Below are 110,394 nucleotides of genomic sequence, written 5' to 3'. Positions count from 1 at the left end.
CGCCTCGCGGCGGGCCTCCTCCGGCATTTTCGTATGCGCCTCAAGCGGCAGCATGATGTTTTCGAGCAAGGTCATCGATCCGAACAACGCGCCGGACTGCCACATGACGCCGATGCGCTTGAGCATGCGTTCCCGCGCATCGCCGCTCGCGGTCACAATGTCGTTGCCCAGCACCTCGATGGTGCCGGCGGTCGGGGGAAACAGGCCGATCATCAGCTTCAGCAAGGTCGATTTGCCGCAGCCCGAACCGCCGAGGATGACGAAGACCTCCCCGGCGCGGACCTCGAAGCTCACATCGCGGAACAGCGTGCGCGCGCCGAAGGCCATCGCGAGATGGTCCACGGTGACGACCTTGGGCGCATCGGGGCCCGGTGCCACATGCGCGGGCGCAGCCGCGGCGCTCACCAGCCGAGCCGGAAGAACAGCACGGCGAAAATCCCGTCCAGCACCACGATCGAGACGATGCCGCCGACCACGGCGCCGGTGGCCGCATCGCCCACCGCCTGCGGCCCGCGCCCGGCCGAGAGCCCCGAGCGGCAGCCGATCCCCGCGATCGCCAGCCCGAAGCAGGCGGCCTTGCCCAGCCCGCCGATCATATCCCCGAGCGTCAGGCTGCTCGAAAGCTGGTTCATGGTGGCGGTGGGCGGGAAGCCGAGCCCCACCATCACCGCGCCCATCCCGATCAGCCCCGCCAGGGTCAGCAGCAGCGCCAGCACCGGCATCACCAGCGTGCCCGCCAGCAGGCGCGGCAGCACCAGCATCCGCATGGGATCGATGCCCATGATCTTCAGGGCGTCCACTTCCTCATTCACCGTCATGGTCCCGAGCTCGGCGGCATAGGCCGAGCCGGTGCGCCCGGCGAGGATGATCGCGGCCATAAGCGGGCCGAGTTCGCGCAACAGCGAGATGCCGACGAGCTTGGGGATGAAGATCTCGGCGCCGAACTGGCGCATCGGGATCGAGGATTGGAAGGCCAGGATCACGCCGAGCAGGCTGCCCAGCAGGATGCACAGCCCGAAGGCGCGCGTCCCCGCCTCATCCAGATGGCGCATCAGATCGCCGAAGCGCACCCCGCGCGGGCGGACCGCATAGGCACCGATGGTGACCGCCGCCTCCCCCAGGAAGGCCACCCAGCCCGCGGCCTTGTCGCCGATCCCGAAGGCGGCGGCGCCGATCATCGCCAGCGGTGAGAAGCGGCGGCGCTTGCCGCCCGCCGGCCCCGGTGCCGCGGCGGCCGCCACGGCCCGGGCCAGCACCGCCGCCACGGCGGGGGAGGCCCCCGTGGTGCGCGGCGCCTCGCCCCCCGCCCGCAGCAGCAGGGTCGCGCCATTGGTGTCCAGCACCTCGACCGCCGACAGATCCAGCTCCAACGGGGCTGACGCGGCCTCCGCCGCCGCCTTGGCCGGCCGCCACAGGCTGGCCGCCGCCGCCGCGTCCAAGCGGCCGGCGAAGACAAGCCTGGTGCCGTCCTGGGTCAGGCTGGGGGCGGGGGCGGGCAGAGTCTCGGCGGTCATGCGATCCCTTGATGAGCCTGCCCGAATTCGAGCAAGGCTGTTCTGCACCGCGCCCATCTGGGGGCCAAGCCGCTTATTGCAACGCGGTAAGAGCCTGCCGGGCTGCGGCCCGCCCGCTTTCCCAGGCGCCGCCGACGGTGCCGGCAAGGCTCGTGTGGCAGGCTTCCCCGGCCAGGGACAGGCGCCCGCCGGCCAAGGGCGCCGCCAGCCGTGGCCGCGCGGCCGCCGCGCCGGGCCGCGCGTGGGAATAGGCACCCCGCGCCCAAGGGTCATCGCCCCAGTCGCTGACGATGGCCTGGGGCCAGTCGAACGCCGCCTCCCCCCGCGCCCCGAAGCGGAGCGCGATCTCCGCCCGCATCAGCGCGACCACGCCTTCGGCCGGGAGCGCCCGGGCCACGGGGCCGCCCAAGAACCCCCAGGCCTGCGGCAGCCCATGCGGCCAGAGGATGAAGGTGACGAGGGTCTCGCCCGGCGCGACCTGGCGGTCCACGCCGGAGAAGGGCGGCACATCCAGCCGGTCCGCCCCCGCCGCCGGCAGCAGCACCTTGGTCAGCAGCCCAAGCGGCAAATCGGCCGCAGCCCGGCCTTGTGCCTCGGGCAGCGGTGGCGAGAAGGCGAAATCGGCCAGCAGCGGCGTCGGCAAGGTGACGATGGCGGCACGTGCGGCGACCGCGCCGGCGGCCGTGCGCGCGACCACCCCGGGCCCCGACCAGTCCAGCCCCAGCACCGGGCAGCCGAGGCGGATCGGCAGCCCCTCCGCCAGCCGCGCCAGCAGGGCGCCGACGCCACCGACCGGCAGCAGGTTCGGGGCATCGAGCAGGGTGGCGGCGAAATCCTCCAGGTCCAGTGCCGCGAGGGGGGCGGCGGAGATCACCTCCCCCTCCCAGGCGGCGACCGTCGCGGCCCAGTCGCCCTCGCGAGGCACGACCTCGGCCACGCTCTGGCCGCGCGGTTCGGCCCGGACGATGGCGCGATGGAAGCGGGCGCGGGCGGCGGCCAATGCGGCGGTTTCGGACGCATCGGCGCGGCGGCCGCCGATGAAGGTCACGTCCTCACCCAAGCTATCGTGATCGGCGAGCGGGATGCCGAGCCCCCGCGCCAGCGGCGTCAGCGGGTTGGTCGCGCCGCTGTGCAGCCAGGTGGCGCCGGCATCCCAGGGGCCCCAGGGCGTGTCGCGGGTCCAGGCGCGGCCACCGACACGGTCCCGCGCCTCCAGCACCAGCACCGAGCGGCCGGCGTCCCGGATCGCGCGCGCGGCGGCGATCCCGGCGGCCCCGGCCCCGATGACCAGGACATCGGGCATGTCTGTCAGCCCGCGGCGAGTTTCGCCGCCGGGCGCGAGCGGTAGCCATCCGGGTGGCGCTGGCGCCAGTTCCAGGCGGTGGCGACCAGATCATCCAGCCGGCGCATCCGCGGCTCCCAGCCGGTGTCGATCTGGAACCTGTCCGAACGCGCGACCAGCACCGCCGGGTCGCCGGCGCGGCGCGGGGCGTCACGCACCGGCACCTTGCGCCCCGAGACGCGTTCGACGGCGGCCACCACCTCCTGCACCGTGGTGCCCGTGCCGGTGCCGAGGTTGTAGCGACAGGAGCCGACCTCCAGCCGGTCCAGTGCCGCCAGATGCGCCGAGGCGAGGTCGCAGACATGGATGTAGTCGCGGATCGCGGTGCCATCCCGCGTCGGGTAGTCGGTGCCGAAGATCGCCAGCGGCGGGCGGCGGCCGAGGGCGGCATCGATCGCGATCGGGATCAGATGGGTCTCGGGGTCATGGTCCTCGCCGAGCACCCCCTCGGGGTCGCAGCCGGCGGCGTTGAAGTAGCGCAAAGCGGCGGTGCGCAGCCCATGCACCTTGTCGGCCCAGACCAAAGCGCGCTCGATCAGGTACTTGCTCTCGCCATAGGCGTTCTGCGGGTTCGGCACCGCATCATCGGCGATGGGCGAGCCATCCTCGGGCGGCAGGAACAGCGCCGCGGTGGAGGAGAGCACGAAGCGCCGGCAGCCGCCGGCCACCGCCGCCTCGGCGAGGTTCATCGCATTGGCGAGGTTGTCGCGGCAGTAGCGGATGGGGTCGGTCATGCTCTCACCGACCAAAGAGAGGGCGGCGAAATGCAGCACCGCATCGATCTTCCAGGTCGAGAAGACCTCGGCCAGCCGCGCGCGGTCGGCCAGATCGGCGACCACCAGCGGCACATCGGCCGGCACCGCCTCGGCATGGCCCTGGCGCAGATCGTCGAGGACGACGACGCGATCGCCCCGCGCGCGCAGCGCCTGGACGGTGTGGCTGCCGATGAAGCCGGCGCCGCCGGTGACGAGGTAGGTGGAGCCGGTGCCCGCCGGAACCGGGGCCGGCATCTGCTGCTGGCGGCGGTCGGCGAGCGGGCGGATCGGGTCAGGCGCGGTCATGTCTCGTGTCCAGGCCACTGCGGCCCTGGCGTTTATGCCAGGGCCTTATGGCGGATGCGAGGCAGAGCCGTGGTGCCCAGATGGCAGCCCCCAAAAGGCGGTCCTCAGAAGGCGGTCTTGTCGCCGCCCTTGAGGCTGAGGATCTCGCGCGCCTCATCCGGGGTCGCGACCGAAAGGCCGAGGCTCTCGATGATCTGGCGCACCAGGCGGACCTGCTCGGCGTTGCTCGCGGCGAGGCGGCCGGGGCCGGCCCAGAGGCTGTCCTCCAGCCCGACACGGACATTGCCGCCCATCGCCGCGGCCATGGCGGCGATCTTGAGCTGGTTGGACCCCGCACCCAGCACCGACCACTGGTAGTTGTCGCCGAACAGGCGGTCGGCGGTGCGCTTCATGTGCAGCACGTCATCCGGATGCGCGCCGATGCCGCCTTGCAGGCCGAACACCGTCTGGATGAACAGCGGCGCCTGCACCAGCCCCTGATCGAAGAAGTATTTCAGGTTGTAGAGATGCGAGGTGTCGTAGCACTCGAACTCGAACCGGGTGTTGTTCCCGGCGCAGGTCGTCAGGATGTATTCGATATCCTTGAACGAATTGCGGAAGATGATGTCCTTGTTTTCGAGGTAGGGCTTCTCCCAGGGATGCTTGAACTCCTTGAAGCGGTTCAGCATCCCGAACAGGCCGAAGTTCATCGAGCCGAGGTTCAGCGAGGCGACCTCGGGCTTGTGGGTCGCGGCGGGGCGGACGCGCTCCTCGATCGTCATCGTCGGCGCGCCGCCGGTGGTGATGTTGATCACGCAGTTGGACGCCTGCTTGATGACGCCGAGGAAGGGGGCGAAGGCCTCGGGCGACTGGTCCGGGCTGCCGTCCACGGGGTTGCGCGCATGCAGATGGACGATGGCCGCGCCCGCCTCGGCGGCGCCGATCGCGGCCTCGGCGATCTCGGAGGCGGTGATCGGCAGATGCGGCGACATGCTGGGGGTGTGGATCGCGCCGGTGACGGCGCAGGTGATGATGACGGGGCGCGGCTTGGCCATGGGGATCAGTCCTCTTGCTTCTTATGGGCGCGCAGGGCTGCGAGTTTCTGGTCGCGCCACCGCATTTTCGCGGGCAGGTCGGTAGTGGTGGGCCATTGTTCGGCGACGCGCTGCGTGTCGTAAACCTCGGGCGCCGGCGGGGCGGCGGCCAGCCGCTTGTAGAAGCCGGTGTAGCGCGCGCAGTAATCGGCGATGCCGCCCGGCGCGTTCAACTCGATGGTCTCGAACGGGCCCATGAAGGCCCAGCGCAGGCCGAGCCCGTCCTTCACCGTCTTGTCCAGGTCCTGCGGGGTCACGTAGCCCTCATCGACCAGCCGAAACGCCTCGGCCAGCAGCGCGCCTTGCAGGCGGTTGAGGATGAAGCCCTCGATCTCCTTCAGCACGGTGATCGGCACCTGGCCGATCTCCTCATAGATCGCATGGGCGCGGGCGATGACCTCGGGCGCGGTGAACTCGGCACCGGACAATTCGACGACCGGGATCAGATGCGGCGGGTTCACCGGATGCGCGATCAGGCAACGGGCGCGGCCGTGCAGATCCTCGGCAAACAGGCTGATGCGGATGGCGCTGCTGGAGGAGGCGAGGATCGCATCCGGCGGCGCCAGGCGGTCGAGATCGGCATAGATCTGGCGCTTGATGTCGGCGAGTTCCGGCCCGTTCTCCTGCACCAGCACGACACCGGCGACGGCATCGCCCAAGGTCTCGGCGGCAGAGATGCGCGCGGCGGCCCCGGCCGGGTCGTCGCAGAGCCCGGCCTCGGCAAGGTCGCGCAGCCCCTGGGCGCAGAGCCCGACGGCGTTGGCGGCCACACCCTCCATCGGATCGAACAACCGCACCGCATAGCCGCCACGGGCAAAGATCATCGCCCAGGCGCGGCCGATCAGGCCGCTGCCGACAATCGCTACACTCTTCACAGCCACAGCACCTTCCGTCGCAGGTCTTCGTCGTCGCGGAGCAGGCGGCTTTCACCGCTCCAGGTCACGCTGCCGCGCTCCAACGCCACCGTGGTATCCGACAGGGCAAGCGCCAGGTCGAGATGGTGATCGACCAGAATGATCGAGACCTCGTGGCGCAGCTTGTCGAAGGCCTCGAAGAGTTCCTCCGAGATCGCCGGGGAGAGGCCCTCGAAGGGTTCGTCCAGCAGCAGCACGCGGGTATCGCCCATCAGCGCGCGGGCAACCGCGACCATCTGCTGTTCGCCACCCGAAAGATGATCGGCCGCGACCTTCCAACGGGTCTTGAGGCGCGGGAAGAATTCGAGCACGCGCTCCTCCTCCCAATGCCGCCCGGCGCCGGTGATGCGCTTGAGGCGCCCCAAGCCGAGGTTGTCCTGCACGCTCATCCCCGCGAAGAGCCCACGCCCCTGCGGCACGAAGCCGACGCCGAGCCGTGCCGCGCGATCGGCCGAGAGCCCCGCCAACTCGTCACCGGCCAGCATCACGCTGCCGCGGGCCGGGGGGGCGGTGCCCATGATGGTCTTGAGCAGCGTGGATTTGCCCGCGCCATTGCGCCCGAGCAGCGCCATCACCTCGCCTTTGCGTAGCGTCAGCGAGACGTCGCGCAGGATGTGGCTCTTGCCGTAGTAGGTGTTGACCTGGTCGATCACCAGCATCGCCTCGGGCTCCACCGCCGAGGCGCGGGGCTTGGAGGCCACGGCATGCGCGCCGCTGCCGAGATAGACCGCCTGCACCCGTTCATCGGTGCGCGCATCCTCGACGCCGCCATCCACGAGCACTTCGCCATCATTCATGACGGTGACGCGATCGGCGATCTGGAAGACGCGGTCGATGTCGTGTTCGACCAGCAGCACGGGAATGTCCGTGGACAGGCGCTTGATCAGATCGCCGACGCGCTGGCGTTCGGCGGCGGCAAGCCCCGCGAGCGGCTCATCCAGCAACAGGATATGCGGCCGCGTCGCCAGCGCCAGCGCCATGTCCACAAGACGCTGCCCGCCATAGGAGAGCGCGCCGGCCTCGGCATGCTCGATGCCGGCAAGCCCCATCCAGCGCACCAGCAGCGCCGTTTCCTCGTTGATCGCGGCGATGGCATGGGCCGAGCGCAGCGGCGCGAAGCGCGAGGCGTGCCGCGCCTGGATGGCGAGGCGGATGTTTTCCTCGATCGACAGGCCGGGGAAGAGGTTGGTGATCTGGAAGGACCGCCCGAGCCCCGCCCGGGTGATGGCATAGGGCTCCATCCCCGCCACCTGGCGGCCATCGAGCGTGACGGTGCCGCGATCCGGCGCGAACAGGCCGGAGAGCAGGTTGAAGGCGGTGGTTTTGCCCGCGCCATTCGGGCCGATCAGCGCATGCAGGGTCCGATCCGCAACGGCGAAGGACACATCACGCACCGCGCGAATGCCGCCGAAGGATTTTTGCAGACCCTTGGCCTCCAGCACCGGGCCCGTGCCGGAGCCGGGGCGGATGAAGGCGGCGGGCACGGGGGTCGGGTCCTCGACCCGGCGCGCGGCCATCGCCGCGGCCAGATCCGGCGCCTTGGGCAGGAAGGGCGCCAGTAGCCGCGCGGCGACACCGACGAGCCCGGTCGGGCTGAAGATGATGAAGCAGACGAAGAGCAGGCCGAAGATCAGCAGCCAGTTCGCCGTGTAGATCGACAGGAATTCGCGGAACAGGATGTAGAACAGCGCGCCCAAGGCGGGGCCGAGGAAGGAGCGCATGCCGCCGATGACCACCATGGCCAGCAACTCGCCCGAGAAGGCGATGGTCATCGGATCGGCGCTGGCGAAGCGGTGGTTGAAGACGCTGAGCACGCCGGCCAGCGCCGTCAGGCTCGCGGAGGCCACGAAGGCGAGCAGCTTGTAGTGGTTGGTGTTGTAGCCGACGAAGCCGGCGCGCTGCTCATTCTCGCGGATCGCGACCAGCACGGTGCCGACCGGCGAGGCATGGAAGCGCCACAGCGCGGCGCAGACGCCGAAGGCGATCACCGCGACCAGCGCGTAATACCAGTTGGAGTCGTCCAGCAGCCCCCGACGTTCGATGCCGCCGAGGCCGTTCTCCCCGCCGGTCAGATCGGTCCAGCGGAAGGCGATGGCATAGAACATCGCTGTCAGCGCCAGGGTCAGCAGCGAGAAATACACCCCGCGCCGGCGCAGGATCACAAGCCCCGCGACCGCCGAGCCGAGGCCCACGATCAGCAGCGCGCCAACCCCCGGCCCGATCACCGAGCCCGGCATGAACTCGCGTTGCAGGATCGCCGCGGCGAAGGCGCCGAGCCCGAACCAGACGCCATGCCCGAAGGAGACAAGGCCGGTGGTGCCGACGAGGATGTTCAGCCCCATGGCGGCGATGGCGAAGATCACGACATCGGTCGCGGTCTTCGTGGTCAGCCCCAGCACATCGAGTGCGAAGGGCAGCAGGATCAGCGCCACCAGGGCGATGAGAAGGGAACGGAGCTCACGCATCTTCGGTCACTCGAACTTCTGGATGCGTTCGCCGAACAGGCCGCGCGGGCGCAGCAGCAGGACGAGCACCATGAGGAGATAGACCGAGGCCTCCGTGGCCGACGGCACATAATAGGCGGCAAGGCCGCGCACGACGCCGACGATGAAGGCGGCCGCGACCACCCCCCAGAAGGAACCGAGTCCGCCGATGACGACGACGACGAAGGCGAAGGTGAGGATCTCCGCGCCCATGGCCGGATGCACGCCGGTGATCGGCGCCGACATCACACCGGCAAGGGCGGCGAGCCCGACCGCGATGGCGACCACCGCACTCATATAGGGCTTCAGCGAGATGCCGAGGGCGGCGACCATGTCGGGGTTCTGCACGCCGGCCCGCACGACGCGCCCGAAGGCGGTGCGCGTCAGCAGCAGCCAGAGCCCGAGCACCGCGATGGCGGCGACCAGCAGGATCAGCAGGCGGTAGCGCGAGAAGATCAGCTCGCCGATGATGACCTGGCCACGCAGCGCCATCGGGATCGAGAAGGGCACCGGGGCCGCGCCCCAGATCATGCGGAACGCCTGCTCGGCGACCATGGCGAGGCCGAAGGTCAGCAGCAGCCCCAGGATCGGATCGCCGCGATAGAAGCGTCGCAACAGGAAGCGTTCGACCAGCAGGCCGAGCAGCCCGACCAGCACCGGCGAGACCACGAAGGCGCCCCCGAAGCCGATCGTCGGCGCCAGCGCCACGGTCAGATAGGCGCCCAGCGCGAAAAACGCGCCATGCGCGAGATTGACGATCCCGCCGAGCGAGAAGATGAGCGACAGCCCAAGCGCGATCAGCAGATAGAAGGCGCCGATCAGCAGCCCGTTGAGGACCTGCTCGAAGACGAAGACGATTTCCAAGTCGGGAATCCCCGTGGAGGGGGGCCGCGGATCGCGGCCCCCGTTACGCGGTCAGCGGAAGGTGCAGGCGTTCTCTTCGGCCGTGGCCGCGATGGCCTCCAGCGATTCATTCGCCGCGGGCACCGCATCGCCAGGGCTGAAGATGTCCCAACGGTTCTTGACCTCGGCCGGCGGCAGCGCCGTCACCGCATAGGCTTCCTGCATCAGCTGGTGATCGCGCTTGCGGAAGTAGCCTTCGCGGGTCTTGAGGATGTCCATGCGGCCCTCACCCTCGAAATGCTCGACGATCTTCATCCCGTCGGTGCCGCGGGTCGCGGTCATCGCCTGGGCGACGAGCTTGAGCGCGGTGTAGTCGCCCCAGGCCTGGTTCTCCGGCGGGCGGCCATACTTCGTCGTGAAGGCGCGGACAAAAGCCTGCGCCGAGGGCGCCTGGATCATGTGGTGCCACATCACCGGCCAGGTGCCGAGGAAGTTGCCCTCGCCGGCGCCCCAGGCGAGCGCCGTGTCGAAGCCGAAGCCCGCGACCGGGAAGCGCAGCCCGAATTCCGAGTACTGCTTGAGGAAGTTGGTGATCTGCGCGCCCGCGAGGTTCGCCACCACGAGGTCCGGCCGCGCCTGGCGGATCTTCAGCAGGAAGGGCGAGAAGTCGGTGAGGTCGGTCGGGATCAGATCCTCGCCCGCGACGGTGCCGCCGGCGCCGCCCATGAAGTTCTTGGCGACGCGCAGCAGATCGTGGCCGAAGGCGTAGTCGGCGGTCAGCGCGTAATACTTCTTGCCGCGGACCAGCCCCTTGGCGACCAGCGCGCGGCCGACCGTCTTCACATACATCGAGTTCTGGCCCTCGACGTGGAACATGAAGCGCTGGCAATCGGAGCCGCGCAGCGCGTCGGAATTGGCGCCGGTGTTCACGAAGAGCACGCGCTCGCGGTTCACGACCTGGGCGATGGCCAGCGCGGTCGCGGAATTGATTTCGCCGACGATGGCGGCGACCTTGTCGCGCTGCACAAAGCGTTCGGCCTTGGCGCTGCCGGTCTGGGGATTGACGCTGTCTTCCATCAGCAGCTCAAGCCGCTTGCCGTTGATGCCGCCGGCGGCATTGATCTCCTCGCCCGCGAGCTGGATCGCCTGCACGGCATATTCGCCCAAGGGCCCGAGAAAGCCCGTGCGCGGCGTCAGATGCCCGATGCGGATGACATCGGACTGGCCATAGGAGATGGAGGGGGCCGCAAGGCCGATGGCGGAAGCGGCCAGAAGGCCGCGGCGAGAAACTTGCATGTTACTTTCCTCCTGATCGGCTGTTGCCGCCGACTGTGATCACGGTTCATAGTTGCGCGGGAAACGCGAACTTGTCCAGCAGCCAAAAAACGACACCCCCGACCATGGGGGAAACTGCCTATGGCCAGATTGCTGGCCTGCTCACATCCGGACGCGTCGCGCCTGGGGAGAGACTGTCGCTGCGCGACCTTGCCGAACGGCTCGGCACCTCCACCATGCCCATCCGCGCCGCGGTCGGCCGGCTTGCCGAATATGGCGCGCTGGAAGTCTCGCCGAACCGCGCGGTGCGGGTGCCGGTGATGTCGGCGCTCCAGTTTTCCGAACTGACCGATCTGCGGCAGGAAATGGAAGGCCTGGCCGCCGAACGCGCCGCGATGGCCGCGACTCCCGCCGATATATCAGCGATCGCGCGGATCGAGGGGAGCTTTGCCGCCGCCGTGCGGCGCAAGAACCCCGATGGCGGCCGCGCCGTCGCCTTGAACCGGGATCTGCATTTCGCGATCTATGCCGCTGCACGCATGCCTTTGCTGCAAAGCATCATCGAGCGTCTGTGGCTGCTCGCGGGCCCCGTGCTGAACCTCGACATGCGCGCCGATCCGCGCCGCCTCGCCAATTCCCCCGCGCCGCGGTTCCACGCCGCCGCCTTGGCCGCGTTGCGCGCCCACGATGGCGCCGCGGCCCGCGCCGCCATTGCCGGCGATATCGCCGAAGCCGCCGCCTTCATCCAGGCGCGCGGCATATTGAAGGAAGAATGATCATGGATCTTGGCCTGAACAACGCGCGCGTCCTGGTCACCGCCGGTGCCGGCGGCATCGGCCGCGCCATCGCCGAGGCCTTCGCCGGGGAAGGCGCCTCCGTCCATGTCTGCGACGTCGATGATGCGGCCCTGGCCTCCCTCCCCGCCGGGATCACCGGCGAGCATTGCGATGTCTCGGATCGCGCGGCGGTCGGCTCCATGTTCGGGCGGATCGATCGGCTCGACGTGCTGGTGAACAATGCCGGCATCGCCGGCCCGACCGGCCTGGTCGAGGACATCAACCCCGAGGACTGGGATCGCTGCCTGGAGATCTGCCTGACCGGGCAGTTCAATGTCGCGCGGCTCGCGATTCCCTTGCTGCGGCGCAGCACGAATGGCTCCATCACCAATCTCTCCAGCGCCGCCGGGCGCTTCGGCTTCGGCATGCGGGCACCTTACGCGGCGGCGAAATGGGGCGTGATCGGCTTCACCAAATCGCTGGCGATCGAATTGGGCGGCGCCGGCATCCGGGTGAATGCGATCCTGCCCGGCCTCGTCTCCGGCGACCGGCAGCGCCGGGTGCTGGAGGCCAAGGCCCAGGCCCGCGGCGTCGCCTTCGCCGAGATCGAGGCCCAGGCCTTCGCCTATGCCAGCATCAAGGATTACGTGAGCCCGCAGCAACTGGCCGACCAGATCCTGCTGCTCGCCAGCCCGCGCGGCCGGACCATCAGCGGCCAGGCCATTGCCATCGATGGCGATCTCCAGATGCTGTCTTAAAAAAACGGCCTGAAAACACGGAGGGCGCGCTCATGCACATCGACTACTATGCCTCGCTCAACTCCCCCTGGACGCATCTCGGTGCGGCGCGGATCGAGGCGCTGGCGAAAAAATACCACGCCACGCTGCGGATCTTCCCGGTGGATTTCGGCACCATCTTCGCCGGCTCCGGCGGGCTGCCGCTGCCCAGGCGCTCGCCGCAGCGCCAGGCCTATCGGATGATGGAGCTGCGCCGCTGGCGCGCGGCACTGGACATCCCCATCCACCCCGAGCCGAAGTTCTTCCCCGTGCGGGAAGCCCTCTCCGCCCAATGCGCCATCGCGGCGCGGGAGACGGTGGGCGATGCCGCCGCCGTCACCCTCGCGCATCGCGTGCTGAAGGCGCTGTGGGAGGAGGAGCAGGACACCGGCGACCCCGAATGCCTCGCCCGGCTGATCACCGAGGTCGGGCTGGATGCCGAGGCGCTGCTCGCCGCCGCCCCCGCCTATGCCGATCGCCGTCTGGCCGATACCTCCGACGCCCTGGCGCGGGGCGTCTTCGGCGCGCCCTCCTATGTCATCGGCCATGAGATCTTCTGGGGCCAGGACCGGCTGGAGTTTGTGGAGCGCCGCCTCGCCCAGGGCTGAACCCGACACAGTCCAGCCGTTTTTGCGGGGCATGCTGGGGCGTTCCAGCCCCCGAGGTCCGATGCCCGAGCCCGCCCCCGCCCTGTCGGTCGTGGTCCCCGCCTATGATGAGCAGGAGGTGCTCGGCGCCTTCCATGCCCGGCTTGTCGCCGCCATGGAGGGCATCGGCCGCCCCTGGGAGGTCGTCTATGTGAATGACGGGTCCAAGGACGCGACCCTGCCTTTGCTGCTGACCCTGCGGGAGGCCGATCCGCGCGTCGCGGTGCTGAACCTCAGCCGCAACTTCGGCAAGGAGATCGCGCTGACCGCCGGGCTCGACCATGCCCGCGCCACCGAGGCGGTGGTGGTGATCGACGCCGATTTGCAGGACCCGCCCGAGGTGATCCCCGACCTCGTCGCCGCCTGGGCCGAGGGCTTTGACGTGGTCTATGCCCAGCGCAGCGTGCGCCACGGCGAATCCTGGATGAAGCGGACCACCGCCGCGGGATTCTACCGGGTGATGCAGAACCTCGGCGGGCGGGTAGAACTGCCCAAGGACACCGGCGATTTCCGCCTGATGAGCCGCCGCGCCCTGGATGCGCTGCTGCGGCTGCGGGAAACCCATCGCTTCATGAAGGGGCTGTTCGCCTGGGTCGGGTTTCCCTCGCGCGCCGTGCTGTATGAACGCGCGCCGCGCGCGGCCGGCACCACCAAATGGAACTGGTGGAAGCTGTGGAACCTGTCGCTGGAGGGCATCACCAGCTTCACCGTCGGGCCGCTCAAGATCGCGACCTATGCGGGGCTCGTGACCGCCGTGATCTCGCTGATCTATGGCTTGCAGGTGATCGCCAAGACGATCCTCTTCGGCAACCCGGTCGCGGGCTATCCGAGCCTGATGGCGGTGGTGCTGTTCCTCGGCGGCGTGCAGTTGATGACGCTCGGCATCATCGGCGAATACCTCGGCCGCATCTTCAACGAGACGAAGAACCGGCCGCTGTATCTGGTGGAACGGCATCTGCCGAGCGGCGAGTAAGGCCACAGGCCAGCGCCTGCCCCACCACGGCGCAGCCCGGGGGGGCCAGGGCGCGGGCGGCGGGCAGGAACAGCCGCAGCTCGCCGGGCCCGATCGGGGTCGCGGCCAGTTCGGTGTCGCGGCAGACCGGGGGGGTGCGCCAGCGGGCGACCTGCATGGTGTTCACCGGAATGGCGGTCTCCGAGGCCAGCGCGAGCGCCTGCTGCGCGAGGCTGAAGCTCTCCTCATCCCGCGGCGCGATGCAGGGCCAGCTTGGGAACAGGCTCAGCCGCTCATGCGTGGCGAAGAGCGCGCGCAGGGGGGCGGCCTCCAGCCCCCAGGCCGGGCGGCGGGCGGCCCAGTCGTGCAGTGCTGCGCGCATCGGCACGGCATCGGCGAATTGCAGCAGCCCCAGCGCCAGCACCAGCCATGGCCGCCAGCGCGCCAGCAGCAGCGCCACGCCGATCAGCAGCACATAGGCGACCGGCCAGAAGAAGCGGCCGGAGGCGCGGAATTGCTCCAGCACCGCCGGCGCCTGCCCCAAATCCAGGATGATCTGCGAGCCGAGCCCGACCCGCTGCGACACCGCCAGCACGGTCAGCCCCAGCATCGCCAGCGCCAGCCCGGCGTGTCGCCGCACCAGATCCCAGGCGCCGCCATGCCACAGCGCCAGCACCAGCCCGAGCAGCAGCCCCGCGCCCAGCCAGTTGAACCCCTCCCACCCGCCAAAGCCGGTGGCATCGACCTCCGTGGTCACCAGCCCCGGCAGCAGGCCGGAGCGATAGGGCCAGACCGGCGAGAGCAGGTTCATGGCGTAGCGCCCGTAGCCGCCATCCCCGACCGCGCCGAAATAGCCGAACAGCACCATGACCAGCAGCACCGCCGCCATGCAGGCGCCGAGCCCCGCCGCCGCCATGATCCAGCCCCGCTCCCGACCCCGGTTTGGGCGCAGCAGCAGGGTCAGCGGCACGGCGGCCAGCAGCGCCATGCCCATCATCATCAGATAGGGGTGCGCCAGCAGCATCGCGACCGAGAGCGCCACCGCCGCCGGCCAGAGCCGCGGCCCCCGCACCAGCCGCGGGTACAGGCCGAGTGACAATAATAATAAAAAATGGCCGCCGAGGGCCGCATGACCATAGCGGCCGAGCCAGGCGGGGGTGCTGAGGGCGGCCAAAGCGACCCCGATCGCCGGCAGAAGCCGCTTTTCGCCCGCCCCGCGCAGCGCCCAGACCGCGGCCACCGGCTGCAACACGCAGGAGATGGCGTACCAGATCCCGATGCCGTGAAAGCCCTGCGGCAGCCAGGCGGCGACCAGTTTCAGCGGCAGCGCCAGCAGCGGGATGCCATCGGCGAAGGCGATGTTCAGCCCCTCCGGCGTGTTCAGGTTCATCGCGAACAGCGGCGGCCAGCGCCATGAATCCTGGAGGAAATAGCGCTGCGCGATGATGTGCTGCGCGGCATCTCCGACGGGCGCCCAGGCCATTCCGGCATGGGGAAGCAGGACGTCCGGCGGGAAGGTCCAGGCCGCCAGGACCAGGCCCAGAAGGGCTGCGAGGAGGTAGGCCCGGGCTCTGCGTGACACGCCGTTTTCCTCGATTTTCTGGCCTCGACGCGGCTCTACAGGCCGAATGGCGACGGGGGCAACCCCGGGGCCGCGGCGCCTTATTGCGCTGCCATATTCTTGCCCCAACCCGGTCGCAAACGCGACGTGTCCGGGGTCCATAAGATTGGCTCTGCCGGATCGAACGGTGGTGGGTGGGTGCCTTCAGGGTGGCATCCGGCACCGATTGGGTTTGGCGAGTTTTCTGGAATGGGGTCCGTTATGTCGGGTGCCGAATTTACCAATACGCTGCGGCCGCGAGCCTCTGCTCGTGCCAACCTCCCGGGCCTGTCCCTGGGTGGGCCGAATGCCGGTGCTTTCGCTGCCGATACCCTGCGCCCCGTCGCCAAGCGCGGCATGGACATCATTGGCGCCAGCCTGATGCTGCTGGCCCTCGCCCTGCCCTTCCTGGTCCTCGCCCTGCTGGTGCGGCTGGATGGCGGCGCGGCGATGTTCGCCCATAAGCGCGTCGGCCGTGGCGGTCGCTACTTCGGCTGCCTGAAGTTCCGCAGCATGGTCCCCGATGCCGAGGCGCGCCTCAATGAAGTGCTGGCGAACGACCCCGCCGCCCGCGCGGAATGGGAGGCCTCGCGCAAGCTGAAGTCCGACCCGCGCGTGACCCGCATCGGCCGGTTCCTGCGTGCCTCCAGCCTCGACGAGCTGCCGCAGCTGATCAACGTGCTGCGTGGCGACATGAGCCTGGTCGGGCCGCGCCCGGTGCAGGCCTCCGAACTCGCCGCCTATTATGGCGCGGCCTCCGAGCACTATCAGATGGTCCGCCCCGGCATCACCGGCCCCTGGCAGGTCAGCGGCCGCAGCGAGACTTCCTATGACCGGCGCGTGGCGCTGGATGTGGCCTATGTCATGCAGCCCTCGCTGGTCGAGGACATCCGTCTGCTGCTCAAGACCCCGGCGGCCGTGCTGCTCCGGCGCGGCGCCTACTGACCCCATGGCATCCCACGCGGAGACGCCCCGCGTACCCGACGACAAGACGGCCCGCACCAGTGCGGGCCGTTTGGTTTCAGGCGTCGCCTGGAACGCGCTCGGCCGCGGCCTGCCCTTGGTTCTCGCCCTTGCCCTGACGCCGGTTCTGGTCGCCCAGTTGGGCGTGGAGCGGTGGGGGCTGTTCACCCTCGCCCTGGCCCTGGTCGGGGTCTTCGGCATCCTGGATCTGGGCGTTGGCCCGGCGCTGACGCGGGCCCTCTCCGAACGCATCGGCAATGGCAAGACGGAAGGCGAGGCCCAGCTTGTGGGCGCCGCCATCCTGACGCTCGGCGGGCTCAGCGTCTTCGGCGCGATCGTCGTCTGGTTCGGGTTGCCGGTGCTGGTCGGGCGCGTGCTGAACGTGCCGCCGAGCCTGCAGGCCGAGGCGATCGACGCCATGCGCGTGCTGGTGTTGGCGGCCCCGCTGGTGGTGGTGAATGCAGCCCTCTGGGGCGTTCTGGCCGCGCATCAGAAATTCCGGGCGGCGAACCTCGTCACCATCCCGGTCGGCGTCTTCTACTACCTCGGCCCGGTGCTGGCGCTGATGGCCTGGGATTCCCTGGTCGCGGTGATGCTGGCGCTGGTCGCCTGCAGGCTTGCGAACACGCTCTCCTACCTCGTGCTGGTGAAGCCGCTGGTGCCGGGGCTGCGCCTGACCGGCATCCGCCTGGCCCCGGTGCTGCCGCTGCTGCGGATCGGCGGGTGGATGACCTTCTCCTCGGCGCTGATGCAGCTGCTGCTCTACGCCGACCGCTTTCTGGTCGGCGCGATGCTGACCCTGGCCGCCGTCGCCTATTACGCGACGCCGCTCGACCTCGTGCTGCGCTTCTGGATCCTGCCGGTCGCGGTGGCGCAGGCGTTGTTGCCGGCGCTGGCCTCCAGCTTTCGGACCCTGCCGGTGGAGACGGCGGCGCTGCTGCGGCGTGGCGCGCTGCTGATCGGCACCATCGTGCTGCCGGCCTGCCTGCTGATCGTCGCCTTCGCGCATACGCTGCTGTCGCTGTGGCTGGGCGCGGGCTTCGCGGATGGCGGGGCCTCGGTGCTGCGCATCCTCGGCGTCGGCATCCTGTTCAGTTGCGTCGCCTTCGCGCCCTCCAGCCTGATCGATGCGATCGGGCGGCCGGATGTGACGGCCGGGTTCTCGGTCGGGCAGGCGGTGGTGTTCCTGCCGCTTTCGGCCCTTTCGCTCTACTGGTTCGGCATTGAGGGCGCGGCCATCGTCTGGGCGCTGCGCTCGGCGCTGGATTGCTTCGGGCGGCTGGTCATCGCGGGCTGGCTCTACCCGCCGGCGCTGATCGCAGTGCGGACGGTGATGCCGGCGCTGGCGGCGGGCGGGCTTGGCCTCGCGGCGGCGGCGGCGGTGCCTTCGGTCGGGCTGGCCATCGGTTTCGGGCTGGCGGCGATGGCGGGATTTGGCGGCTTCGGCTGGCGGGCGCTGGTCGCCGAGGAACGCCAGGGGCTGGTCCAGGCCATTCTCCACCCACGCCGGAGTCTCCGTTTGTGAGCGGGCTGATCGTCAATGGCCGCTTCCTCTCCCAGGGGCTGACCGGCGTGCAGCGCTTCGCGACCGAGGTCACCTCGGCGCTGGCGGCGCTGACCCCGCTGCGGGTCGTCGTGCCCCCTGGGGTCGTGGTCGCGCCCTTCGCGACCGAGGTCGTCGGCACCCTCACCGGCAATGCCTGGGAGCAGTTCGACCTGCCCCGCCATGTGCGCGGCCAGGTGCTGCTGAACCTCGGCAATGCCGCCCCGCTGCTGGTCGGGCGCAGGCAGGCGGTGGTGATCCATGATGCCGGCGTCTTCGATACCCCGGACTCCTATTCCCTCGCCTTTCGCGCCTGGTACCGGCTGATGCATGCGGGGCTGGCGCGGCGTGGGGCACGGCTCGTGACCGTGTCGCAGTTTTCGCGCGGGCGGATCGCGACGCGGCTTAACATCGACCCCGCGCGCATCGCGGTGATGCCCGAGGGCGGCGAGCATATTTTGCGCATGCGGCCGGACCAGGGGGTGCTGGAGCGGCACGGCTTGCAGCGCGGGCGCTATGCGCTCGCCGTCGGCACCAGGGCCGCGCACAAGAATCTCGCCGCGCTGTCCGGTGCGGCGGAGATGCTGGCCACGCGCGGCATGTCGCTCGCCGCGGCGGGCGCGGCCGATCCCTCGGTGTTCCGCCCGGCGACGGGTGGGCCGGGGGCGGTGGCGCTCGGCCGCGTCACCGATGCCGAGTTGCGGGCGCTGTACGAGAACGCGCTCTGCCTCGTCTTCCCCTCGCGCTACGAGGGGTTTGGCCTGCCGCCGCTGGAGGCGATGGTCTGCGGCTGCCCCGTGGTCGCCTCCCGCGCCGGCGCGGTGCCCGAGGTCTGCGGCGATGCCGCGCTGTGGTTCGACCCGGCCGAGCCCGAGAGCCTGCCCCAGGCGCTCGCCCGGCTGATCGACGAGGAGGGCCTCGCCGAGGCCTGCGTCGCGCGCGGCCACGCCATCGTGCCGCGCTTCACCTGGGCGCGGGCCGCGAATTGCCTGTTGCGGCTGATCGAGGATGTGCCGGCATGAAGGTCGCCATCATCCATGAATGGCTCGACAGCTACGCGGGTTCCGAGCGCGTGGTGGAGCAGTTGATCCGGTGCTGGCCTCAGGCCGATGTCTTCGCCGTCTGCGATTTCCTGCCCGAGGCCGAACGCCATTTCCTCGCCGGCAAAACACCGAAGACGACCTTCATCCAGCGGTTGCCCTTCGCGAAAAAGCGCTTCCGCTGGTATCTCGGGCTGATGCCGCTGGCGATCGAGCAGCTCGACATGTCGGGCTATGATCTTGTCGTCTCCTCCTCCCATGCCGTCGCCAAGGGCGTGCTGACCGGGCCGGGGCAGGTGCACATCTCCTATATCCATTCGCCGATGCGCTACGCCTGGGATCTGCAGCCGCAGTATCTGCGCGAGGCCGGGTTGGAGACGGGGCTGAAGGGCGCCTATACGCGCTGGCTGCTGCACAAGATGCGGCATTGGGACCGCTCCTCGGCCGCCGGTGTCGATGTGCTGGTCGCGAACTCCGCCTATATCGCCGCGCGCATCCAAAAAGTGTGGCGCCGGTCCTCGGTGGTGATCCATCCGCCGGTGGATGTGGAGGGTTTTGCGCTGCGGCGGGAGAAGGAGGACTACTTCCTCGTCGCCTCCCGCATGGTGCCGTACAAGCGCGTCGAGGTGGTGGCCGAGGCCTTTGCCGCGATGCCCGATCGGCGCCTCGTCATCGTCGGCGACGGGCCGAACATGGCGGCGGTGCGGGCGGCGGCAGGTGCCGCGCCGAACATCGAATTCCGTGGCCGCGTGGACCAGCCCGAGCTTGTGCGCCTGACCCAGGGCGCCCGCGCCTGCATCCATGCCGCCGAGGAGGATTTCGGCATCGCCATGGTCGAGGCCCAGGCCTGCGGCACGCCGATGATCGCCTTTCATCGTGGTGGGGCCAGGGACATTGTCATCCCCCCCCCGGCCGAGGCGCCGACCGGGCTGCTGTTTTCCGAACAGAGCGCCGACTCGGTGATCGCCGCACTGGCCGAGTTCGATGCCGTGGAAGCGACCATCACCCCCGAGGCCTGCCGCGCCAATGCGATGCGCTTCAGCCAGCAGGCCTTCCGCTCCGCCATGCTCGATCTGGCGGCGCGGTCATGAGCCTCTCGCTGATCGTCGCGACGCGCGGCCGCACCGAGGAACTATCGGCGCTGTTCGACACGCTGCGGGCGCAGGGGCGTTCGGATCTGGAGGTGATCGTCGTCGATCAGAACGGCGATGACCGGCTGGGGCCGATCATGGCGCGGCATACCGCGCGGCTGATGCTGCGTTGGCTGCGCTCGGATGTCGCCAATGCCTGCCATGCCCGCAACCTCGGGCTGCGCCACGCGCGCGGCGATGTGGTGGGCTTCCCGGATGATGACTGCCTCTATCTGCCCTATGTGCTGGACCGGGTGGCGGCGGGGTTCGCGGCCGCGCCCGACCTCGCGATCCTGTCCGGCCCGGCGGCCTCGCCCGAGGGGGGCTTGGGCTCCGGCCGCTGGCGCGCGGAGGGGGGTGCGATCGACCTCGGCACTGTCTGGACCAGCGTCATCGAGTTCAACCTGTTCCTGCGGCGGGAGGTGGCGATGGCGCTCGGCGGCTTCGACGAACGCATGGGGCCGGGCACGCCCTTCGGCTCCTGCGAGGGCAATGACCTGGTCGCGCGCGCGATCGAGGCCGGGCATCGCGCCGCCTATGACCCGAGCCTGCGGATCGAGCACCCGGACAAGCGCCTCACCCCGGTCGCGGTGCAGCGGGCGGGGCTGTACGGCGCGGGCTTCGGGCTGGCGCTGCGGCGCCATGCGGGGCTCCGCACCTGGGCGAATTTCGTGATCCGCCCGGCCGGCGGCATGGTGCTGAGCGCGCTGCACGGGCGGGGGCTGGAACGGGAGTATTACGCCGCGACCCTGTGCGGGCGGCTGCGCGGGTTGATGGCACGCCCCGACCGCGCGCCGCTGCCGCCGCTGGAGCCGGCATGAGGATCGCCCTCGGCATCGCCACCCGCGGCCGCCCCGGCATCCTGGCCGAGGTGCTCGCGGAGCTTGCACAGCAGACCCGCCCGCCGGACCGCATCCTGGTCTGCCATGTCGGGCCGGAGGATGTGGCCGACCTGCCCGCGCGTCACCCCGAGGTGCTGTTCCTGACCGCCCCCGCCGGGCTGCCGCGCCAGCGCAACGCCATCCTGGATGCGGCGGAAGACTGCGATCTGGTGCTGTTCCTCGACGACGACTTCCTGGCCGCACCCGCCTTCCTGGCGGCGGTCGAGGCGGTGGCGCTGGCCCGCCCCGATGCCGTGGTGCTGACCGGCACCGTGCTGGCCGATGGCGCCAAGGGCCCGGGGCTGAGCCTGGCCGAGGGCCGCGCGATCCTGGCCGCCGACAGCTACGACGGCGGGATCGCCGATGCCGTCCCGCATTTCAACGGCTATGGCTGCAACATGGCGTTCCGGATGGCGCCGATGCGCGCGCATGGCATCCGCGTGGACGAGGCCCTGCCCGCCTATGCCTGGTACGAGGATATCGACGTCTCCCGCCGTCTCGGCGCGCATGGCGCGATCCTGCGGCTGGCCGGCGCCCGAGGGGTGCATCTGGGGGTGAAGATCGGGCGGACGCCGGGGCTGAAGCTCGGCTACAGCCAGGTGGTGAACCCGGTCTATCTGGCGCGCAAAGGCAGCTTTCCCTGGAGCCACGCGCTGCCTTCGGCGGGGCGGCATTGCCTGATCAACCTGCTGCGCTCGGCGCGGCCGGAGGCGCATGTGGACCGCTGGGGGCGGTTCCGGGGGAACATGCTGGGGGTCTGGGAACTGGTGACGGGGCGGGCATCGCCGGGGCGGATTTTGGAGCTGTAGCGGACGGTTTCCGCACGTCACCGTCCGTCCCGAACCACCGCCGCATCCGACACCACATTCCCATCCACCACCTCCACGATCCGGTCGCAACGCTGCGCCAGCCGCGGGTCATGCGTGACGATGAGGAAGGTGGTGCGGTTCACCCGGTTCATCTCCCGCAACACATCGAAGACGCCATCGGCGGATTTGGTGTCGAGGTTCCCGGTCGGCTCATCCGCCAGCACCAGCGCCGGCGCCATCGCCAGCGCGCGGGCGATCGCCACCCGCTGCTGCTGCCCGCCCGAGAGGTTGCCGACCCGCGCATCCCGCCAGGGCAGCAGCCCGACGCGGTCGAGCAGCGTCTCGGCGCTCCGCCGCATCGCCGCATCCGGGTGGCCGCGGTCCAGCAACTGCGGCATCAGCACGTTCTCGGCCGCGGTGAAGGCGCCGATCAGGTGATGGTGCTGGAAGATGAAGCCGATGCTGTGCCCGCGCAGCCGGGTCAGCGCCGCATCATCCAGCACCCGCGTGTCATGGCCTTCCAACTCCAGCGCGCCGGCGGTCGGCCGGTCCAGCAGCCCGATCAGGTTCAGCAAGGTGCTCTTGCCCGAACCGGAGGGGCCGATCAGCGCGACGAATTCCCCGCGCCGCAGCGACAGGTCGATGCCATGCAGCACCTCGACCTCGGTCGGCAGGCCGAGGTTGAAGCTTTTCCGCACCCCCTCCAGCCGCAGGACGTCGGCGTCAGCCACGGATCGCCTCGACCGGGTCCAGCCGGGAGGCGCGCATCGCCGGGGCCATGGCGGCCAGCACCCCGGTCAGCGCCGCGACCACCGCCGCCAGGACAAAAAGCTGCGGATCGATCACCAGCGGAAACAGCTCGGTGCCATCCGCCTGCCGCGCGCTGGCGTGGAACAGCAGCAGCCCGCCCAGCGCCAGCACCGAGCCGATGAGCGATCCGGCCAGCCCGAGCACGCCGCCCTGGATCAGGAAGACGCGCAGGATCTGCCCGCGCCTTGCCCCCATGGCGCGCAGAATCCCGATCTCACGCGACCGCTGCACCACCGAGACCACCAGCACGCTGGCCATCCCGAGCGCCACCGACAGCCCGACCGACAAGCGGATCACGGTATTGGTGGTCTGCTGCGCGCTGACCGCGGTGAAGAACTGCAAATTGGTGCGGATCCAGCTGTCGGCGCGCACCCCGGTCATGCCGTTGATCGCCTGGGCGATCACCTCGGCCGCATAGGGGTCGCGCACCGTCAGCTGCAGGCTGGTGACGCCGCCGGTCAGCCCCAGCAGGCTCTGCGCGGTGCGCAGGGCGACGAAGGTGGTGCGCTCGTTCACCCCCCGATTGCCGAGGTCGAACAGCCCCGCCACCGTCAACGTGGCTTCGTGCCCCGCCCCCGAGGTGACGCGCAGCTTGTCCCCCGCCGTGACCCCGAGGTCGGTCGCGAGATCGGTGCCGATCACGATATCCTCGCTGTTCAGCCGCAGCTGGCCGGTCACCATGCTGGCCGGCAGGTCGACGATGCGGAAATACGCCTCCGGCTGCACACCGGTCAGGGTGATCGAGCGGCTCGCCTCGCCGCGTACCGCAAGCCCGGCGCCGCTCGCGACCTCGGTCGCCACCGCGATCTGCGGCATGGCGGTCATCTGCGTCAGGACCGTCTGCCACTGGTCGATGGAGCGCAGCCGCTGCGCCGGCCGCTGCACGACCGCATCCGGGATCACCCCCAGCGCCGCCCGCAAGGGCCGCGCGACCTCATCCGGCGGCAGCATCACGATATGCGCCTGGGCGCTGAGCACGCGGCGCAGGAAATTGGTCTGCAACCCCGCCAGCAGCGCCGACATGAAGACGATGACCGCGACGCCGACCGAAACCCCGGCCAGGACGAACAAGGTCTGCGTCCAGCCATCGCGCAGGAACCTGATGCCGGCGATCCATTCGAAGGGCAGCCAGCGGTTCATTCCCGCGGCACCCGCAGCCGGCCACCGTCACCGACCGTGGCGGCGGCCGGCAACACGCGGTCGCCTTCGGCGAGGCCCTCCAGCACCTCGACCTGCTGCGCCCCGCGCAGGCCGATGCGGATGGGGCGGCGCCGCGCATGCCCTTCCTCGACGCGCAGCACCCAGGGCTCGGCGGTCGCCGCGCCATGCACGGCGGAGACCGGCAGCACCAGTGTCGCGGCCCGCTCCGCCACCGCGATATCCACCGACACCGTCATATCCTCGCGCAGATAGGCGGGCGGCGCGGGCACGCGCAGCTTGGCCTCGACCGAGGCACGCTGCGCATCGACGCCGGGGTTGAGGTAGGTCAGCTCGGCGACAAAGCGCTCCGTCGGATAGGCATCGGCCGAGGCCATGGCCTGCTGCCCGACCGTGACCAGGCCGAGGTTGCGTTCGTCGATCTGCACGATGACCTGGGTCTCGCCCCTTGGCGCCAGGACCATCAGCACCTGGTTCGGCTGCACCACCCAGCCCGGCTCGACATCGCGCCCGATCAGCGTGCCGGCGACGGGGGCGCGGATACGGGTATAGTCGGACCGCGACCGGGCCGATTGCAGCGCCGCCCGCGCCTGGCGCTGCGCGGTTTCGGCGACCACGAAATCAGTGCCGCCGGGGCTGCTGCTCGCGACCTGCAGCCGCGCGGAACGTAGCTGCGCCTCGGCGACATCCAGGGTTTTCCGTACGGCATCGACCTGGACCTGGGTCTCGAAGCCGCCGCCACGCAGGCTTTCGGCGCGGCGGAACTGTTGCTGGGCGTTCAGCAGATTGGCCTCGGCCTGGCGCAGGTTTTCCTGGGCGACCGGCAGGGTCAGCTCGGTCATCTGGCGCAGCCGCGCCTCGGCCTGTTCAAGGCTGCCCTGGGCCTGTTCGACGCCGGCACGGGTCTCGCTGTCCTCCAGCACCACCAGCAGGGCGCCCGCCTCCACCTGCTGGCCCTGGCGCACGGGAATGGCGGCGACGGTGCCGGTGACCTGGGCGCCGATATTCACCCGATGCGGTGTCTCGACACGGCCGGAGGCGACGACGCTCTGCACCAGATTGCCGCGCCGCACCGCCTCCACCGCCACCACCGGGCCGAGCAGTTGGCGCGATGCGCCATAGCCCGCGGCGGCCAGCAGCAGCAGCAGCGCCAGCACCCGCCATTTGGCGCCCCACAGGCGCCGCGGCCAGCCCGGCGCCGCGACCAGCCGCGCGGGCCCGACCGCGATCGGCAGGCGCGGTGCCGCGGTTTCGGCCAGCGCGGTGCGCGCCAGGGTCGGGGTCGGCTCGGTCGGGGGTGGCTCGGTTGCTGGCATCTGCACCTCGTGCTGGAACATGAGGCCTAGCGATGCTGCCCGGTGTCTACCTTGAGGAAGGTCAAAACCCGGAGGCGGGAGGGCGTCGCCTTCCCCGCCTCCGTCACAAAGGGCGTGTCAGCCCCCCGTCACGGCCCGGGAAACACCGTCTCCGTCCGCCCCATCAGCCAATACGCGACCAGCCCCACCCACTCGCGCAGCCCCGTCTCGAACTGCCCGATCCGCTCCGGAAAGGGCGCGTCATACAGCGAGGCGAGGTTGCGCCCGGTGCGGTAGTTCACCGGCCAGGGCACCACCGGCCAGCCCGCCGCGCGGAACACGCCGACCGAGCGCGGCATATGGCTCGCCGAGGTCACCAGCAGCCAGGTCTCGCCCGGCTTCGGCTGTGCCAGCGCGAAGGACATCACGGCATTGTCGTGGGTGTTGCGGGCCTCGTTCTCATAGATCACGCGGCTGTTCTCCAGCCCCATGGCGGACCACAGCTCCTCGGCCACACTCGCCTCGGTCAGCCCGCCATGGACCAGCGAGCCCTGGCCGCCGGTGAAGACGATCTTCGCATTCGGGTAGCGGCGGGCGAGGATCACCCCCTCCGTCATCCGCTCCGCCGCGCCGTTCAACGCGGGGATGCCGCGCGCCTCGGTCAGGTTCTGATCGACCGCGCCGCCGAGCACGATGATGCCCGCGACCTCGGCCGGCGGGGTGGCGGGGCGGGAGAAGCGTTCCTCCAGCGGGATCAGCATCCATTGGCTGACCGGCGTCGCCAGCACCATCACGAAGAAGCCGAGCCCCGCCAGCACCGGCCACCGCCCCCAGCGTCGCCCGCGCCAGAGTGCGGCCAGCCCGATGCAGGCCAGGATCAGCGCCAGCGTGCCGGGGCGGAAGGGGAACCAGATGACTTTGGACAGGATGTAGCTGATCGAGGTCACGCTGGAATCCGGCTGCAAGGATGGGCGCAGCCTTAGCAGGATGCGCGCCGCCGGGCACGCTCCGGGATGAAGAGGATTTCACTACCATCCTCCAAAAATCCGTAGCATATGCTGCGTCCATGTCCGCCACCCTCGCCCCCGCCGCACGGCGCGTCGCCCGCTTCATCGCCGAAAACCCACCGCTGGCCCTGGCGCTTTCGGCCGCCGAACTGGCGCGGCGCATCGGCACCTCGGATGCGACCGTGGTCCGCGCGGTGCAGGCCATGGGCTATGCCGGGCTGCCGGATCTGAAACGGCATCTGGCCGAGAGCCTCTCCGGCACGCCCGCCGAGGCGATGCGCCAGACCCTGGCCGAAACCAGCGCCAGCGCCGCCCGCGCCGTCGATCTCGCCATCGATACCCAGCGGGAGGCGGTGGAGGCCCTCGCCGGCGCCGAGGCCCGCGCCACCCTTTTCGCTGCCGTCGCGGCCCTGCATCCGTTGCGCCGCATCCTGGTCTTCGGGATCGGGCCCTCGGCGGCGCTGGCGGGCTATGTCGCGACCCTGCTCGGCCGCACGGGCCGCCCGGCGCGGGCGCTGGATGCCAGCGGGACCGCGCTGGCGGACCAGATGCTGGACCTCGGGCCGGGCGATGGCGTGCTGGTGCTGGCCTATGGCCGCGCCTACCGTGAGGTTTCCGCCTTGTTCGCCGAGGCCCGGCGCCTCGCTTTGCCCATCGTGCTGGTCACCGACAGCCTGGACCACGCGCTCGCGCGCCACGCCGATGTCGTGGTCCCCGCCCGGCGCGGCCGCAACCGCCGCGTGGCGCTGCATGGCGCGACCTTGGTGGCGCTGGAGGCGATCGTGCTCGGCCTCGCGGCCCTGGACGGGCCGCGCGCGGTGGCGAGCCTGGACCGGTTGAACGACCTGCGCGCCGCCATCGCCGGCACGCGCCACGATGTCGGGTGAAGGAGCCCCCAAGACATGACCTGGATCGAACTCTTCCCCACCGTTTCGGCGGCCTTCCTCGCCTCGGCGGTGGAATGCGTGGAGGCCGCGACCATCGTGCTCGCGGTCGGCACCGTGCGCGGCTGGCGCTCGGCGCTGGTCGGCACGGGGCTGGCGCTGGTGGCGCTGGTGGTGCTGGTCGCCGCCCTCGGCCCGGCGCTGGCGCGGATGCCGGAACAGGCGCTGCAACTCGGCGTCGGGATGCTGCTGCTGCTGTTCGGGATGCGCTGGCTGCGCAAGGCGATCCTGCGCGGCGCCGGCCGCATCCCGCTGCATGACGAGGAGGCGATCTTCCGCAGCGAGACCGCCAATCTGAGGCTGGCGCGTGCCACCGAACGCTGGGGGGTGGAGCCGATCGCCACCGTCACCGCCTTCAAGGGCGTGCTGCTGGAGGGGGTGGAGGTCGCCTTCCTGGTGCTGGCCGTGGCCGCGGGCAGCCCCGCGCTGGTGCTGCCCGCGGCGCTGGGGGCGCTGGCGGCGGCGGTTCTGGTCGCCCTCGCCGCGCTCATGCTGCACCGGCCGCTGTCGCGGGTGCCGGAGAACACGCTGAAATTCGTGGTGGGGGTGATCCTCTCCGCCTTCGGCATCTTCTGGACTGGCGAGGGCTTGGGGATCGACTGGCCGGGGCAGGATCTCGCCTTGCCCGTCATCGCGCTGGCGATGTTCCTGACGGCGCTGCTGGGGGTGCGGCTGGCCGCGCGCCCGGCCCCGGTCGCGGAGGCCGGGTGATGCTCCGCGCCATACTCCACGAGATCATCGGGCTCTTCGTCGATGACGGCGCGCTGGCCCTGGCGCTGGTGCTGTGGTGCGGCGCGGTCGGCGCCACGCATCGTGTGGCCCCGGCCGTGTCGATGCCGGTGCTGGGTGCTGCGCTGCTCGCCGGCTGCGCCGCGATCCTGCTCGGCAATATCCGCCGGCATGCGAGCCGGCGGGGCTGATCAGCGCGACCGGGTCACCGGGCAGGTGTCGATGCCGAGCAGGCTGTAGACCGGGCAGGAGCCCATCAGCCCGGTCGCCAGCGGCACCAGCCCGATCAGCCCCCACCAGCCGATCGGCCCGAAATAGCCGAGCGCCAGCAGCAGCAGCCCGCCCGCGATCCGCAGCCCGCGGTCGATGGTTCCGACATTGGTGGTCATGGTCCTTAGCTCCTGTTGCGTTCGGCGAGGCTGCGCCCCGCCCTGCCCAAAACCCTTGATGTGCCTCAAGCCGCGGCCGCCGCCGTGGCCCAGGCGGCGATGCGGCTGGCCGGCATCGCGCCGGCCTGGCGCGCGACCTCCCGCCCGCCCGAGAACAGCGCGAGCAGCGGGATGCTGGAGATCCCAAGCTCGGCGGCGAGGTTCGGCGCCTCCTCGGTCGAGACCTTGATCAGCCGCATCCGCGGTTCGAGGCCCTTCGCCGCCGCCGCGAATTCCGGGGCCATGCTGCGGCAGGGGCCGCACCAGGAGGCCCAGAAATCCACCAGCAGCGGGATGCCGCTGTGTTGCAGGTGGCGGCGGAACCGCGCCTCGGAGAGCGCCAGCGGGGCGCGTTCGAACAGCGGCTTGTGGCAGGCGCCGCAGCGCGGCCCCTCGGCGAGGCGGACGGCGGGGACGCGGTTGATGGCGTCGCAGTGCGGGCACACGATCTGGGGGGCGATCTGGGGGCTGGCGGTCATGGTCACGTCTCGTCAGGGGGTGGCGCGGGCGGCGGCGGGGTTGGCGCGCAGCCAGTCCTGGATCGGCTGCCACGGGCCGAAGCGGTGCTGCTCCGCCGGGAAGGGGCCGACGAAGGGCGGGTAGGCGGCATCCACCGGCTTGTTGGTGCGGTTGGGGTAGTCGGCCTCCAGCCCCTCCTTGTGCGGGCGCGGCTGGGCGTTGACGAAGGCCATCACGTCATAGGCATCGGCGGGGGAGACCACCGGCGCCTGGAAGGTGGTGCCGAGCGGCATATTGGCATGCACGAAGCGCGCGGCGGTGATGACGCGGGCCATGCCGGCGCCGTCATTGTAGCTGTCCGGCCCCCAGAGCGGGGGGAAACGGTAGCGGCGGCCGGTCTCCGTGGCATCGGCCGCCTCCAGCCTCTGGCCCTGGCCGTCCTCGCCATGGCAGACGACGCAGGTCTCGGCGAAGACCTGGCGGCCGTGCTCGGGGTCGGCGGCGCGCTCGGGCAGCGGCAGGTCGGGCGTGGCGCGGCCGGGCAGCGACTGGCCGACGCGCTGCGCGGGGCCGCTGATGTAGCGGATATAGGTGAGGATGGACTTCATCTCCGGCCCTTCGACCGGCAAAGCGCGGCCGTTCATGCTGCGCTCCATGCAGCCGTTCACGCGTTCCTCCAGCGTGCGGACCTCGTTCTCCCGCCCGATGTATTGCGGGAAGATGCCCCAGACCCCGGCCAGCGGGATGCCGTATTGCTGGGTGCCCGCCTGGAGGTGGCAGGCCTGGCAATCCAGCCCATTGCCGGAAAGACGCATCGCCGGATCCGTCGCATCGGGGCCGATCAGCGAGGAGGTGCGGACGATCAGGTCGCGGCCACGGCGGACGGTGCGGCCGAAGGGATCATCGGGCAGCGCATCGACGTCGGGCACATCCCAGGCGGCGGCGGGGGCGTGTGCTGCCGCGGCCGGCGCTGGGGCCGGCGCCGGGGCCGGGGCCGGGGCCGCTGCCGCTGCCGCGACAGGCGCGGCGGGGCGCGCGACAGGGGCGGCGGGGAGCGCGACAGCCGGAGCAGCGGGGGCCGCGGCGGTCGGCGCGGGGGCCGGTGCGGGCGCTGGCGTCGCGCGGCTCTGCGTGGCGGAGGCGCCGGGTGGCGGCGGTTCCGGATGCTTCACGAACAGCGCGACGAAGCCGAGGACGAAGACTCCGGCGACGAAGACGACAGGGGTGGGTGTGGACATGGGAGTTCCCTCTCGTTGAGCTGCCGGTCACGCCTGCGCCGTCCAGCCGCGCCATGACTTAAACCCTACACCACGGCCTTGAACAGTATATAAGTGCCTTCTTATTAAGCACAAAATTATGTAGGGATGCTCCCATGACGGCGGCGACCATGGCGCCCCCACAGGACCGGCTGCAGCAGCAGCTGGAGGCGAGCGCAAGCGAGGCGGCGCGCATGCTGCGCCTGCTCGCGAACGAGCGGCGGCTGCTGTTGCTGTGCCATCTCGCCGGCGAGGGCGAATTGAGCGTGGGCGTCCTCAGCACCATGCTCGGCCTCTCGCAGCCCGCCCTGTCCCAGCATCTGGCCCTGCTGCGCGAAGACGGGCTGGTGGCGACCCGCAAGGTCTCCCAAACCGTGTTCTACCGCTTGGCCGATCCCAAGGCGGCGCGGCTGCTCGAAGTGCTGCGCGAGCTGTTCTGCCCGCCCGAGGCCTGATCCGAGACCCAAGGACACCCCATGACCCCCGTTCCGACGCAGGCGGCGTAAGCGCGCCATGACCGATCTCACCCTCCTTCAGACGCTGCTCGGCGCCGCCTCCGGCTCGCTGGTCGGCTTCACCCTCGGGCTGGTCGGCGGCGGCGGCTCGATCCTGGCGGTGCCGCTGCTGGTCTATCTGGTGGGCGTGCCCAGCGCGCATGTCGCGATCGGCACCAGCGCGGTCGCGGTCGCGGCCAATGCGGCGGCCAGCGTCATCGGCCATGCGCGGCGGGGCAATGTGCGCTGGCCCTGCGCCGGCGCCTTCGCCACGGCCGGGGTGGTGGGCGCCTTCGGCGGCTCGGCGCTGGGGCGCAGCGTGGATGGCAAATCGCTGCTCGCGGCCTTCGCGGTGCTGATGATCGTGGTCGCGGGGCTGATGCTGGCGCGGCGGGACAGCGGCGCGACGACGGTGGTGCGGCTGAACCGGCAGAACGCGCCGGCCGTGGTCGGCACCGGCTTCGCGGTGGGCGCGATGTCGGGCTTCTTCGGGATCGGCGGCGGCTTCCTGATCGTGCCGGGGCTGGTCTTCGCGACCGGCATGCCGATGCTGCAGGCGATCGGCACCTCGCTGGTCGCGGTCACCGCCTTCGGCGTCACCACCGCCGGCACCTATGCGGCAGCGGGGCTGGTCGATTGGCCGCTGGCGGCGGTCTTCGTCGGCGGCGGCGTGCTCGGCAGCACCCTCGGCGCCCGCGCCGGCCGCGCCCTGTCGGTGCGGCGCGGGGCGCTGACCCGGGTGTTTGCCGGGCTGATCGTCGTGGTCGCGGGCTACATGCTGGCGCGGAGCTTTGGCGTGATCGGCTGACAGGCGCTGCCTGGAAAAAGGACGGGCCGCTGCCGGGAAAAAGGATCGGGGGAGAAGCCCTCCCCCCCCCGTCACACGATCGCGTTGCGCCCCATCTCCAAAAACTTCTCGCGCCGCTTCGCCTTCAGCGTCGCCCCATCCTGGTCCAGCAGCGGCGTCAGCGCCGCCCAGACCGCATGGCCCACCGCGACCAGCGCCGCGGCGGGGTCGCGATGCGCGCCGCCCAGCGGCTCGGCCACCACCGCATCGATCAGTTGCAGGCGCTTGAGGTCCTCGGCGGTCAGGCGCAGCGCCTCGGCCGCGGTCGGCGCCATGGCGGCATCGCGCCAGAGGATGGAGGCGCAGCCCTCGGGCGAGATCACCGAATAGATCGCGTGCTCCAGCATCAGCACCCGGTCGGCGGCGGCCAGCGCGATGGCGCCGCCCGAACCGCCCTCACCGATGATGGTGGCGACGAAGGGGACGGGGGCTTCGAGCCCGGCCTCGATCGCGCGCGCGATGGCCTCGGCCTGGCCACGGGCCTCGGCATCGATGCCGGGGAAGGCGCCGGCGGTATCGACAAAGGAGAGGATAGGCAGGTTGAACCGCCCGGCCAGCTCCATCAGCCGCCGCGCCTTGCGGTAGCCTTCCGGCCGCGCCATGCCGAAATTGCGCTCCACGCGGCTTTCGGTGTCGGTGCCCTTCTCGGTGCCCAGCACCATCACGGCGCGGCCACGGAAGCGGCCGAGCCCGCCCACGATGGCATGGTCGTCGGCGAAGGCGCGGTCCCCGGCCAAAGGGGTGAAGTCCTGGATCAGCGCCTGGATGGTGGCCAGCGCCTTGGGGCGGTCGGGGTGGCGGGCGACCTGGGCCTTCTGCCAGGGCGTCAGCTTGGCATAGGTGCCGGCGAGCAGCTTCTCGACCTTCTCCTGCAACCGGCCGACTTCATCCGCGAGGTCGAGCCCGTCCACGTCGGTCGCCCGGCGCAGTTCGTCGATCTTCTCTTCCAGTTCGGCGATCGGCTTCTCGAATTCGAGGAAATGGCGCATCGCGGGTCCTACAGAGGGGTGCGTCGGCGCGCGACAGCGCCGGAACAGGGGCGGGCCGAGGGGACCCTGAGCCGCCCCGCGTAGCGCAACCGGGCGGCAAGGGCCAGCCTTGCGGGGCTGAGCGGCCTTGCCGCCGGAGCGCCGGCGCGCGATATACCCCCTCGGAAGGCCGGCGGTGGACGGGCGCCTCGCCAACCTGGTCAGGTCCGGAAGGAAGCAGCCACAACGAGTTCCGCCCGGGTCATTTGCCGGTCTTCCACCTTTCCCCTGCCGCTCGCGCGGCCCTGACCGCCGCCGCGCGTCGCGTGGCCCTGATCCAGGATGCCCCAAGCCGCCATGCCGTCGGACATGTTCGGATCGAGCGCGGTGCCGGAAGAGGCACTGCCCGAGCCCCCGCCCTCCGAAGGTCCCGGCCTGTTTGGCGAAGCGCCCCCGGCCCCTGCCCCGGTGGCCGCCGTCGCCCCCACCCCCTATCGCGTGCTCGCCCGGAAATACCGGCCGCAGACGTTTGGCGATCTGATCGGGCAGGAGGCGCTGGTCCGCACCCTGCGCAATGCCTTCGCGCAGGACCGGGTCGCCCATGCCTATCTGCTGACCGGGGTACGCGGCGTCGGCAAGACCACCACCGCCCGCATCGTCGCCCGCGCGCTCAACTGCGTCGGGCCGGACGGCAAGGGTGGGCCGACGGTCGATCCCTGCGGCGTCTGCCCCGAATGCCGCGACATTCTGCTGGACCGCCACCCGGATGTGATCGAGCTGGACGCCGCCAGCAACAATGGCGTCGAGGATGTCCGCGAGATCCGCGAACAGGTCCGCTTCCGCCCCAGCCGGGCGCGGTTCAAGGTCTATATCCTCGACGAGGTCCACATGCTGTCCTCGGCCGCGTTCAACGCGCTGCTGAAGACGCTGGAGGAACCGCCGCCGGCGGTCGTCTTCCTCTTCGCCACCACCGAATTGCGGAAGGTGCCGGCGACCATCCTGTCGCGCTGCCAGACCTTCCACCTCCGCCGGGTGCCGCAGGCGCTGCTGTCGGAGCATTTTTCGTCCATCGCCGCCAAGGAAGGCGTGACCCTGGAGCCGGAGGCACTGGCGATGATCGCCCGCGCCGCCGATGGCAGCGTGCGCGACGGGCTGTCGCTGCTGGACCAGGCGATCGCGCTGGCCGATTCCGCGCATGCGGTCGCGACGGCCACGGTGCGGGACATGCTGGGCCTCGCGGGGCGGGACCTGGTCTTCGACATGATGGAGGCGCTGGTCGCGGCCGATATCGCCCGGGCGCTGGAGGTGCTGGGAGCCGCGCATGAACGCGGCGCCGATCCGGCGGTGGTGCTGGCCGACCTCGCCGACCTCACCCATACCCTGACCCGGCTGGTCGCGGTGCCGGGGCTGGCCGCCGACCCCTCGCTGCCCGAGGCCGAACGCACCCGGGGCGCGGCGCTGGCGGCCCAACTCGACATCCCGGCGCTGACCCGGCTGTGGCAGATGCTGCTCAAGGGCTTGGGCGAATTCACCGATGCGGTGGACCGGCGGGCGACGGCGGAGATGATCCTCATCCGCCTCGCCTATGCCGCCGCCTTGCCGCCGCCGGGCGAGGTGCTGAAGCGCCTCGAACAGGGCGGCGCGGTCGCGGCCCGGGCCCCGGCGGCACCCAGTGGCGGCGGTGGCGGCGGCGGTTTGCGCGCCATCGCGGGCGGTGGCGCTGCCTTGGCCATCTCCGAACCGGCGCCGGCACCCGATGCCGCCCCGAGCCTCGCCGCCCCGCGCGGGTTCCGCGATGTGGTGGCGCTGGCCTCCGGCCGGCTGCCGGTGCTGCATTCAAAGCTGGTGCAATCGGTGCATCTGGTCGCTTTTGCCCAAGGCCGCATCGAGCTGCGGCCGCGCCCCGAGGCGCCGCGCGACCTCGCCGCCCAGCTTTCGGCCATGCTGCTGGAAACCACCGGCAAGCGCTGGACCATCACCCTCTCCAATGCCGAGGGGGAGCCGACCCTGCTGGAGCAGGAAAAATCGCTGGCCGCCGACCAGCACCAGTCGGCGCGCGAACACCCGCTGGTCCGGGCCATCCTCGCGATCTTCCCCAATGCCACCCTCGGCCCGGTGCGGGACGAGCGGCTGGACGCCTATGGCCTGCTGGCCGAGGCCCAGGCGGAGAGGGAGGCCGAGATGGCCGAAATGCCCGATTTCGCGCCGCCCGACGCCTCCGGCGCCTGGGATGAAGACGCACCCGTCACCGACGAATAAGGAGCACGCGACCGATGAAGAACCTCGCGAACATGATGAAGCAGGCCCAGGAGATGCAGGGCAAGATGGCCGAGATGCAGGCCAGGCTGGAGCTGATGGTCGTGGAAGGCCAGTCCGGCGGCGGCATGGTCAAGGTCGCGCTCTCGGGCAAGTCCGACCTCCGGCGCGTCACCATCGACCCCAGCCTGATGACCGCGGACGACCGGGAAGTGCTGGAGGATTTGCTCCTCGCCGCCCATGCCGATGCGAAGCAGAAGGTCGAGGCCGCGATGGCCCAGGAGATGCAGGCGGCGACCGCCGGGCTGAACCTGCCCGCCGGGATGAAGCTGCCGTTCTAAGCCTGAACCAACCCAAGCAAGGCCCCTGCCTCATGGATGACATCCGCGTCTCCCGCCCGAACGACCTCGAATCCCTCTGGATGCCCTATTCGGACAACCGGTATTTCAAGGCGAACCCGCGCCTGCTCGCCCGCGCCAGCGGCATGTCCTACTACACCCCGGACAACCGGGAAGTGCTGGACGCGACCGCCGGGCTCTGGTGCAGCAATGCGGGGCATGGGCGGCGGGAGATCGTGGAGGCGATCCAGCGCCAGGCCGAGGTGCTGGATTTCGCGCCGACCTTCAACCTCGGTCATCCGCTGGCCTTCGAGGCGGCCTCCCGCGTCGCGGAGCTGACGCCGCCGGGGATGGACCGGGTGTTCTTCACCAACAGCGGCAGCGAGAGCGCGGATACCGCGCTGAAGATCGCGCTCGCCTACCACCGCGCGCGGGGCCAGTCCCAGCGCGTGCGGCTGATCGGGCGGGAGCGCGGCTATCACGGCGTCGGCTTCGGCGGCATGTCGGTCGGCGGCATCGGCCCCAACCGCAAGCAGTTCGGCGCGATGCTGCCCTATACCGACCATCTGCCGCATACCCATCTGCCGGAGCAGAACCGCTTCTCCCGCGGCCAGCCGCGCCATGGCGCGCATCTGGCCGAGGCGCTGGAAAGCATCGTGGCGCTGCATGGCGCCGAGACCATCGCCGCCGTCATGATCGAGCCGGTCGCCGGATCGACCGGGGTGCTGGTGCCGCCGCATGGCTATCTGCAGCGGCTGCGCGAGATCTGCACCGCGCATGGCATCCTGCTGATCTATGACGAGGTGATCACGGGCTTCGGCCGCCTCGGCACCAGCTTCGCCGCCGAGCGCTTCGACGTGACGCCGGACATCATGACCATGGCCAAGGGGCTGACCAATGCCGCGGTACCGATGGGCGCGGTGGCGACCAGCAATGACATTTACGATGCGATCGTGAATGGCTCGCCGGACGGGATCGAGCTGTTCCACGGCTATACCTATTCCGGCCATCCGCTGGCCTCGGCGGCGGCGATCGCCACCTTGGAGCTGCACCGCTCCGAAGACCTGAACGGCCGCGCGCGGAAGATCGAGCCCTATTGGCAGGATGCGATGCATTCGCTGGCCGATGCGCCGGGCGTCGCGGATGTGCGCGACTTCGGGCTGATCGGCGGCATCGAGCTGACCTCGCGCCCCGGGGCCGCCGGCGCGCGCGGGACGGAGGTGTTCCGCCGCTGCTTCGACAAGGGCGTGCTGGTGCGCGCGACCGGGGACATCATCGCGATGTCGCCGCCGCTGATCGTCGAGCCGTCGCATGTGGACCGCATCGTCGAGACGCTGCGCGAAGCGATCGCGGCGATCCACTGATGCCCGCGCCGACCATCCGCCCGGTCGCGCAGGGCGATCTGGCGGGTTGGTCGGTGCTGTGGGACGGCTACAACCGCATCTATGACCGCCGCCTGGAGGCCGCGGTCATCGACACCACCTGGCAGCGCTTCTTCGACCCGCGCGAGCCGCTGCACGCGCTGGTGGCCGAGGGCGAGGACGGGCTGCTCGGCCTCGTGCACTATTTGTTCCATCGCAGCACGACGATGCTCGGCCCGATCTGCTATCTTGAGAATCTGTTCATCGCCGAGGCCGCAAGACGGCAGGGCATCGCGCGTGGTCTGATCGAGGCGGTCAACGACGCGGCCCGCGCCGTGGGAGCGGATCGCGTCTATTGGCAGGTGCATGAGACCAACCACGCGGCGATGCGGCTTTATGACCAGCTGGCCTGGCGTTCGGGCTTCCTCGTATACCGACAGAACATATAAGCCCCTCTTGGCTTTTGGGGGGGCGGCGGTGTAGCGAGGACCGATGCGTCTGCCAGAGGCGCGAAGGAGAAACGCTCATGACCATGTCTCGCCGTCAGGCTTTGGCCGGGCTGTCGCTGGCCGCCTTGCCGCTGGCCACCCTGCCCCGCAGCGCCCAGGCCGCAGGCTACCCCGACCGAACCATCCGCGTGGTGGTCCCCTTCGCCCCCGGCGGCAACGCCGATCTGGTGGCCCGCATCCTGTGCCAGCGCATGGGCGAACGCCTGGGCCAGACCATGGTGGTGGACAACCGCGCCGGCGCCGGCGGCAGCGTGGGGGCCGAGGTCGTCGCCCGTGCGGCACCGGATGGCTATACCCTTTTGATCGGGTCGAACGGGCCGCTGACGGTCAATGTGCTGCTCCAGGCGAACCTCGCCTATGACCCGCTGACCGCCTTCCGCCCGATCGGCATCGCCAATCGCGCGACCCATGTGCTGGTCGTCGGCCCGGCGCGCCCGCCCCTGACCCAGCCGCAGACCATGGCCGAGTTCCTCGCCCGCGCCAAAGCCGACCCGGGCGGCATGGGCGTCGGCACGCCGGGGGCCGGCAGTGCGGCGCATCTGACGCTGGAGCTGTTCAACGTCGCCGCCGGCATCCAGACCAACCACATCCCCTACCGCTCCGGCGGCGCGCTGGTGCCCGATCTGATCGCGGGCAATGTCCCGGCGGCGATGGTCGAGCTGTCCTCGGTGCTGTCGCTGCACCGCGACGGCAAGGCGAAGATCCTGGCGGTGGCCGCCAACACCCGCGCCTCGCAGCTGCCCGACGTGCCGACCTTCGCCGAGGCGGGCGTGCCGAACTTCCTCGCCGCGAGCTATGTCGGCCTGCTGGCACCCGCCGGCATCCCGGCGGATGTCGAGGCCAGGCTCGCCTCCGCCTTCGCCGCGGCGCTGACCGACGATCTGCTGAAGACGCGGGTGGATGAGAGCGGCGGCGTCGTCGTCACCGGCCCCGACACCACGCCCGACGGCTTCGCGACCTTCCTGCGAGAGGAACTCGGCCGCGCGCGGCGCGCCGCCGAACTCGCCGGGCTGAAGCCGGAATGAACCTCCCCGCCGGGTCATGCGACTGCCACTGCCATATCTTCGGGCCAGCGGCGGTCTTCCCCTATGCCGAGCCCCGGTCCTACACGCCGGAGGACGCGCCGCTCGAGGCCTATCTGGGCTTGCTGGACCGGCTGGGGCTGGATCGCGGCGTCATCGTGCAGCCTTCCGCCTATGACCGCGACAATCGCGCGACCCTGGATGCGCTGACCCGCGCGCCCGACCGGTTGCGCGGCGTCGCGGTGGTGGGGGCGGAGGCGACGCCGGCCAGCCTGCGCGCCATGCATGCCGCGGGCGTGCGGGGCCTGCGCGCCAATGAATACCGCCGCGATGGCCAGGCGGCCTATCACGGCGGGGTGCGGCTTGCGGAGATCGAGCCGCTGATGCCGGTGATGGCCGAATTGGGCTGGCATCTGCAGTTGTGGATCGATGCGCGCGACCTGCCGGCGCTGCTGCCGCGGCTGATGGCGCTGCCGGTGCCGGTGGTGGTGGACCACATGGGCCGCATGCATCACAGCCATGGCGTGACCAACCCGGGGTTCGAGGCGCTGCGGCGTGGGGTCGGCGAGGGCAAGCTCTGGGCCAAGCTGTCGGGAACCTATCGCCTCTGGGCGACGCCCCCGGATTTCCCGGAGGCGCGGCCGTTCCACGACGCGCTGGTCGCGGCCAACCCGGATGTGCTGGTCTGGGGCACCGACTGGCCGCATCCGCGCCCCGACGGTCCGATCCCCGATGCGGGGCATTTGCTCGACCTGTTCCTGGACTGGACGCCCGACGCCGAAATCCACCGGAAAATCCTGTCGGAGAACCCTGCCCGCCTCTACGGATTCTGAACGGAAGGTCCAGGAAACTCCCAGTTTCCTGGTGGGAGAGCGCGAGAGGGCAAGCCCTCTCGCACACCCTTCAGAACACGAAGCGCGTTCCCACCAGCAGGCTGCGCCCCGGCACCACGAAGCCATTGGCCGGCTCGTAGCGGCTGTTGCCGAGGTTGCGGCCTTCGGTGAAGAAGGTGATCGCCTCGGTCCAGGCATAGGTCGCGGTCACATTCACCACCGTCCCCGCCTTGTTCTCGGCGGCGCCCACGAAGTTGCCGCTGTCGTCATAGGTCGAATCCTGCGTCCGCCCGACCACCAGCACTTCCGGCGAGACCACGACCTTCGGCACCGGCACCAGCCGGGCCGAGAGGCTCCACTGGTTCTCCGGCCGGCGCAGCAGCCGCTCCCCGGTGCGGGCGTTGCGGGCGTCGGTGATGGTCCAGGCGCCGGTCAGCTCGATCTCCGGGCTGATCCGCGCCGTCGCCGTCCATTCGATCCCCTTGATCCGCGCCCGATCCACATTGACCAAAGTGGAGTAGGTGGTGTCGTAGTTGATCAGGTCGCGCGACTTCGTGTCGAAATAGGTGACGCCCAGGGTCAGCCCGTCCGGCCGCCCGAACACGGGCAGGTCGGTCTCGCTGCCGATCTCCCAGGATTCGGAATATTCGGGCCGCAGGTCGGGGTTGCCCCGAAAATAGGTGCCGATGCGCCCGAAGCGTTCGTAGAGCGCCGGCGCCTTGAACCCCGATCCCGCCGCCGCCCGCAGCCGGGTCGCGGCCTCGGGGATCGCGAAGACGCCGCCGAGGCGCCAGGTGGTGGCCTCGTCAAAGCCCTCGTACGCGTCCCGCCGCAGCCCGGCGGCGATGTCCAGCCGCTCCAGCACGCGGAATTGCAGCGCGGCCTGGGCGGCGTCGCTGGTCTCGGTCGCATGGGTGGTGGTGCGGAAGGCGGGGCTGCCGCTGTTCTGGTCCACCGCCTCCCGCGCATGGGTCAGCCCGAAGGAGAGCGCGGGATCGGTGACGATCCCCGCATCCGGCAGGCGAACCGTATTGGTCCATTCATAGGTGGTGCGGCTGCCGCGGAAGAGGTCGTCCGTCGTGGCCGTGCTGCCGGCGTCCATGAGGTTGTGGTAGCTGCGGCGGTCCTCGGTCTGCGCCACGCGCAGCCCCGTGGTCCAGGCGCCATCCAGCAGCACGGCGCTGCCGCGAAGCTGGCCATACCAGCGGCGGTCATTGCCGGTGTAGTTGGGGTCGTCATAGGGCACGCTGTCGAGGTCGAGGTGGTTTTCCCGCCAGCGCAGCAGCCCTTCCAGCCGCAGGCCCTCGATGGGGGTGACCCCGAGCCGGGCGGTGCCGGCCGCACCCTGGAAACCGTCGCGCTCGCTGGTGCGGTTGGGGAAGCGCGGGGCGACGGCATTGCTGCCGCGGGTGGTCAGCCCCTGGATGGCGGCCATGTAGTCCCAGATCCCGATGGTGCCCGCACCGCCGATGGTGCCGCGCGCGGTGTCCTGCGTGCCGCCGGCCAGCTCGCCAAAACCCTGGAAGGCTTTGTCCGCCGGGGCGCGGCGCGTGATCATGTTCACCACGCCGCCGATCGCCGAACTGCCGTAGAGCGCCGAGGCCGGGCCGCGCAGGACCTCGATCCGCTCGATGTCGCCCAACAGGTCATTGCCGAAGTTGAAGGCGCCGGCGGGGGTGGAGGGATCGTTGATCACCACCCCATCCAGCAGCACCGTCACCTGGTTGCTGTTGGCGCCACGGACGAAGCCGCTGGCCTGCTGGCCGATGCCGCCGGCCTGGATCATGGTGAACCCCGGCACCGAGCGGAGCGCCTCGGCCAGGGTCTGGTAGCCGCGTTCCTGGATGGTTTCGCGAGAGATGATGGTGATGGCGGCCGGCACGCGTTCGGCCGGCGTCGGCACCCGCGTCGCGGTGACGACGGTATCGGGCAGGAGAAGGGGGGTCTGGCTCCAGGCGGTGGCCGGCATCAGGGCGGTGGCCGGACTCAGGGTGGTGGCAAGCAGGAGTAGGCGTCGCATCGGTAGTCCCCGAGCAAACGGTCAACGACATGCCCGCGGGCCGTGTGGGGCCAGAGGGCGGCTGGCGTCGTGCTCACACGGAAACGGGCGCCCGAAGGATGCCCGCCATGGTCCGTTGCACCGGTGCACCCCGCCCGATACGCGTAAGACGTCTCTGCGCCGGCCGGTCTCCTGGCTCGCGGCATGGCGGGGAGATGTTCCCCCGCCGCAGACCCCGCCTTCTCGCGGCCCGCAGGGGCAGCAATGGCATTCGGGGCCGGCTTACGCCGCCTACAGTAGCGGGGGCTGCCGCGGTCTCAGCCGCGGTTGCCCGCGACCCTTCCGCATTCCCGTTTCAGCCCTTGCGGGCCACCGTCGCATGCGGCGGACCGTAACCGATCAGAATAGCCAACCCAAGGCCTTGATGCCCGCCCAGCCGATGAAAATCAGCACCCCGGTGGCGAAAAGACAGCCGAGCGCCGAGAGCAGCACGCCGAGGCCGATCGCGCGGTTGTCGGTGCTGACCACGCCGAGCGACATGATGATGGCGCCCGCGGCCGGCGGGCCATTGGTGAAGGGCCCGGGCAGGATCAGCATCACCGCGACATAGACGGTGAGCCAGCCCACCAGGCGGTCCCCGAGGGGCGAGGTGAACCAGCCCTCGGAGGGCCGCACGAAGCGTTCGATCCGATGCAGCCATTTGGAGGATCTGGTGGACAGCCGCAGCAGGTCGCTGCGCCGGATGGTCTGGCGCGCGCAGAAGGCGGGGAATTTCGGCACCCGCAGCCCGAGCCCCATCTGCGCGCCCAGGATCAGCATCGGCGTGCCGAAGACGCTGGCCATGCCGGGCAGCAGCGACGGCAGGCAGAGCAGCAGGATCAGCAGCCCGAAGGCGCGGTCCCCGAAGAAGGCCGCCAGATCGCCGAGGCTGATGCGCTCATCGGGGAAGGCGGCCAGCACCTCCTCCAGGATCCGGCTGAGCGGGGCCGCGTGATGGCTGCCGGTCGCCGGGTCGGCGCCGGGGAGTGGCAGCAGCGCGCCAGGGGGCGTGTCCTTCATACGGTGGCCGTCTTCCTTCCCGGGACCGGATCGCGGCCCGTCCAAACCAGCCTGGGCTGTATCACACCACGTCCATCGCGGTCGCGGCCTTCGCACAGGAAGTCTTCATCACCGCCCGTTAAGCCACAACGCACCACCACCCCCCGAGGTTCTCCATGCTGCGCCGATTGGCCCCTGCCCTGTTGTTCCTGCTGGCCGGATGCGCCGCCCCGGTGATCGAGGCGGCGAGCATCGCCCGCGACCGCGCCATCTACAGCAACACCCTGCCGGCGGCCGAGGCGGGCGACCCCGTGGCGCAGCTTCGCATCGGCAATGCGCTATGCTGTTCGGTGAGCGAGCGGCAGCCCTTCTATGACACCCAGGCGGCGACGGAATGGATGTGCCGGGCGGCGGCGCAGGGGTTCGCGCCGGCGATGTTCCGGCTGGGACGCATCCATTCCGGCAGCCTGGTGGATGGGGTGCGGATCACCCGGCGGCTGGCCAATGCGGTGGCGGGCGGGCCGGACAATCTGCCGCTGGCCTGGGCGTGGTTCCAGTTTGCCGCCGATGCGGGGGAGGCCGAGGGGGCGGCGCGGGCGCGGAGTGTCGGGGAAGATATGACGCCGGGGCAGCGGGCGATGGGCGAGCGGATTCGCGCGGCGGGGGTGGGGGTGGCGGCCTGCACCTTGCGGCAGGCGCGGGCGTAGTCTTGCGGCGCGGCATCAGGGCCGCGTTCCGAAGGGGAACGCGGCCCTGACCAGATATTAGGCCAGATCGTAGCGATCGAGGTTCATCACCTTGGTCCAGGCCTTCACGAAGTCGGCCACGAAGGCCAGTTTCGCGTCCTCGCAGGCATAGGCTTCCGCCGCCGCCCGAACCACGGAGTTCGACCCGAAGAGCAGGTCGATCCGCGTGCCGGTCCACTTCACCGCACCCGTCGCGCGGTCCCGCCCTTCGAACAGGTTCCCCGAGGTCGGGGACGCCGCCCAGGCCGTCTTCATGTCGAGCAGATTGACGAAGAAGTCGTTCGTCAACGTCCCCGGCGCCTCGGTGAAGACGCCATGCGGGGACTGCCCGGCATTCGCGCCGAGGACCCGCAGGCCACCGACCAGCACCGCCATCTCCGGCACCGACAAGGTCAGCAGATGCGCCCGGTCCACCAGCCGCTCCTCAGGGGAGCGCTCGTCGTCGCCGGTGAGGTAGTTGCGGAAGCCGTCGGCCGTCGGCTCCAGCACGGCGAAGGCCTCGACATCCGTCTGCTCCTGCGACGCATCGGTGCGGCCGGGGATGAAGGGGACCGTCACCTCCTGCCCCGCCGCCTTGGCCGCCGCCTCGATGGCCGCGCAGCCGCCGAGGACGATCAGATCGGCGAGCGACACCTTCTTGCCGCCCGCCGCGTTGAACGCCGCCTGGATGCCTTCCAGCACCGGCAGCACCTTCGCCAGTTCGGCCGGCTGGTTGACCGCCCAATCCTTCTGCGGCGCCAGGCGGATGCGGGCGCCATTGGCACCGCCCCGCTTGTCGGAGACGCGGAAGGTCGCGGCCGAGGCCCAGGCGGTCGAGACCAGCTGGGCGGTGGTGAGGCCCGAGGCGAGGAGCTTCGCCTTCAGATCCGCGACCTCCGCCTCGCCCACCAACGGATGGTCCACATCGGGGACGGGGTCCTGCCAGAGCAGCGGCTCCGCCGGGACCAGCTTGCCGAGGTAGCGGGCGCGCGGCCCCATGTCGCGATGGGTCAGCTTGTACCAGGCACGGGCGAAGGCGTCGGCGAACTCGGCCTGGTTCTGGTGGAACCGCCGGGAGATGGCGGTGTAGGCAGGGTCCGTCCTCAGCGCGAGATCCGTCGTCAGCATCATCGGCGCGTGGCGCTTGTCGGGATCATGCGCGTCGGGCACGGCGGTCGCCGCCGCGCCATCCTTGGGCGCCCATTGGTAGGCGCCGGCCGGGCTGCGGACCAACGCCCATTCGAAGCCGAACAGGATGTCGAAGAAGGTGTTGTCCCATTTGGTCGGGGTGGTGGTCCAGGCGCCTTCCAGCCCGCTGGTGATGGTGTGGACACCCTTGCCGCTGCCATAGCTGTTCTTCCAGCCCAGGCCCTGCTCCTCGACGCCAGCACTTTCGGGCTGCAGGCCGACATACTGGCCGGGCTCGGCGGCGCCATGGGTCTTGCCGAAGGTATGGCCGCCGGCGATGAGGGCGACCGTCTCCTCGTCGTTCATCGCCATGCGGGCGAAGGTCTCGCGGATGTCCACGGCGGCGGCGGCCGGGTCGGGCTTGCCGTTCGGGCCTTCGGGATTGACGTAGATGAGGCCCATCTGGACGGCGGCGAGGGGGGATTCCAGCTCGCGCTCGTTCTTGTAGCGCTCGTCGCCGAGCCAGGTGCCCTCACGGCCCCAGTAGATGTCCTCCTCCGGCTCCCACACGTCCTCGCGGCCGCCGGCGTAGCCGAAGGTCTTGAAGCCCATCGATTCCAGGGCGACGTTGCCGGTGAGCACCAGCAGATCGGCCCAGGAGAGCTTGCGGCCGTATTTCTGCTTGAGCGGCCAGAGCAGCCGGCGCGCCTTGTCGAGGTTCGCATTGTCTGGCCAGGAGTTGAGCGGCGCGAAGCGCTGGGTGCCGGAGCCGGCGCCGCCACGGCCGTCGAAGATGCGGTAGGTGCCGGCGCTGTGCCAGGCCATGCGGATGAAGAACGGCCCGTAATGGCCGTAATCGGCCGGCCACCAGTCTTGCGAATCCGTCATCAGCGCGTGCAGGTCGCGGACCACCGCGTCGAGGTCGAGGCTCTTGAATTCACTGGCGTAATCGAAGCTCTGGCCCAGCGGATTGGCCCGCGGGGAGTTCTGGTACAGGACGTTGAGGTTGAGCTGGTTCGGCCACCAGTCACGATTCATCCGGGCCAGGCGCGTCGTGTGGCCCGCGGCCCCATGTCCCACAACCGGGCATTTGCCCTCGGCTGGTGCGTTTGTGTCCATTGGTGTCGTCCCCTTCCTTGGTGTCGATGAAGGGGACTATGGGCGACAGATGAAAAGCGATCCAATGAGTAAACTTAGATGATTTGATCGAGACAATCGATGATACGCCGCATTCTTGGAAGCCGGCGGGCGCCTTACCAGATTAGGCCCAGGTGAAACGCGCGAGCGCGGAGGCGGCCATGGCAAGTGGATGGGCCCCGGACGGGGCGGTGCAGGACCAGATCGACGATACCGTCAAAGACGGCGTGCTGCGGGCGCGGGCGCACCTGCCGACGGGCGAGGCGGAGATCCATTGCGTGGACTGCGGTGACGAAATCCCCGAGGCGCGCCGCCGCGCGCTTCCCGGCGTTCGGACCTGCATCGACTGCCAGACCGCGCGGGACGGCCGGCCGGCGCAGTTCGGCTTCAACCGCAGGGGCAGCAAGGACAGCCAGCTCAAATAGCCGTTCGGCACATGACGGATCGCGCCGCATCATGTGACGGTGCAAGACGCACCAGATTGCAGAGGCTTCGGCTGCACGGCCACCTACATCACCTCCATGCTGCTCTGCATCCTGATGGTCCGCTACATGCCGATAATCATTCAGATGGACCCGGTCGTTGCTGGCGGCTGTGCGTCCTTCAGCTATGTTTCTGCCATGAGCCACGACGCCGAACTGAGTCCCGGTCCAGACGTCTTTCGAGCCGTCACCCGTTCGTTTTTGATCGCGACTTCCGACGAAATGATCGAACCGCTAGAGAAATTAATTTTGAGTGATCCTCTTTGCCGCTCGTTGGTAGACAATGTATCGAGTGGACTTCACGGAGTTATTAGTGCTGCATCTCTACCATTCAGCCTGACCAGTGAATCAATAAATAAAAGACGATTCAATCAGTTTTATACAGCCGCGAGAATCCGAGGCTTGACCTTTGAGGACAACGGGAATCTCTCGAAAGAGCAGGACATACTCGCCTTTGAGAGGGCTCGTATCGAAATGGAAAATTTTCGTAATAGTAAAGATGGATCAAATTTTATCGCAAACACAATTGTACTTGAACTTAGTAGAGCTCTCAGCTCGCGCGATATCGGTGCAGCCGCGGCAGAATTAATGAACCAGGCCCTTTCTTCGACTTGGTCGATATTCGAAAATTTCGCATCTTCATTCATAGTTGAGTGGATTAACTCAGACCCACGTCGAGCTAGTAAAGTATTGAATTGCCCAGGTCTCAAATCATATTTTGGGAAATTCTCGATAGATTTAGACACGATAAATGAAAATTTATTTGATCTAACCAAATCTATGGGCTCTGTGCTTTTTAAAGGGAAGAGATTAGATAACATCAATGTAATTCGCAGCGCAATCTCCGCTCTTTTATCCAATCTAAATGTATCAAAGATCATCGGCAACGATTTATGGCTCCTCAATCAGCGTCGTCACCTCCTTGTTCATAAGAGAGGATTAATCGACAGGGAATATTTGTCCCGAACAGGAGATAAAATGAACATCGGTGATTCAATCATCGTGACAAGCGATGATATAATAAAATATATATTGGCCGTCCGGCAAGCGGTAATTGCAATTGTGGAAGCCGCTGAAAAAGAAAAAGAAATTTCTGAAGAATGAATTAAGATCGAAAGATAATTCAATATTCGTTAGCCATGGTCTGGATCGAGGCGGAGAAGCAGAAGGTATAGCCATCCGGCGCCGCCTGGGCGACGAACTGCCCCCCGATCGCGCCATTGGCCCCGGCCCGGTTCTCCACCACCACGGTCTGTCCCAACCGCTCCTGGAGTTTTTGGGTGGTGATGCGGGCCATGCCATCGGTGGCACCCCCCGGGGTGAAGAGCACGATCACGCGCATCGGCCGCGACGGCCAGGATTGCGCCCGCAGTCCCGGCGCGGCCAGCGCCGCCCCGCCCAGGCCAAGCGCCAGACGGCGCCCGAGACGTGCCGTCATACCCGTGACCTTCCGTGGAATTGCCGAGGGCAGGCTAATCCACGCTTCCCCGGCGGGGCAAGCAAGGCTGCGCCCCCGATGTCCCCCGCACGCGCCTGCCCCTATGCTGGCCGCCATGGAGCCTGTTGATCTTGCGCTGTGTCTCGCCGTCGATGTCTCGGCCAGCGTCGATTACGACGAGTTCGGGCTGATGATCGGCGGGCTGGCCGAGGCCTTCCGCCAGCCGGACATCATCGCCGCCTGCGCCGCCGGCCCGCGCGGGGCCATCGCCGTCAGCCTGCTGCTCTGGTCCGGGCCTGGGGCGCGGGATGTGGCGGTGGGCTGGACCCGCATCGACGGCCCCGCCGCCGCCGCCGCACTGGCCGAGGCCATCGATTTCGCCCCGCGCCTGCCCGCCCCCGGCGCCACGGCCCTCGGCGAAGGCATGGCCGCCGGGCTGGTGCTGCTCGCCACCGCCCCCGGCACCCCGCCCCGGCTGACGCTGGATGTCTCGGGCGACGGGCGCTGGAACGCCGGACGCGACCCCAGGCCGGTGCGCGATGCCGGGGTGCTGGCCGGGGTCACGCTCAACGCCCTGGCGGTGCTGAACGAGGAGCCGGACCTGCTGGAGCATTACCGTGACGTGGTGATCGGCGGCTCCGGCGCCTTCGCCATAAGCTGCGCGGATTATGCCGATTTCGCCCGGGCGATCCGGGAAAAGCTGCTGCGCGAGATCGGCGAGCCCCTGATCGCCTGAGCCTGATCGCTTGAGGCCGCCGCCCGCCGGTGCGACAAGCATTCCACCTCATTCGGACCTGTTCCCCCATGCTTCTGCTGATCCCCGGCCCCGTTCAGACCTCGCCCAAGGTCCGTGCCGTCATGGCCGACGACATCGCGCCCTGGGACGACGAGTTCCGCGCCGAATACGCCGCCATGCGCCCGCGCATCACCGCCATCGCCGGCGGGATCGAGGGCCAGCATGTTTCCCTGCCCTTGCCCGGCTGCGGCCATATGGTGGTCGAGGCCGCGATCCGCACCTTCGTGAAGGCGGGCGAGAAGCTGCTGGTGGTGCGCAATGGCGGCTATGCCGACCGCCTCGCGCGCCTCGCGACCGAGGCGGGGCGCATCGTCGTCTCCCTCCCCGGCCCCGACAACGCGCCGATGCCGCCCGAGCGCCTGGCCGAGGCGCTGGCGCAGAACCCGGATGTGCGCCACGTCGCGCTGGTGGTCAGCGAGACCGGCAGCGGCATCGTGAACGATCCCAATATCCTCGGCCCCGTGATCGCGGCGGCCGGGCGGCGGATGATCTGCGACGCGGTCTCGGGCTTCGGCGCCCTGCCCTTCCGCATGTCCGAGCATCCGGAATGCGATGTCGTCGTCTTCACCTCCAACAAATGCCTGGAGGGGATGCCGGGCTTCGGCTTCGCCGTGGCCCCGATCGGGGCGCTGGAGGCCGCGCGCGGCAATGCCGGCTCCTGGGTCATGGACCTCGCGGATGTCTATGACCACGCGTTGCAGAACGGCTGGGGCTCCTTCCGCTTCACCCCGGCGGTGCAGGCGCTGCGGGCCTTCGGCGTGGCGATGGATCTGTATGATGCGGAGGGCGGGCAGCCGGCGCGGCTCGCGCGGTATCGGCGCAATGCGGATGTGCTCTACGACGGGCTGATCGACCTCGGCTTCACGCCTTACGTGGCGCGCGAGCACCAGGGGCCGATCATCGTCAACGTCCACCAGCCCGCCGATCCCGCCTGGGATTTCGGCCGCTTCCTCAAGGCGATGAAGGCGCGCGGCGTCATCATCAGCAATTTCTTCACCACCCGCGCGCCCACCATGCGGATCGGCTGCATCGGCGCGATCGGGGAGGCGGATATCCGCTTCGCCCTGGCGGAGATGGCGGCGGTGCTGGAGGAGATGGGCGTGGGGCGCCGCGCCGCGGCGTAACTTATGGTTGAGAAGAAATCACGAAGATCAACTTCATTGCGCTCTTAAATTAGGTTCCCTTTAGCAAACACAATCCAGACGGCCAAAGGGAACCAGCATCGGCCGGCAGTTAAACCGAATCGAAAGCCGCGTTCCGACCGGCTTTTCTCCCCGAGTCGGCGAGCCCAGAAATCGCCACGAAGAAGTCCAAACAAAAAGAGAACACACGAGGGTTTTCCTCACTTTTCTGGCCGCCGGAGCGCAGAAAACCAGCCTGCTGCACCCACTCGACAGGAGGGGCGCCTACGCCGGTACTGTACCCCACCCACGTCCATGAGGTATTGTGCGTGCTTCGGTAACGGAGGCGAGGGGTTGGCCCCCCTCGCCCCCTTTCCGGAAAAGGGGCTCTTGTCAACCTCTTTACGGTGGAGTTCGCGCTCCGGGCGGAGAATGCCTGGGTTTAGTCGATCCGTAAAGCTTGACATGGGCCAAACGTCTCGAAAGGACCCATGACAATGGCTGTGCCTACCCCCCCCAGTGCAACCGCGTTTCGTCGATTTCGAACAGATCACCGGACGGGCATTGTTTACGACGCCCATGACTACGGCCTTAAGGCGTGGCCGTTTCGGACTGGCCCTGGCAGAAAGAAGCGATAGGGTCCAGCCCGGATATCTTCCAAGCGCCAGTGATGGCGCTTGGTCGGCGGCGACAATCCGCACCTCGCAATGAGGTGCTTTGGCGGCGTAACGTTGCGGGGGCAGCATAGGCCTGTCCCCGCGACAAGGCCGCCCCTACCCATGAGCAAACCCCTCCTCGTCCGCGCGATGACGCTGCGCGGCTGCCAGATCTGCGAAATGCCCGATGCGGAGGGGGCATCGGTCATCAGCGCCTCGGTCGGCCTCGGCGGGCGCAACAAGGCCGATGACGTCCGCACCATCCAGCATCTGCTGAACGGCGTCGCGGCCAGCGCCGGCGGCCCGCTGCAACGGCTGGCGGAGGATGGGCTGATCGGCCCCCGCACCATCAACGCGATCTCCCGCTTCCAGAAGGCGCGGCTCGGCTGGTCCGATGGTCGGGTCGATCCGGGCAAGCAGACACTCCAGCATCTGCAGGCGAGCCAGCCCAATGTCGGCGGCCAGACCGCGCCCGGCGGCACGCCCGGTGCGGCCGGCACCGGCCGCACCCCGCAGGAGACGCTGCGCATCGGCCGCGCCACCGCCCAGATCCCGCGCGTGAAATCCGCCCTGCAACGCGCCATGCTGCGGTTGCAGGAGGCGGAGGATTTCTGCACCCGCGAGGCCGGTGGCATGCCCTCCCTGCAAACCGCGGGCGAGGGCGCCTGGCTGGTCTTCGCCAAGCACTTCGGCCTGGCCCCCGCCCAGCGCCGCCAGGGCCTCGCGCCGCTGGCGGGGGTGCGGAACATCCTGCGCTCGATGATCACCATCTATGCGCGCGGCACCAGCATCACCGGCGGCGTGGTCTTCGGCGCCGCGATCTATGATGCGCGGCCGCATCATCCGCAGCACGCCGACTGGATCGCCTTCGCCTTCTTCGGCGGGTTCCACAATGGCGGGCGCATCGACCACGGGCTGCGCGAGGACAGCATCTATTTCTGCGAAGGCATGGATGGCGGCACCGACGGGCTGTTCTTCCACACCTCGCTGCATGAACTGGCGCATTTCGTCGGCGACCGGCCCGAGGCGCGGCCGATCGTGGACCATGCCTATACCACCGACCCGGCCTATGAGCGGCTGACCTCGGCGCAGCGGCTGACCAATGCGGAAAGCTACGCGAACTACATCGCGGATTTCACCCTCGGCACCATCGCGCTCGACGATCTGCGCGGGCCGAGCACGATCCTGCTGCAGGACCCGATCGTGGAGGCGAATGGCGGCATCACGCGCGGCAAGGCCAGCGCCTTCCCGCCGGGCAAGCGGCCGGGCTGAGCCCCTGGCCGGGCCGCGGCGCCGCGTCGGGAATCGTTACGAACGGCGCCCATCACCTGGAGGGCAGCCTGCAACTCGGGGGCGTCTCCGGACCGCTGGTCGGCTCGGACGACCGCTCCCGCCGCAGCTTCGCCACCACGATCTCGTGGAAGATGCGGTTCGGGGTGATCCAACTGTCCGGCCGGTCACAGGCGCCGGGCGGCGGGGGCTCAGCCCTTCCGCAAGGCCAGCCCCACGCCGCCGAGCGTCAGCGCGATCGCCGCCGCCTCCCGCAGGCCCAGCGGTTCGCCGAGCATCAGCGCCGCCGAAACCACCCCCACCAGCGGCACCAGCAGCATCCCCGTCGCCGCCACCGCCGGCGGCAGATGCCGCAGCGCCGCGAACCAGGTGAGGTAGCAGGCCCCCATCGGCACCAGCGTCATATAGACCAGCACCGCGCCGCCGATCGGCGTCAGCGCGGCGAAATCCGGGTGCTCGAAAGCCAGGCCCAGCAGCAGCATCGGCGCGCAGCCCAGCCCGACCTGCCAGGCGACAAGGGCCACCGGCGGCACCGGCAGCGCCCCGCCGTTCAGGATGGTGCCGAGCGCGAAGCACACCGCCGCCCCCAGGGCGAGGCCGATGCCCACAAGCTTGCCCGCATCCAGCGCGATCCCCTGCCCCGCGAGCAGCACGCCGATGCCGGCCAGCCCCAGCATCAGCGCCACGAAGCCGCGCGCCGTGGGGCGGGTGCCGCGCAAGGGCCAGGCGAGGATCATGGCCCAGAGCGGCATGGAATAGACCAGCAGCGCGCCCTCGCTGACGCTGACCCAGCGCATCGACATGGTGGAAAGCCCCATCCAGGCGATGACATTGGTGAAGGTGGCGATCACCAGCCGGAGCCTCGCGCGGGGGGGCAGGCTCAGCCGTTCGCCGCGATGCCGCGCGATCAGCGCGAGCAGGCCGCAGGCGACGACGCCGGCGACCCCGCGTGAGAACAGCGGCGGCCATTCCTGCAACAGCAGCTTCATCGCCGGCCAGTTGAGGCCCCAGCCCAATGCGGTCGCCAACAGGCAGAGCAGGCCGATCCAGCGGGGTGTCATGCCGCTACCTGCGGCGCGCGCCCCCATGCGTCAATGCGGGGTCACGCCTTGATTGAGGCCCGCAGGATGTGTTTCTGGATCTTGCCCGTGCTGGTGCGCGGCAGTTCCGAAAACACGATCCGCTTGGGCGCCTTGAAGCTGGCCATATGCTGGCGGCACCAGGCGATCAGTTCGGCCTCGGTCGCCGACATCCCCGGCTTCAACTCGATGAAGGCGCAGGGCACCTCGCCCCATTTGTCGTCCTGCTGCGCCACCACGGCGGCGAGCGCCACGGCGGGGTGTTTGTAGAGCGCGTCCTCGACCTCGATGCTGCTGATGTTCTCGCCGCCGGAGATGATGATGTCCTTGCTGCGGTCGCGGAGCTGGATGGTCTGGTCGGTGTGCTTCACGGCCAGATCCCCGGTGTGGAACCAGCCATGCTCGAAGGCCTTCTGGGTCGCCGCGGGGTCCTTGAAATAGCCTTTGCTGACGACGTTGCCGCGCATCATCACCTCACCCATCGTGATGCCATCGGCGGGGACGGAGTCGAAGGTGATCGGGTCCTTCACATCCAGCGCCTCCAGCACCGGGTAGCGCACGCCCTGGCGCGCCATGCGCGCGGCCTGCTCATGCGCCGGCAGGTCGTCCCAGTCCCGATGCCATTCGTTGACGACGGCGGGGCCGTAGCATTCGGTCAGCCCATAGACGTGGCAGACCTCGAAGCCGGCTGCGGCCATGCGTGCCAGCACCGCCTCGGGCGGGGGGGCGCCGGCGGTGGTGAAGCGAACTTTTTCGGTCAGCGGGGCGCGGGAGTCTTCAGGCGTGTCCAGCAAGGTCGCCATCACCACGGGCGCGCCGCACATCAGCGTCACGCCATGTTCGCCCATCAGCTTCCACATCACCGGGCCGCGCACCGCGCGCAGGCAGACATGGGTTCCCGACACCGCGCAGATGGTCCAGGGGAAGCACCAGCCGTTGCAATGAAACATCGGCAGCGTCCAGAGATAGACCGGATGCCGGCGGATATCGGCGGCCAGCACATTGCCCATCGCCAGCAGATAGGCGCCGCGATGGTGATAGACGACGCCCTTGGGCCGCCCCGTGGTGCCGCTGGTGTAGTTCAGGCTGATCGCATCCCATTCGTCGCGCGGCATCGGCCAGTCGAACGCCGGGTCGCCCGAGGCCAGGAACGCCTCATAGCCGATGGCGTCCGGGATGGGCGCGCCGACACCGTCATCGACCTCGATGACCAGGGGCCGCGCCTTGGCGATGGTCAGCGCCTCCCGCAGCACGGGCCAAAATTCGCGATCGACGATGATCGCCTGGGCTTCGCCATGGTCGAGGATATAGGCGATGGTATCGGCATCCAGCCTTGTGTTGATGGTGTTCAGCACGCAGCCGGCCATCGGCACGCCGTAATGCGATTCCAGCATCGCCGGGATGTTCGGCAGCAGCGCCGCGACCGTATCCCCCCGCCCCAGCCCGCGCGCCGCCAGCGCCGAGGCGAGCCGCACGCAGCGGTCCCGCAGGGTCCGGTAATCCGTCTTCACCCCGTTGTGGACCACCGCCGTATGCAGCGGATGGGTCTGCGCGGCCCGTTCCAGATGCAGCAGCGGGGTCAGCGGCTGGTGGTTCGCCGGGTTGCGGTCCAGGTCCTGATCATAGGCGAGGTTGGTCATGGGACGTGGCTTTCAGCGATGGCGCCAGATGGGGGCGCGTTTCTCCATGAAGGCGCCGATGCCGATGGCGGCATCCTCGGCCAGCAGGTTCTCGGTCATGGTCGCGGCGGCGGTGGCATAGGCCGCCGGCAGGGGCAGGCCGATCTGGGCGTTGAAGCTGCGCTTGCCCATCCGCACCGCAAGGCCGCTGCGCGCGGCGATGCTGGCGGCCAGGCTCGCCGCGTCCTCCGCCAGCCGCTCGGGCGCGACCACGCGGTTGACGAGGCCGAGGCCGCGCGCCGCCTCGGCGCCGATCGGCTCGGCGGTCAGCAGCATCTCCATCGCCGCCTTGCGCGGCACGGCGCGGGAGAGGGCGACGGCGGGGGTCGAGCAGAACAGCCCGATCTCGACACCAGGGGTGCAGAAGCGCGCGGCGGTGGAGGCGATGGCGAGGTCGCAGCTCGCGACCAGCTGGCAGCCGGCGGCGGTCGCCATGCCCTGCACCGCGGCGATCACCGGCTGCGGCTGGTTGACGATCGCCTGCATCAGCGTCGCGCATTGCTCCATGGCGGCGGCGAAGAAGCCCGCCCCTTCATCCGCATCGGCGCGATGGGCCGTGATCTCGCGCAAATCATGGCCGGCGCAGAAGACCGGGCCCTCCGCCGCCAGCACGATGCAGCGGATGTCCTCGCCGATGCCCCCCAGCGCCTCCAGCAAGGCGGCCATCATCGCGGTGGAGAGCGCGTTGCGCGCCTTGGGGCGCGCCAAGGTGATGGTCGCGACAGCACCCTCGGTCTCCACGCGCAGCATCATCTGGTTCTCGCCCAAGGCGTGGTTTCCTCCCGTTATCCCGCAGGCTGCGCGGCCGGCCGGGGCCGCGTCAACTCGCACGGGCATGTCCGCCTCACGCCAGGGGCGGCTTCGGCCCTAGACTGGCCAAAACGGAGGCCGAGCATGGACAGGACCGACACCGCGCATCGGATCGTCATCGTCGGCGGCGGTGCCGCGGGGCTGGAGCTGGCGACCCGGCTCGGCAATGCCCATGGCCGCGACGGGCGGGCCGATGTCACTTTGGTGGAACGCGCCCGCACCCATTTGTGGAAGCCGCTGCTGCATGCGGTCGCCGCCGGCAGCATGGACCGCGCCCAGCATGAGCTGAACTACCTGGCCCAGGCGCATTGGCACCACTTCACCTACCGCTTCGGCGAGATGGACGGGCTGGACCGCGCGCGACGGCAAATCCACCTCGCGGCGACGATGGATGAGGAGGGGCGGGAGATCACCCCGGCCGGCAGCCTCGGCTACGACACGCTGATCATCGCGGTCGGCAGCGTCACCAACGACTTCGGCACGCCCGGGGCCGCGGCCCATGCGATCCCGCTGGAGACGCCGGACCAGGCCGCGCGCTTCAACCGCCGCCTCGTCAATGCCTGCCTGCGCGCCAATGCGCAGGAGGGGCCGATCCGCCCCGGGCAGCTCCACATCGCCATCATCGGCGCCGGCGCCACCGGCACCGAACTGGCCGCCGAGCTGCACCGCACGGTGCGGGCGGTGGTCGCCTATGGGCTGGACCGGATCGTGCCCGAGCGCGACATCCGCATCATCCTGGTCGAGGCCGCCCCCCGCCTGCTGCCCGCTTTGCCCGAACGCATCTCCGAGGCGGTGCTGCGGCTGCTGACCGAGATGGGGGTGGAGCTGCGCGTGAACACCCGCGTCGCCGAGGTCCGCGCCGAAGGGGTGGTGCTGGCCGATGGCGGCCTGCTGCCGGCCGAGCTGGTGGTCTGGTCCGCCGGCGTCAAAGCCCCGGATTTCCTGCGCGGAATCGACGGGCTGGAGACCAATCGCATCAACCAGCTGGTGGTGGGCGAGAGCCTGCAAACCACCCGCGACCCGGCGATCTTCGCGATCGGCGATTGCTGCGCCTGCCCCCGCGCGGGCTCGACCCAGCCGGTGCCGCCGCGGGCGCAGGCGGCACACCAGATGGCGAGCCATATGCTCGGCCAGGTCGAGCGGCTGCTGGCGGGCAAGCCGCTCGAACCCTTCGTCTATCGCGACTTCGGCTCGCTGGTGTCCTTGGGCGAATACAGCACGGTCGGCAGCCTGATGGGCTTCCTGACCGGCAAGAGCCTGTTCATCGAGGGGCTGTTCGCGCGGCTGATGTACCGCTCGCTCTACAAGATGCACCAGACCGCGCTGCATGGCAGGGCGCCCACGCTGCGGCGCACCCTGGCCGGGCTGGTGTCATCGCGGGCGGAGCCGGTCGTGAAGCTGCACTGACCGGCCCCCGCCCTGTCACACCCGCCGGACTAGCCGATCTCGATCCCGGTCTGGGTGACCAGGGCCTGCATCTTGGTCCGCTGCTCGACGACGAAGGCGGCGAAGGCGGCCGGCTCGCTGCCGACCGGGATCGCGCCCAGCCCCTCCAGCCGCGCGGCGACATTGCTGTCGGCCAAAGCGGCCTTGGCCAGGTTGTACCAGCGGTCGCGCAGCGCCACAGGCAGGCCGGCCGGGGCGTAGAGCCCGTTCCACTCGTTCAGCTCGAAGCCCGGGAAGCCCTGCTCGGCCACGGTCGGGACGTTGGGCAGTGCGGCGAGGCGGCTGGTGGTGGTGACGGCCAGCGGGCGCAGCGTGCCTTCCTTGGCGAATTGCAGCGAGGAGGCGACGGTGCCGAAGAGGCAGGCGACATTGCCCGCCAGCAGATCCTGCAAGGCCGGCGTGCCGCCGCGATAGGGCACGTGTTCCAAGGTCACCTCGGCGCGGGAGAACAGCAGCGAGGCCGCCAGATGCGCCGCCGTGGCATTGCCCGAGGAGCCGTAGGACAGCTCGCCCGGCTTGGATTTCGCATAGGCGATGAATTCCGGCAGCGTCCGCACCGGCAGGCGCGGCGAGCAGAGGAAGATCTGCGGCCAGATCAGCAACTGGGTGATCGGCGTGAAGGCGGTGCTGTAGTCGAAGGGCAGGTTCTTCTGCAGCACCGGGTTCAGCACATGGCCCAGCGCATCGAGCAGCACGGTATAGCCATCCGGCGCCGCGCGGGCGACCTCGGCCGCGCCGATCGAGCCGCCGGCGCCGGGGCGGTTTTCCACGATCACGGTCTGGCCCATGGCGGCCCCCATCGGCATCGCCAGCAGCCGGGCGGAGGTATCGACGCCGCCACCAGGCGCATAGGGCGCGATCATGCGCAGGCTGCGGGTCGGGAAATTCGCCTGCGCCCGGGCCGCCGAGGGGGCGGCGGCCGCGCCGAGCAAAAGCCCGGCCAGGGTGCGGCGCGAGAGGGTATGCATGGCTCGTTCCTCGATCTGGTTGGTTGACACCAACAAGCGGTGGCTGCCGACCGCGTCAAGGCCCGAGTAGCCCGACGGCGCCGGCTCGTTTATTCTAGGCCGGTGACCCTTAATGATCTGTTCGGCGAGCCCGAAGGCCCGCCCCGCCCCGCAGGGGAGCGGCCGCTGGCCGATCGCCTGCGCCCCAAAACCCTCGCCGAGGTCGTCGGCCAGCCGCATCTGGTCGGCCCCGATGGCGCGCTCAGCCGGATGCTGGAACGCGGGGCGCTGTCCTCCCTGATCCTCTGGGGGCCGCCGGGGGTGGGCAAGACCACCATCGCCAGGCTGCTGGCCGAGGCGGCGGGCCTGCGGTTCGAACAGCTTTCGGCGGTGTTTTCGGGGGTCGCTGACCTCAAGCGGGCCTTCGACGCGGCCCGCGCCTCACCGCGCGGCACGCTGCTGTTCGTGGATGAGATCCACCGCTTCAATCGCGCCCAGCAGGACGGGTTTTTGCCGGTGGTCGAGGATGGCACCGTGGTGCTGGTCGGGGCGACGACCGAAAACCCCTCCTTCGCGCTGAACGGCGCGCTGCTCTCGCGCTGCCAGGTGCTGGTGCTGCGCAGGCTGGATGAAGAGGCGCTGGACCTGCTGATCCAGCGGGCGGAGGCCGAGGCCGGGCGCCCGCTGCCGCTGGATGCCGCCGCGCGGCCGATCCTGCGGGCCATGGCCGATGGCGACGGGCGGTACCTGCTCAACATGGCCGAGCAGCTTCTGGCGCTGCCGGCGGGGGCGCCGCCGCTGGATGTGGCGGCGCTTTCGGCGCTGCTGGCGCGGCGGGCGGCGCTGTATGACCGGGACCGGGAGGAGCACTACAACCTCATCTCCGCGCTGCACAAATCGATGCGCGGTAGCGACCCGGATGCGGCGCTCTACTGGTTCGCCCGCATGGTCGGCGGCGGCGAGGACCCGCGCTACATCGCCCGCCGCCTGACCCGCTTCGCCGCCGAGGATGTCGGGCTGGCCGATCCCGGCGCGCTGCCTTTCGCGCTGGCGGCCTGGGAAACCTACGAACGGCTGGGCAGCCCGGAGGGCGAATTGGCGCTGGCGGAACTGGTGCTGCGGCTGGCGACGGCGGACAAATCCAACTCGGCCTATCGCGCCTGGGGTGCTGCGCGCCGGCTGGCGGCGGAAACCGGCAGCCTGATGCCGCCGGCGCATATCCTGAACGCGCCGACGCGGATGATGAAGGACCTCGGCTACGGCGGCGGGTATTCCTACGACCACGATGCCGAGGAGGCTTTTTCGGGCCAGGATTACTGGCCGGATGGGATGGTGCCGGCGCGGCTCTACACGCCGACGGAGCGGGGACGGGAGGCAGCGATCGGCGAGAAACTGGCGCATCTGGCGCGGCTGCGGGCGACGCGCGGGGCGGCGCGGGGTGAAATGGGCACGGTGGCGCCGGCGCGGAAACCGCGGACGTGACGCCCTGGACCATGCTGCTGGTCGCGGCCGGCGGGGCGGTGGGGTCGGTGCTGCGCTTTGTGGTCTCGACGCTGTTCGCCTCGCCGGTGGCGGTGTTCCCCTGGGGGACGCTGGTGGTGAATGTGGTCGGCAGCGGGTTGATCGGGCTGGCGGCGGGCTTGGGCGTGTCGGGGGAGTGGCGGCTGTTTCTGGTCACCGGGGTGTTGGGGGGGTTCACCACCTTCTCGGCGTTTTCGCTGGAGACGGGGGTGCTGTGGGAGAGGCAGTGGTGGTTGGGGGTGGTGTATGTGGGGTTGACGCTGGTGTTGGGGTTGGGGGCGTTTGCGGTGGTCTTTTGGCACATGGGGCGACGGTAAACGGCCAGATAGAAATCTGATTGCCAGCGGCGGCTTAAAAATATTTCGGCCTATTGATTTTATGGCGCTTTGAAGTGTGCTCCACATATAATGGAGAATGATCGCAACCGCCATCGATATGTATGTGCGTCGAGCCAAGATCGCGTTAGGGGAAACGTTGGCTGAACGACATGTCATTTATCTTGATACCAGATATTGGATTCTTCTACGGAAGGCGAATGCTGATCTGGATAGCACCAGCGCAGTTGAACTTCTGGGCCTGCTTCGAAAGGGCATTGCTGCCGGGCGTGTATTCTGCCCCATCAGCGAGACGGTCTTCCTCGAGTTGATGAAGCAGAGCGACCCGGTCTCTCGGCTGGCGACAGCAGCGCTCATCGATGAGCTCAGCCTGGGTGTCACGCTCGTTGGCCAGGATGCCCGGATTGGGACTGAGATTGCATATTTCCTGCGCTCGAGGTCTGGGCAAACTAATCTTCACCCGGTGAAGCATCTTATCTGGTCTAAGCACAGCTACGTACTGGGTATGGTGCATCCAACGAATATGTCTTTCGACCCCGAAGCAGAATTTGAAATACAGAAGGCAGTTTTTGACCTGATGTGGACTACCCCACTTCGCGACATCATCAAAACTATCGGGAATTTTCCAACAATAGAAATAGAATTCAGGCGCATTGCAGAAAAATTAAATGCCGACGTAGCGGATAATGCCTGCTACCTACAGAGTTTTGAACAGGCATATGCAGACGAAGCACGAGGGATAGTCGATTTATTTGGTGGAATAGCTGTAGACATAACAGTTTCCATGGCTTTCGAACGGGGAGCGATCTCCGAACAGCCAACGCCGGCTCAGTGCCAAGCCTTTGAAAATCAACACAAGAACCTTCTCGCTGTATGCCTCGAAAAAAACAAAGCTCGTGACGAGCTGCGGACGCTGCATATTCTCTCAAGCCTCCACGCCTCACTGCGCTGGAATAAGGGCCGAAAATTCAAGGGCAATGATCTGTTTGATTTCGACCATGCCGCAGCAGCGCTTGCCTATGGAGATGCGTTCTTCACCGAGGGCTCTTTATCCGCGATGATAAAAGAGCGCCATCTCGCCTTGGATCGGGCCTACGGATGTCGTGTCACCGCAGAGATGGATGAGGCCATCGCAATCACGGCCAAGCTTATTGGTTAAAGGTCCATTCTAAACCTACTCCTGGCTGAAGAGGGAAACTATATCCCTGTGGCCTTCGAGGATATTCACGACCTCGACCAGATCGTCTTCGTAGCGGAAGAAGATGACATAGCCCTTGTAGGGCAGGCTGCGGATATCCGGCCGAAGCTCCGGCCTTGCCACACCGAGCGTGCCGGGCAGCGCCGCCAGCTTGCGGCACTGCTGCCGCAGCATGACGACAAAGGCTTCGCCGATGGCGCGATCCCGGCTTTCGCGGGTGATGTATCTCAGGATATCGGTCAGGTCGTCTCGTGCGGACAGCAGATAGACAAGCTGCCGCATTCAATACCCTTCCTTCGCCAACTCCGCTGATGTCGCCAGCAAGGACGCCGAAAGCTCCTCATCCGTGACCCGCCCACCCCGCGCGATCGAGGCATCCAGCGTCTCCCGCAGCGCCTTGAGCCGCGTCTCGCGTTCCTCGACGAGCCGCAGCCCCTCCCGCATCACCTCGCTCGCGGAACTGTACCGGCCGCTTTTGACGGCGGCCTCCACGAACCCTTCCCATCGGGCTCCGATCGACACGTTCATGGCAGGCTCCTTCTGAACGCCGCATCGATAACACAAACTGCGCAATCCGTGTTATCGGCTTATTTTCCTTGCCCTCCCTCCCCATCCATGCCATCTTCCCCCACCAACCGCGCCTTCTCCGCCTGCTTCCACGCCTTGGCCGCCCGCAGCGTCGCCTCATCCGTCGCCAACCGCGCCGCATGGTCCCGCGCCGTCACCAACCGCGCCGGCCACAGGATCAGCGCATCCTTATGCACCTGCACCCGGAAATGGCTGGGGTTGCCCAGCGCCTCGACCACCGCCTTGGGCAGGGTCAACTGGTTCTTCACCGTCATCTTCGCCATGGGCAGCGTCATCGAACCCTCCTGTAAGGGAATAAGATAGTAATATGGTAAGGTAGTAAGGTATATTATCCTAAACGTCAAGATGTTTCGCTGGACGCCACGCCGCCCCTCCGCTACGCGCCTGCCATCATGTCCATTGCCAACCTCACCGTCGCCTCCGACGACGCCGATACCCGCCTCGACCGCTGGTTCCGCCGCCATTTCCCGCAACTCACCCAGGGCGCGCTGCAAAAGATGCTGCGCACCGGCCAGATCCGTGTCGACGGCAAGCGGGCGGAGGCGAATGACCGCCTCAACCCCGGCATGGTCGTCCGCGTCCCGCCGCTGCCCGAGGGCCAGGCCCCGAAAGCCGCCCCGCGCCCGGTGGACGAACGCCAGACCAAGGACCTGCAACGCCTGGTCCTCTACCGGGACGAGGCGGTGATCGCGATCGACAAGCCGCACGGCCTGGCGGTGCAGGGTGGCCCCGGCATCACCAAGCACCTGGACGGGATGCTGGAGGCGCTGCGCTTCGACGCCGAGGAACGCCCCCGCCTGGTGCATCGGCTGGACCGCGACACCTCCGGCGTGCTGCTGCTGGCGCGCACGGCGGGTGCCGCGTCCAAGCTCGCCGCCGCCTTCCGCGGCCGCGATGCGGAAAAGACCTATTGGGCCGTGGTGGTCGGCGAGCCGGTGCCGCCCGAGGGCCGCATCGAAATGGCCCTCACCAAGGCCCCCGGCACCCGTGGCGAACGCATGACCGCGGCCGAACCGGGTGCCCTGGACGCGACCCGCGCCGTGACCGATTTTCGGACGCTGGACGTCGTCCGTCGCCGCGCCGCCTGGCTGGAGCTGAAGCCGCTGACCGGCCGCACCCACCAGCTTCGGGTGCATTGCCTGGAGGCGCTGGGCGCGCCGATCCTCGGCGATGGCAAGTATGGCGGCTCGGCCGCGCATATGGCCGATGTGTCGGGGCAGTTGCATCTGCATGCCCGCACCATCCGCCTGCCGCATCCCTTGGGCGGGACGCTGGAGGTTTCGGCGCCGCTGCCGCCGCACATGGCCGAAACCTTCGCCTATTTCGGCTTCGAGGCCCCGCGCACACCAAAGTCGCGCCGCATACCCTGAGCGTCAGGGGTGGACTTGCGCCACCCCATTGTACCAGTCGTAGATCTGCTCGCCGTTCCAATGCAGCACGCCATCGTAGCCCGCGATCTCCTGGTAGATCTCCTCCAGGTAGCGGATGCGATGCGGCTGGCCTGAGATATAGGGGTGGATGGCGATCGCCATGATCTTGGGGCGGTCGCCACCCTCGGCATGCAGGCGCTGGAACTGGTCCATGACCCGCTGCTTCCAGTAGCCGCTCTCATGGTGCTGCACGATCATCATGGGGATGTCGTTCAGCTCGACGGAATAGGGCAGCGTGACCAGCGGGCCATTGTGGGTGCGGATCACCGTCGGCTCGTCGTCATAGACCCAGTCGCCGATGTATTTGACCCCGGCCTCGGCCAGAAGCTCCGGCGTCTCCAGGGTCTGGGTCAGGCCGGGCCCGAGCCAGCCCACGGGTCGCTTGCCCGTGAACCCTTGCAGCAGGTCCATGCTGCGATGGATCATGGCGCGCTGGTCATCGACCTTGTGGATCGGCATCTGTTCATAGGCATGGCCCATGAACTCCCAGCCGGCGTCGCGCGCCTCGGCCGCCACGCGTGCGTAATCGGTGCAGACGCGGGCGTTGATGGAGAGGGTGGGCCGCAGCCCCAGGCGGCGGTAGAGGTCGAAGAAGCGCCAGACGCCGACCCGCATGCCGTATTCATGCCAGGACCAGTTGGCGACATCGGGCAGCAGCATTTGGCCGGTCGGCGCGGGGATCACCTGGCGGGCCATGGGGCGGGAGATGTCCCAGACCTCCAGGTTCACGATGGTCCAGACGATGATCCTCGCCTTGCCCGGCAGGGCCAGGGGCGGGCGGTCCACGATGGCGGAGAAGCTGTGTCGTTCGGTGGGCAGCATGCCGTCGGTCATGGTCACTCCTGCATCACGCGGGGCAAGGCTGCGGAGCGCCCCGGTTCGAGTCAATCGGGGGCGGCCGCGCTCATCGGTTCCACTTATCGCGCGCTGCTGCTAAACGCCCCTTTTCACTGCGGGGATCTCCTCCCCGCGGCAATCCAGAGAAAGCGAGAATGGCGGGTTACAAAGACGATCGGGTCAACAATCGGTTGGACACGGCGGCGAAGGCGAAGCAGGCGATCCTGCAAAAATTCCTGGCCAAGCCAGGCCCCGATGATCCCGCCGTCATCGCGCGTGAGCAGGAGCGCCTGGCCATTGCCGCCGCGCGGCAGGCCCGCCAGGCCGAGCGTGAGGCCGAACGCGAGGCCGAAGCCGAGCGCCAGCGCCTGGCCGCCGTGAAGCGGGCCGAGGCGGACGCCGCGCGCGAGGTCGAGCGCAAGGCCGCCGCCGCGGCCGCAGCCGCTTTGGCGGCCGAGGAAGCAGTCCGCGCCGCCGAGGAGCGCGCGTTGGAGGCTGAGCGCGCCGTGGAACTGGCTGCCGCCCAGAAGGTGGCGCGCGACGCCCGCTACGCCGCCCGCAAGGCGCGGCGCTAGGCTTTCGTCGCGGGCCGGCAGGCTGCCCGCCGGCCCGCTGCGAACACACTCAGACGTCACGCAACTTCAACGCCATCGACCCGTTGCGCCCTCGGACGCGAATTGAAGGAGGCGGTGACCTTGCAGCGACGACAGTTCGGAGTGCTCGGATCGGCCGCCCTGTTGGTGGCCGTGGTGGATACCGGCAGTTCCACGGATGCCACGGCCCAATCGGCCGCGGCCCCGGTGCGTTTCGACATGGGCAGCCTGCGCGGCATGGCCCGCGAACTGGCCGCCCAGCCCTTCCGGCCGCCCGAAACCACCCTGCCGGCCGGGTTGCGGGACCTGGAATATGACCAGTACCGCCATATCCGCTTCAAGCGGGAGCAGGCGCTCTGGGCCAATGACGGCCTGCCGTTCCAGATGCAGCCCTTCCATCGCGGCTTCCTCTATCCCAACCGGATCGCGCTGCATGAGGTCGCCGACGGCATCGCCCACCCGATCAGATACCGCGCCGACCAGTTCGACTTCGGCCCCCTGCCCCGGCCGCCGGATGATGCGGACCTCGGCTTCGCGGGCTTCCGCCTCACGCATCCGCTGAACCGGCCGGACCACTTCGACGAGGTCTGCGCCTTCCTCGGCGCCTCCTATTTCCGCGGGCTCGGCAAGGGGCACATCTACGGGCTGTCGGCGCGCGGCCTCGCGATCCGCACCGGCGACCCGAAGGGGGAGGAATTCCCCCTGTTCCGCGCCTTCTGGATCGAACGCCCGGTGCAGGGCGCGCAGACCATGGTCGTGCATGCGCTGATGGACAGCCAGAGTGCCGCCGCCGCCTTCCGCTTCACCATCCGCCCCGGCGAGGCGACGATCTTCGACGTCGAGGCCACGATCTATCCGCGCGTCGAACTGCCGGGCATCGGCATCGCGCCCGCCACCAGCATGTTCTTCTTCGGCCCCAACGACCGTGTCGGCATCGACGACTACCGCCCCGCCGTGCATGACAGCGACGGACTGATGGTCACGACCGGGCAAGGGGAGCAGATCTGGCGGCCGCTGTCCAACCCGCGCGACCTGCAGGTCAGCGCCTTCGCCGAGACCAATCCGCGCGGCTTCGGACTGATGCAGCGCAGCCGGGCCTTCACGAATTTCCAGGATCTGGAAGCGCATTACCAGGACCGCCCGAGCCTCTGGGTCGAGCCGATCGGGGATTGGGGCCAGGGCGAAATCCAGCTCTTCGAAATCCCGACCAATGACGAGATCCACGACAACATCGTCGCCTTCTGGCGCCCGGCGCAGCCGATGCGGGCGCGCGGCGAATACGGGCTGACCTACCGGCTGTACTGGGAGGGCGCACGGGCGGGGAATGCGGCGCTGGCGCAATTCACCTCGACGCGGATCGGCGTGGGCTCCGAGGCACGGGCGCGGCGGATCGTGCTGGATGCGGTCGGCGGGCGGCTGGACGCGCTGCGCAATGGCGCGCCCTTCGAGACCAATGTTTCCGGCAGCCCCGGCGAGGTGCGCAACATCTCCTCCGAGTTCAACCCCGAGACCGGCGGCGTGCGCATCGCCTTCGAACTGCTGCCCGGCAACGCCCCCCAGGTCGAGCTGCGCGCCAGCCTGAAGGATGCGCAGGGACCGCTGTCGGAGATCTGGCTCTACCGATGGACACCCTGACCACCCAGGATCTGCACATCGAGGCGTTGCCCCCCGCGGCGCCGCTGGCCATGCCCGAGCAGGATTTCAGCACCTCCACGCCGGCCCGCCAGCCGACCGGGCCGCGCGGGATCGGCTGGCGGCGCCTGCTGGTCATCAGCGGCGCCATCGTGATGACCCTGGCCGCGACGCGGGAGATGTCGCTGGTGCTGAACGGCGACAGCATGAGCACGCTGGAAGTGCTGATCCTGTTCCCCTTCGTGCTGCTCTTCGCCTGGGTCGCGGTGTCCTTCACCAGCGCGCTTGCCGGCTTCTGCATCATGCTGATCGGCGACGGGTCGCGGCTGCTGCCCGGCGACGGGCCGCTGCCGCCGCTGCGCTCCCGCACCGCCCTGCTCATGGCGACCTACAATGAGCCGCCGGCCCGCATCTTCGCCGGGATCGAGGCGATCCATGACTCGCTGCTGGCCGCGGGCGTCGCGGATGCCTTCGATCTGTTCGTGCTCAGCGACACCACCGACCCCGACATCTGGGTGGCGGAGGAGGCGCATTGGCAGGCGATGCGCGGGCGGCTCGATCCGGCCGCGCGCATCTACTACCGCCGCCGCCGCCGCAACGTGTCGCGCAAGACCGGCAACATCGCCGAATGGGTCACGCGCTTCGGCGCCGCCTATGAGCATTTCCTGATCCTGGACGCCGACAGCCTGATGGAGGGCGAGGCGCTGCACCACCTCGCCGCCGCCATGGAGGCGACCCCGGATGCCGGGCTGGTCCAGTCGCTGCCGGTCTCGATCTCGGGGCAGAGCCTGCTCGCGCGGATGCAGCAATTCGCCGGGCGGATCTACGGGCCGCTGATCGCCCAGGGCATCGCCTGGTGGCATGGCGCCGAGGGCAATTACTGGGGCCACAACGCCATCATCCGCACCCGCGCCTTCGCCGAGGCGGCGGGGCTGCCGCATCTGCGGGGCCGCAAGCCTTTTGGTGGCGATATCCTCAGCCACGACTTCGTCGAGGCCGCCTTGCTGCGCCGCGCCGGCTGGGGCGTGCACATGCTGCCGCTGCTGCGCGGCAGCTACGAACAGGGCCCGCCGACGCTGATGGATATCGCGGTGCGCGACCGCCGCTGGGCGCAGGGCAATCTGCAACATGCGGCGGTGCTGCCGACGCGGGGGCTGCATTGGGTCAGCCGGCTGCATCTGCTGACCGGCATCGGCTCCTACATCACGGCGCCGCTCTGGCTGCTGTTCCTGCTGCTCGGCTTCTGCATCTCGCTGGAGGCGCGTTTCGTGCGCCCCGAATACTTCCCCGCCGCGCCAACGCTCTTTCCGCATTGGCCGCTGGTCGATCCGGTGCGCGCCATGTGGGTTTTTGCCGGCACGATGATGCTGCTGCTGATCCCCAAGGTGCTGGCGCTGCTGGTGTTCCTGCTGAATGGCCAGGACCGGCGCGCCGCCGGGGGCGCGATCCGGCTGGTGCTGTCGATGCTGCTGGAGACGCTGATCGCGGCGATGCTCTCGCCCATCACCATGCTGACCCAGACCGTCCAGGTGATCGCGATCCTGCGCGGCCGCGATTCGGGCTGGAGCGCGCAAAGCCGCGACGATGGCCGCCTGCCGCTCGGCGTGGTGGTGCGCGGCTACTGGCTGCACACGGTGCTTGGCGTTGGTGCGGGGATCGCCGCCTGGCTGGTGTCCCCTTGGCTCGCGCTGTGGATGTCGCCGGTGCTTGCGGGGCTGGTGCTGGCGATCCCGCTGGTCTGGCTGACCGCCCGGCCCGGCGCCGGCGCGACATTGCGCTGGATGGGGCTGTTGCTGATCCCCGAGGAACGCCGGCCGCCGGAGGTGCTGACCCGGGCGCTCGCCTTGCGCGGCCTGGGCGAGCCGGCGGGCGAGGCGGCGAGCCGCCTGGCCGGGGATGCGGCGCTGCTCCGGCTGCATCGGCGGCTGCTGCCGCCGCCGCGCCGGCGCGGCATCGATCCACTGGATGTGGATGCGGTATTGGGCGAGGCGAAGCTCGCCGAGGCGGATGACCTCGGCACCGCGCTGCGGCTGCTGACGCCCAAGGAGAAGGCCGCGGTGCTGGCCGAGGGCGAGGGCGTGGAGCGGTTGGTTTCGCTGGCGCGAGCCTGACCTACGGCACCCGGGTGGTCATCGCAGATCCGCCCGGTTCCCCATCGCCTCCGCCATCTCGCCGATCCCGGCGAGCTTGGCGGTGAAGCGGGACCAGTCATCCTCGGCGGCGATCGGCGCCCAGATCGCCTCCACCTCCTCGATCAGCATCGAGCAGGGCGTCTTCCGTTTGAAATAGGGATGATCGAGCCCGGCATCATGGGCCGGCTCATAGCCCGCGATCGCGTCCCGGAACGGGTCGAAGGCGGGCGAGGCATAGTGGTCCGCCGAAGGGCTGGCGCTGCGCGAGACCGGCCCCGCCATGCCGCCGCGCCAGTCGAAGAAGGCCTGGTCGAAGGGCGCCTGCGTCGTCTCCAGCCCGGAAAACAGGGCGGCGGCCAGGGCGGTGTCGCGCTCCACACCATGCGGGTGCAGGCCAAGCCGGCGCACCACCGCATCGGTGAAGGCGGCCTGCAGCGCGGGGCCGAATTCGGTGAGCGCCGTCTCCAGCCCCGCCTTCAGCGCCTCATCGCCCAACGGCAGCAGGCAGTTGCCGAGGCGCGACAGCGACCAGGCCAACGCATCGGGCTGCCGCGCATAGGCGTAGAGTCCGTTGTGGTCGAAATAGGCGGCGGTGAAGCCGGGCTGGTAGGTCGGCAGGAAGCGCCAGGGGCCGTAGTCGAAGGATTCCCCCGTGACATTGACGTTGTCCGTGTTCAGCACGCCATGCACGAAGCCCGCCGCCATCCACCGCCCGCCGGTCTGCGCGACGCGGCGGCAGACGGCGCCGAAGAATTTTTCCGCCCGCGCGGCATCCCCCTCGGCATGCACCTCGGGCAGATAGATCCGCCCCACATGATCCACGAGGCGCTGAATCCCCTCGACATCGCCATGCGCCGCGAGGCGCTGGAAGGTGCCGATGCGGATATGCGAATGGCTGAGCCGGACCAGCACCGCCGACCGCGTGGGCGAGGGCTCGTCGCCGCGATGCAGGGATTCGCCGGTCTCGATCAGGCTGAAGGATTTGGAGGTATCGACGCCGAGCGCCTCCAGCATCGAACTGGCCAGCACCTCCCGCACCCCGCCCTTCAGGGTCAGCCGCCCATCGGCGCCGCGTGACCAGGGGGTGGTGCCGCTGCCCTTGGTGCCGAAATCCAGCAGCCGCCCATCCCGGCGGTCATGCGCCTGGGCAAAGAGGAAGCCGCGCCCATCGCCCAGATCGGCGTTGTAATGCCGGAACTGATGGCCGTGGTAGCGCAGGGCCAGCGGCTGCCGGAAGCTGCCGGGCAGCGGCATGAAGCGGCCGAAATGCTCGATCCATTCCGCATCGGTCAGGGTGCCGAGCCCGACCCGGTTGGCCCAGTCCTGGTTGCGGTAGCGCAGGATGTGCGCGGGGAACTCCGCCGGGGCGACGAGATCGTAGAACTCCTCCCCCAGATCCTGGTGGCGGGTCGCGGGGTGGAAATCGGAGGAGATCGGCATACCCGCCACTTGGGGCGAATCCGCCGCCGATGCCAGCCCCGCCGGTCTGGTTCAGGGCGTGTCGTTCACCGCGGGCTTGGCGAAGACCGGCGCGGGCCAGGCTGTTCCGATCCCGGGGATCCCCAGCGGCTGGCCGACGCCGCTGGCGGCCAGTTCGGCCGCCTGGGCATCCAGCGCGGCACGCAATCGCGCGGCCTCGGCCGCCGGCACCAGCGCCGTCTGCACCGGGCCCAGGGGATGGGACTGGATGCGGGCGCGGGCATGGCCATCGAGCAAGGCGGCGAGGCGGGCGATGGTCGCGGCGCGCCGGGCCAGGCGCACCGCTTCCTGGGCCTTTTCCAGCCGGGCGAGGCTCTGCAGGGTCCGCCCCCCGGCCGCGACCACATCGGGCTGGAGCGCCGCAGGGTCACCTACCGGGCCGGGGGCGCCGCGCTCCAGCGCCGCCGCCAGCACGGTGCCGCGTGCCCGCAGCCAGTCGCGCAGGGGGGCGGCGGTGGTGAACATCACGCCGCAGGCCAGCGGCAGGCAGGGGGCGCCAAGGGCGGCGCAGACGCCGAGGTGCCGCGCGGCGAGATCGGCGACCCAGGCGGTGTCCTGCGCGCGGGTCAGGAAGGGCGCCCGCGGCACCCGGCTGACCAGGGCCGCGACCGGGCCCTCGGCGATCACCTCGACGCTGCTGCCCGGCAACAGCCCCGGCACCGCGGGGGCCAGGGTGCCGGCCGCGACGATGGCATAGGTGTAGAGCGCCTCGGCGGCGTCTGGATGGCCGGTCATGCCGCCAGCCACCCGACCACTGTTCGGAAACATTTTGTCCCGTGTGCCATGCCACCCTGCCGCCTGCCTGGGCCGAAGCTTTAGCCGCCGCGGGATTTACGGGAGGTGAAGCGCCTCAGCCCTCGGGCAATTCGCCGGGGACGGGCTCGCGGAGTTCCTCCGCCTCGCGCCGCAGGCGCTGGTAGGAGCGGAAGGAGAAGGGCAGCATCCCGCCATAGATCATGCTGGCCGCGGCAAGCGCCGCCCAGGGCTCGGCCACCACCAGTGCCACATAGCCGCCGATGCCCAGCAGCAGCGGCAGCACCAGATGCCGCGGCACCCGGAAATTCTTGAACGACCAGGTCGGCAGGGTGCTGACCATCGTCGCCCCCACCAGCACCAGCACCAGCGCGATGAAGCCCGGGTAGCGCAGGACATGGGCGAAGCCGTGCCAGCCCCAGCCATCCAGCGCCAGGCTGGCGAAGAGCGGGAACAGCGCCAGCCCCGCGCCCGCCGGCGCCGGCACCCCGGTGAAGAAGGACTGCGCATAGGCGGGCTTGGGCGCGAGCGTGGGCATCGCATCCAGCGCCGCGTTGAAGCGCGCGAGGCGCAGCGCGCAGCAGACGGCGAAGAGCAGGCAGGGGACGAAGCCGATCGGCCCCATCGCGCTGACCGTCCAGAGGTACAGGATGAAGGCCGGCGCCACGCCGAAGGAGAGGAAATCCGCAAGGCTGTCGAATTCCGCGCCGAAGCGGCTGGTCGCCTTCAGCAACCGCGCGAGACGCCCGTCCAGCCCGTCGATGACAGCGGCGACGACGATCAGGCTGGCGGCCTGTTCCCAATGCCCCTCCAGCGCGAAGCGCATCGCGACCAGCCCCGAGCACAGCCCGAGCATGGTCAGGATATTCGGGATCAGGCGGTTGAAGGACAGGCCGTCGAAACGCGGCCGGATGCGGCGCCGGAAGTGGCGGAACCGCCGGGGTGTCCCGTCTCTCCCAGCACCCGGGCGGATCACGCCAGCGGGCCTTCCAGCGAGGCGATCACCGTCTCGCCGCCGATCATGGTCTGGCCCTCGGCCACCAGCGGGCGGATGCCGGGGGGCAGATAGACATCGGTGCGGCTGCCGAAGCGGATCAGGCCGAAACGGGCGCCCGCCTCGGTCACATCGCCTTCACGGGCAAAACACAGGATGCGCCGGGCGACGAGGCCCGCGATCTGCACCACGGCGACATCGCGGCCATCCGGCAAGGCGATGGCGATGGCGTTGCGCTCATTGTCGTCGCTCGCCTTGTCCATGTTCGCGGACAGAAACTTGCCGTGGCGATAGGCGATGCGCTTGACGGTGCCTTCGACCGGCCAGCGGTTGATGTGCACATCCATGACCGAGAGGAAGATCGCCACCCGCCAGCGCGTATCCGGGCCAAGCCCGAGCTCCAGCGGCGGCACCGCCGGCATCACCGAGACGACGCGCCCATCGGCGGGGGCCAGCACCAGCCCCGGCCGCGGCGGCGGCGTGCGCTCCGGGTCGCGGAAGAAGTACAGGCAGAACAGGACGAAGATCAGCCCGGGCCAGAATAGCCAGCCCCCGGCGAGCAGACCGCCGACGACGGCCACGGCCGCCCCCCCGGCCAGGAAGGGCGTTGCGGCGCGGTGCGGCGGTGCCAACACCATCTGGAGACTTTGCAGGAGGGCCATAGGGTTCGGTTGATCCTCTGTTCACCCTTGCCGGTCAACCCTGAACACGCGATGGACATGCCCCCCCCGACTCACGCCGCCCCTTTCCAGGGTTCGGCTCCCCCAGCCTCAGGCCCCGCGCTTGCGCCCGGCCTGCTGCCCCTCGGTGCCTTTGCGGTCTCGGAGGCGGATGGGCTGGTCAGCCCGCGCCAGCCCGGGCTCGCCCCCACCCTGCGCTTCGCCTGGCGGGGCAAGCCCTGCCGGGCGGCGCTGGATGGCGGGCTGTTCCTCTCGGCCGAGGCCGGGCGGCTGCCCGCCACCGCGACCGGGGCCGACCGCGCCGCCGTCTTCGCGGCACTGCCGGCGCTGCGGGCGCTGCTGCCCAAGGGATGGACGCTGCGGCTGCTGCCCGACCACCGGCTGCGGGTGGAGGCGCGCTCGCATCTGCCCGCGCCGACCTCGGCGGTGGCGATGGTGGCGGCGCTGGTGACCTTCGCGCTCTGCCTCGATCCCTGGCTCGACAAGCTGGCGGGGTCGGAGGCCGGGATGGGGCGCTAAAAGAAAACCAGCACCTCGCGTTCCCGTGATGAGGGCGCCGCATCCACTGCGCCCGGCGCTCCGTATCGACTGCAGTGGGGCCGTCGGGTCCTGCCGGATACTCACGGAGACAACGCCATGACCCCCAGCAGCCTCAAACTCGCGCTTCTCGCCACCACCCTGATCGCCGCCGCCCCCGCCGCCAATGCCGCCACGCTGATCGGCCTGACCGCCGACAACCATCTGGTGCACATCGACACCGTGACCCGCCGCGCCACCGCGCCGGTGATGGTGCATGGCGCCGACGGGATGCTGCTCGGCATCGACCTGCGCCCCTCCAACGGGATGCTCTACGGCATCACCACCAACAGCCAGATCGTCACCATCAACGCCATGACCGGCATGGCGACCCCGGTGGCCCGCCTGTCCGAGCCCTTCGTCGGCGGCGGGCGCAGCATCGTGGACTTCAACCCGGTCGCCGACCGCATCCGCCTGATGGGCATGAACGGCACCAATTTCCGCATCCACCCCGAGACCGGCGCGGTCACCCGTGACGGCAGCGTGAAATACGCCGCCGGCACCGCCTGGTCCGAGACGATGCCGCGCGTCACCGCCGGCGCCTACACCAACTCGGTGGCCGGCACGACGAGCACGGGCCTCTACACGATCGACACCATGCTCGGTCAGTTGAACATGCAGAACCCGCCGAACGACGGCGTGCAGATCGCCCGTGGCCGCATCGGCGATGGCCTGCCGGCCGGCATCGCCTTCGACATCCTGACGGAGGGCACGGTGAACACGCCCTACCTGCTCGCCGGCGGTGCCCTGCACACGGTGAACCTGGAAAACGGCGCCCCCACGATGCTCGGCATGGTCATGAACCTGCCGGCCTCGGAAATCACCGACATCGCGGCGATGCGCTGAGCCACTTGGCGCGCGGCTGATCCCTCCCCCGCCGCGACGGGATCAGCCGACCGGGTCGGAACGGGACACCCCCGTTCCGGCCCGTGTTGCGTTTGGGGCCCCAGAAAATCGGTTCAGAAATCGGTGACGCGCCCCTTCTGTTCCCAATCGCCGTAGCGGGTCGGCTCGGGGCCCTTGGGGCCGCCGTGCTCGGTCGGCATCGGCTTCGGCTGGGGCTTCTCAGCGGTGGCGGGGGGGGCGGGTTCGGGCAGCGGCGTGACCGCTGCCTCTTGAGGATGCTTCGTCATCACCCCCATCTGCGTGTCCTGACGTCGGAAAGGAAGGGGCCCATGGGGGGCGTGATCAAAACCGGATTGCTGCTGGCTCTGCTGACGGGGCTGTTCGTCGTCGTGGGCGGGCTCATCGGCGGGCGTGGGGGTGCTGTGATCGCGCTCTGCGTCGCGGCGGCGATGAACCTCTACGCCTGGTGGGGCAGCGATCAGGCGGTGCTGCGGATGCAGCATGCCGAGCCGGTCGGCCCGGCCGAGGCCCCCGCCCTGCATGCCCTGACCGCCCGCCTCGCCGCCCGCGCCGGGCTGCCGATGCCGGCGCTGTATCTGATCCATGAGGACCAGCCCAATGCCTTCGCCACCGGCCGCGACCCGGAGCATGCCGCCGTCGCGGTGACCACCGGGCTGCTCGCGAGCCTGCCGGAGCGGGAGGTCGCGGGGGTCGTCGCGCATGAGTTGGCGCATATCCGCCATCGCGACACGCTGATCATGAGCGTCGCCGCGACCCTGGCCGGCGGCATAGGGTTGCTCGCGCAATTCGGCGGGCTCTTCGCCTACAACCGCGACAGCCGGAACAATCCGCTCGGCATGGTCGGGGTGCTGCTGGCGGCGATCGTGGCCCCGCTGGTGGCGATGATCGTGCAGATGGCGGTCAGCCGGTCGCGGGAATACGAGGCGGACCGCAGGGGGGCGGAGATCGCCGGCGACCCGCTGGGGCTGGCGGGCGCCTTGCTGCACCTGGAACAGGGGCGCGAGGTGCCGAACCATGGCGCGACCTCGGCCACCGCGCATCTGTTCATCGTCAACCCCTTCGCCGGCGGGCTCGCGGGGCTGTTCGCGACGCATCCCTCGACGGCAAGCCGGGTGGCGGCGCTGGAGGCGATGGCGGGGCAGAGCGTGATCGCCGCCCCCATGGCGCCGCGCGGAAAGCCCGGGCCATGGGGCAGCGCGCCACGGCGGCGGGGGCCCTGGGGCTAGGCGATCCTACTCCAGCTTGATGCCGCGACGGCGCACCAGATCCCGCCACTTGCGCGATTCCTCGACCTGGTAGGCGGTGAATTCGGTCGGGCTGCCGCCGAGCGCGTCCATCGCCAAGCTGTCCAGCCGCGCCTTCATCTCATCGGATTTCATGACGGCGCCGGCCTCCACGGCCAGCCGGTCCAGGATCGGCTGCGGCGTGCCGGCTGGCGCGAAGAAGCCGAGATCGACCGAGGCGCGATAGCCGGGCCACCCGCTCTCGGCCACCGTCGGCACCTCCATCGCCTTGCTGCTGCGCTCGCTGCCGGTGATCGCCAGGGCGCGGAGATCGCCCGAGCGCAGGAAGGGCAGGGCAACCGAGGCGTCCACCAGCGAGAGCACCGCCTCGCGCGTCATCACCGCCTGCGCCGCCTGCGCGGCGGATCGGTAGGAGACATGCAGCATGTCGGTGCCGGACATCTCCATCAGCAGCTCCACGCCGAGATGGTTGGTCGCCCCGACCCCGGCCGAGGCATAGGTCAGGCGGCCCGGCTGGGCCTTGGCCGCCGTGACCAGCGCCGCCAGCGTCCGCCATTCCGCGGCCGGGTGGACGCAGACGAACATGGCATTGGTCGCCAGCAGCCCGATGGGCGCGAAGGCCGTGTCGCTGTCATAGGGCAGGCTGTAGAGCGCCGGCGCCATCGCGAAGGTGCCGTTCGGCGCGATCGCCAAAGTATAGCCATCCGGCCGGGCGCGGGCGAGCACGCCCATGCCGAGGGTGCCGCTCGCCCCCGCGCGATTGTCGATCACCAGCGACTGGCCAAGCCGGGGGGTCATTTGCTGGGCCAGGATGCGGGCCAGGATGTCTGTGCCGCCGCCCGGGCCGAAGGGCACGATCAGCGCGATGGAGCGGTTGGGATAGGCGGCGTCCTGCGCCACGGCGGCGCGGGCGGCGCCGACCAGGGCGATCGACAGGCCAAGGGTGTCGCGACGGGTAAGGGGCATGGTCGTTTCTCCAGAAGGCCCCGGCCGTGCGCGGCGGTGCCACCGGCCCGCCCCGCTACCGACCGGGTTCGGGACGATCCTAGGCCCCGCCCGCTGGTCTTGTAAGCGGGCCTGGGCGCGATTCGTTCAGGTCGGATCGACGGTGCCGGTCGAAATCTGCCGCAGCGCGGTCATGCTCGGGACGAAGAAGTAGTCGCCGCCGCGGGTTTCGACGAGCTGCGGGATCCGGTCGCAGATGAAGGGCGGCTTGCCGCTGGCCGGATCGGCGGGGATGACAAACTTCGCCTCGTCATCGTGGTTGCCGATGATCGGGCAGGTGTCGTTGCCGGCGTTGAAGTCCAGCCCGTATTGCATCCATTGCTGCTGCACGAACTCGAACTGCCGGAACAGGCTGGCGCAGGTCGCGAGCATGACGATGCCATGCTCCTCCGCCTCGGCAGCGCCATAGGGCAGGCCACGGCGCAGGATGCGGCGGCGGTTGTTCAGCACCGAGCCTCCGCGCTCCCTCACATCGCTCAAGGTTGGGTCGAGCATGTCGCGCGTGTTCGCGCGGCGCAGATGCGAACCCAAGGGGCATTTGGCGCCGAGCGGGTCATCGGCGAAGGTGAAATCGACCATGGCGCGATCCAGCACGGCCTGGGCCGCCGCATCCTTGGTCTGCACCGCGACCACGCGCCGCTCGCGGAAGGTCATCCAATCGGCGAAGGTCGGCGCCACCACCAGCGGCACGCCATCGCCCCAGCGCCCGGCGATCTTGGCCATCAGCGTCGCCTGCGCCTCGTCCAGGGGCATCCCCATCACGGCGGCGAAGCGGGTGGCCGTCCCGGTCAGGAAGGTTCTGAAGGCGGCGATGTTCTGGTGCAGCTTGCGATAGGCGATGAAGGTGCCGTTGTAGGAAAAATCGAGCGGCATCGCAGCACCCGCGATCTCCTGCGCTTCATCCGGGTGGCCGAGCAGGAATTCCCCTGTCGCCAGCGGTCGCCAGCTCTGGTCGGGCATCAGCGCACCCTGGCCGATCATCGCGGTCGCGGCGCGGGCGGGCGGCATCTGGCCCTCGAACACCGGATCGCCGATGGCATCGACGAAGCCGAAATGCTCGACCGGGATCGGCGCGTAGCTGCCATCCTTCTGCTGCTGCAACAGCGCGGAGAGATCCTGCCAGCGCGGATCGGCGCCACGATGGCCCTCCAGCACGCTCACGCCGCCGCTCGCGGCGCAGAGGCCGATGATCTGCCGCGTCAGCTCATCCAGCTGCGCGACCGCCGTGCCATCGGGCTGCATCTGCGCGTTCAACGAAATCAGCACATGGATGCGCCGGGCGCTGTCGGAGGATGGGCACCAGACCGGGTCCCATGTGGTGCTGATGTCATCGGGGAAGTTGTCGCAGAGGATATCCGCGCGGGCCGGCATGCCGTCGATGAATTCATCGGGCATGCCGCGCAGCGTGCGGATCGGCACGCCCATGGCGATCAGCCCGTGGAAGGTGAAGGCGATGTTCAGCGTCACCTCCGGGCGCAGCTGCGTGACCTGCCCCTGCGCCGGCGGCTCGTGCCGCGACGGCCAGCGCACCGCGGTGGTGACGCGGGGGCGCAGGTTTTCGATCACCGATCGCCCGGCCTTCGCATCATGGACATGCAGCACCAGGAACCGGCCCTTGGGAAAGCCGAGCCGGCCATAGGCGGAGAGGATATTGCCCTGGATATCGGCAAGGTCGAGTGCCACGGTCATGGCGATGTCCCCCTCATGACCGCACCGTGCCGGCATGCTGGCTGGGTGCCGCGACATCTTCCGGCCGGTGCTGCCGCAGGAAATCACCGAAACCCGCATGCAGTGCCGCCGGCTCCGCGCCCTGCATGCGGATCGCGAAGCGGATGAACTGCTGTTGCAGATAAAGCGCCTTCAGCACGCTCGGCAGGTCGGATCGCGGCGCGGTCGGAAAAGGGGCCATCCCCGCCGCCACGACCCGCCGCCAGGCGAGGAACACGGTCAGCACCAGCCCCACCAGCCCCGCGACCAGCAGCCAGATGCCCGCCCGTCCGCCGAAGAGTGCGACCACGATCCCGAGCAGCAGCACCACCGCCGCGACCGCGACCGGGATCAGCAGCGATTTGATGTCCAGCGTCGGCAGGCTGGGGGCTGTTGACCAGTAGTCGTTGAAGGGCATCGTCGTCTCGACCTGGCAGTCCCGGATCAGCCGGCAGACTCCCGCCGCATCGGTCAGCCGGTCATGGCCGCGGCAATGGATCAGGATCTCGCGCAGCTCCGGCGCCATCACCGCCCAGAGCCCGGTGAGGTAGCTGTCGAGTTCGGCCACATCGCCGCTGGCCGCATCGAAATCCGCGACGAAGAGGAGATAGGCGCAAGGCAGCGCATCGACCGGATCGGTCTGCCACGGCTTCGGCCCCAGCAGCGCCACCTTGATCGGATCGCGCTGGCCGCGACCGTTGAAGGCGACATCGTCGATCACCGTGAAGCGCGCGAAATGCGTGCGCCGGTCGCGGGCGAAGGGGCTGTTGAGCCCGATCTGCTCGGTCGCCGGGGTCTGCAACGCGGTCGGCAGCGCGACCAGCACCTGGCGCAGCGCCTCGACATGGGAGGTGACGATCCCGGCGACCCTGGGATCGGCCACCAGCTCCTCCCGCACCGGCACCAGAACGGTCAGGAAGTAGTGGCCGCCATCGAAGTTGGGCATCGCGGTATCCCCTTCAGCTCGGCGCGCGGCGCACCAGCGCCTCGCGGTTGCGGTCGGCCGATTGGGTGTCGTTGCTCGCGACCGGCGCATAGCCGGGTGAGGGCAGGTCGTTCTGCACGCTGACCAGCGCGCGGCACCAGGCCTCGGCGAAGGCCTCGGGCGCCATCCGCGCATGGTCGGCGGCAAGCGCGTCGATCGCGATCCAGACCCGCAGCGCCGCCTTGATGTCCCGCTGCGCCGCCCCGGGGGTCGCGTTGTAATAGCTGTCCACATCGACCTGATTGTGCCGGATGTAGTCCTTGAACGGGGTGATCGGAATCGAGCCCGGATATTTCGTGCTGGCGTACCAGAACAGGTCCAGCCCGTTCGGGATGCCATCCGAGAAGGCGTCGATGTACTGGTCCCAGGTGCCGTTGAAGTTGCTCACGAAGAGCATGTAGTCATTGCCGAGCCGCGGCCTGCCCTGGCCGAGGTCCGGCCATTGGTCGCGCTTGATGATGACCCAGCGCGCGAAATGGATGATGGACAGGCCGAGCAGCCCGCCAAGCTGCCGCGGCTGGCTGCGCGCCACCATGAAGATGAACCGGTTGATCCACGTCTTCCACGGCCGCATGGGCGTGAGGACGTTCATGCCATAGGCCTTGCCGGCGACGTTGGACATCGTGGCTCCCCCCCGCTCATGCGAGCTGGGAGAGGCTACTCCGGGATTTCAGCCAAACAAGCAAAAACCCCGGCAGGCGTAACGATCACATCCCGCCGATGTAGTTCGGCCCGCCACCGCCCTCCGGCGTGCACCAGTCGATGTTCTGGTCCGGGTCCTTGATGTCGCAGGTTTTGCAGTGGACGCAATTCTGCGCGTTGATCTGCAGCCGAGGCTCGCCCTCCTCGACCCCCACGGCCTCATAAACGCCGGCGGGGCAATAGCGGCTTTCGGGGCTGGCGAATTTCGCCCAGTTCACCGGGGTCCAGAGCGAGGGATCGCGCAGCTTCAGATGCGCCGGCTGGTCTTCCTCATGGTTGGTGTTGGACAGATACACCGAGGACAGCCGGTCGAAGGTCAGCACCCCATCGGGCTTGGGATAGACGATCTTCCTGCTCTCGGCGGCCGGGCGCGTCGCGCTGTGGTCCGGGTGATGCGTCAGCGTCCAGGGCGATTTGCCGCGGGTGACATAGGCCTCGACGGCGGCGTTGATCATACCGCCCCAGAAGCCGAACTTCGCGAAGCCGGGGCGGATGTTGCGCACGCCGCTCAGCTCCGACCAGACCCAGGAGTCGCGCAGCGCCACGGGGTAGTCGGCCAGCACCGGCGGCGCGGCCTCGCCCCGCGCCAAAGCGGCGGCGACGGCCTCGGCGGCCAGCATGCCGCTCTTCATCGCGGTGTGGCTGCCCTTGATCTTGGCGACGTTCAGGAAGCCCGCGGTGCAGCCGATCAGCAGCCCGCCCGGGAAGACCAGCTCCGGGATCGACTGCAAGCCGCCCTCGTTCAGCGCGCGGGCGCCATAGGCGATGCGCTTGCCGCCCTCCAGCATCGGGCGCACGGCGGGGTGGGTCTTGAAGCGCTGCATCTCCTCGAAGGGCGAGATCCAGGGGTTGGCGTAGTCCAGCCCGACCACGAAGCCGACGCTGACCAGGTTTTCGCCAAACATATAGAGCCAGGCGCCGCCATAGGTGTCGGACGACAAGGGCCAGCCGACCGAATGCCAGATGAAGCCCGGCTTGTGCTTGTCCTTGGGGATCTCCCACACTTCCTTGACGCCGAGGCCATAGGTCTGCGGCGCCGCCTCGGCGCGGAGGTTGAAGGTGCTCTCCAGCTTCTTGGTCAGCGAGCCGCGGCAGCCCTCGGCGAACATCGTGTAGGTCGCGCGCAACTCCATGCCGGGCTGGTAGTTCGGCCCTTCCTCGCCATCCTTGCCGATGCCCATGACGCCGGCGACGACGCCGCGCACGCGGCCGTCCTCGATGATCGTCTCGCTGGCGGCGAAGCCGGCATAGACCTCGACGCCCAGCGCCTCGGCCTTGGCGCCCAGCCAGCGGCAGACATTGCCGAGGCTGACCACGTAATTCCCGTGGTTGTGCATCGAGGGCGGGGTCGGCAGCCGGATCGCGCGGGTCTTGGTCAGGAAGACGAAGCGGTCCTCGCCGGCCGGGGTCGAGAGCGCCGGGGGCTCGTCGCGCCAGTCCGGGATCAGCTCGTCCAGGGCGCGCGGCTCGACCACCGCGCCGGAGAGGATATGCGCGCCGACCTCGCTGCCCTTCTCCACCACGCAGACGGCGGCGTCGGGGTTGAGCTGCTTCAACCGGATGGCGGCGGCAAGCCCGGCCGGGCCCGCGCCGACGATCAGCACGTCGAATTCCATGCTCTCGCGATCGGCCATGCGTCCCTCACTCCCTTCTGGTCTCCCCGGATGTAGCCCCGGCATGACGGCGCGGAAAGGCGCGGCCTTGCCGCAAAGGGGGGGCGGCCTGATAGAAGTGTTTATGCCCCAGGACATGATCGAGGCACCGGACCCCGCCCTTCTGGCAGCACTACGCTGCCAACTGGACTGGGGTGCCGATGAGGCGGTGGCGGCCACCCCGGCGCCGCTGGCCGAGCGCGTGCCGCCCCCGGTCGGGCGCTGGCTGGGCGGGGTCGCGCCGAAACCGGCCGCCACGCCGGCCCCCACCCCCGCCGCCGCGGTTGGCGCCGCGCCCATGGGCTTCGCCCCCGCCGTGTCCGGGGCCGCGGCCCTTGCCGCCGCGGCGGGCAGCCTGGAGGCGCTGCGCGCCGCCATGGCCGGCTTCGAGGGCTCGCCCCTGCGCGAGACCGCGACCAATCTGGTCTTCTCGGATGGGGTGCCCGGTTCGGGGCTGATGCTGGTGGGCGAGGCCCCCGGCGCCGAGGAAGACCGCGAGGGCCGCCCCTTCGTCGGCCAGTCCGGCCGGTTGCTGGACCGGATGCTGGCCTCGGCGGGCCTGCGGCGGGAGGCGGATTTCTACGTCGCCAACATCCTGCCCTGGCGCCCGCCGGGCAATCGCACGCCCACGGATGCGGAAATCGCGTTGTTCCTGCCCTTCATCCTGCGTCACATCGCCCTCGCCCGGCCCAAACGGCTGCTGCTGCTGGGCGGCACGGCGGCCAAGGCGCTGCTGCGCTCGAAGGAGGGGATCATGCGGATGCGGGGCCGCTGGCACGCCCTGGAGGTCGAGGGCTTAGGCAGCCTGCCGGTGCTGCCCACCCTGCATCCGGCCTATCTGCTGCGCAGCCCGGGGGCCAAGCGGGAGGCCTGGACCGATCTTCTGCTGCTGCGCCAATCTCTTGATGCAGCGCAGCATGACAAGCCGGCTTGACGTTTTTTTCGGCCAGAACGTCTCGCAAGCTACTGTTTTTCTGCCGGCGGCGTTTATTTTCAGGATTCATCCCGGCGATTGGGGTTGCGCAGGGTCCTCCCGCGCCGCTAACGGCAGGCTGCCATGAGCCTGAACAGCCCCATGGCCCGGTGCCGGCCATCCTCCCTGCTTCTGGGAATTGTCCTTGGTGCGACCTTGAGCCTCGGCGTTTATGCCGAGGCTCTGGCACAACGGGCCAACGCGCATGCGAACGGACCCGCGGTCCGCACGACCCATACGAGGGCCTCGGAGCCAGCGACGGCGGCGCGCCGCCCGGCGCGCCAGACGGCCCGCGTGCAACGCGTGGCGCAGTCCCGCCCCGCTGCCTCAGACAGCCGGAGGGTGAGCGCCACCGGCCCCCGGTTCACCCCCAGCCGGTTCACCCCCAGCCGGTCCGCCCCAAGCCGGTCCGCCCCCAGCCGCGCCACCCGGGCCGCGAGCGCGCGGTCCAGCGCCAATATCGCCCGCGGCGTCGCCCTGGCGCGGGAGGCCGCCCGGCCCCAGACCCCTTTCGCCGCGGCCTCCACCGCCGTGCCGCTGCTGCTGCCGGTCGCTGACGGGCATACCGAGATTGCCGCCGCCGGGCTGCGCCGGCCGGTCACCGGTGGCGTTGACGGTCTGCCGCAACCGCTCGCGCCCTCGGATGCCGCCCGTCTGGTACGGATCTTCGACCTGCAGGCGCGGGGCGAGAGTGTCGCGGCGGCGCAGGAAGCCGATCGTCTGGATGACCGCCGGCTGATGTCGCATGTGCTGGCCGACCGCTGGCTGCGGACGCCGCAATCGGCGCCGGCCGCCGCTGTGCTGGCCTGGCTCGCCGAATTCCCCGACCACCCCGATGCCGGGGCGCTGTATGCGCTGCTGCGGCGGCGGATGCCGCATGGCGCGCCGCCGGCGCCGGAAGCGGTGCCCGATCTGCTGGCCATGGCCGCGGCGATCGCGCCCGAGGACCAGGCCCCCGACGCCCCGCCGATCGCCCGCAACGCGGCGCTGGAGCGGGTGGTGCGGGCCAAGGCACGGGATGGCGACGTCTCCGGCGCGCTGCTCGCCATCGCCGGCGCGCGCGGCCTCGCCCCCGGTGCGGCGGCGCTGCTCCAGGGCGATGTGGCGCTGATCCTGTTCCAGTCTGGCCGCGACCAGGATGCGCTGACGATGGCGCAGGGTGCGGCGCGCGGGGCGGAAGGCCATGGCGGGCCGGCCTTCGTCGCGGGCCTCGCGGCCTTCGCCGCCGGCCAGCCCGAGGCTGCCATCCCCTATTTCGAAATCACCGCCCGCGCCGAGCTGGCGCCGCCCTCGCTGCGCGCCGCCGGGGCCTATTGGACCGCCCGCGCCTCGGTCCGCGCCCGCCGGCCGGGGCAGCACATCGCCTGGCTGCTGCAAGCGGCGCAGGAGCCGCGCACCTTCTACGGGCTGCTGGCCCGCCGCGCTCTCGGCCTCGCCCCCGGCTTCGCCTGGGAGGGCGAGGTGGCCGGGGAGGCCGAGACCAATGCCCTGGCCGAAACCGCCGGCGGCTGGCGCGCGCTGTCCTTGTTGCAGATCGGGCAGCGCGATCGGGCGGAGGCCGAGCTGCGCCGCCTCTGGGCCATTGGCGCGGGCAATCCGGCGCTCGGCCGCGCGATGCTGGTGGTGGCCTCCACCGCCAATATGCCGGCGCTGGCCTCCCAGCTTGCCCAGGTCGTGCAGGGCTCCGATGGACGGCCGCGCGATTTCGCCCGCTTCCCGGTGCCGCGGCTGGAGCCGCTGGGCGGCTTCCGCGTCGATCCCTCGCTGATCTATGCGCTGGCCCGGCAGGAGAGCAATTTCGACCCGGGGGCCGTCAGCGGCGCCGGGGCGCGCGGGCTGATGCAGGTGATGCCCGCGACCGCGGCCTATATCCTGGGCGATCCCAGCCTACGCGGCCGCAGCGGCCACCAGCGCCTGCATGATCCGGCCTTCAGCCTGGAGGTCGGGCAACGCTATCTGCACCACCTGAACAGCCTGGATTCGGTGGATGGCGACCTGATCCGCATGCTGGCCGCCTATAACGCCGGCCCCGGCAATGTCGCGCGCTGGATGCCCCCCGGGCGCCACCAGAACGACCCGCTGCTGTTCATCGAAAGCATCCCGGCCGGCGAGACCCGCGCCTTCGTGCAGCGTGTGCTGGCCTATTCCTGGATCTATGCGAGCCGGCTCGGCCTGCCCTCCCCCAGCCTCGACCAGCTGGCCGCCGGGCAATTCCCGCGCTTCGCGGGGCCCGCCGACGTGGAACGCATGCTGATGCGCCAGCAGCGCCTGGCCATGCATTAGGCCGGGCTGCCGCAGCCCGGCCGGGCGCGCTATGCTGATGGCCCATTCCAAGGCCGAATCCATGCAAATCCCCACCCTGCCCTTCACCGTCACCGATTGGGCCGAAGTGCCCGAGACGCTGCATGCCGGGGAGACGGGTGAGGCCCGCTGGCGCACGCTGCAGGTCGGTGACCTGCGGGTCCGCATGGTCACCTATTCCCCCGGCTACCTGGCGAACCACTGGTGCGACCGCGGCCATGTGCTGACGGTGCTGGAGGGCGTGCTGGAGACGGAATTGCGCGACGGCCGCCGCTTCACCATGTCCGCGGGCATGACCTATCGCGTATCCGACCATGGCGATGCATCGCACCGGTCCCGCACCGCGACCGGGGTCCGCCTGTTCATCGTGGATTGAGGAGCCCGCCCATGCCGATCGACGAGAGCCGCACCTTCCTGCCCATCGCCATCGCGGTGCTGACCGTCAGCGACACGCGCGACCTCGCCTCCGACCGGTCGGGCGACGTCCTGGCCGAGCGGATCGAGGGCGCCGGTCACGCGCTTGCCGCGCGGAAACTCCTGCGCGACGACGCCGAGGTGATCGAGGCGCAGTTGCGCGCCTGGATCGCCGATCCGGCGATCGACTGCATCATCACCACCGGCGGCACCGGCATCACCGGCCGCGACGTGACGCCGGAGGCCTTTGCCCGCGTGCTGGAGAAGGAGATCACCGGCTTCGGCGAGCTGTTCCGCATGCTCAGCTACGCCAAGATCGGCACCTCCACGATCCAGTCCCGCGCCATTGGTGGGGTTTCCGGGGGGACCTATCTGTTCGCGCTGCCGGGCAGCACCGGGGCGGTGAAGGATGCCTGGGACGATATCCTGCTGTTCCAGCTCGATGTGCGGCACCGGCCGTGCAACCTCGTGGAACTGATGCCGCGGCTGCAGGAGCATCTGCGCGCGGCCTGAGCCGCTGCCGGCACCGATCCGCGTTGCGGTGGCCGCAAGGCAAGGCTTAGCCTCCCCCCGCCAAAATGGGGGAAACGGAGATGTCAGAGGCTCAAGCCGAACCAACGCTGCCGACGATCATGGGCTTCCGGATCAGCCAGATCGGCCGCATCCCGCGCCTGGAGAACTTCAACCCGACCAATCGGCCCAATGCCACGCGGTGGAACGCCATGCTGGAACAGATCCGCGAGAGCGGCGGCATGACCTCCAGCACCACCAGCCAAGGCCGCAACCATCCGTGCCAGACGCAGGATTTGCGCTGCGACCACCAGAACCAGGTGGGCAATTATGTGAATACCCAGTGCCAGGTCGGCGGGCTGACCAAATACACGCGCGGCAAATACAACGGCAACAACGAGAGCACGTCGCTCTCCCACGTATCGGTCCATGCGTCGTGCTATTCGTCGCCGACCATCGGCCTGGCCTTGGCGTCATGCCACGACTACAGCTTCCGGTCCGGCAATACCGTGCAGATGGACCCAGCGGCGACGGCCACGATCGCCGTCATGGTGCAGCCGCCGGTGATGACCTTCATCTGCGGCCGCTGCGGCAAGGAGGAGACCGCGGTGGATTCCGTCGAGCTTGGCCTGCGCTTCGCCTCCTACCCGCCGGCCTGCTCGCGCACCGATGGCGCCTGCCGCACGGCGCGCGGCGAGGGCGGCTTCACCCGGCGATAGCGCGCAGATCCTCGACGGTATCGACGTCGCGCAGGATGCGCAGCAGCGCGACCTGCCGCCCCGCGAAATTCGCCAGCGTGTCACCGAGCGCATGTTCCCCGCCCCAGCGCACCGCGCCGAAGGGCCGGCCGGGGCGGCGCGGGCCGAGTCCGACCAGCCAGTAGCCGCCATCCTCCGCCGGGCCGAAGACGGCATCGGCCTGGCCCAGCGCCTGGAAGGCCGTGGCGATATCGGCCGCGCCGATGCCGGGGATATCGGCGCCGACCACCACCACCCGCCGGTGCCCTTGCGTCATCCGATGCAGCCGGTCGCCCAGGTCGCCCCGCCCCTGCGGCACCACCGCCACCCGCCGCCGCAGGCGGAAGCGGGCATGGTCGGGCGTGCCGCAGATCGCCACGCGCCAGCGCCGGTCCCGCAGGGTGGCGGCCAGCAGCGCCTCAAGCTGACCGGTATGGAAGCGCAGCGCCGCGCGATCCCCGATCCCGCGCGCCAGCCGCCGCTTCACGGTGCCCAGGCGCGGCGCCCGGGCGAAAATCAGCAGCAAAGGGCGGTGATCGGCCATGGCGGCAGCATGGGGCGGGCGGCTCAACCATACCAGCGGGCAAGCCGCGACGGCGCCACCCCGCAGGCCCAGAGCGTCAGGATCGACAGGTTCCGCAACGGCCGCGCCCACCAGCCATCGCGCCGGTAGCGCGCGGCTGAGGTGAGTGCCGCGACCTCCAGCCCCACCAGCGGCCGCCCCGCCCGGACCAGGCGGCGGATGAGATCGACATCCTCCATCAGCGGCAAGGGCCGGACGCCGCCGACCGCCGCCAGCGTCGCGCGCGAGACCAGCAGCCCCTGGTCGCCATAGGGCAGCCTCAGCCGCCGGCAGCGCCAGGCGGCCAGACGCTCCACCCGCCGCGCGGCGCGTGAGGTGTCGTCGAAGCGCAGGCGGAAATAGGCGGCGCCCTCGGGCTGTTCGGCCATGAAGCGCGCCGCCGCGGCGGACCAGCCAGGGGCCAGCACCGTGTCGTCATGCAGCAGCAGCAGCCAGGGGGCGGTGGTCGCGGCGACGCCGGCCGCGATCTGCGCGCCCCGCCCACGCGGCGTGGTGAGGACGCGCGCGCCCGGAATGGGCGCCGCCGTGCCGCCGCCATTGGCCAGCAGCACCTCGACCGGAAAGGGCGCCTCGGCCAGCGCGCCCAGGCAGGCCGGGAGGCTGGCGGCGGCGGTGTTCAGGGTGGGGATCACCACGGCCAGCATAGATGTTCTCATTATGTTCTTGACGGCATGTGGCCGGAACGATAGCAATTATGCGAACGCATGGAGAACGCGAGATGCCCGACGGCAGCCTCTACGGAGCCTCTCTTGCCAACCCGCCTCCCCGCAAGGGGCGGGGTGCGCTCTCCAACCCGGCCAATCGGTTCGAGAGCCAGTCGGCCGTCGCCTGGGATGATGGCTGGGGCACGCTGGATGCGGCCTTCGCCGCCCCGGCCCCGCTGGCGACGACCCTGACGCGGGACAGCAGCCGCTCGGCGATCACCTACAACACCTCGCCCGATCTTGGCTTCGACCGCAGCATCAACGCCTATCGCGGCTGCGAACACGGCTGCATCTACTGCTTCGCGCGGCCGACCCATGCCTACCTGGGCCTGTCGCCGGGGCTGGATTTCGAAACCCGGCTGCTGTTCAAGCCCGAGGTCGCGGCCCTGCTGACCAAGGAATTGCGCAAGCCGGGCTACGTGCCGCGCCCCATCGCCCTCGGCACCAACACCGACCCCTACCAGCCGGTGGAACGCACCCTGACGCTGACGCGGCAGATCCTGGAGGTGCTGGACGCCCATAACCACCCCGTCACCATCGTCACCAAATCGGCCGGCGTCACCCGCGACCTGGACATATTGGCGCGGATGGCGAAGCGGAACCTGGTGCATGTCTGCCTCTCGGTCACCACGCTCGACCCGGCCCTGGCGCGGGTGATGGAACCGCGCGCCGCCAGCCCCGCCCGCCGCCTGATGGCGATCGGCGAGTTGGCGCGGGCCGGGGTGCCGGCCGGGGTGCTGGCCGCGCCGATGATCCCCGGGCTGAACGATGCCGAGTTGGAGCGCATCATCGCCGCCTGCGTCGCCAATGGCGCGACCCGCGCGGGCTATGTGCTGCTGCGCCTGCCGCTGGAGATCGCGGCGATGTTCGAGGCCTGGCTGCACCAGCACTTCCCCGATCGCGCCGCCCGCGTGCTGGCGCTGGTGCGGGAGACGCGGGGCGGCCAGCTTTACGACAGCCGCTTCGGCAAGCGGCAGACGGGCATCGGCCCCTATGCCGGGATGCTGGCCAATCGCTTTGCCCTGGCGGTCCGCAAGCATGGGCTGGACCAGGGGCGCAGCGGCGCCAAGGGGCTGGATTGCACCGCCTTCCGCGTGCCGCCCTCAGCGACGCCCCCGGCCCAGATGGCGCTGTTCTGATCGGCCAGGGGCCGCTATCCCGGCCCCGTGCCACTCCTCCTCGATATCCCCGGCGATCTTCCGGTCGCCGAGGCGCTGCCCGCGCTGCGCGCCGCCCTCGCCGAACAGTCCAATGCCGTGCTGGTCGCCCCGCCGGGGGCAGGCAAGACCTCGCTGGTCCCGCTGGCGCTGCTGGACGAGCCCTGGGCCGCGACCGGCCGCATCCTGGTGCTGGAACCCCGCCGCATCGCCGCCCGCGCCGCCGCCAACCGGCTGGCGACGCTGCTGGGCGAACCGCTCGGCCGCACCATCGGCCTCGCCACGCGGCTGGACCGCGCGGGCACCGCCGCCTCCCGCATCGAGGTGATCACCGAGGGGCTGCTGGTCCGCCGGCTGCAATCCGATCCTGGGCTGGAGGGCGTCTGCGCCGTCCTGTTCGACGAGGCGCATGAGCGGCACCTGGACACCGACCTCGGCCTCGCGCTGTGCCTCGACCTGCAACGCGGGCTGCGGCCGGAATTGCGGCTGCTGGTGATGAGCGCCACCATCGACGCCGTGGGCTTCGCCGGGCTGCTCGGCCCCGGCACGCCGGTCATCGAGAGCCTCGGCCGCACCCATCCCATCGTCCTCAGCCACCGCCCGCGCGACATCGCCGATGCCCGCGACCTGCCCGAAGCCATGGCCAGCGCCATCCGCGAGGCGCTGCGCGCGCATCCCGGCGATGTGCTCGCCTTCCTGCCCGGCTGGGGCGAGATCCGGCGCACCCAGGAGCGGCTGGCCGGGGTGGACGCGCTGGTGCTGCCGCTGCATGGCGAATTGCCGCCGGCCGAGCAGGACCGGGCGCTGGCCCCCTCCGATCGCCGGAAAATCGTGCTGGCGACCTCCATCGCCGAGACCAGCCTGACCGTGCCGGGCGTGCGGATCGTCGTCGATGGCGGCTTCCGCCGGGCGCCGCGGCTGGATGCGGCGACCGGGCTCTCCCGCCTCGCGACCGTGCGGATCGGCCGTGCCGCCGCCGACCAGCGCGCCGGCCGCGCCGGGCGCACCGAGCCGGGGGTGGCGATCCGCCTCTGGACCGAGGCGTTGCACCGCGGCCTGCCCGCCGCCGACCGGCCGGAGATGCTGGAGGCCGAGTTGTCGGGCCTGCTGCTGGATTGCGCCGCCTGGGGTGCCGCGCCCGAAAGCCTCGCCTGGCTGGACACCCCGCCCGCCGGCGCGCTCGCCGCCGCCGCTGCCCTGCTGCGGAACCTGGACGCGATGGATGCCGAGGGCCGCATCACCGTGACCGGCCGCCGCATGGCCCGCCTCGGCGCGCATCCGCGCCTGGCCCGGATGATGGCCGCCGCCGAGGATGAGGGCGAGGCCGCGCTGGCCGCCGATCTCGCGGCCTTGCTGGAGGAACGCGACCCGCTGCGCGGCCGGGACCAGCCCTCCGACATCCGCCTGCGGCTGGATCTGTTGAGCGGCGGCGACCACGCCGATGCCGATCGTGGTGCTGTGCAACGCATCCGCCGCGCCGCCACGCAGCACCGCCGCCGCCTGGGCGTTGCGGCCGGCACGATGGCGGAGGGCGACCCCGCCGCCTTGCTCGCCGCCGGCTTCCCCGACCGGATCGCCGCCAAGCGCGGCACCATGGATGGCGCCTTCCGCCTCGCCGGCGGCGGGATGGGGGCGCGGCTCGGCGTCACCGATCCGCTGGCCAGGCAGCCCTTGCTCGCCATCGCCGACCTCGACCTCGCGGGCACCGAGGCGCGCATCCGCATGGCGGCCCCGCTCGACCGCGCGGTGCTGGAGGCGCGCTTCCCCGAACGCTTCCGGCGCGAGGAAGGGGCGGGCTTCGACGCCCGGCTCGGCGCGGTCACCGCCCGCCGGCGGCTCTGGTTCGGCCCGCTGCTGCTGGAGGAAGCACCGCTCCCCTCCGCCGATCCCGCCGCCGTTTCCGAGGCCCTGGCCGCCGCCGCCGCGTCGCGGGGCCTGCGCGACCTCGGCTGGACCGAGGCCGCGCGCCAGACCCGCGCCCGCATCGCCGTGATGGCCCGCGCGGAGCCCGATGGCGGCTGGCCCGATGTCTCCGACGCGGCGCTGGCGGCGACGGCGGCCGATTGGCTCGCCCCGCGCATCCCGGGGCTGACGCGGCTCACCGAACTCGCCTCGCTGGACCTGACCGCGACATTGCGCGACCTGCTGCCGCGCGAGGCCCAGAAGCGCATGGATGCGGCGCTGCCCACCCGGCTGCCGCTGCTCGCCGGCCGCAGTGCCGCCATCGACTACACCGGCGAGGTGCCGCGGCTGGAGGCGCGGGCGCAGCACCTGTTCGGCCTCTCCGGCGTGGCGCCGCTGGCAGGCGGGCGGGTGCCGTTGCAGGTGGCACTTCTGAGCCCGGCCGGGCGGCCGATCGCGGTCACCGCCGATCTCGCCGGCTTCTGGGCCGGGTCCTGGGCCGATGTCCGCAAGGAGATGCGCGGCCGCTACCCGCGCCACGACTGGCCGGAAGACCCCGCCCATGCGACGCCGCCACCGGAGAAGCCGCGCCGCGGCTAGGGCAGCATCGCTTCAGATTGAAGCGCGAAGCGATTCATGAAGCGATGAAACTGCTCGATAAAATACGACTCCAGAGCGTTATCGCGTAGCGATCACGCTCCAGAACGGCACGGTAGCAAGCCCACGCAAAGCCGGCAGGTTCCGACAAGCCGCGCCGCCGCGCCTCGGTCAGGGTGCGCTTGCCCTGAACGGCCCTCCCACGAGGTGCATTCGCGGCCGTCGACTTTGCCGAGGAGCCCCCGATGAACGCGATCCCCCCTTCCCCCCCTCTCGCCAAGCGCAGCGAGAAGGGGCTGCTCACGCCCGACAATTGCGTCGTCGCGATGATCGACCTGCAGCCGCAGATGCTGTTCGGCGTCTGCAACTTCGATCGCCAGACGGTGATCAACAACAACCTGCTGCTGGGCAAGGCCGCGCGGGTCTTCGGCGTGCCGACGGTGCTTTCGACGGTCGAGACCAAATCCTTCAGCGGCCTGATGTGGCCGCAGATGCAGGCCGTCTTCCCCGACCAGACGCCGATCGAACGCTCGACCATGAATTCCTGGGATGACGCCAACTTCGTCGCCGCCATCGAGAAGACCGGCCGCAAGAAGATCGTGCTCACCGGGCTCTGGACGGAAACCTGCGTGGCGCTGCCGACGATCCAGGCGCTGCATGATGGCTACGAGGTCTACGTCGTGGAGGATTGCTGCGGCGACGTCAGCGCGCTGTCGCACGAGAATGCGATGAAGCGGGTGATCCAGGCCGGGGCGAAGCCCGTCACCGCATTGTCGGTGATGCTGGAATGGCAGCGCGACTGGGCCCTGCGCGAGACCTATGACGCGGTGATGGACATCGTGAAGACCCATTGCGGCGCCTACGGCGTCGGCGTCGAATACGCCTACACCATGCTGCATGGCGCGCCCGAGACGACCTGGCCGCCCTATGTCGTCCCCGCCCTCGCGCCGCATGGCTGAAGCACCGCGCGGCATGACCCTATACCTGACCGCGCTTGGCGCCGGCGTTCTTGTCGGCATCATCTACGGCGTGCTCCAGGTGCGTTCGCCGGCACCACCGGTGGTGGCGCTGGTCGGGCTGCTCGGCATCCTCGCCGGGGAGCAGATCGTGCCGCTCGCGCGGCGGGTGCTGGAGGGGCGGCCGGTCGATCTCGCCTGGATCCGAAGCGGCTGTCTCCCGCATGTCTTCGGGCGGCTGCCAGGTGCGGATCGCGGGCCGGATGGTCCTGCCTAGCGCATGATCCGCGCCCCGACGCCGGCTGCCGCGCTGGCCCTGCTGGCGCGGCTCGGGTTGGCCTCGCCCTATCTGCTGGGTGGTTGGAACGCCCTCCCCCGCCTGGCCGCAAGCCCCCTCGATGCGGCGGTGATCCTGCTGCAATGCGGGGGAGCGATGGCCCTGGTCGCCGGTGGGCAGGCCGCGGGCGTCGGCGCCGCGGCCCTCGCGGGCTTCACCCTGATCGGGGTGGCCTGGGCCGAGACGGGGCCGGCGCCCCATCAGGGCGCCATGTCCAGCGACCTCGCGATCGTGGGCGGGTTGATCCTCGCCGCCCTCGCCTCGCGCAAAGACGCCAAACCGAGGACAGATGCATGACCGCGCCAGCACCCAATGCCTTCGCCCCCCTGCGGCAGCGCACCTTCGCGATCATCTGGGCAGCGACGGTCGTCGGCAACATCGGCGTCTTCATGCGCGATGTCGCCAGCAGTTGGCTGGTCGCTGAGATCTCCGGCTCGCCCGCCGCCGTTGCACTGGTGCAGGCGGCCTCGACCTTGCCGATCTTCCTGCTCGGGATACCGGCCGGGGTGCTCGCCGATATCCTCGATCGCCGGCGGCTGCTGATCGGGACGCAGATCGGGCTCGCCCTGGTCAGCGGGCTGCTCGCGGTGCTGGCGCTGACCGGCGGGCTGGATGTGACCCTGTTGGTGGTGCTGACCTTCGTCGGCGGGCTGGGGGCGGCGCTCGCGGGGCCGAACTGGCAGGCGATCGTGCCCGAGCTGGTGCCGAAGCCGCTGCTGCGCGACGCGGTGGCGCTGAACTCGCTCGGCTTCAACATCGCCCGCGCCATCGGGCCGGCGCTTGGCGGCGTCGTGCTGGTCACCTTCGGCGCGGCCGCGACCTATGGCGCGGATGTGCTGAGCTATGTCGCGGTGCTGGGCGCGCTGCTGTGGTGGCGGCGGCCGGAGCGGAAGCGCGACGGCCTGTCCGAGCATTTCGGCGGGGGGCTGCGCGCCGGGCTGCGCTTCGCCCGCGCCAGCCGCGAACTGCACCGGGTGCTGACGCGCGCCGTGATCTTCTTCGTCTGCGCCAGCGCGGTCTGGGCGCTGCTGCCGCTGGTGGCGCGGAATCTGATGGGCGGCGGGGCCGGGTTCTACGGGCTCCTGCTCGGCGGCATCGGCGGGGGCGCGGTGGCGGGCGCACTGGTCCTGCCCCGGGTGCGGCGGCATTTGTCGGCCGATGGCATCCTGCTGGGTGCGGCGATCTGCGTGGCGGCGGTGATGCTGGCGCTCGCCCTGCGGCCGCCGCAGGCGCTGGGCCTGGCCATCGCGGTGGTGCTGGGTGCTGCCTGGATCGCAGCCCTGACCACCTTCAACGGCATCATCCAGGCGGTGCTGCCGGATTGGGTGAGAGGGCGCGGGCTCGCGATCTACCTCACCACCTTCAGCGGCGCGGCGACGCTGGGCAGCCTCGCCTGGGGTGCGCTGGCCGAGGCGACCGGCGTCGCCGGGGCGCTGGTGGCCGGGGCGGCGGCGCTGGTAGTGCTGGCCGCGACCGCCGGCCGCCTGCGGCTGCCCTCCGGCGAGGCGGACCTCGCCCCCGCGCTGCACTGGCCGGAACCGGAGCTGAACGGCCCGGTCGAGGGCGATCGCGGCCCGGTGCTGATCCTCGTCGAATACCGCATCGACGCGGCCGATGGCCCGGCCTTCCGGGCGGCGCTGCACCAGCTTGCGAGCGAACGCCGCCGCGATGGCGCCTATGCCTGGGGCCTCACCGAGGATGCGGCGGCACCGGGGCAGATCGTCGAATGGTTCCTGGTCGAATCCTGGGCCGAGCACCTGCGGCAGCACCATCGCGTCTCGGCGGCGGATGCCGATGTCCAGGCCGAGGCCCGCCGCTTCCACATCGGCCCCGAGGCGCCCGTGGTGCGGCATTTGCTGGCGCTGCCGCCGGCTTAGGCAGCACCGCAGGACAAGCAGCTTCGCGCAATGATTCGCCAAGCCCGCGACGGCCGCAGCGCCGATGCTGCGGCGCTGGACTGATCCAGATCCTATGGAGGCGTTGGCGATGGTCGATCCCGTGCATGGCCTGTCCTTCCCGCCGGGCTTCCGCCTGCGGGACATCGCGCTCGATGGCGTCACGCTGCATGTCCGCACCGGTGGCCAGGGCCCGGCGGTGCTGTTGCTGCACGGCTATGGCGAGACCGGCGACATGTGGGCCCCGATGGCCGCCGAGCTTGCCCATACCCACAGCCTGATCATCCCCGATCTGCGCGGCATGGGCCTCTCCTCCCGCCCCGAGGCCGGATACGACAAGAAGACGCAGGGCCAGGACATGGCGCATCTGCTCGATACGCTCGGCGTCGGGACGGTGAAGCTCGTCACCCACGACATCGGCAACATGGTCGGCTACGCTTTTGCCGCGCAGAATCGTGACCGGGTCACGCGGTTCGCGATCCTGGATGCGCCGCTGCCCGGCGTCGGCCCCTGGGATGAGATCATCCGCAGCAGCGCGCTGTGGCACTTTTCTTTCCGCGGGCCGGATGCGGAGCGGCTGGTGGCGGGGCGGGAGCGGATCTACCTCGACCGCTTCTGGAACGAATTCTCGGCCGATCCGCGACGCTTCGCCGAGGCCTCGCGCGAACACTACGCCGCACTCTATGCGCAGCCTGGCGCGATGCACGCGGGCTTCAACCAGTTCGCGGCCTTCGAGCAGGATGCGCGCGACAACAAGGCCTTCGTCGCGCAGGGGCCGCTCACCATGCCGGTGCTCGCGGTCGGCGGGCAGATGTCCTTCGCCGGCATGATGGCGGTGGTGATGCGCGCCTGTGCCAGCGATGTGCGGGAGGCGGTGATCGCCGATGCCGGTCACTGGCTGATGGAGGAACAGCCGGAGGCGACCATCGCCGCCGTCAGCGCCTTCCTTCAGGCGCCGTAACCGCCGTCGATGTTCAGCGCCGTGCCGGTCACGAACCCGGCCGCGCGATGGCCTGCGGCGATCAGGCGCCGGTGCTGTGCTGGCGCCGCCAGGCGTTCGGGCTTTCGCCCATGATCTGGCGGAACAGGCGGGAGAGATGCGCCTGGTCGGCCAGGCCGCAGGCGATGGCGATCTGCGCCAGCGGCTGGTCGGTGGTCAGCATCAGCTCCTGCGCCCGCTCCATCCGCTTGCGCAGCACATAGGCGTAGGGCGATTGCCCGAAGCTGACCTTGAAGGCGCGGCCGAAGTGGTAGGCGCTGAGCCGCACCGTCTCCGCCAGCTCCGCGACATGCAGGGGGCCGTCCAGCTTCGCGTCGATCTGCATGGCGACGCGCCGCATCTGCCACGGCGCCAGCCCGCCGCGCGTGACCGCGGGCGGCCGCGCCCGGGTGGGGCTGTCCGCCAGCAGGGCGGTGGCGCGCGCGAGCAGGCGGCGGGCGCCGTCGCGGTCCACCTCCATCGCGCGCCCGGCGGTATCGAGCAGGCGGGTGATGACCATGGCGAGGCTAGGAGTCGCACCATCCGCCCCCCTCGGGGGGGAAGGGGGGAGGAGGCGTTCCGGCAGGGCGGCTGACATATCGGGATCTTCCTCGGCTTGCGCCCCGGCCCGGATCGCGGTGCGCCTGGGGCGCGATCCGCTGCATGGGTGGGACGGTTGGCGTCCACCGAAGACTTGACCGTTCGGTCACCCTGACGCGAGTTAATGGTTGTGAAATCCTGCCGTGGCGGCCTTACGCAAGGCGATCCCTATGGGATGGGCCGTAAGCCCATAATATCGGTCAATTCATCGGCGCGGGGCTGATAGCTGAGCCCCCCGCGCATGGCCCAGATATTCACCTGATGATGCAAGGGCAGCAGCGCCACATCCTCGGCCAGGGCCAGTTGTGTCGCCTGCCGCCACAGGCGCTGCCGGGGGGCATCCTCGATCGTCATCAACGCCTGATCGACCAGCGCATCGACCTGCGGATTGCCATAGCCGGTGGGGTTCATCGAGCCTCGGCCGCGTGCCGCGTCCCGCGTCGCCAGCAACGAGGTGAAATGCGTGTTCGGCTCGCCGGAGGAGGTGCCCCAGCCGCTCAGCCCGGCGCTGAACCCGGCGCCGGCGAAGCGGCGGAAATACACCGCCGAGGGCATCGCCTCGACCATGGTGCGGACGCCGATGCGCTCCCACATCTGCGCCACCGCCTGGAGGATCCTGTCGTCGTTGACGAGCCGGTCGTTCGGCCCCGCGAGGGTGAGCGTGAAGCCCCCGCCCCAACCGGCCTCCGCCAGCAGGCGCCGCGCCAGAGCTGGGTCGTAGGGATCGGGCGCCAGCGCGGGGTCGGCGCTCGGCAGGTCGCGGGCCAGGAACTGGCCGGTCGGCACGCCCTGCCCGTCCATCACCTGCGCCACCAGCCCAGGCCGGTTGATGCCGACCGACAGCGCGCGGCGGACCCGCACATCCTTCAGCGGATTGCGCGCCATCGGCCGCCCGGCCGCATCGGCCACGCCGGGCGACACATCGCGCCCGAGGTCGAGCGCGATGTAGATGAAGCGCACGCTGGCCCGGCGCGCGATGGAGATGCCCGGCGCCGCCTCCAGCCGCGCCACGTCGCGGGTCGGCACCGCCTCGATCAGATCGGCATCGCCGGCGAGCAGGGCGGCGGTGCGCGATGCGTCATTGGGCAGGATCTGGAACACCACCCGGGTCCAGGGCTCGGCCGGTTGTTCGGGGTGGCGGCGGCGCTGCCACCAGTCATCCGCGCGCACCAGCGTCACCCCGCCACCAGGCGCATAGCTCTGCAAGCGATAGGGGCCGCTGCCGATGGCGGCGGTGCCGGCGTTGAAATCGGCGGTGGCGGCGCCGCGCGCGACCGTCTCGGGGATGATCAGGATCGTCGGCAGGTTGCCGGGCAGCAGCGGCGCGGGCCCATGCGTCCGCAGCCGCAGGGTCAGGGCGTCCACCACCTCGATCGTCGCGATCTCGGTGATGAAGGGCGTCCAGCGGCCCGGGCTGTTCGGGATGGTGGCGGCACGGCTCAGGCTGGCGGCGGCATCGGCCGCCGTCACCGGCGCGCCATCCTGGAAGCGCGCCTCCGGGTCCATATGGAACTCCCAGCCATCGGCCGCGGGCAGCGCCACCCAGTCCCGCGCCAGGGTCGGCCGCAGCACCAGATCCGCGCCGCGCGTCACCAGCCCTTCATAGACATGCCGCTGCAAGGCGATGCTCGGGGCATGGGCATGGAAATGCGGATCGAAGCTGGTCGGCGGCGCGGCGAGGCCGACGGTCAGGTCCCGCGAGCCGGCGGCCCCGGCGAGACAGGCCCCGAACAGGCCGGCGAGAAGCATGGTGACGCTGTGGCGCGATGGCATGTCGGTCGTGCTCCGGCAGGTCGGGCCCATACGGGAAGGTGGCGGGCGCACTGATGGACCGTTCGGTCGGAAACGGCCAGCCGTATCATTCCACCGCGTGATGCGCCGCCAGCAGGCCACGCGCCGCCGTCAGATCCGCCGTGGCCAGGCCTTCGGTGAAACTCTCGAACAGGCCCGCCAACAGCGCCCGGCCCTCGCCCGCGCGCGGGCCATCGCGCCAGAGGCGGAACAGGCTCATCGCCACGCGCAGCGCCCAGGCCGATGCGCCCTGCGACCGGGCAAGCGCCAGCGCCCGCAGGAACAGCGCCTCGGCCTCGGCCGCGGGGGCGCCGTCCGCCAGAAGCACCTCGCCCTGCAGGCGGAGGAGTTCCGGCTCATACCAGGCCTCGCCGCTCCGGCGCGCCTGGGCCAGGGCGCGGCCGATGACCGCCAGCGCCTCCCCCCGCTGCCCGATGCCGGCGTGCCCCTCGACCAGCCCGGCGACGAAGGGACCGAAGCGGGCGCTGAACGAGGTCGGGCTCATCGCCGCGATGCCGTCCCGCAGCCGGGCAAGCCCGGCCGCCACATCGCCGCGCCGGATCGCCAGGACACCCTCCCCCGCGACATTCCACAGCGCCCAGGGGCCATGGACGGGCGCCAGATCGCGCAATTGCGCCAGGGCCTCCTCCTCCTCGGCCAGGATGCCGCGCAGATGGGTGACGGGGATCAGGGCGCGGGTCACGGCGAAGAATTGCGATGGCACATGCCCCACCGCGCGCGCCGCCGCGACCGCCCGATGCGCCATGTCGAGCGCCTGGTCAGGCTGGCCGGTCAGCCACAGCACCTGGGCGAGGGTCGAGATCGCCATGGTCCTCGGGTCGAAGTTGAAGCGGACGATATGCGCCCAGCCCTCGGGCGCGATGTAGCGCTCAAGCATCCGCTCGACATGCCATCGCGCGCCCGGCTGATCGCCTTGCAGATGCAGCACATAGCCGATGATCCGCTCGGCGATCGCCGCCTCCGACGGATCGGGCAGGGTCGCGGCCACCTGCGCGAAGCGTCGCGCCAGCGTCAACGAGCGGTGCAGGTCGTCGCTCATGGCGCTCGTGATCAGCCCGCCCAACGCACGAAGCTGGAAATCCACGTTTCCCAGGGCCTCGGCGATGGCAAGGGAGGTGGTCCAGGCGCTGACCATCACATCGCGCTCGCCCCGGTGCAGCGCGGCGCTGCCGAGGGCGGCATGCAGGCGCATCGCATCCTCGGACGGCCGCCCCTCTTCCGTCAGCGCCGCCAGGGCCTGTTCGGTCACGAAGCGGCATTCGTCGAACAGCGAGAATTGCAGGAACACCGGACCGCCGGCCACCGCCAGCGCGAGGGCGATCGCCCGGTCGCCCTCCGGCCCCAGGGCCCATGCCAAGGCACTGCGCAGATTGTCGAGGTCGCGTTCGAAGCCGGCAACAAGCTCGGCCGCGTCAGGCCCGTCCCATCGCGATGCCGCGGCGCGCAGCGTGTCGCGGAAGTAGCTCGCATGCACGCGCGCCACCGCCGCCAACTCCCCCGCCTCGGCCAGCTTTTCCAGCAGATAGGTCCGGGTGGTGTCGAGCAGGCGATAGCGGGTCTGCGGCCGGCTGATGTCCACGGTGATGAGGGATTTGTCGGCGAGGTCGGCGATGTCGTTGAAGAAGGTCGCGGCGGTGCTGCCGGCGGGCTGGGCGACGGCCGTCGCTGCTTCCAGCGTGAAGGACCCGCGCAGCACCGACAGCCGCCGCATGATCTCCCGCTCACGCGGCGAAAGGAGCTGGCAGCTCCAGTCCAGCGTGGCCCGCAGCGTGCGGTGGCGCGGCAGCGCGGTGCGCCGGCCCTTGACCAGCAGCTCGAAGCGGTCGTCGATGCGGGCCGCCAGCTCGCGCAGACCGAGCGCGCCGACGCCCGCCGCCGCCAGTTCCAGCGCCAGCGGAATGCCTTCGAGCCGGCGGCAGATGTCGGCGGCGAAGGGCGCATCCGCATCCGTCAGCACGAAGCCATCCTGGCTGGCCGAGGCGCGTTCCACGAAAAGCTGCACGGCGGGCGAGGCCATCGCCTCCCGCGCCGTGAGCTGGGTGCGCGGCGGCAGGTCCATGGACGGCAGCCGGTACACCCATTCCCCCTCGGCCCGCAGCCGCTCCCGGCTGGTCGCAAGGATGCGGACGCCGGGGGCGGCGCGCAGCAGCGCCTCCGCCAGCGGGCTCACCGCCTCCAGCAGATGTTCGCAGCTGTCCAGCACGATCAGCATCTGCATCTCGCGCAGGAAATGGGTCAGCCCGGCGATCCCGGCCTCCGTCCCGGCCGGGACGCGAAGGGCCGCGCGCAGCGCGCCGCACACCAGGTCCGGATGCGCCAGGGCGCCGAAATCGACCAGGCAGGCGTGGTGGATGAAGCAAGGCGCGAGCTGGCCGGCGACGGCCAGGGCCACCGTCGTCTTGCCGACGCCGCCCGCGCCCACGATGGTCACCAGGCGGCGCTGCTGCAACTGGGCCACCAATGCGGCGACCTCCCCACCACGGCCGATGATCCGGCTGAGCGCGGTGGGCAGGGTATAGGGCCTGATGCCATCCGGGGCCGGCGCGGCCTCCGGCCCGGGCCGGTCGATCGCCGCGACGGGGGCCACGAAGCTGTAGCCGCGCCCCGCGACGTTGATGATGTAACGCGCGCCGCTGTCGCTCTCGCCGAGCACCTTGCGCAAGGCCGCGACCTGCACGCGCAGGTTCGTCTCCTCGATGGCGAGGTTGGGCCAGGCCTGCGCCATCAGCTCATCCTTGGCGACCACCTGGCCGGCGCGCTGGGCGAGCAAGGTCAGGATATCGAGGGCCCGTCCGCCGAGCCGAACCGGCTGATCGCCTTCGAGCAGAAGCTTCTGCGTGACGAACAATTGGAAGGGGCCGAACCCCAGAACGCCCTGGGCCAGGTTGTTCTGTTCCGCCACAACCCGCTCCCGGCCTCGATTCCGCGCCCGGATGCCGTGACCGGCCCTGGGCGCGATGCTGCCAGCCGTCGGGCTGGCACCGCAGGATTAGAGCGAAGCGGGCGCGAAGTCACATGCGGGTGGAGGCGGGGCCACCCGAAGGCGGCCCCGCGCCCCGGGGGGCGTCAGCGGTTGGGGGTGCCGACGTTGCCATCGCGCGGCGCGCCATAGCCTGCCGTGCCCGGCTCCTCGCCGGTGTGGAGGATATAGACCGGACCACCGGCGAAGACGGGACGCCCGTTGCCGTAGGTCACGCGGAACTCGCCATTGCCGGTGCTCTCGATGCGGGTGACGCCGCCGCCGACCACGGGCATGCAGTTCATGTTGTAGACGATCTCGGCACTTTCGCCGGAACCGCGGGTTTCCTGGACCTGGCAGCTCATCAGGGTCGCGGGCGGGGTCGCGGCCGGGGCGGGGGCCTGGGCCGAAGCCGACTGCGCGGCGGCGGCGAGCAGCAGGACGGCGGCGAGTTTGACGGCGTGGTTCATGGCTTGGGTCTCCTGAGGCGGGTGATGGGGTTGGCCGGTCTCACGCTTTGACGAAGGCGAGCAGATCGGCGTTGAGCTGGTCCTTGTGCGTATCCGTCACGGCATGCGGCGCGCCCGGATAGACCTTCAGCGTGGCATGGGGGACGAGACGGGCGGAGGCGCGCCCCGCGGCGTCGATCGGCACGATCTGATCGGCATCGCCGTGGACGATCAGGGTCGGCTTGTCGAACTTCTTCAGATCCTCGGTGAAGTCGGTTTCCGAGAAGGCCTTGATGCAGTCGAACGCGTTCTTGTGGCCGGACTGCATGCCCTGGAACCAGAAGGCGTCCCGCATGCCCTGCGTGCCGCGCGGATCCGGCTTGTTGAAGCCGAAGAACGGCGTCGTCAGATCCTTGTAGAACTGCGAGCGGTCCTTCAGCGATCCGGCACGGATGCCGTCAAACACCTCGATCGGCAGCCCGCCCGGATTGCCTTCGGTCTTCAGCATCTGCGGCGGCACGGAGCTGACAAGGACAAGCTGCGCGACCCGGCCGGTGCCGTGGCGGCCGACGTAGCGCGCCACTTCGCCGCCGCCGGTGGAGAAGCCGATCAAGGTGGCATCACGCAAGTCGAGCGCATTGATCAGATCCGCCAGGTCATCGGCGTAATGATCCATGTCATTGCCGTCCCAGGGCTGGCTGGATCGGCCATGGCCACGGCGATCATGCGCGATGACGCGGAAGCCATTGGCGCCGAGATGCAGCATCTGCGCCTCCCAGCTATCCGCGTTCAGCGGCCAGCCATGGCAGAACACCACGGGGCGGCCATGGCCCCAGTCCTTGTAATAGATCTCGGTGCCATCGCGGGTGGTGAGTGTCGTCACTGTGCGTTTCCTTTCGGCATGGGGGGGCGGCGTCGGGGATGCCGCCATCTGGGCCTGGGCGGATGGCGCAAGGACCGTCGTCGCGGCGGCGGCACCAAGACCAAGCAGGATGTCCCGCCGCAGGGTCGCGGCATCGGGCGGCAGGCTCTCGGTCGTCATCGGATCAACGCTCCTTCGCAGGCACGAATGCGGGCGGATCCGATGCCCCGCCGGTGCGGAACGAGGCGGATGCGCGCTGCTATCGTGGCTTCCTGTCGGGAACCCTATGCGCCGCCCGGTGCGGCGGCTTGCGCGGTACTGCCGCGATTTGGCGGGGGCTGCTGCCGTCCGCGCGGCCGGACGCCGGAGCGACGCTTTGGCCCGCGACAGCGCGCTGAACAGGGGCAGGGCGGTGAGCAGCGCCTGATCATGGACCAGGCGCTGCGATCAGCGATCGGCGATCGGCGATCAGGAGCGCATCACCGCGGCGCGCGCGGACGGGCCCGGCCGGGCTGCCAACCCGCATCGGTTTAGTTAGGTGTTGAGCGTGGGCGCCGTCGGTCCCCAGGCCGCCAACAGCGCCTGTTCATCGAAGAACTGGCCCGAAACGGTGTTGCGGCCCGCGGATTTCGACAGGTAGAGCTGGCTGTCGGCGGCCCGGATCCAGTTTTCGGGATCGATGCCGGCGCGGCAGGTCGCCGTCGCCACGCCAACGCTGACGGTCACGAAGGGCGCGACGTCGGAGCGTTCATGCGGAATGCCCAGGGCCTGGATACGATCGCGGATATTGTAGGCGACCTCCATCGCCTCCGCATGGCTCACACCGGGAAGCACGCAGGCGAATTCCTCGCCGCCGAAGCGCGCGGCCAGATGCGACGCCCGGCGTATCGCGCGGTTCAGCGTCGCCGCGACCATGGTGATGCAGCGGTCACCGGCGTTGTGGCCGTAATTATCGTTGAAGCGTTTGAAGAAATCGATGTCGAGGAGAATGATCGAGAGCTCGGCGCTGGCGCGGGCAAGGCGTGCCGCCTCATGCGCCAGCGTCGTCTCAAGCCGCCGTCGGTTGCCGAGCCCGGTCAGCGCATCCGTCACGGCGAGCCGTGCCAGCTCATCCCGCATCCGCTTCAGCTCAAGGTGGTTGCGGACGCGCGCCTGCACGATCGCCGGTGAGATCGGCTTGGTCACATAGTCGATCGCGCCCAGTTCCAGCCCGTGCACCTCGGCGGCCTGGTCGTTGAGCGCCGTGGTGAAGATGATCGGGACATCCGCCATCGTCGGGTCCGCCTTGAGCTGCCGGCAGACCTCATAGCCGTCCATGCCCGACATCAGCACATCGAGCAGGATGAGGTCGGGCAGTTCGGCCCGGGCGACCGTCATTGCGTCCTCGCCGGAGGTGGCGAAGCAGATCTCATAGCTGTCCTCGAGCGCGGCGCTCAGGATTTCCACATTGGCGAGTTCGTCATCGACGATCAGGATGAGCGACCTTGTGCTGATCATGACACCTTCTCCGCCGGGTGGGCATTGGGCTGACTGATCTCATCGAGCGATGCCAGCGCCGCGGCATAGTCCAGCCGGGCGACGGCGGTCGAGATCGCCAGGAAGCGGGCGCCCTCGGGCGTGCCGCCGAGTGCTGCCTTCACCCCATCGGCCGCCTGGCGGGCGCGGAGGCTGCGGCGTTCCAGCAATCCCCTGAGTTCGCCGAGCAGGCCCTGGACGGTGCTGAAATCGAGGACGGCCTCCGTGGCCACGGGCTCGGCCACGACCGGCGTCGTCGGCAACAGGGAGCGCGCCGCGGCGATGGCCGGGGCGAGAGCCTCCTGAAGCGCCTGGTGCAGCGGCGCGAAGCGCTGCGTCTCCCCTTGGGCGATGGCATCCTCGAGCGCGCCAGCGGCCTCGGCCACGTCGCGTGCCTCCAACGACCCGGCAACGCCGCGCAGCGTATGGGCGAGCCGACGCGCCTCGACGAGTTGCCCCTGCGCCATCTGTTCCGTGAGCCTTGGCATGGTATCGCCGAAGGTGGTGGCAAAATCCGCGATCAGCTTGTGCAGCAGCTTCCGCTTGCCGTTCAGCCGCAGCAACGCGGCCTCGATATCGAAGGGCGGCAGGTGCTCGGGCAGCGCCGGCTCCGCCACCGTCGTGGCCACCGGGGCCGCGACCACCGGGCGCTGGTGGCGCTCCGGCTTCAGCCAACGGTCGAGAGTGGCGATCAGGACCACGGGATCGACCGGCTTGGCGACATGGTCGTTCATGCCGACCTCGACGCAGCGTCGCCGTTCCTGGTCATAGGCATGCGCGGTCATCGCGATGATCGGAAGCTCCTGCGCGGAGATGCGGGCGCGGATCAGCGTCGTCGCCTCGATTCCATCCATCTCCGGCATCTGTAGATCCATCAGCACCGCGGCATAGCTGGCCCCGGCGGCGAAAACCTTTTCGCAGGCGATACGGCCGTTCTCGGCCATGTCGACGACGAGCCCGGCGTCCGTCAGGATCTCGCGGGCGACTTCGCTGTTGATCTCATTGTCCTCGACCAGCAGGACGCGTGAGCCACGCAGCGCCGGGGCGACCTTGGGGATCGGATCGGCGGCGACGGCCATGGCGATGGCTGCATCGGGGCGGAACAGCTTCGCGATGGCTTCCCGCAGTTGATCGGCATTGAAGGGCTTCACGAGGAAGGCCGAGACGCCGATGGCCCGGGATTGCAGTATGATCTCCTCACGCTCATAGGCGCTGATCATGATGATGGCGGGCGGCTTGCGCTGAGATGTGCCGGCAAGAATGCGCTGGGCAGCCTCCAGCCCATCCATCCCCGGCATCTTCCAATCGATCAACAAAAGGTCGTAGCCGTCGCCACGCTCCGCCGCGGCGTCCAGCTCGCTCAAGGCTTCCATGGCGGAGGCGGCGAGCACGGCCCGGACCGACCAGGTCGCGAACATTTCCTCCAGGATCTGGCGGGAGGCGGCGTTGTCATCCACGATCATGACGCGCAGGCGCTTCAGCTCCTCGGCCGGCATGGCCTCGGGTGCCGCCATCTCCTCGCCGAGGCCGAAGGACGCGGTGAAGCGGAAGACGCTGCCATGGCCCGGCGTGCTCTCGACGTCGATGCTGCCGCCCATCAGCTCAACGAGCTGCCTGGTGATGGCGAGGCCAAGCCCGGTGCCGCCGAACCTGCGGGTCATCGAGCTGTCGGCCTGGGTGAAGGAGTTGAACAGGGCCTGCTTCTGCTCCGCGGTGATGCCGATGCCGCTGTCGGCGACGAGGATCTCGAGCATCACGGTCTTGCCCCGGGCCGGGAGTGGACGGACGTGGACCTTGACCTCACCGGCCGGGGTGAATTTCACAGCATTGGTCAGCAGGTTCAGCAGGATCTGGTTGAGCCGCAGCGCATCGCCGACCAGGATCGCCGGCACCGCCGGATCGATTGTCACATGCAGCGCGATCGACTTCTCCGCCGCCCGCAGAGCGGCGATGGCGACCGCGGCATCGAGCGACGTGCGGAGATTGAAGGGCATGTGCTCCAGCACAAGCTTGCCGGCCTCGATCTTGGAAAAGTCGAGGATGTCGTTGATCAGGACAAGCAGGGCGCCGCTCGCGGACCTGATCTTCTGCACGTAATCGCGCTGCTTCGGCGTCATGCCGGTGCGGAGCGCGAGATGGCTGAAGCCCAGGATCGCGTTCATCGGCGTGCGGATTTCGTGGCTCATATTCGCCAGGAAAAGGCTCTTGGCGACATTTGCCGCATCGGCCTCGCGCGTGCGGGCGCGGACCCGCCCTTCCAACGTCGCGTTCTGCTCCATGATCTCGCTGGACATGGCCGCAATACGCTGGAAGGCCCGCACCAAAGTGATGCTCAGCCAGATCAGGATGCCGCTTTGTAGCGCCACGATGGCGATGTGCAGGTAGACGCGCCCGATCTCGGGCCCATCGGGGAAGATGGCGTAGGGCAGGATGAAGTTCAGCACGACGTGGTGCACGACGATGGAGAGTGCGGCCACCACCACCACCCGCCAGTCGCACCAGCCGATCAGCAGGGCCAGGGCCGCGAAGAAGTACATGTGCATGTCCATCTGCCAGGGATTCCCCGCGAGCAGGTAAACAAGCAGCGCCGGCTGGCCCATGAGCACAACGGCCGAGACATAGCGCGTGACCGTCGCAATGCCGCGTCGGCGCCAGTAATAATGGAGCACCGCCACCAGCGCCCCCGCGAAAGCCATCGACGCCAGGGCGGGGCGATGCACGTACATCGCCACCAGCCCGATCAACGGCACATGCAGCCACAGCAGCAGCACGAGATGCCCCGCGAAACGCGTCCGCAACCGTTCGAGTTCCAGCATGCTCGTGTGCCCTTCAGCTCTGCGCCGGATGGTGCGCGGCGGCAATGCCGAGGCAGCCGCGCAGCACGATCGGGTCCAGCACCAACCAGGCGCCGGCGCGGTAGAGATCGCTGCTGAACGTCGCGCTGTCGGACTGTGCGATGATGACGTTGGACAGGCCACCGACATTGACAATGGCCCCATCGGCCGCTGCCACCAATCCGACCATCTCGGCCAGGCCGGCCCAGGGGGCAGCGATGACGGCGTATTGGGTTTGTCCCTCGCGGGGCATGGTGCCGATCAGGAATGCGCCGACAAGCGTCACCAATGACAGCAGTAGCGGGGGCAACAGCGCGGAGCTTTCGCGTCCGGTCGGGCATTGGGGCGACATGCGCACGATCCAATTTGAGAAATCATTGCCGTATCCCAACTACCGACAATGGAATCGGACAACTTCGGGTTGCGATGTAACCTAAAATATACCTCCGTGCGAGAAGATTTTTCACGCGGATCGCCTTCCAACCCATATGAATGGCCGGATACGCGCCGAAATTGGGCCATCATGCCTGGTTCGCGCAGTAGTGCTTGCGCGCCTCTTCAATCCGTCGTGCCGAGACTCTCCGCACACGTCGTCATTGGGGCTTGCCCCCCCTCCCCGCGCCCGTAAGACTGGAGAAAACGGGAGGATTTCCATAATGACCCATCGCATCACGCGCCGCGGCGCCCTCGGCTTGGCTGGCGGCATCGCCGGCACCGTCCTCGCCGCACCGGCGCTCCATGCGCAGGCCGGCTGGCCCAATGGGCCGATCCGGATCGTCGTTCCCTTCGCCCCGGGTGGCTCCACGGACGCCGTGGCGCGGCTGGTCTCGCCCGGGCTGACCCAGAGGCTCGGCCAGAGCGTGGTGGTGGAGAACCGCTCCGGCGCCGCCGGCTCCATCGGCACCGAAGTGGTGGCCCATGCCAAGCCCGACGGCCAGACCTGGCTGCTGACCTTCGACAGCCACGCCGTCATGCCGGCGCTGCTGCCGAGCCTGCCCTTCGACCTGACGCGGGACCTGGACCCGGTGATGCTGATCGGCGGCGCGCCCTATGTGATCGCGACCAAGCCCGACAAGCCCTACCACACCCTCGCCGACCTCGTGAACGCGGCCAAGGCGCGGCCGGATGCGGTCTCCTACGGCTCGACCGGCAATGGCACCATCGGGCATCTGACCATGATGCTGTTGCAGCAGCGGACCGGCACGAAGATGCCGCATATCGCCTATCGTGGCGGCGGTCTTGCGGTGAACGACACCGTCGCCGGGCATGTCGATGTGATGATCGGCAGCGCCGCGTTGCTGGCGCCGCATATCTCGGGTGGGTCGCTGCGGGCCATCGCGCAATTCGGCCCCTCGCGCCTGCCCGGCCTCGCCCAGGTGCAGACCGGCGAGGAAGCCGGCTTCCCTGGCCTGCTGGCCGAGGCCTGGTGGGGCGTCTTCGCCCCCGCCGGCACGCCGGCCCCGATCGTCGCCCGCGTCAACGCGGCCCTTCGTGAGTCGCTCAACGAGGAGCGCGCGCGGAAGATGATGGAAGAGACGCAGCAGGCGCGGCTGGTCCTCTCCAGCCCGGCCGAGTTGAAGACCTTCGTCGATGGCCAAATGGAAACCTGGGGCCAGGTGGTGCGCGACAACGCCATCCGGGCCGATTGAGGATCACCGCATGTCCGCATTTGAACGGCTCTCCGCCGATGTGATCGCGCGCGTCGCGAAGCTGCCGACCTCGGCGGTTTCGGATGCGCTCGACAAGCTGGGCCTCCCGGGGCAGGTCGATGGGTTGCGCCCGATGCTGGCCGGCGCGCGGCTCTGCGGGCAGGCGGTGACGCTGAGCTATCTGCCGATGGGAGCGGCCGGCGGCACGGTGGGGGAATTCCTTCACCTGGCCGAGGCGGGGGATGTCATCTGCATCGATAATCGCGGGCGGCTCGACTGCACGGTCTGGGGCAACATCCTGACCGAGGCCGCGAAGGCGAAGGGCATCGCCGGCACGGTGATCGACGGCGTGAACCGCGATGTCGGGGAAAGCCGCGCCTATGGCTACCCGATCTGGTCCTGCGCCGCGCATTCGCGCACCGGCAAGGATCGCGTCGCCCTGCAGGCGACGAATGTACCGATCGTGCTCGGCCGCGTGCGGGTCGATCCGGGCGACCTGATCTCGGCCGACGACAGTTGCGTCGTCGTCATCCCGCTTGCCCGCGCCGCCGATGTGCTGCGCGTGGCCGAGGAGATCGAGGCCAAGGAAGCGCTGATCCTGCGGGATATCCGCGCCGGCATCGACCTGGCCGAGGCGCGCCGCAGCCATGGGTACCATGCGTTGCAGACCAAGGGAGCCTAGCGCCCTGTAACGCATCGGGCGTCTGGCAACATGCAACCTCCGGAGGCCGTCTTGATCAGGATCAATGCGGCGCTCCCCAGGCGTGCCTAACAGGGCGGCAGGCATTCGCGGGACCACGGAGGCCGGCAGCAAGCCCGCCCCTCCGACGGTCCAAAGCGGGAGCTGCCTATCTCGTCAGACACCCGAGAGGATCGTCATGTCCGCGAATGCACCCAGCGCCACGCCCTCACCTTCCCCCTTCGGAACCGCCCTGCCGCAATGGTGGGTCCATGGAGCGGACCGCGCGGGCGACATGATGTCGCTGCCCTGGAAGGCGTTCTGGGACGCCGGCATCGCCTCGCAAAAGGTGTACACCGAAGCCCTGAACCGCGAGCTGGAGCTGCTTCGCGCGACGCAGCAGCGCTTCGGCAAGAGCTGCCAGGACATCGCCGCCTGCCGCAAGCCGCAGGATATGATGACGATCCAGTCCAGCCTGTTGAGCGAGATGTGCGAGGTCGCCTCCGCCCAGGCCAAGGTCGCCAGCGAAACCGTCGAGCAGCTGCGCGGCTGCTACACAGCGGCGGCCCAGGAGGCCGTCGAGGCACGAAAGGCCTGAGGCGAAAGGGGGAGCGCCCCTGACCTTCGTACCCATTGTCCCCCCTGGCCGCGAGCGCGAGCAATGACGACAATTCAGCCGGCCGTTAGGGCCGTGCGGACGGCTGCGATCTCCACCGAAGCGACACCCGGCGATCTGCTCGCGGCGGCGTTGCGGACGACGGACCTCGCGGCGACCGCGGCCCTGGCCCGCGTCACCTCCGGCCTGTCGCCGGTATCGCTCTATCTCGCCTACGCCGATTGGGCATTGCACCTGGCGATGGCGCCGGGGAAGCGCATGGAGCTCGCGCTCTCCGCGGCGACCAAGGCGGGCCAGTTCATCGGGCAGGCCGCCCTCGCCATCGGCGATCCCGGGAAGGCCGCGCCCATCGCCCTGGTCCCAGGCGACCGCCGCTTCCGCGACAGCGGCTGGCAGGACCAGCCCTACCGGTCCTGGTACGACATGTTCATGCTGTCGCAGCAATGGTGGAGCGAGGCGACGCTGGGCGTGAACGGCGTGGCGCCGCATCATGAGGATGTCGTCGCCTTCACCGCGCGGCAGCTGCTCGACATGGTCTCGCCCTCCAACATCGCGCCCTGCAACCCGGAAATCACGCGGCGCACGATGCAGTCGGGCGGCGCCAACCTCATCGCCGGGGCGGGCAATCTGCTGGGCGATCTCGGCCGTCGCGTGGCCGGCGAGGCAGCGGCCGGCACCGAAGCCTTCCGCCCCGGCCACGAGGTCGCGCAGACCCCGGGCAAGGTGATCCACCGCAACCGCCTCGTCGAGCTGATCCAATACGCGCCGGCGACGGAAAGCGTGCATGCGGAGCCGATCCTGATCGTGCCCGCCTGGATCATGAAATACTACATCCTGGACCTGTCGCCGCATAACTCGCTCATCGGCTATCTGGTGGCGAAGGGACACACGGTGTTCTGCCTGTCCTGGCACAATCCCGATGCCGAGGATCGTGACACATCCTTCGACGATTACCGCCGGCTCGGCATCGCCGAGGCGCTGGATGCGATCGGCGCGGTGTTGCCCGGGCGCCGCGTGCATGGCGTCGGCTATTGCCTGGGCGGCACGCTGCTGACCATCGCCGCCGCCGCGATGGCGCGGGCGGGGGATGAGCGCCTCGCCACGGTGACGCTGCTGGCGGCGCAGACCGATTTCAGCGAGCCCGGCGAACTGCAACTGTTCATCGACCACAGCGAGGTCGCGCTGTTGGAAGGGATGATGTGGGAACGCGGCTTCCTGGACTCCAAGCAGATGGCGGGGGCGTTCCAGATCCTGCAATCGAATGATCTGATCTGGTCGCGCATGGTCCATGACTATCTGATGGGCGACAGCGCGCCGATGATCGACCTGACGGCCTGGAACGCGGATGCGACGCGGATGCCCTACCGCATGCATTCCGAATACCTGCGCCATCTGTTCCTGGAAAACAGCCTGGCCTCCGCAACCTACATCGTGGACGGGCATCCCGTCTCGACCAAGAACATCGAAGCGCCGATCTTCGTTGTGGGCACGGAGCGCGATCACGTCGCGCCCTGGCGTTCTGTGTTCAAGATCCATTATCTCAGCGATGCGGACGTGACCTTCGTCCTGACGAGCGGCGGCCACAATGCCGGCATCGTCAGCGAGCCGGGACATCCGCGGCGGGAATTCCGGCTGCGCCACAAGGCCGCCGCGGATCAATGCGTCAGCCCCGACGAATGGCTGGCACTCACGCCGCCGCAGCCGGGATCCTGGTGGCAGCCTTGGCAGGAATGGCTCGCCGCGCACTCCTCGCCGGCCATGGTGCAGCCGCCGGTCACGGGCGCGGCGCGGCGCGGCTATCCGCCTCTGTGCGATGCCCCCGGCATCTATGTGCACGAGGCATGAGCCCCGCCTTCGATCGCCCGATGGTGGACAACTGCCCCTTCGACGAGATCGCGATCGGCGATACCGCCTCGATCGTCCGCATCGTCGGGCGCGATGACATCGAGCTGTTCGCCGCCGTTTCCGGAGACGTCAATCCGGCGCATATGGATGCGGGCTTCGCCGCGACCGATCCCTTCGGGCATATCGTCGCGCATGGGATGTGGACCGCGGCGCTGATCTCCGCCGTGCTCGGCACGAAACTGCCGGGGCCGGGCACCATTTACCTCGGCCAGGAGCTGCGGTTCCTGAAGCCGGTGGCGCCAGGCGACACCGTCACCGCCTCCGTCCGTGTCGCGGAGAAGCGGCCGGACAAGCGCATCGTGATCCTCGACACCTTCTGCACCAACCAAACGGGCGAGACGGTGCTGTCCGGGATGGCCACCGTCATCGCCCCGGCGGCCAAGCTGTCCTGGCCGCGCGTGCCGCTGCCCGAGGTGATGCTGCAACGCCACGACCGCTACGACCGCTTCATGAAGGAGGCGGTGTGCCGCCCACCGCTGTTGGTCGCCGTCGTGCATCCGTGTTCGCCGGAGGCGATTCTCGGTGCCATCGAGGCCTATGCCGCCGGCCTCGCCGAACCGGTTCTGGTCGGCCCCGAACGCAAGATCCGCGCGGCGGCCGATGCGGCCCAGGTCAGTCTGGACGGCCTCCGCATCGTCAATGTGGAGCATAGCCACGCCGCCGCGGAGCGCGCCGTCGCGATGGCCGCCGCGGGCGAGGTCGCGGCGCTGATGAAGGGAAGCCTGCACAGCGACGAGTTGCTTGGCGCGGTGGTCGCGACCAATTCCGGGCTGCGGACCGAACGCCGCATCAGCCACGCCTATGCCATGGACATCCCGGCCTATCCGAAGCCGTTGGTCATCACCGATGCGGCGATCAACATCGCGCCCACGCTCACCCAGAAGCGCGACATCTGCCAGAATGCCATCGATCTCATGCATGTGCTCGGCGTGGAGCGGCCGCTGGTCGCCGTGCTGGCCGCGGTCGAAACGGTGAACCCGAGCATGCCGGCGACCCTGGATGCCGCGGCGCTGACCGTCATGGCGGCGCGCGGGCAGATCACCGGGGCGCTGGTGGATGGCCCCCTCGCCTTCGACAACGCGATCAGCATGGATGCGGCCAGGATCAAGCAGATCGTCTCCCCCGTCGCCGGCCAGGCGGACATTCTCCTGGTCCCGGATCTGGAATCGGGGAACATGCTCGCCAAGCAGCTGCTCTACTTCGCGGGCGCCATCGCGGCGGGGCTGGTGCTGGGGGCCCGCGTGCCGATCATCCTGACCAGCCGCTCGGATTCCTTGCGCGTGCGGCTTGCTTCGGTGGCGCTCGCACGGCTGGCGGCGGCAGCCTAATGGCTCAGTCAAGCGGCCATTTTGAATCTGGTCTGGAAGGGCGTGCGGTTTTGCACGACGGCCCAGAGCACGTTCACGCGGCGTCTTGCGAGGGCGATGACGGCCTGATGGTGGCGTTTTCCTT

The 110,394-nt window shown here is 69.7% G+C and carries 105 protein-coding genes, 1 other RNA gene and 1 riboswitch (1 of these 107 only partly in view); of the genes, 56 read left to right on the top strand and 50 right to left on the bottom strand.

The window, feature by feature from the left end; genetic code table 11:
- The 9 genes from C8P66_RS05940 to C8P66_RS05900 all read right to left on the bottom strand — a co-directional run.
- Window positions 1–327, bottom strand: the start of a protein-coding gene (locus C8P66_RS05940) for an ABC transporter ATP-binding protein (protein ID WP_111397341.1). Its footprint begins 387 nt before the window's first position; the window shows 327 of its 714 coding nt (coding positions 1–327); the start codon lies at window positions 325–327; the stop codon falls past the left edge of the window.
- A gap of 74 nt (window positions 328–401) precedes the next feature.
- Window positions 402–1,514 carry an MlaE family ABC transporter permease gene (locus tag C8P66_RS24670; RefSeq protein ID WP_111397233.1) on the bottom strand — a complete coding sequence of 371 codons (1,113 nt, stop codon included), beginning with the start codon at window positions 1,512–1,514 and terminating at the stop codon, window positions 402–404.
- A 73-nt stretch (window positions 1,515–1,587) separates the two neighbouring features.
- A complete protein-coding gene (locus tag C8P66_RS05930; protein ID WP_111397232.1) occupies window positions 1,588–2,817 on the bottom strand; it encodes a flavin monoamine oxidase family protein in 1,230 nt (409 codons plus the stop codon).
- A 5-nt stretch (window positions 2,818–2,822) separates the two neighbouring features.
- Complete coding sequence (gene galE, locus C8P66_RS05925) at window positions 2,823–3,866, bottom strand: UDP-glucose 4-epimerase GalE (RefSeq protein WP_111397339.1); 1,044 nt, start codon at window positions 3,864–3,866, stop codon at window positions 2,823–2,825.
- 155 nt (window positions 3,867–4,021) lie between these two features.
- Window positions 4,022–4,951 (bottom strand): BKACE family enzyme, encoded by a 930-nt coding sequence (locus C8P66_RS05920; RefSeq protein WP_111397231.1) that lies wholly within the window; start codon window positions 4,949–4,951, stop codon window positions 4,022–4,024.
- A 5-nt stretch (window positions 4,952–4,956) separates the two neighbouring features.
- Window positions 4,957–5,865 carry a 3-hydroxyacyl-CoA dehydrogenase gene (locus C8P66_RS05915; protein WP_111397230.1) on the bottom strand — a complete coding sequence of 303 codons (909 nt, stop codon included), beginning with the start codon at window positions 5,863–5,865 and terminating at the stop codon, window positions 4,957–4,959.
- On the bottom strand, window positions 5,862–8,369 hold the full coding sequence (locus C8P66_RS05910) for a branched-chain amino acid ABC transporter ATP-binding protein/permease (protein WP_111397229.1): 2,508 nt from the start codon (window positions 8,367–8,369) through the stop codon (window positions 5,862–5,864). Before C8P66_RS05910 ends, C8P66_RS05915 begins: the two co-directional genes overlap by 4 nt.
- A 6-nt stretch (window positions 8,370–8,375) precedes the next feature.
- Window positions 8,376–9,251, bottom strand: a complete 876-nt coding sequence (locus C8P66_RS05905) for a branched-chain amino acid ABC transporter permease (RefSeq protein ID WP_111397228.1) — start codon at window positions 9,249–9,251, stop codon at window positions 8,376–8,378.
- Window positions 9,252–9,302: 51 nt separating this feature from the next.
- Window positions 9,303–10,526: an ABC transporter substrate-binding protein gene (locus tag C8P66_RS05900; RefSeq protein WP_111397227.1), complete on the bottom strand. Its 1,224-nt coding sequence runs from the start codon at window positions 10,524–10,526 to the stop codon at window positions 9,303–9,305.
- A 104-nt stretch (window positions 10,527–10,630) separates the two neighbouring features.
- On the opposite strand from C8P66_RS05900, the gene C8P66_RS05895 reads away from it, so the two are divergent.
- The 4 genes from C8P66_RS05895 (at window position 10,631) to C8P66_RS05880 (ending at window position 13,677) form a co-directional block, all read left to right on the top strand.
- Entirely contained in the window at window positions 10,631–11,281 is a 651-nt protein-coding gene (locus tag C8P66_RS05895; RefSeq protein WP_111397226.1) for a GntR family transcriptional regulator, read from the top strand.
- Between the two features lie 2 nt (window positions 11,282–11,283).
- On the top strand, window positions 11,284–12,039 hold the full coding sequence (locus tag C8P66_RS05890) for an SDR family oxidoreductase (RefSeq protein WP_111397338.1): 756 nt from the start codon (window positions 11,284–11,286) through the stop codon (window positions 12,037–12,039).
- A 32-nt stretch (window positions 12,040–12,071) separates the two neighbouring features.
- Complete coding sequence (locus C8P66_RS05885) at window positions 12,072–12,665, top strand: 2-hydroxychromene-2-carboxylate isomerase (protein ID WP_111397225.1); 594 nt, start codon at window positions 12,072–12,074, stop codon at window positions 12,663–12,665.
- Between the two features lie 61 nt (window positions 12,666–12,726).
- The gene (locus C8P66_RS05880; protein WP_111397224.1) at window positions 12,727–13,677 is read left to right on the top strand and encodes a glycosyltransferase family 2 protein; all 951 of its coding nucleotides are present in this window, start codon (window positions 12,727–12,729) and stop codon (window positions 13,675–13,677) included.
- Here the strand turns inward: C8P66_RS05880 and C8P66_RS05875 are convergent.
- Window positions 13,616–15,238, bottom strand: a complete 1,623-nt coding sequence (locus C8P66_RS05875; RefSeq protein WP_146422732.1) for a DUF6311 domain-containing protein — start codon at window positions 15,236–15,238, stop codon at window positions 13,616–13,618. The genes C8P66_RS05880 and C8P66_RS05875 overlap by 62 nt on opposite strands.
- Window positions 15,239–15,613: 375 nt before the next feature.
- Here C8P66_RS05875 and C8P66_RS05870 point away from each other — a divergent pair, with 375 nt between their 5' ends.
- Genes C8P66_RS05870 through C8P66_RS05845 form a run of 6 tightly spaced genes read left to right on the top strand, consistent with a single transcriptional unit; the run spans window position 15,614 to window position 21,622 of the window.
- Window positions 15,614–16,201: a sugar transferase gene (locus C8P66_RS05870; RefSeq protein WP_245903255.1), complete on the top strand. Its 588-nt coding sequence runs from the start codon at window positions 15,614–15,616 to the stop codon at window positions 16,199–16,201.
- A gap of 4 nt (window positions 16,202–16,205) precedes the next feature.
- Window positions 16,206–17,744: a flippase gene (locus C8P66_RS05865; RefSeq protein ID WP_158537109.1), complete on the top strand. Its 1,539-nt coding sequence runs from the start codon at window positions 16,206–16,208 to the stop codon at window positions 17,742–17,744.
- Complete coding sequence (locus tag C8P66_RS05860; RefSeq protein ID WP_111397220.1) at window positions 17,741–18,784, top strand: glycosyltransferase family 4 protein; 1,044 nt, start codon at window positions 17,741–17,743, stop codon at window positions 18,782–18,784. The genes C8P66_RS05865 and C8P66_RS05860 overlap by 4 nt, the downstream gene beginning before the upstream one ends.
- The gene (locus C8P66_RS05855; RefSeq protein ID WP_111397219.1) at window positions 18,781–19,893 is read left to right on the top strand and encodes a glycosyltransferase; all 1,113 of its coding nucleotides are present in this window, start codon (window positions 18,781–18,783) and stop codon (window positions 19,891–19,893) included. Before C8P66_RS05860 ends, C8P66_RS05855 begins: the two co-directional genes overlap by 4 nt.
- On the top strand, window positions 19,890–20,753 hold the full coding sequence (locus C8P66_RS05850; protein ID WP_111397218.1) for a glycosyltransferase family 2 protein: 864 nt from the start codon (window positions 19,890–19,892) through the stop codon (window positions 20,751–20,753). The genes C8P66_RS05855 and C8P66_RS05850 overlap by 4 nt, the downstream gene beginning before the upstream one ends.
- A complete protein-coding gene (locus tag C8P66_RS05845; RefSeq protein ID WP_111397217.1) occupies window positions 20,750–21,622 on the top strand; it encodes a glycosyltransferase family 2 protein in 873 nt (290 codons plus the stop codon). Before C8P66_RS05850 ends, C8P66_RS05845 begins: the two co-directional genes overlap by 4 nt.
- A gap of 17 nt (window positions 21,623–21,639) precedes the next feature.
- Here the strand turns inward: C8P66_RS05845 and C8P66_RS05840 are convergent, their stop codons facing one another.
- The 4 genes from C8P66_RS05840 to C8P66_RS05825 all read right to left on the bottom strand — a co-directional run bounded on the left by C8P66_RS05840 (window position 21,640) and on the right by C8P66_RS05825 (window position 25,832).
- Window positions 21,640–22,353, bottom strand: coding sequence for an ABC transporter ATP-binding protein (locus C8P66_RS05840; protein WP_111397216.1), 714 nt, complete (start codon window positions 22,351–22,353; stop codon window positions 21,640–21,642).
- A complete protein-coding gene (locus C8P66_RS05835) occupies window positions 22,346–23,572 on the bottom strand; it encodes an ABC transporter permease (RefSeq protein ID WP_111397215.1) in 1,227 nt (408 codons plus the stop codon). Before C8P66_RS05835 ends, C8P66_RS05840 begins: the two co-directional genes overlap by 8 nt.
- A complete protein-coding gene (locus C8P66_RS05830) occupies window positions 23,569–24,906 on the bottom strand; it encodes an efflux RND transporter periplasmic adaptor subunit (protein ID WP_111397337.1) in 1,338 nt (445 codons plus the stop codon). The genes C8P66_RS05835 and C8P66_RS05830 overlap by 4 nt, the downstream gene beginning before the upstream one ends.
- A 128-nt stretch (window positions 24,907–25,034) precedes the next feature.
- Window positions 25,035–25,832 (bottom strand): YdcF family protein, encoded by a 798-nt coding sequence (locus C8P66_RS05825; RefSeq protein ID WP_111397335.1) that lies wholly within the window; start codon window positions 25,830–25,832, stop codon window positions 25,035–25,037.
- A 119-nt stretch (window positions 25,833–25,951) separates the two neighbouring features.
- On the opposite strand from C8P66_RS05825, the gene C8P66_RS05820 reads away from it, so the two are divergent.
- From C8P66_RS05820 to C8P66_RS05810, 3 genes are read left to right on the top strand one after another with little or no spacing between them, the layout of a single operon-like run.
- Window positions 25,952–26,779 (top strand): MurR/RpiR family transcriptional regulator, encoded by an 828-nt coding sequence (locus C8P66_RS05820; protein WP_158537108.1) that lies wholly within the window; start codon window positions 25,952–25,954, stop codon window positions 26,777–26,779.
- Between the two features lie 15 nt (window positions 26,780–26,794).
- Window positions 26,795–27,547 carry a COG4280 domain-containing protein gene (locus tag C8P66_RS05815; RefSeq protein WP_111397213.1) on the top strand — a complete coding sequence of 251 codons (753 nt, stop codon included), beginning with the start codon at window positions 26,795–26,797 and terminating at the stop codon, window positions 27,545–27,547.
- Window positions 27,547–27,756, top strand: a complete 210-nt coding sequence (locus C8P66_RS05810) for a hypothetical protein (RefSeq protein WP_111397212.1) — start codon at window positions 27,547–27,549, stop codon at window positions 27,754–27,756. Before C8P66_RS05815 ends, C8P66_RS05810 begins: the two co-directional genes overlap by 1 nt.
- Here the strand turns inward: C8P66_RS05810 and C8P66_RS05805 are convergent, their stop codons facing one another.
- The 3 genes from C8P66_RS05805 to C8P66_RS05795 all read right to left on the bottom strand — a co-directional run bounded on the left by C8P66_RS05805 (window position 27,757) and on the right by C8P66_RS05795 (window position 29,690).
- Window positions 27,757–27,954: a YgaP family membrane protein gene (locus C8P66_RS05805; RefSeq protein ID WP_111397211.1), complete on the bottom strand. Its 198-nt coding sequence runs from the start codon at window positions 27,952–27,954 to the stop codon at window positions 27,757–27,759.
- A 65-nt stretch (window positions 27,955–28,019) separates the two neighbouring features.
- The gene (trxC, locus tag C8P66_RS05800) at window positions 28,020–28,472 is read right to left on the bottom strand and encodes a thioredoxin TrxC (protein ID WP_146422730.1); all 453 of its coding nucleotides are present in this window, start codon (window positions 28,470–28,472) and stop codon (window positions 28,020–28,022) included.
- A gap of 12 nt (window positions 28,473–28,484) precedes the next feature.
- A complete protein-coding gene (locus tag C8P66_RS05795) occupies window positions 28,485–29,690 on the bottom strand; it encodes a c-type cytochrome (protein WP_111397209.1) in 1,206 nt (401 codons plus the stop codon).
- 134 nt (window positions 29,691–29,824) lie between these two features.
- On the opposite strand from C8P66_RS05795, the gene C8P66_RS05790 reads away from it, so the two are divergent.
- Together C8P66_RS05790 and C8P66_RS05785 are read left to right on the top strand one after the other, a co-directional pair.
- Window positions 29,825–30,163 (top strand): ArsR/SmtB family transcription factor, encoded by a 339-nt coding sequence (locus C8P66_RS05790; RefSeq protein WP_111397208.1) that lies wholly within the window; start codon window positions 29,825–29,827, stop codon window positions 30,161–30,163.
- A gap of 58 nt (window positions 30,164–30,221) precedes the next feature.
- A complete protein-coding gene (locus C8P66_RS05785; protein WP_111397207.1) occupies window positions 30,222–31,010 on the top strand; it encodes a sulfite exporter TauE/SafE family protein in 789 nt (262 codons plus the stop codon).
- Window positions 31,011–31,081: 71 nt separating this feature from the next.
- Here the strand turns inward: C8P66_RS05785 and C8P66_RS05780 are convergent, their stop codons facing one another.
- A complete protein-coding gene (locus tag C8P66_RS05780; RefSeq protein WP_111397206.1) occupies window positions 31,082–32,038 on the bottom strand; it encodes an acetyl-CoA carboxylase carboxyltransferase subunit alpha in 957 nt (318 codons plus the stop codon).
- 166 nt (window positions 32,039–32,204) lie between these two features.
- Here C8P66_RS05780 and ffs point away from each other — a divergent pair.
- From ffs to C8P66_RS05745, 7 genes are all read left to right on the top strand, one after another.
- Window positions 32,205–32,296: signal recognition particle sRNA small type (ffs, locus tag C8P66_RS05775), an RNA gene on the top strand.
- Window positions 32,297–32,386: 90 nt separating this feature from the next.
- On the top strand, window positions 32,387–34,276 hold the full coding sequence (locus tag C8P66_RS05770; protein WP_245903253.1) for a DNA polymerase III subunit gamma/tau: 1,890 nt from the start codon (window positions 32,387–32,389) through the stop codon (window positions 34,274–34,276).
- Window positions 34,277–34,290: 14 nt separating this feature from the next.
- Entirely contained in the window at window positions 34,291–34,614 is a 324-nt protein-coding gene (locus tag C8P66_RS05765; RefSeq protein ID WP_111397204.1) for a YbaB/EbfC family nucleoid-associated protein, read from the top strand.
- Between the two features lie 32 nt (window positions 34,615–34,646).
- Window positions 34,647–35,975 (top strand): aspartate aminotransferase family protein, encoded by a 1,329-nt coding sequence (locus tag C8P66_RS05760; protein WP_111397203.1) that lies wholly within the window; start codon window positions 34,647–34,649, stop codon window positions 35,973–35,975.
- A complete protein-coding gene (locus C8P66_RS05755; RefSeq protein ID WP_111397202.1) occupies window positions 35,975–36,421 on the top strand; it encodes a GNAT family N-acetyltransferase in 447 nt (148 codons plus the stop codon). Before C8P66_RS05760 ends, C8P66_RS05755 begins: the two co-directional genes overlap by 1 nt.
- 77 nt (window positions 36,422–36,498) lie before the next feature.
- Window positions 36,499–37,506 carry a Bug family tripartite tricarboxylate transporter substrate binding protein gene (locus C8P66_RS05750; RefSeq protein ID WP_111397201.1) on the top strand — a complete coding sequence of 336 codons (1,008 nt, stop codon included), beginning with the start codon at window positions 36,499–36,501 and terminating at the stop codon, window positions 37,504–37,506.
- Complete coding sequence (locus C8P66_RS05745; protein ID WP_111397200.1) at window positions 37,503–38,336, top strand: amidohydrolase family protein; 834 nt, start codon at window positions 37,503–37,505, stop codon at window positions 38,334–38,336. The genes C8P66_RS05750 and C8P66_RS05745 overlap by 4 nt, the downstream gene beginning before the upstream one ends.
- A 70-nt stretch (window positions 38,337–38,406) precedes the next feature.
- Here C8P66_RS05745 and C8P66_RS05740 read toward each other — a convergent pair whose 3' ends face one another.
- Both C8P66_RS05740 and C8P66_RS05735 read right to left on the bottom strand, forming a co-directional pair.
- Entirely contained in the window at window positions 38,407–40,356 is a 1,950-nt protein-coding gene (locus tag C8P66_RS05740; RefSeq protein WP_111397199.1) for a TonB-dependent receptor plug domain-containing protein, read from the bottom strand.
- Window positions 40,357–40,500: 144 nt separating this feature from the next.
- A riboswitch (cobalamin riboswitch) is annotated at window positions 40,501–40,744 on the bottom strand.
- Complete coding sequence (locus C8P66_RS05735; protein WP_111397198.1) at window positions 40,735–41,394, bottom strand: exopolysaccharide biosynthesis protein; 660 nt, start codon at window positions 41,392–41,394, stop codon at window positions 40,735–40,737. It overlaps the preceding riboswitch by 10 nt.
- Window positions 41,395–41,549: 155 nt before the next feature.
- Here C8P66_RS05735 and C8P66_RS05730 point away from each other — a divergent pair, with 155 nt between their 5' ends.
- The gene (locus C8P66_RS05730; RefSeq protein ID WP_146422729.1) at window positions 41,550–42,080 is read left to right on the top strand and encodes an SEL1-like repeat protein; all 531 of its coding nucleotides are present in this window, start codon (window positions 41,550–41,552) and stop codon (window positions 42,078–42,080) included.
- Window positions 42,081–42,137: 57 nt separating this feature from the next.
- Here the strand turns inward: C8P66_RS05730 and katG are convergent, their stop codons facing one another.
- The gene (gene katG / locus C8P66_RS05725) at window positions 42,138–44,345 is read right to left on the bottom strand and encodes a catalase/peroxidase HPI (protein WP_111397196.1); all 2,208 of its coding nucleotides are present in this window, start codon (window positions 44,343–44,345) and stop codon (window positions 42,138–42,140) included.
- A 179-nt stretch (window positions 44,346–44,524) separates the two neighbouring features.
- Between katG and C8P66_RS05720 the strand changes: the two genes are divergently transcribed.
- On the top strand, window positions 44,525–44,788 hold the full coding sequence (locus tag C8P66_RS05720; RefSeq protein WP_111397195.1) for a DksA/TraR family C4-type zinc finger protein: 264 nt from the start codon (window positions 44,525–44,527) through the stop codon (window positions 44,786–44,788).
- A gap of 33 nt (window positions 44,789–44,821) precedes the next feature.
- Window positions 44,822–45,949: a hypothetical protein gene (locus tag C8P66_RS23485; protein WP_146422728.1), complete on the top strand. Its 1,128-nt coding sequence runs from the start codon at window positions 44,822–44,824 to the stop codon at window positions 45,947–45,949.
- A gap of 19 nt (window positions 45,950–45,968) precedes the next feature.
- Here C8P66_RS23485 and C8P66_RS05715 read toward each other — a convergent pair whose 3' ends face one another.
- Complete coding sequence (locus C8P66_RS05715; RefSeq protein WP_111397194.1) at window positions 45,969–46,283, bottom strand: Bug family tripartite tricarboxylate transporter substrate binding protein; 315 nt, start codon at window positions 46,281–46,283, stop codon at window positions 45,969–45,971.
- A 115-nt stretch (window positions 46,284–46,398) separates the two neighbouring features.
- Here C8P66_RS05715 and C8P66_RS05710 point away from each other — a divergent pair, with 115 nt between their 5' ends.
- From C8P66_RS05710 to C8P66_RS05700, 3 genes are all read left to right on the top strand, one after another.
- Window positions 46,399–47,019, top strand: coding sequence for a DUF1194 domain-containing protein (locus C8P66_RS05710; RefSeq protein ID WP_111397334.1), 621 nt, complete (start codon window positions 46,399–46,401; stop codon window positions 47,017–47,019).
- 68 nt (window positions 47,020–47,087) lie between these two features.
- Window positions 47,088–48,203 (top strand): 2-aminoethylphosphonate--pyruvate transaminase, encoded by a 1,116-nt coding sequence (locus C8P66_RS05705; protein ID WP_111397193.1) that lies wholly within the window; start codon window positions 47,088–47,090, stop codon window positions 48,201–48,203.
- A gap of 776 nt (window positions 48,204–48,979) precedes the next feature.
- Window positions 48,980–50,128 (top strand): hypothetical protein, encoded by a 1,149-nt coding sequence (locus tag C8P66_RS05700; RefSeq protein WP_146422726.1) that lies wholly within the window; start codon window positions 48,980–48,982, stop codon window positions 50,126–50,128.
- Between the two features lie 209 nt (window positions 50,129–50,337).
- Here C8P66_RS05700 and C8P66_RS05695 read toward each other — a convergent pair whose 3' ends face one another.
- From C8P66_RS05695 to C8P66_RS05685, 3 genes are read right to left on the bottom strand one after another with little or no spacing between them, the layout of a single operon-like run.
- The gene (locus C8P66_RS05695) at window positions 50,338–51,207 is read right to left on the bottom strand and encodes a DMT family transporter (RefSeq protein WP_111397191.1); all 870 of its coding nucleotides are present in this window, start codon (window positions 51,205–51,207) and stop codon (window positions 50,338–50,340) included.
- Between the two features lie 41 nt (window positions 51,208–51,248).
- A complete protein-coding gene (locus C8P66_RS05690) occupies window positions 51,249–52,865 on the bottom strand; it encodes an acyl-CoA synthetase (RefSeq protein WP_111397190.1) in 1,617 nt (538 codons plus the stop codon).
- Between the two features lie 12 nt (window positions 52,866–52,877).
- Window positions 52,878–53,672, bottom strand: coding sequence for an enoyl-CoA hydratase (locus tag C8P66_RS05685; protein ID WP_408881979.1), 795 nt, complete (start codon window positions 53,670–53,672; stop codon window positions 52,878–52,880).
- A gap of 126 nt (window positions 53,673–53,798) precedes the next feature.
- Here C8P66_RS05685 and C8P66_RS05680 point away from each other — a divergent pair, with 126 nt between their 5' ends.
- Window positions 53,799–55,121: an NAD(P)/FAD-dependent oxidoreductase gene (locus C8P66_RS05680; RefSeq protein ID WP_111397189.1), complete on the top strand. Its 1,323-nt coding sequence runs from the start codon at window positions 53,799–53,801 to the stop codon at window positions 55,119–55,121.
- A gap of 29 nt (window positions 55,122–55,150) precedes the next feature.
- Here C8P66_RS05680 and C8P66_RS05675 read toward each other — a convergent pair whose 3' ends face one another.
- Window positions 55,151–56,128, bottom strand: coding sequence for a Bug family tripartite tricarboxylate transporter substrate binding protein (locus C8P66_RS05675; protein WP_111397188.1), 978 nt, complete (start codon window positions 56,126–56,128; stop codon window positions 55,151–55,153).
- Window positions 56,129–56,230: 102 nt separating this feature from the next.
- Here C8P66_RS05675 and C8P66_RS05670 point away from each other — a divergent pair, with 102 nt between their 5' ends.
- From C8P66_RS05670 to C8P66_RS23480, 3 genes are all read left to right on the top strand, one after another.
- On the top strand, window positions 56,231–57,589 hold the full coding sequence (locus C8P66_RS05670) for a replication-associated recombination protein A (RefSeq protein WP_111397187.1): 1,359 nt from the start codon (window positions 56,231–56,233) through the stop codon (window positions 57,587–57,589).
- A complete protein-coding gene (locus C8P66_RS05665; protein WP_245903252.1) occupies window positions 57,586–57,945 on the top strand; it encodes a fluoride efflux transporter FluC in 360 nt (119 codons plus the stop codon). The genes C8P66_RS05670 and C8P66_RS05665 overlap by 4 nt, the downstream gene beginning before the upstream one ends.
- Before the next feature lie 97 nt (window positions 57,946–58,042).
- Window positions 58,043–59,122 (top strand): hypothetical protein, encoded by a 1,080-nt coding sequence (locus C8P66_RS23480; protein ID WP_146422724.1) that lies wholly within the window; start codon window positions 58,043–58,045, stop codon window positions 59,120–59,122.
- A gap of 15 nt (window positions 59,123–59,137) precedes the next feature.
- On the opposite strand, the gene C8P66_RS05660 is transcribed toward C8P66_RS23480, so the two are convergent.
- From C8P66_RS05660 to C8P66_RS05650, 3 genes are read right to left on the bottom strand one after another with little or no spacing between them, the layout of a single operon-like run.
- The gene (locus C8P66_RS05660) at window positions 59,138–59,443 is read right to left on the bottom strand and encodes a type II toxin-antitoxin system RelE/ParE family toxin (protein WP_111397186.1); all 306 of its coding nucleotides are present in this window, start codon (window positions 59,441–59,443) and stop codon (window positions 59,138–59,140) included.
- A complete protein-coding gene (locus C8P66_RS05655) occupies window positions 59,444–59,689 on the bottom strand; it encodes a type II toxin-antitoxin system ParD family antitoxin (RefSeq protein WP_111397185.1) in 246 nt (81 codons plus the stop codon).
- A gap of 59 nt (window positions 59,690–59,748) precedes the next feature.
- A complete protein-coding gene (locus C8P66_RS05650) occupies window positions 59,749–60,024 on the bottom strand; it encodes an AbrB/MazE/SpoVT family DNA-binding domain-containing protein (protein WP_111397184.1) in 276 nt (91 codons plus the stop codon).
- Window positions 60,025–60,141: 117 nt separating this feature from the next.
- On the opposite strand from C8P66_RS05650, the gene C8P66_RS05645 reads away from it, so the two are divergent.
- On the top strand, window positions 60,142–61,119 hold the full coding sequence (locus tag C8P66_RS05645; RefSeq protein ID WP_111397183.1) for an RluA family pseudouridine synthase: 978 nt from the start codon (window positions 60,142–60,144) through the stop codon (window positions 61,117–61,119).
- A gap of 3 nt (window positions 61,120–61,122) precedes the next feature.
- Here C8P66_RS05645 and C8P66_RS05640 read toward each other — a convergent pair whose 3' ends face one another.
- Window positions 61,123–62,013, bottom strand: coding sequence for a polysaccharide deacetylase family protein (locus tag C8P66_RS05640; protein WP_211314036.1), 891 nt, complete (start codon window positions 62,011–62,013; stop codon window positions 61,123–61,125).
- 158 nt (window positions 62,014–62,171) lie between these two features.
- On the opposite strand from C8P66_RS05640, the gene C8P66_RS05635 reads away from it, so the two are divergent.
- The 3 genes from C8P66_RS05635 to mdoH all read left to right on the top strand — a co-directional run bounded on the left by C8P66_RS05635 (window position 62,172) and on the right by mdoH (window position 66,352).
- The gene (locus C8P66_RS05635; protein WP_111397182.1) at window positions 62,172–62,591 is read left to right on the top strand and encodes a DUF6481 family protein; all 420 of its coding nucleotides are present in this window, start codon (window positions 62,172–62,174) and stop codon (window positions 62,589–62,591) included.
- Between the two features lie 120 nt (window positions 62,592–62,711).
- Window positions 62,712–64,244: a glucan biosynthesis protein gene (locus C8P66_RS05630; RefSeq protein ID WP_111397329.1), complete on the top strand. Its 1,533-nt coding sequence runs from the start codon at window positions 62,712–62,714 to the stop codon at window positions 64,242–64,244.
- Window positions 64,232–66,352 (top strand): glucans biosynthesis glucosyltransferase MdoH, encoded by a 2,121-nt coding sequence (gene mdoH, locus C8P66_RS05625; protein ID WP_111397181.1) that lies wholly within the window; start codon window positions 64,232–64,234, stop codon window positions 66,350–66,352. Before C8P66_RS05630 ends, mdoH begins: the two co-directional genes overlap by 13 nt.
- Window positions 66,353–66,370: 18 nt before the next feature.
- Here mdoH and C8P66_RS05620 read toward each other — a convergent pair whose 3' ends face one another.
- The 4 genes from C8P66_RS05620 to C8P66_RS05605 form a co-directional block, all read right to left on the bottom strand.
- The gene (locus tag C8P66_RS05620; RefSeq protein ID WP_111397180.1) at window positions 66,371–67,813 is read right to left on the bottom strand and encodes a protein adenylyltransferase SelO; all 1,443 of its coding nucleotides are present in this window, start codon (window positions 67,811–67,813) and stop codon (window positions 66,371–66,373) included.
- A 51-nt stretch (window positions 67,814–67,864) separates the two neighbouring features.
- Window positions 67,865–68,587, bottom strand: a complete 723-nt coding sequence (locus tag C8P66_RS05615) for a GvpL/GvpF family gas vesicle protein (RefSeq protein ID WP_158537107.1) — start codon at window positions 68,585–68,587, stop codon at window positions 67,865–67,867.
- A gap of 115 nt (window positions 68,588–68,702) precedes the next feature.
- Window positions 68,703–69,581, bottom strand: coding sequence for a CDP-alcohol phosphatidyltransferase family protein (locus C8P66_RS05610; protein ID WP_245903250.1), 879 nt, complete (start codon window positions 69,579–69,581; stop codon window positions 68,703–68,705).
- The gene (locus tag C8P66_RS05605) at window positions 69,578–70,261 is read right to left on the bottom strand and encodes a phosphatidylserine decarboxylase (RefSeq protein ID WP_111397178.1); all 684 of its coding nucleotides are present in this window, start codon (window positions 70,259–70,261) and stop codon (window positions 69,578–69,580) included. The genes C8P66_RS05610 and C8P66_RS05605 overlap by 4 nt, the downstream gene beginning before the upstream one ends.
- Before the next feature lie 57 nt (window positions 70,262–70,318).
- Here C8P66_RS05605 and C8P66_RS05600 point away from each other — a divergent pair, with 57 nt between their 5' ends.
- Together C8P66_RS05600 and C8P66_RS05595 are read left to right on the top strand one after the other, a co-directional pair.
- Window positions 70,319–70,798, top strand: a complete 480-nt coding sequence (locus tag C8P66_RS05600; RefSeq protein ID WP_146422722.1) for a hypothetical protein — start codon at window positions 70,319–70,321, stop codon at window positions 70,796–70,798.
- Between the two features lie 117 nt (window positions 70,799–70,915).
- Window positions 70,916–71,701, top strand: a complete 786-nt coding sequence (locus tag C8P66_RS05595) for a DUF4394 domain-containing protein (RefSeq protein ID WP_111397176.1) — start codon at window positions 70,916–70,918, stop codon at window positions 71,699–71,701.
- A gap of 113 nt (window positions 71,702–71,814) precedes the next feature.
- On the opposite strand, the gene C8P66_RS05590 is transcribed toward C8P66_RS05595, so the two are convergent.
- Complete coding sequence (locus tag C8P66_RS05590) at window positions 71,815–71,988, bottom strand: DUF1674 domain-containing protein (protein ID WP_111397326.1); 174 nt, start codon at window positions 71,986–71,988, stop codon at window positions 71,815–71,817.
- A gap of 42 nt (window positions 71,989–72,030) precedes the next feature.
- Here C8P66_RS05590 and C8P66_RS05585 point away from each other — a divergent pair, with 42 nt between their 5' ends.
- Window positions 72,031–72,948 carry a M48 family metalloprotease gene (locus tag C8P66_RS05585; RefSeq protein WP_111397175.1) on the top strand — a complete coding sequence of 306 codons (918 nt, stop codon included), beginning with the start codon at window positions 72,031–72,033 and terminating at the stop codon, window positions 72,946–72,948.
- Window positions 72,949–72,954: 6 nt separating this feature from the next.
- On the opposite strand, the gene C8P66_RS05580 is transcribed toward C8P66_RS05585, so the two are convergent.
- From C8P66_RS05580 to C8P66_RS05560, 5 genes are all read right to left on the bottom strand, one after another.
- Entirely contained in the window at window positions 72,955–73,932 is a 978-nt protein-coding gene (locus tag C8P66_RS05580) for a Bug family tripartite tricarboxylate transporter substrate binding protein (RefSeq protein ID WP_111397174.1), read from the bottom strand.
- Between the two features lie 126 nt (window positions 73,933–74,058).
- Window positions 74,059–75,660, bottom strand: coding sequence for a Dyp-type peroxidase (locus tag C8P66_RS05575; RefSeq protein WP_111397173.1), 1,602 nt, complete (start codon window positions 75,658–75,660; stop codon window positions 74,059–74,061).
- Window positions 75,661–75,673: 13 nt separating this feature from the next.
- Entirely contained in the window at window positions 75,674–76,624 is a 951-nt protein-coding gene (locus C8P66_RS05570; RefSeq protein WP_111397172.1) for a hypothetical protein, read from the bottom strand.
- Window positions 76,625–76,637: 13 nt separating this feature from the next.
- Complete coding sequence (locus C8P66_RS05565; RefSeq protein WP_111397171.1) at window positions 76,638–77,285, bottom strand: hypothetical protein; 648 nt, start codon at window positions 77,283–77,285, stop codon at window positions 76,638–76,640.
- 85 nt (window positions 77,286–77,370) lie between these two features.
- Window positions 77,371–78,999 carry an electron transfer flavoprotein-ubiquinone oxidoreductase gene (locus tag C8P66_RS05560; protein ID WP_111397170.1) on the bottom strand — a complete coding sequence of 543 codons (1,629 nt, stop codon included), beginning with the start codon at window positions 78,997–78,999 and terminating at the stop codon, window positions 77,371–77,373.
- Window positions 79,000–79,102: 103 nt separating this feature from the next.
- Here C8P66_RS05560 and C8P66_RS05555 point away from each other — a divergent pair, with 103 nt between their 5' ends.
- From C8P66_RS05555 to C8P66_RS05535, 5 genes are all read left to right on the top strand, one after another.
- Window positions 79,103–79,951, top strand: coding sequence for a uracil-DNA glycosylase (locus tag C8P66_RS05555; RefSeq protein ID WP_245903248.1), 849 nt, complete (start codon window positions 79,103–79,105; stop codon window positions 79,949–79,951).
- Between the two features lie 381 nt (window positions 79,952–80,332).
- Entirely contained in the window at window positions 80,333–82,273 is a 1,941-nt protein-coding gene (locus tag C8P66_RS05550) for a transglycosylase SLT domain-containing protein (protein WP_281271335.1), read from the top strand.
- A 61-nt stretch (window positions 82,274–82,334) separates the two neighbouring features.
- The gene (locus tag C8P66_RS05545; protein ID WP_111397322.1) at window positions 82,335–82,667 is read left to right on the top strand and encodes a DHCW motif cupin fold protein; all 333 of its coding nucleotides are present in this window, start codon (window positions 82,335–82,337) and stop codon (window positions 82,665–82,667) included.
- An 11-nt stretch (window positions 82,668–82,678) separates the two neighbouring features.
- A complete protein-coding gene (moaB, locus tag C8P66_RS05540; protein ID WP_111397169.1) occupies window positions 82,679–83,218 on the top strand; it encodes a molybdenum cofactor biosynthesis protein B in 540 nt (179 codons plus the stop codon).
- Between the two features lie 80 nt (window positions 83,219–83,298).
- Window positions 83,299–83,934 carry a hypothetical protein gene (locus C8P66_RS05535; protein ID WP_146422720.1) on the top strand — a complete coding sequence of 212 codons (636 nt, stop codon included), beginning with the start codon at window positions 83,299–83,301 and terminating at the stop codon, window positions 83,932–83,934.
- Here C8P66_RS05535 and C8P66_RS05530 read toward each other — a convergent pair.
- Together C8P66_RS05530 and C8P66_RS05525 are read right to left on the bottom strand one after the other, a co-directional pair.
- Entirely contained in the window at window positions 83,921–84,496 is a 576-nt protein-coding gene (locus C8P66_RS05530; protein WP_111397167.1) for a TIGR04282 family arsenosugar biosynthesis glycosyltransferase, read from the bottom strand. The two genes, C8P66_RS05535 and C8P66_RS05530, sit on opposite strands and share 14 nt — an antisense overlap.
- A gap of 23 nt (window positions 84,497–84,519) precedes the next feature.
- Entirely contained in the window at window positions 84,520–85,191 is a 672-nt protein-coding gene (locus tag C8P66_RS05525; RefSeq protein ID WP_111397166.1) for a glycosyltransferase, read from the bottom strand.
- Window positions 85,192–85,253: 62 nt separating this feature from the next.
- On the opposite strand from C8P66_RS05525, the gene C8P66_RS05520 reads away from it, so the two are divergent.
- From C8P66_RS05520 to C8P66_RS05490, 7 genes are all read left to right on the top strand, one after another.
- Window positions 85,254–86,378, top strand: coding sequence for a PA0069 family radical SAM protein (locus C8P66_RS05520; RefSeq protein WP_111397165.1), 1,125 nt, complete (start codon window positions 85,254–85,256; stop codon window positions 86,376–86,378).
- A 27-nt stretch (window positions 86,379–86,405) separates the two neighbouring features.
- On the top strand, window positions 86,406–88,898 hold the full coding sequence (hrpB, locus tag C8P66_RS05515; protein ID WP_245903246.1) for an ATP-dependent helicase HrpB: 2,493 nt from the start codon (window positions 86,406–86,408) through the stop codon (window positions 88,896–88,898).
- Between the two features lie 242 nt (window positions 88,899–89,140).
- Window positions 89,141–89,854: a hydrolase gene (locus tag C8P66_RS05510; protein WP_111397164.1), complete on the top strand. Its 714-nt coding sequence runs from the start codon at window positions 89,141–89,143 to the stop codon at window positions 89,852–89,854.
- Between the two features lie 13 nt (window positions 89,855–89,867).
- Complete coding sequence (locus tag C8P66_RS05505; RefSeq protein ID WP_111397163.1) at window positions 89,868–90,128, top strand: XapX domain-containing protein; 261 nt, start codon at window positions 89,868–89,870, stop codon at window positions 90,126–90,128.
- Between the two features lie 3 nt (window positions 90,129–90,131).
- Complete coding sequence (locus C8P66_RS05500) at window positions 90,132–90,485, top strand: hypothetical protein (RefSeq protein ID WP_111397162.1); 354 nt, start codon at window positions 90,132–90,134, stop codon at window positions 90,483–90,485.
- Window positions 90,482–92,065 (top strand): MFS transporter, encoded by a 1,584-nt coding sequence (locus C8P66_RS05495; protein WP_111397161.1) that lies wholly within the window; start codon window positions 90,482–90,484, stop codon window positions 92,063–92,065. The genes C8P66_RS05500 and C8P66_RS05495 overlap by 4 nt, the downstream gene beginning before the upstream one ends.
- Before the next feature lie 109 nt (window positions 92,066–92,174).
- A complete protein-coding gene (locus tag C8P66_RS05490; protein ID WP_211314035.1) occupies window positions 92,175–93,044 on the top strand; it encodes an alpha/beta fold hydrolase in 870 nt (289 codons plus the stop codon).
- A 61-nt stretch (window positions 93,045–93,105) separates the two neighbouring features.
- Here the strand turns inward: C8P66_RS05490 and C8P66_RS05485 are convergent, their stop codons facing one another.
- From C8P66_RS05485 to C8P66_RS05450, 8 genes are all read right to left on the bottom strand, one after another.
- Window positions 93,106–93,582, bottom strand: coding sequence for a helix-turn-helix domain-containing protein (locus C8P66_RS05485; protein ID WP_158537106.1), 477 nt, complete (start codon window positions 93,580–93,582; stop codon window positions 93,106–93,108).
- Window positions 93,583–93,830: 248 nt separating this feature from the next.
- The gene (locus C8P66_RS05480; RefSeq protein WP_158537105.1) at window positions 93,831–95,435 is read right to left on the bottom strand and encodes an ABC transporter substrate-binding protein; all 1,605 of its coding nucleotides are present in this window, start codon (window positions 95,433–95,435) and stop codon (window positions 93,831–93,833) included.
- 85 nt (window positions 95,436–95,520) lie between these two features.
- A complete protein-coding gene (locus tag C8P66_RS05475; protein ID WP_111397157.1) occupies window positions 95,521–98,376 on the bottom strand; it encodes an ATP-binding protein in 2,856 nt (951 codons plus the stop codon).
- A 164-nt stretch (window positions 98,377–98,540) separates the two neighbouring features.
- On the bottom strand, window positions 98,541–98,903 hold the full coding sequence (locus C8P66_RS05470; RefSeq protein ID WP_111397156.1) for a hypothetical protein: 363 nt from the start codon (window positions 98,901–98,903) through the stop codon (window positions 98,541–98,543).
- Window positions 98,904–98,943: 40 nt separating this feature from the next.
- Window positions 98,944–99,765, bottom strand: coding sequence for an alpha/beta fold hydrolase (locus tag C8P66_RS05465; RefSeq protein ID WP_111397319.1), 822 nt, complete (start codon window positions 99,763–99,765; stop codon window positions 98,944–98,946).
- Window positions 99,766–100,278: 513 nt separating this feature from the next.
- Complete coding sequence (locus C8P66_RS05460; RefSeq protein WP_111397155.1) at window positions 100,279–101,241, bottom strand: diguanylate cyclase; 963 nt, start codon at window positions 101,239–101,241, stop codon at window positions 100,279–100,281.
- Window positions 101,238–104,075 carry a response regulator gene (locus C8P66_RS05455; RefSeq protein ID WP_111397154.1) on the bottom strand — a complete coding sequence of 946 codons (2,838 nt, stop codon included), beginning with the start codon at window positions 104,073–104,075 and terminating at the stop codon, window positions 101,238–101,240. The genes C8P66_RS05460 and C8P66_RS05455 overlap by 4 nt, the downstream gene beginning before the upstream one ends.
- A 13-nt stretch (window positions 104,076–104,088) precedes the next feature.
- Window positions 104,089–104,451, bottom strand: coding sequence for a hypothetical protein (locus C8P66_RS05450; RefSeq protein WP_211314034.1), 363 nt, complete (start codon window positions 104,449–104,451; stop codon window positions 104,089–104,091).
- A 298-nt stretch (window positions 104,452–104,749) separates the two neighbouring features.
- Between C8P66_RS05450 and C8P66_RS05445 the strand changes: the two genes are divergently transcribed.
- The 5 genes from C8P66_RS05445 (at window position 104,750) to C8P66_RS05425 (ending at window position 110,270) form a co-directional block, all read left to right on the top strand.
- Complete coding sequence (locus tag C8P66_RS05445) at window positions 104,750–105,742, top strand: Bug family tripartite tricarboxylate transporter substrate binding protein (protein ID WP_111397153.1); 993 nt, start codon at window positions 104,750–104,752, stop codon at window positions 105,740–105,742.
- Between the two features lie 10 nt (window positions 105,743–105,752).
- On the top strand, window positions 105,753–106,424 hold the full coding sequence (locus C8P66_RS05440; RefSeq protein WP_111397152.1) for an RraA family protein: 672 nt from the start codon (window positions 105,753–105,755) through the stop codon (window positions 106,422–106,424).
- Window positions 106,425–106,716: 292 nt separating this feature from the next.
- Window positions 106,717–107,019, top strand: a complete 303-nt coding sequence (locus C8P66_RS23745) for a phasin family protein (protein WP_158537104.1) — start codon at window positions 106,717–106,719, stop codon at window positions 107,017–107,019.
- 93 nt (window positions 107,020–107,112) lie between these two features.
- Entirely contained in the window at window positions 107,113–108,882 is a 1,770-nt protein-coding gene (locus C8P66_RS05430; RefSeq protein ID WP_245903244.1) for a PHA/PHB synthase family protein, read from the top strand.
- Complete coding sequence (locus C8P66_RS05425; RefSeq protein ID WP_111397149.1) at window positions 108,879–110,270, top strand: bifunctional enoyl-CoA hydratase/phosphate acetyltransferase; 1,392 nt, start codon at window positions 108,879–108,881, stop codon at window positions 110,268–110,270. The genes C8P66_RS05430 and C8P66_RS05425 overlap by 4 nt, the downstream gene beginning before the upstream one ends.
- The last annotated feature ends 124 nt before the right edge of the window (window positions 110,271–110,394 follow it).

The sequence above is a fragment of the Humitalea rosea genome (assembly GCF_003253705.1).
GTDB lineage: Bacteria > Pseudomonadota > Alphaproteobacteria > Acetobacterales > Acetobacteraceae > Humitalea > Humitalea rosea.
This window is presented reverse-complemented; position numbering and strand designations above follow the sequence as displayed.

What these genes read in the sequence shown, in the direction of transcription:
- C8P66_RS24670 (WP_111397233.1), bottom strand. Translation starts at nt 1,514, where the DNA reads ATGACCGCCGAGACTCTGCCCGCCCCCGCCCCCAGCCTGACCCAGGAC.
- C8P66_RS05930 (WP_111397232.1), bottom strand. Translation starts at nt 2,817, where the DNA reads ATGCCCGATGTCCTGGTCATCGGGGCCGGGGCCGCCGGGATCGCCGCC.
- galE (WP_111397339.1), bottom strand. Translation starts at nt 3,866, where the DNA reads ATGCCGGCCCCGGTTCCGGCGGGCACCGGCTCCACCTACCTCGTCACC.
- C8P66_RS05920 (WP_111397231.1), bottom strand. Translation starts at nt 4,951, where the DNA reads ATGGCCAAGCCGCGCCCCGTCATCATCACCTGCGCCGTCACCGGCGCG.
- C8P66_RS05910 (WP_111397229.1), bottom strand. Translation starts at nt 8,369, where the DNA reads ATGCGTGAGCTCCGTTCCCTTCTCATCGCCCTGGTGGCGCTGATCCTG.
- C8P66_RS05900 (WP_111397227.1), bottom strand. Translation starts at nt 10,526, where the DNA reads ATGCAAGTTTCTCGCCGCGGCCTTCTGGCCGCTTCCGCCATCGGCCTT.
- C8P66_RS05895 (WP_111397226.1), top strand. Translation starts at nt 10,631, where the DNA reads ATGGGGGAAACTGCCTATGGCCAGATTGCTGGCCTGCTCACATCCGGA.
- C8P66_RS05890 (WP_111397338.1), top strand. Translation starts at nt 11,284, where the DNA reads ATGGATCTTGGCCTGAACAACGCGCGCGTCCTGGTCACCGCCGGTGCC.
- C8P66_RS05885 (WP_111397225.1), top strand. Translation starts at nt 12,072, where the DNA reads ATGCACATCGACTACTATGCCTCGCTCAACTCCCCCTGGACGCATCTC.
- C8P66_RS05880 (WP_111397224.1), top strand. Translation starts at nt 12,727, where the DNA reads ATGCCCGAGCCCGCCCCCGCCCTGTCGGTCGTGGTCCCCGCCTATGAT.
- C8P66_RS05870 (WP_245903255.1), top strand. Translation starts at nt 15,614, where the DNA reads ATGGACATCATTGGCGCCAGCCTGATGCTGCTGGCCCTCGCCCTGCCC.
- C8P66_RS05865 (WP_158537109.1), top strand. Translation starts at nt 16,206, where the DNA reads ATGGCATCCCACGCGGAGACGCCCCGCGTACCCGACGACAAGACGGCC.
- C8P66_RS05855 (WP_111397219.1), top strand. Translation starts at nt 18,781, where the DNA reads ATGAAGGTCGCCATCATCCATGAATGGCTCGACAGCTACGCGGGTTCC.
- C8P66_RS05850 (WP_111397218.1), top strand. Translation starts at nt 19,890, where the DNA reads ATGAGCCTCTCGCTGATCGTCGCGACGCGCGGCCGCACCGAGGAACTA.
- C8P66_RS05845 (WP_111397217.1), top strand. Translation starts at nt 20,750, where the DNA reads ATGAGGATCGCCCTCGGCATCGCCACCCGCGGCCGCCCCGGCATCCTG.
- C8P66_RS05835 (WP_111397215.1), bottom strand. Translation starts at nt 23,572, where the DNA reads ATGAACCGCTGGCTGCCCTTCGAATGGATCGCCGGCATCAGGTTCCTG.
- C8P66_RS05830 (WP_111397337.1), bottom strand. Translation starts at nt 24,906, where the DNA reads ATGCCAGCAACCGAGCCACCCCCGACCGAGCCGACCCCGACCCTGGCG.
- C8P66_RS05820 (WP_158537108.1), top strand. Translation starts at nt 25,952, where the DNA reads ATGTCCGCCACCCTCGCCCCCGCCGCACGGCGCGTCGCCCGCTTCATC.
- C8P66_RS05815 (WP_111397213.1), top strand. Translation starts at nt 26,795, where the DNA reads ATGACCTGGATCGAACTCTTCCCCACCGTTTCGGCGGCCTTCCTCGCC.
- C8P66_RS05810 (WP_111397212.1), top strand. Translation starts at nt 27,547, where the DNA reads ATGCTCCGCGCCATACTCCACGAGATCATCGGGCTCTTCGTCGATGAC.
- C8P66_RS05805 (WP_111397211.1), bottom strand. Translation starts at nt 27,954, where the DNA reads ATGACCACCAATGTCGGAACCATCGACCGCGGGCTGCGGATCGCGGGC.
- trxC (WP_146422730.1), bottom strand. Translation starts at nt 28,472, where the DNA reads ATGACCGCCAGCCCCCAGATCGCCCCCCAGATCGTGTGCCCGCACTGC.
- C8P66_RS05795 (WP_111397209.1), bottom strand. Translation starts at nt 29,690, where the DNA reads ATGTCCACACCCACCCCTGTCGTCTTCGTCGCCGGAGTCTTCGTCCTC.
- C8P66_RS05790 (WP_111397208.1), top strand. Translation starts at nt 29,825, where the DNA reads ATGACGGCGGCGACCATGGCGCCCCCACAGGACCGGCTGCAGCAGCAG.
- C8P66_RS05785 (WP_111397207.1), top strand. Translation starts at nt 30,222, where the DNA reads ATGACCGATCTCACCCTCCTTCAGACGCTGCTCGGCGCCGCCTCCGGC.
- C8P66_RS05780 (WP_111397206.1), bottom strand. Translation starts at nt 32,038, where the DNA reads ATGCGCCATTTCCTCGAATTCGAGAAGCCGATCGCCGAACTGGAAGAG.
- C8P66_RS05770 (WP_245903253.1), top strand. Translation starts at nt 32,387, where the DNA reads ATGTTCGGATCGAGCGCGGTGCCGGAAGAGGCACTGCCCGAGCCCCCG.
- C8P66_RS05765 (WP_111397204.1), top strand. Translation starts at nt 34,291, where the DNA reads ATGAAGAACCTCGCGAACATGATGAAGCAGGCCCAGGAGATGCAGGGC.
- C8P66_RS05760 (WP_111397203.1), top strand. Translation starts at nt 34,647, where the DNA reads ATGGATGACATCCGCGTCTCCCGCCCGAACGACCTCGAATCCCTCTGG.
- C8P66_RS05755 (WP_111397202.1), top strand. Translation starts at nt 35,975, where the DNA reads ATGCCCGCGCCGACCATCCGCCCGGTCGCGCAGGGCGATCTGGCGGGT.
- C8P66_RS05750 (WP_111397201.1), top strand. Translation starts at nt 36,499, where the DNA reads ATGACCATGTCTCGCCGTCAGGCTTTGGCCGGGCTGTCGCTGGCCGCC.
- C8P66_RS05745 (WP_111397200.1), top strand. Translation starts at nt 37,503, where the DNA reads ATGAACCTCCCCGCCGGGTCATGCGACTGCCACTGCCATATCTTCGGG.
- C8P66_RS05740 (WP_111397199.1), bottom strand. Translation starts at nt 40,356, where the DNA reads ATGCGACGCCTACTCCTGCTTGCCACCACCCTGAGTCCGGCCACCGCC.
- C8P66_RS05735 (WP_111397198.1), bottom strand. Translation starts at nt 41,394, where the DNA reads ATGAAGGACACGCCCCCTGGCGCGCTGCTGCCACTCCCCGGCGCCGAC.
- C8P66_RS05730 (WP_146422729.1), top strand. Translation starts at nt 41,550, where the DNA reads ATGCTGCGCCGATTGGCCCCTGCCCTGTTGTTCCTGCTGGCCGGATGC.
- katG (WP_111397196.1), bottom strand. Translation starts at nt 44,345, where the DNA reads ATGGACACAAACGCACCAGCCGAGGGCAAATGCCCGGTTGTGGGACAT.
- C8P66_RS05720 (WP_111397195.1), top strand. Translation starts at nt 44,525, where the DNA reads ATGGCAAGTGGATGGGCCCCGGACGGGGCGGTGCAGGACCAGATCGAC.
- C8P66_RS05715 (WP_111397194.1), bottom strand. Translation starts at nt 46,283, where the DNA reads ATGACGGCACGTCTCGGGCGCCGTCTGGCGCTTGGCCTGGGCGGGGCG.
- C8P66_RS05710 (WP_111397334.1), top strand. Translation starts at nt 46,399, where the DNA reads ATGGAGCCTGTTGATCTTGCGCTGTGTCTCGCCGTCGATGTCTCGGCC.
- C8P66_RS05705 (WP_111397193.1), top strand. Translation starts at nt 47,088, where the DNA reads ATGCTTCTGCTGATCCCCGGCCCCGTTCAGACCTCGCCCAAGGTCCGT.
- C8P66_RS05700 (WP_146422726.1), top strand. Translation starts at nt 48,980, where the DNA reads ATGAGCAAACCCCTCCTCGTCCGCGCGATGACGCTGCGCGGCTGCCAG.
- C8P66_RS05695 (WP_111397191.1), bottom strand. Translation starts at nt 51,207, where the DNA reads ATGACACCCCGCTGGATCGGCCTGCTCTGCCTGTTGGCGACCGCATTG.
- C8P66_RS05690 (WP_111397190.1), bottom strand. Translation starts at nt 52,865, where the DNA reads ATGACCAACCTCGCCTATGATCAGGACCTGGACCGCAACCCGGCGAAC.
- C8P66_RS05680 (WP_111397189.1), top strand. Translation starts at nt 53,799, where the DNA reads ATGGACAGGACCGACACCGCGCATCGGATCGTCATCGTCGGCGGCGGT.
- C8P66_RS05675 (WP_111397188.1), bottom strand. Translation starts at nt 56,128, where the DNA reads ATGCATACCCTCTCGCGCCGCACCCTGGCCGGGCTTTTGCTCGGCGCG.
- C8P66_RS23480 (WP_146422724.1), top strand. Translation starts at nt 58,043, where the DNA reads ATGATCGCAACCGCCATCGATATGTATGTGCGTCGAGCCAAGATCGCG.
- C8P66_RS05660 (WP_111397186.1), bottom strand. Translation starts at nt 59,443, where the DNA reads ATGCGGCAGCTTGTCTATCTGCTGTCCGCACGAGACGACCTGACCGAT.
- C8P66_RS05655 (WP_111397185.1), bottom strand. Translation starts at nt 59,689, where the DNA reads ATGAACGTGTCGATCGGAGCCCGATGGGAAGGGTTCGTGGAGGCCGCC.
- C8P66_RS05650 (WP_111397184.1), bottom strand. Translation starts at nt 60,024, where the DNA reads ATGACGCTGCCCATGGCGAAGATGACGGTGAAGAACCAGTTGACCCTG.
- C8P66_RS05645 (WP_111397183.1), top strand. Translation starts at nt 60,142, where the DNA reads ATGTCCATTGCCAACCTCACCGTCGCCTCCGACGACGCCGATACCCGC.
- C8P66_RS05640 (WP_211314036.1), bottom strand. Translation starts at nt 62,013, where the DNA reads ATGACCGACGGCATGCTGCCCACCGAACGACACAGCTTCTCCGCCATC.
- C8P66_RS05635 (WP_111397182.1), top strand. Translation starts at nt 62,172, where the DNA reads ATGGCGGGTTACAAAGACGATCGGGTCAACAATCGGTTGGACACGGCG.
- mdoH (WP_111397181.1), top strand. Translation starts at nt 64,232, where the DNA reads ATGGACACCCTGACCACCCAGGATCTGCACATCGAGGCGTTGCCCCCC.
- C8P66_RS05620 (WP_111397180.1), bottom strand. Translation starts at nt 67,813, where the DNA reads ATGCCGATCTCCTCCGATTTCCACCCCGCGACCCGCCACCAGGATCTG.
- C8P66_RS05615 (WP_158537107.1), bottom strand. Translation starts at nt 68,587, where the DNA reads ATGACCGGCCATCCAGACGCCGCCGAGGCGCTCTACACCTATGCCATC.
- C8P66_RS05605 (WP_111397178.1), bottom strand. Translation starts at nt 70,261, where the DNA reads ATGGCCCTCCTGCAAAGTCTCCAGATGGTGTTGGCACCGCCGCACCGC.
- C8P66_RS05600 (WP_146422722.1), top strand. Translation starts at nt 70,319, where the DNA reads ATGCCCCCCCCGACTCACGCCGCCCCTTTCCAGGGTTCGGCTCCCCCA.
- C8P66_RS05595 (WP_111397176.1), top strand. Translation starts at nt 70,916, where the DNA reads ATGACCCCCAGCAGCCTCAAACTCGCGCTTCTCGCCACCACCCTGATC.
- C8P66_RS05590 (WP_111397326.1), bottom strand. Translation starts at nt 71,988, where the DNA reads ATGACGAAGCATCCTCAAGAGGCAGCGGTCACGCCGCTGCCCGAACCC.
- C8P66_RS05585 (WP_111397175.1), top strand. Translation starts at nt 72,031, where the DNA reads ATGGGGGGCGTGATCAAAACCGGATTGCTGCTGGCTCTGCTGACGGGG.
- C8P66_RS05580 (WP_111397174.1), bottom strand. Translation starts at nt 73,932, where the DNA reads ATGCCCCTTACCCGTCGCGACACCCTTGGCCTGTCGATCGCCCTGGTC.
- C8P66_RS05575 (WP_111397173.1), bottom strand. Translation starts at nt 75,660, where the DNA reads ATGACCGTGGCACTCGACCTTGCCGATATCCAGGGCAATATCCTCTCC.
- C8P66_RS05570 (WP_111397172.1), bottom strand. Translation starts at nt 76,624, where the DNA reads ATGCCCAACTTCGATGGCGGCCACTACTTCCTGACCGTTCTGGTGCCG.
- C8P66_RS05565 (WP_111397171.1), bottom strand. Translation starts at nt 77,285, where the DNA reads ATGTCCAACGTCGCCGGCAAGGCCTATGGCATGAACGTCCTCACGCCC.
- C8P66_RS05560 (WP_111397170.1), bottom strand. Translation starts at nt 78,999, where the DNA reads ATGGCCGATCGCGAGAGCATGGAATTCGACGTGCTGATCGTCGGCGCG.
- C8P66_RS05555 (WP_245903248.1), top strand. Translation starts at nt 79,103, where the DNA reads ATGCCCCAGGACATGATCGAGGCACCGGACCCCGCCCTTCTGGCAGCA.
- C8P66_RS05545 (WP_111397322.1), top strand. Translation starts at nt 82,335, where the DNA reads ATGCAAATCCCCACCCTGCCCTTCACCGTCACCGATTGGGCCGAAGTG.
- moaB (WP_111397169.1), top strand. Translation starts at nt 82,679, where the DNA reads ATGCCGATCGACGAGAGCCGCACCTTCCTGCCCATCGCCATCGCGGTG.
- C8P66_RS05535 (WP_146422720.1), top strand. Translation starts at nt 83,299, where the DNA reads ATGTCAGAGGCTCAAGCCGAACCAACGCTGCCGACGATCATGGGCTTC.
- C8P66_RS05530 (WP_111397167.1), bottom strand. Translation starts at nt 84,496, where the DNA reads ATGGCCGATCACCGCCCTTTGCTGCTGATTTTCGCCCGGGCGCCGCGC.
- C8P66_RS05525 (WP_111397166.1), bottom strand. Translation starts at nt 85,191, where the DNA reads ATGAGAACATCTATGCTGGCCGTGGTGATCCCCACCCTGAACACCGCC.
- C8P66_RS05520 (WP_111397165.1), top strand. Translation starts at nt 85,254, where the DNA reads ATGCCCGACGGCAGCCTCTACGGAGCCTCTCTTGCCAACCCGCCTCCC.
- C8P66_RS05510 (WP_111397164.1), top strand. Translation starts at nt 89,141, where the DNA reads ATGAACGCGATCCCCCCTTCCCCCCCTCTCGCCAAGCGCAGCGAGAAG.
- C8P66_RS05505 (WP_111397163.1), top strand. Translation starts at nt 89,868, where the DNA reads ATGACCCTATACCTGACCGCGCTTGGCGCCGGCGTTCTTGTCGGCATC.
- C8P66_RS05500 (WP_111397162.1), top strand. Translation starts at nt 90,132, where the DNA reads ATGATCCGCGCCCCGACGCCGGCTGCCGCGCTGGCCCTGCTGGCGCGG.
- C8P66_RS05495 (WP_111397161.1), top strand. Translation starts at nt 90,482, where the DNA reads ATGACCGCGCCAGCACCCAATGCCTTCGCCCCCCTGCGGCAGCGCACC.
- C8P66_RS05490 (WP_211314035.1), top strand. Translation starts at nt 92,175, where the DNA reads ATGGTCGATCCCGTGCATGGCCTGTCCTTCCCGCCGGGCTTCCGCCTG.
- C8P66_RS05485 (WP_158537106.1), bottom strand. Translation starts at nt 93,582, where the DNA reads ATGGTCATCACCCGCCTGCTCGATACCGCCGGGCGCGCGATGGAGGTG.
- C8P66_RS05480 (WP_158537105.1), bottom strand. Translation starts at nt 95,435, where the DNA reads ATGCCATCGCGCCACAGCGTCACCATGCTTCTCGCCGGCCTGTTCGGG.
- C8P66_RS05470 (WP_111397156.1), bottom strand. Translation starts at nt 98,903, where the DNA reads ATGAACCACGCCGTCAAACTCGCCGCCGTCCTGCTGCTCGCCGCCGCC.
- C8P66_RS05460 (WP_111397155.1), bottom strand. Translation starts at nt 101,241, where the DNA reads ATGATCAGCACAAGGTCGCTCATCCTGATCGTCGATGACGAACTCGCC.
- C8P66_RS05455 (WP_111397154.1), bottom strand. Translation starts at nt 104,075, where the DNA reads ATGCTGGAACTCGAACGGTTGCGGACGCGTTTCGCGGGGCATCTCGTG.
- C8P66_RS05445 (WP_111397153.1), top strand. Translation starts at nt 104,750, where the DNA reads ATGACCCATCGCATCACGCGCCGCGGCGCCCTCGGCTTGGCTGGCGGC.
- C8P66_RS05440 (WP_111397152.1), top strand. Translation starts at nt 105,753, where the DNA reads ATGTCCGCATTTGAACGGCTCTCCGCCGATGTGATCGCGCGCGTCGCG.
- C8P66_RS23745 (WP_158537104.1), top strand. Translation starts at nt 106,717, where the DNA reads ATGATGTCGCTGCCCTGGAAGGCGTTCTGGGACGCCGGCATCGCCTCG.
- C8P66_RS05425 (WP_111397149.1), top strand. Translation starts at nt 108,879, where the DNA reads ATGAGCCCCGCCTTCGATCGCCCGATGGTGGACAACTGCCCCTTCGAC.